This is a genomic window from Rhizobium sp. RHZ02 (genome assembly GCF_014851575.1).
Classification (GTDB): domain Bacteria; phylum Pseudomonadota; class Alphaproteobacteria; order Rhizobiales; family Rhizobiaceae; genus Rhizobium; species Rhizobium altiplani.
In genome coordinates, this window is the sequence record NZ_JACUZX010000016.1 from 1 (window position 1) to 113,622 (window position 113,622).

Annotated in this window: 110 protein-coding genes and 14 pseudogenes (1 of these 124 only partly in view); 53 read left to right on the forward strand and 71 right to left on the reverse strand. The window is 57.1% G+C overall.

Annotation, left to right across the window (positions count from 1 at the left end; genetic code table 11):
• Positions 1–72 precede the first annotated feature (72 nt).
• The 3 genes and pseudogenes from IB244_RS20500 to IB244_RS20510 form a co-directional block, all read right to left on the reverse strand.
• On the reverse strand, positions 73–747 hold the full coding sequence (locus tag IB244_RS20500) for an alpha-amylase family glycosyl hydrolase (RefSeq protein WP_246734533.1): 675 nt from the start codon (positions 745–747) through the stop codon (positions 73–75).
• 157 nt (positions 748–904) lie between these two features.
• Positions 905–1,643, reverse strand: a pseudogene (locus tag IB244_RS20505) (SDR family oxidoreductase).
• Positions 1,644–1,910 (reverse strand): hypothetical protein, encoded by a 267-nt coding sequence (locus IB244_RS20510; protein WP_169684198.1) that lies wholly within the window; start codon positions 1,908–1,910, stop codon positions 1,644–1,646. It abuts the pseudogene before it with no gap.
• A 644-nt stretch (positions 1,911–2,554) separates the two neighbouring features.
• On the opposite strand from IB244_RS20510, the gene IB244_RS20515 reads away from it, so the two are divergent.
• The 3 genes from IB244_RS20515 (at position 2,555) to IB244_RS20525 (ending at position 3,916) form a co-directional block, all read left to right on the forward strand.
• Positions 2,555–3,055: a sigma-70 family RNA polymerase sigma factor gene (locus IB244_RS20515; RefSeq protein ID WP_169684199.1), complete on the forward strand. Its 501-nt coding sequence runs from the start codon at positions 2,555–2,557 to the stop codon at positions 3,053–3,055.
• Positions 3,056–3,227: 172 nt separating this feature from the next.
• Entirely contained in the window at positions 3,228–3,440 is a 213-nt protein-coding gene (locus IB244_RS20520) for a hypothetical protein (RefSeq protein ID WP_192305374.1), read from the forward strand.
• 29 nt (positions 3,441–3,469) lie between these two features.
• A complete protein-coding gene (locus IB244_RS20525) occupies positions 3,470–3,916 on the forward strand; it encodes a hypothetical protein (protein ID WP_113162972.1) in 447 nt (148 codons plus the stop codon).
• A gap of 24 nt (positions 3,917–3,940) precedes the next feature.
• On the opposite strand, the gene IB244_RS20530 is transcribed toward IB244_RS20525, so the two are convergent.
• The 3 genes from IB244_RS20530 to IB244_RS20540 form a co-directional block, all read right to left on the reverse strand.
• A complete protein-coding gene (locus IB244_RS20530) occupies positions 3,941–4,363 on the reverse strand; it encodes a hypothetical protein (protein WP_169684200.1) in 423 nt (140 codons plus the stop codon).
• Between the two features lie 120 nt (positions 4,364–4,483).
• Positions 4,484–4,645: a DUF1328 domain-containing protein gene (locus IB244_RS20535; RefSeq protein ID WP_113162970.1), complete on the reverse strand. Its 162-nt coding sequence runs from the start codon at positions 4,643–4,645 to the stop codon at positions 4,484–4,486.
• Between the two features lie 73 nt (positions 4,646–4,718).
• Positions 4,719–5,591: a hypothetical protein gene (locus tag IB244_RS20540; RefSeq protein ID WP_246734535.1), complete on the reverse strand. Its 873-nt coding sequence runs from the start codon at positions 5,589–5,591 to the stop codon at positions 4,719–4,721.
• Positions 5,592–6,267: 676 nt separating this feature from the next.
• Between IB244_RS20540 and IB244_RS32345 the strand changes: the two genes are divergently transcribed.
• On the forward strand, positions 6,268–7,137 hold the full coding sequence (locus tag IB244_RS32345; RefSeq protein WP_246734537.1) for a phospholipase D-like domain-containing protein: 870 nt from the start codon (positions 6,268–6,270) through the stop codon (positions 7,135–7,137).
• On the opposite strand, the gene IB244_RS32940 is transcribed toward IB244_RS32345, so the two are convergent.
• Together IB244_RS32940 and IB244_RS32945 are read right to left on the reverse strand one after the other, a co-directional pair.
• A complete protein-coding gene (locus IB244_RS32940; protein WP_312867256.1) occupies positions 7,087–7,665 on the reverse strand; it encodes a hypothetical protein in 579 nt (192 codons plus the stop codon). The genes IB244_RS32345 and IB244_RS32940 overlap by 51 nt on opposite strands.
• Before the next feature lie 5 nt (positions 7,666–7,670).
• Entirely contained in the window at positions 7,671–8,057 is a 387-nt protein-coding gene (locus IB244_RS32945) for a YbhN family protein (protein WP_312867257.1), read from the reverse strand.
• A 66-nt stretch (positions 8,058–8,123) separates the two neighbouring features.
• Here IB244_RS32945 and IB244_RS20555 point away from each other — a divergent pair, with 66 nt between their 5' ends.
• Complete coding sequence (locus IB244_RS20555; protein ID WP_192305378.1) at positions 8,124–8,882, forward strand: endonuclease/exonuclease/phosphatase family protein; 759 nt, start codon at positions 8,124–8,126, stop codon at positions 8,880–8,882.
• Positions 8,883–9,108: 226 nt separating this feature from the next.
• On the forward strand, positions 9,109–9,303 hold the full coding sequence (locus IB244_RS32350; RefSeq protein ID WP_312867258.1) for a type II toxin-antitoxin system RelE/ParE family toxin: 195 nt from the start codon (positions 9,109–9,111) through the stop codon (positions 9,301–9,303).
• A gap of 18 nt (positions 9,304–9,321) precedes the next feature.
• Here the strand turns inward: IB244_RS32350 and IB244_RS20565 are convergent, their stop codons facing one another.
• The 3 genes from IB244_RS20565 to IB244_RS20575 all read right to left on the reverse strand — a co-directional run bounded on the left by IB244_RS20565 (position 9,322) and on the right by IB244_RS20575 (position 10,810).
• Positions 9,322–9,636: a helix-turn-helix domain-containing protein gene (locus IB244_RS20565; RefSeq protein ID WP_169684204.1), complete on the reverse strand. Its 315-nt coding sequence runs from the start codon at positions 9,634–9,636 to the stop codon at positions 9,322–9,324.
• Between the two features lie 391 nt (positions 9,637–10,027).
• On the reverse strand, positions 10,028–10,207 hold the full coding sequence (locus IB244_RS20570) for a hypothetical protein (RefSeq protein WP_169684205.1): 180 nt from the start codon (positions 10,205–10,207) through the stop codon (positions 10,028–10,030).
• Between the two features lie 297 nt (positions 10,208–10,504).
• Positions 10,505–10,810: a hypothetical protein gene (locus IB244_RS20575; RefSeq protein WP_192305380.1), complete on the reverse strand. Its 306-nt coding sequence runs from the start codon at positions 10,808–10,810 to the stop codon at positions 10,505–10,507.
• A gap of 196 nt (positions 10,811–11,006) precedes the next feature.
• Here IB244_RS20575 and IB244_RS20580 point away from each other — a divergent pair, with 196 nt between their 5' ends.
• Positions 11,007–12,272: a DUF763 domain-containing protein gene (locus tag IB244_RS20580; RefSeq protein WP_169684207.1), complete on the forward strand. Its 1,266-nt coding sequence runs from the start codon at positions 11,007–11,009 to the stop codon at positions 12,270–12,272.
• A 136-nt stretch (positions 12,273–12,408) separates the two neighbouring features.
• Here IB244_RS20580 and IB244_RS20585 read toward each other — a convergent pair whose 3' ends face one another.
• Positions 12,409–12,690 (reverse strand): hypothetical protein, encoded by a 282-nt coding sequence (locus IB244_RS20585; RefSeq protein WP_113162964.1) that lies wholly within the window; start codon positions 12,688–12,690, stop codon positions 12,409–12,411.
• A gap of 314 nt (positions 12,691–13,004) precedes the next feature.
• On the opposite strand from IB244_RS20585, the gene IB244_RS20590 reads away from it, so the two are divergent.
• The 4 genes from IB244_RS20590 (at position 13,005) to IB244_RS20605 (ending at position 16,737) form a co-directional block, all read left to right on the forward strand.
• A complete protein-coding gene (locus IB244_RS20590; protein ID WP_192305382.1) occupies positions 13,005–13,523 on the forward strand; it encodes a DUF992 domain-containing protein in 519 nt (172 codons plus the stop codon).
• 310 nt (positions 13,524–13,833) lie between these two features.
• On the forward strand, positions 13,834–14,928 hold the full coding sequence (locus IB244_RS20595) for a flavodoxin family protein (RefSeq protein ID WP_192305384.1): 1,095 nt from the start codon (positions 13,834–13,836) through the stop codon (positions 14,926–14,928).
• A gap of 3 nt (positions 14,929–14,931) precedes the next feature.
• Positions 14,932–16,242, forward strand: coding sequence for a cation:proton antiporter (locus IB244_RS20600; RefSeq protein ID WP_192305386.1), 1,311 nt, complete (start codon positions 14,932–14,934; stop codon positions 16,240–16,242).
• Between the two features lie 273 nt (positions 16,243–16,515).
• Positions 16,516–16,737: a hypothetical protein gene (locus IB244_RS20605; RefSeq protein WP_029792648.1), complete on the forward strand. Its 222-nt coding sequence runs from the start codon at positions 16,516–16,518 to the stop codon at positions 16,735–16,737.
• A gap of 131 nt (positions 16,738–16,868) precedes the next feature.
• Here the strand turns inward: IB244_RS20605 and IB244_RS20610 are convergent, their stop codons facing one another.
• The 8 genes from IB244_RS20610 to IB244_RS32950 all read right to left on the reverse strand — a co-directional run bounded on the left by IB244_RS20610 (position 16,869) and on the right by IB244_RS32950 (position 24,149).
• A complete protein-coding gene (locus IB244_RS20610; protein ID WP_246734545.1) occupies positions 16,869–18,041 on the reverse strand; it encodes a hypothetical protein in 1,173 nt (390 codons plus the stop codon).
• A 282-nt stretch (positions 18,042–18,323) separates the two neighbouring features.
• Positions 18,324–18,590: a response regulator gene (locus IB244_RS32355; protein ID WP_246733880.1), complete on the reverse strand. Its 267-nt coding sequence runs from the start codon at positions 18,588–18,590 to the stop codon at positions 18,324–18,326.
• 2 nt (positions 18,591–18,592) lie between these two features.
• The gene (locus tag IB244_RS32360; protein ID WP_312867259.1) at positions 18,593–18,769 is read right to left on the reverse strand and encodes a DUF2934 domain-containing protein; all 177 of its coding nucleotides are present in this window, start codon (positions 18,767–18,769) and stop codon (positions 18,593–18,595) included.
• Positions 18,770–18,856: 87 nt separating this feature from the next.
• Positions 18,857–20,899, reverse strand: coding sequence for a PAS domain-containing hybrid sensor histidine kinase/response regulator (locus IB244_RS20620; RefSeq protein ID WP_192305447.1), 2,043 nt, complete (start codon positions 20,897–20,899; stop codon positions 18,857–18,859).
• Positions 20,892–22,400 (reverse strand): ATPase domain-containing protein, encoded by a 1,509-nt coding sequence (locus IB244_RS20625; protein ID WP_029792645.1) that lies wholly within the window; start codon positions 22,398–22,400, stop codon positions 20,892–20,894. Before IB244_RS20625 ends, IB244_RS20620 begins: the two co-directional genes overlap by 8 nt.
• A 30-nt stretch (positions 22,401–22,430) precedes the next feature.
• Complete coding sequence (locus IB244_RS20630; RefSeq protein WP_192305388.1) at positions 22,431–22,850, reverse strand: hypothetical protein; 420 nt, start codon at positions 22,848–22,850, stop codon at positions 22,431–22,433.
• A gap of 229 nt (positions 22,851–23,079) precedes the next feature.
• The gene (locus IB244_RS20635) at positions 23,080–23,472 is read right to left on the reverse strand and encodes a low affinity iron permease family protein (RefSeq protein WP_029792643.1); all 393 of its coding nucleotides are present in this window, start codon (positions 23,470–23,472) and stop codon (positions 23,080–23,082) included.
• A 218-nt stretch (positions 23,473–23,690) separates the two neighbouring features.
• Positions 23,691–24,149 (reverse strand): hypothetical protein, encoded by a 459-nt coding sequence (locus IB244_RS32950; RefSeq protein WP_192305391.1) that lies wholly within the window; start codon positions 24,147–24,149, stop codon positions 23,691–23,693.
• A gap of 518 nt (positions 24,150–24,667) precedes the next feature.
• On the opposite strand from IB244_RS32950, the gene IB244_RS20645 reads away from it, so the two are divergent.
• The 3 genes from IB244_RS20645 (at position 24,668) to IB244_RS20650 (ending at position 27,733) form a co-directional block, all read left to right on the forward strand.
• On the forward strand, positions 24,668–25,123 hold the full coding sequence (locus IB244_RS20645; protein WP_192305393.1) for a hypothetical protein: 456 nt from the start codon (positions 24,668–24,670) through the stop codon (positions 25,121–25,123).
• Positions 25,124–25,737: 614 nt separating this feature from the next.
• Complete coding sequence (locus IB244_RS32370) at positions 25,738–26,052, forward strand: hypothetical protein (protein WP_029792640.1); 315 nt, start codon at positions 25,738–25,740, stop codon at positions 26,050–26,052.
• A gap of 322 nt (positions 26,053–26,374) precedes the next feature.
• Positions 26,375–27,733, forward strand: a complete 1,359-nt coding sequence (locus IB244_RS20650; RefSeq protein ID WP_192305395.1) for an IS5 family transposase — start codon at positions 26,375–26,377, stop codon at positions 27,731–27,733.
• A gap of 107 nt (positions 27,734–27,840) precedes the next feature.
• Here the strand turns inward: IB244_RS20650 and IB244_RS20655 are convergent, their stop codons facing one another.
• Positions 27,841–29,775 (reverse strand): PAS domain-containing sensor histidine kinase, encoded by a 1,935-nt coding sequence (locus tag IB244_RS20655; RefSeq protein WP_049809264.1) that lies wholly within the window; start codon positions 29,773–29,775, stop codon positions 27,841–27,843.
• Between the two features lie 227 nt (positions 29,776–30,002).
• Between IB244_RS20655 and IB244_RS32375 the strand changes: the two are divergent.
• The 3 genes and pseudogenes from IB244_RS32375 (at position 30,003) to IB244_RS20670 (ending at position 31,400) form a co-directional block, all read left to right on the forward strand.
• Positions 30,003–30,425, forward strand: a pseudogene (locus tag IB244_RS32375) (DUF3597 domain-containing protein).
• Positions 30,426–30,690: 265 nt separating this feature from the next.
• The gene (locus tag IB244_RS20665) at positions 30,691–30,870 is read left to right on the forward strand and encodes a hypothetical protein (RefSeq protein ID WP_025662646.1); all 180 of its coding nucleotides are present in this window, start codon (positions 30,691–30,693) and stop codon (positions 30,868–30,870) included.
• A gap of 317 nt (positions 30,871–31,187) precedes the next feature.
• The gene (locus IB244_RS20670; RefSeq protein ID WP_162745734.1) at positions 31,188–31,400 is read left to right on the forward strand and encodes a hypothetical protein; all 213 of its coding nucleotides are present in this window, start codon (positions 31,188–31,190) and stop codon (positions 31,398–31,400) included.
• Positions 31,401–31,822: 422 nt separating this feature from the next.
• Here IB244_RS20670 and IB244_RS20675 read toward each other — a convergent pair whose 3' ends face one another.
• The 4 genes from IB244_RS20675 to IB244_RS20690 form a co-directional block, all read right to left on the reverse strand.
• A complete protein-coding gene (locus IB244_RS20675) occupies positions 31,823–32,836 on the reverse strand; it encodes a DUF3618 domain-containing protein (RefSeq protein WP_169684490.1) in 1,014 nt (337 codons plus the stop codon).
• The gene (locus IB244_RS20680) at positions 32,836–33,255 is read right to left on the reverse strand and encodes a phage holin family protein (protein WP_029792707.1); all 420 of its coding nucleotides are present in this window, start codon (positions 33,253–33,255) and stop codon (positions 32,836–32,838) included. Before IB244_RS20680 ends, IB244_RS20675 begins: the two co-directional genes overlap by 1 nt.
• Positions 33,248–33,808: a hypothetical protein gene (locus IB244_RS20685; protein ID WP_049809263.1), complete on the reverse strand. Its 561-nt coding sequence runs from the start codon at positions 33,806–33,808 to the stop codon at positions 33,248–33,250. Before IB244_RS20685 ends, IB244_RS20680 begins: the two co-directional genes overlap by 8 nt.
• A gap of 314 nt (positions 33,809–34,122) precedes the next feature.
• Positions 34,123–34,305, reverse strand: coding sequence for a DUF3606 domain-containing protein (locus IB244_RS20690; protein ID WP_029792717.1), 183 nt, complete (start codon positions 34,303–34,305; stop codon positions 34,123–34,125).
• Between the two features lie 228 nt (positions 34,306–34,533).
• Here IB244_RS20690 and IB244_RS20695 point away from each other — a divergent pair, with 228 nt between their 5' ends.
• The 3 genes from IB244_RS20695 to IB244_RS20705 all read left to right on the forward strand — a co-directional run bounded on the left by IB244_RS20695 (position 34,534) and on the right by IB244_RS20705 (position 37,519).
• Positions 34,534–34,764: a hypothetical protein gene (locus IB244_RS20695; protein WP_029792718.1), complete on the forward strand. Its 231-nt coding sequence runs from the start codon at positions 34,534–34,536 to the stop codon at positions 34,762–34,764.
• A 551-nt stretch (positions 34,765–35,315) separates the two neighbouring features.
• Positions 35,316–36,218, forward strand: a complete 903-nt coding sequence (locus IB244_RS20700; RefSeq protein WP_029792720.1) for a membrane protein — start codon at positions 35,316–35,318, stop codon at positions 36,216–36,218.
• A gap of 266 nt (positions 36,219–36,484) precedes the next feature.
• The gene (locus IB244_RS20705) at positions 36,485–37,519 is read left to right on the forward strand and encodes an IS110 family transposase (protein ID WP_029792721.1); all 1,035 of its coding nucleotides are present in this window, start codon (positions 36,485–36,487) and stop codon (positions 37,517–37,519) included.
• A gap of 371 nt (positions 37,520–37,890) precedes the next feature.
• On the opposite strand, the gene IB244_RS20710 is transcribed toward IB244_RS20705, so the two are convergent.
• From IB244_RS20710 to IB244_RS20720, 3 genes are all read right to left on the reverse strand, one after another.
• Positions 37,891–38,130 (reverse strand): DUF2171 domain-containing protein, encoded by a 240-nt coding sequence (locus tag IB244_RS20710; protein ID WP_029792723.1) that lies wholly within the window; start codon positions 38,128–38,130, stop codon positions 37,891–37,893.
• A gap of 109 nt (positions 38,131–38,239) precedes the next feature.
• Entirely contained in the window at positions 38,240–38,836 is a 597-nt protein-coding gene (locus IB244_RS20715; protein ID WP_029792724.1) for a cysteine hydrolase family protein, read from the reverse strand.
• 2 nt (positions 38,837–38,838) lie between these two features.
• The gene (locus IB244_RS20720; protein ID WP_169683792.1) at positions 38,839–39,909 is read right to left on the reverse strand and encodes a DNA topoisomerase IB; all 1,071 of its coding nucleotides are present in this window, start codon (positions 39,907–39,909) and stop codon (positions 38,839–38,841) included.
• A gap of 96 nt (positions 39,910–40,005) precedes the next feature.
• Between IB244_RS20720 and IB244_RS20725 the strand changes: the two genes are divergently transcribed.
• Complete coding sequence (locus IB244_RS20725; protein ID WP_169683793.1) at positions 40,006–40,497, forward strand: ferritin-like domain-containing protein; 492 nt, start codon at positions 40,006–40,008, stop codon at positions 40,495–40,497.
• Between the two features lie 489 nt (positions 40,498–40,986).
• Positions 40,987–41,223, forward strand: coding sequence for a DUF6894 family protein (locus tag IB244_RS20730; protein ID WP_169683794.1), 237 nt, complete (start codon positions 40,987–40,989; stop codon positions 41,221–41,223).
• 99 nt (positions 41,224–41,322) lie between these two features.
• Here IB244_RS20730 and IB244_RS20735 read toward each other — a convergent pair.
• Positions 41,323–42,179: pseudogene (locus IB244_RS20735) on the reverse strand (alpha/beta fold hydrolase).
• Between the two features lie 485 nt (positions 42,180–42,664).
• On the opposite strand from IB244_RS20735, the gene IB244_RS20740 reads away from it, so the two are divergent.
• Positions 42,665–43,159 carry a sigma-70 family RNA polymerase sigma factor gene (locus tag IB244_RS20740; RefSeq protein WP_169683795.1) on the forward strand — a complete coding sequence of 165 codons (495 nt, stop codon included), beginning with the start codon at positions 42,665–42,667 and terminating at the stop codon, positions 43,157–43,159.
• A gap of 80 nt (positions 43,160–43,239) precedes the next feature.
• Here the strand turns inward: IB244_RS20740 and IB244_RS20745 are convergent, their stop codons facing one another.
• Positions 43,240–43,584, reverse strand: a complete 345-nt coding sequence (locus tag IB244_RS20745) for a hypothetical protein (RefSeq protein WP_192305397.1) — start codon at positions 43,582–43,584, stop codon at positions 43,240–43,242.
• Positions 43,585–43,766: 182 nt separating this feature from the next.
• On the opposite strand from IB244_RS20745, the gene glgX reads away from it, so the two are divergent.
• Positions 43,767–45,845, forward strand: a complete 2,079-nt coding sequence (gene glgX / locus IB244_RS20750; protein ID WP_192305399.1) for a glycogen debranching protein GlgX — start codon at positions 43,767–43,769, stop codon at positions 45,843–45,845.
• A gap of 57 nt (positions 45,846–45,902) precedes the next feature.
• Here glgX and IB244_RS20755 read toward each other — a convergent pair whose 3' ends face one another.
• Together IB244_RS20755 and IB244_RS20760 are read right to left on the reverse strand one after the other, a co-directional pair.
• The gene (locus IB244_RS20755) at positions 45,903–46,067 is read right to left on the reverse strand and encodes a hypothetical protein (protein ID WP_169683798.1); all 165 of its coding nucleotides are present in this window, start codon (positions 46,065–46,067) and stop codon (positions 45,903–45,905) included.
• A 121-nt stretch (positions 46,068–46,188) separates the two neighbouring features.
• A complete protein-coding gene (locus IB244_RS20760) occupies positions 46,189–47,208 on the reverse strand; it encodes a YihY/virulence factor BrkB family protein (protein ID WP_409564078.1) in 1,020 nt (339 codons plus the stop codon).
• 327 nt (positions 47,209–47,535) lie between these two features.
• On the opposite strand from IB244_RS20760, the gene IB244_RS20765 reads away from it, so the two are divergent.
• A complete protein-coding gene (locus tag IB244_RS20765; RefSeq protein ID WP_029792572.1) occupies positions 47,536–47,940 on the forward strand; it encodes a transcriptional regulator in 405 nt (134 codons plus the stop codon).
• A 129-nt stretch (positions 47,941–48,069) separates the two neighbouring features.
• On the forward strand, positions 48,070–48,819 hold the full coding sequence (locus tag IB244_RS20770; protein WP_029792573.1) for a Crp/Fnr family transcriptional regulator: 750 nt from the start codon (positions 48,070–48,072) through the stop codon (positions 48,817–48,819).
• A 145-nt stretch (positions 48,820–48,964) separates the two neighbouring features.
• Here the strand turns inward: IB244_RS20770 and IB244_RS20775 are convergent, their stop codons facing one another.
• The gene (locus tag IB244_RS20775) at positions 48,965–49,333 is read right to left on the reverse strand and encodes a response regulator (protein WP_029792574.1); all 369 of its coding nucleotides are present in this window, start codon (positions 49,331–49,333) and stop codon (positions 48,965–48,967) included.
• A gap of 244 nt (positions 49,334–49,577) precedes the next feature.
• On the opposite strand from IB244_RS20775, the gene IB244_RS20780 reads away from it, so the two are divergent.
• Positions 49,578–50,294 (forward strand): Crp/Fnr family transcriptional regulator, encoded by a 717-nt coding sequence (locus IB244_RS20780; RefSeq protein WP_029792577.1) that lies wholly within the window; start codon positions 49,578–49,580, stop codon positions 50,292–50,294.
• Positions 50,295–50,321: 27 nt separating this feature from the next.
• Here the strand turns inward: IB244_RS20780 and IB244_RS20785 are convergent, their stop codons facing one another.
• On the reverse strand, positions 50,322–51,035 hold the full coding sequence (locus IB244_RS20785; protein ID WP_029792578.1) for a Crp/Fnr family transcriptional regulator: 714 nt from the start codon (positions 51,033–51,035) through the stop codon (positions 50,322–50,324).
• A 370-nt stretch (positions 51,036–51,405) separates the two neighbouring features.
• Here IB244_RS20785 and IB244_RS20790 point away from each other — a divergent pair, with 370 nt between their 5' ends.
• Together IB244_RS20790 and IB244_RS20795 are read left to right on the forward strand one after the other, a co-directional pair.
• Positions 51,406–51,825, forward strand: coding sequence for a CBS domain-containing protein (locus IB244_RS20790; RefSeq protein WP_192305401.1), 420 nt, complete (start codon positions 51,406–51,408; stop codon positions 51,823–51,825).
• Positions 51,826–51,888: 63 nt separating this feature from the next.
• Positions 51,889–52,170 carry a hypothetical protein gene (locus IB244_RS20795; protein ID WP_029792581.1) on the forward strand — a complete coding sequence of 94 codons (282 nt, stop codon included), beginning with the start codon at positions 51,889–51,891 and terminating at the stop codon, positions 52,168–52,170.
• A 386-nt stretch (positions 52,171–52,556) separates the two neighbouring features.
• Here the strand turns inward: IB244_RS20795 and IB244_RS20800 are convergent, their stop codons facing one another.
• From IB244_RS20800 to IB244_RS20810, 3 genes are all read right to left on the reverse strand, one after another.
• A complete protein-coding gene (locus tag IB244_RS20800) occupies positions 52,557–54,242 on the reverse strand; it encodes a response regulator (RefSeq protein ID WP_029792582.1) in 1,686 nt (561 codons plus the stop codon).
• Positions 54,243–54,253: 11 nt separating this feature from the next.
• Positions 54,254–60,505, reverse strand: coding sequence for a HAMP domain-containing protein (locus tag IB244_RS20805; RefSeq protein ID WP_192241897.1), 6,252 nt, complete (start codon positions 60,503–60,505; stop codon positions 54,254–54,256).
• A gap of 202 nt (positions 60,506–60,707) precedes the next feature.
• Positions 60,708–60,950, reverse strand: coding sequence for a hypothetical protein (locus tag IB244_RS20810; protein WP_192305403.1), 243 nt, complete (start codon positions 60,948–60,950; stop codon positions 60,708–60,710).
• Positions 60,951–61,430: 480 nt separating this feature from the next.
• On the opposite strand from IB244_RS20810, the gene IB244_RS20815 reads away from it, so the two are divergent.
• The gene (locus tag IB244_RS20815) at positions 61,431–61,757 is read left to right on the forward strand and encodes a hypothetical protein (protein ID WP_029792586.1); all 327 of its coding nucleotides are present in this window, start codon (positions 61,431–61,433) and stop codon (positions 61,755–61,757) included.
• Between the two features lie 334 nt (positions 61,758–62,091).
• Here the strand turns inward: IB244_RS20815 and IB244_RS32380 are convergent, their stop codons facing one another.
• On the reverse strand, positions 62,092–62,247 hold the full coding sequence (locus IB244_RS32380; RefSeq protein WP_246733808.1) for a hypothetical protein: 156 nt from the start codon (positions 62,245–62,247) through the stop codon (positions 62,092–62,094).
• Positions 62,248–62,532: 285 nt separating this feature from the next.
• Positions 62,533–63,396, reverse strand: coding sequence for a hypothetical protein (locus tag IB244_RS20825; RefSeq protein ID WP_312867260.1), 864 nt, complete (start codon positions 63,394–63,396; stop codon positions 62,533–62,535).
• A gap of 357 nt (positions 63,397–63,753) precedes the next feature.
• On the opposite strand from IB244_RS20825, the gene IB244_RS20830 reads away from it, so the two are divergent.
• The gene (locus IB244_RS20830) at positions 63,754–64,128 is read left to right on the forward strand and encodes a nodulation protein (RefSeq protein ID WP_246733810.1); all 375 of its coding nucleotides are present in this window, start codon (positions 63,754–63,756) and stop codon (positions 64,126–64,128) included.
• Positions 64,129–64,673: 545 nt separating this feature from the next.
• On the opposite strand, the pseudogene IB244_RS20835 reads toward IB244_RS20830, so the two are convergent.
• The 4 genes and pseudogenes from IB244_RS20835 to IB244_RS33170 all read right to left on the reverse strand — a co-directional run.
• A pseudogene (locus IB244_RS20835) lies at positions 64,674–65,003 on the reverse strand (transposase); the annotation flags it as partial.
• Between the two features lie 130 nt (positions 65,004–65,133).
• Positions 65,134–65,403, reverse strand: coding sequence for a hypothetical protein (locus IB244_RS20840; protein WP_246733811.1), 270 nt, complete (start codon positions 65,401–65,403; stop codon positions 65,134–65,136).
• 962 nt (positions 65,404–66,365) lie between these two features.
• Entirely contained in the window at positions 66,366–66,608 is a 243-nt protein-coding gene (locus tag IB244_RS20845) for a DUF982 domain-containing protein (protein WP_029792764.1), read from the reverse strand.
• A gap of 471 nt (positions 66,609–67,079) precedes the next feature.
• The gene (locus IB244_RS33170) at positions 67,080–67,247 is read right to left on the reverse strand and encodes an EAL domain-containing protein (RefSeq protein ID WP_348644149.1); all 168 of its coding nucleotides are present in this window, start codon (positions 67,245–67,247) and stop codon (positions 67,080–67,082) included.
• 96 nt (positions 67,248–67,343) lie between these two features.
• Here IB244_RS33170 and IB244_RS32385 point away from each other — a divergent pair.
• From IB244_RS32385 to IB244_RS20860, 3 genes and pseudogenes are all read left to right on the forward strand, one after another.
• Positions 67,344–67,463: pseudogene (locus IB244_RS32385) on the forward strand (DNA polymerase IV); the annotation flags it as partial.
• Positions 67,464–67,571: 108 nt separating this feature from the next.
• Positions 67,572–68,597: an alcohol dehydrogenase AdhP gene (gene adhP / locus IB244_RS20855; protein WP_029792551.1), complete on the forward strand. Its 1,026-nt coding sequence runs from the start codon at positions 67,572–67,574 to the stop codon at positions 68,595–68,597.
• Positions 68,598–68,625: 28 nt separating this feature from the next.
• Positions 68,626–69,888, forward strand: coding sequence for an aminotransferase class V-fold PLP-dependent enzyme (locus IB244_RS20860; RefSeq protein WP_029792550.1), 1,263 nt, complete (start codon positions 68,626–68,628; stop codon positions 69,886–69,888).
• A 959-nt stretch (positions 69,889–70,847) separates the two neighbouring features.
• On the opposite strand, the gene IB244_RS20865 is transcribed toward IB244_RS20860, so the two are convergent.
• Entirely contained in the window at positions 70,848–72,020 is a 1,173-nt protein-coding gene (locus IB244_RS20865; protein WP_029792547.1) for an IS110 family transposase, read from the reverse strand.
• Between the two features lie 70 nt (positions 72,021–72,090).
• Here IB244_RS20865 and IB244_RS32390 point away from each other — a divergent pair.
• Positions 72,091–72,242 (forward strand): annotated as a pseudogene (locus tag IB244_RS32390) (DUF892 family protein); the annotation flags it as partial.
• A gap of 63 nt (positions 72,243–72,305) precedes the next feature.
• Here IB244_RS32390 and IB244_RS20870 read toward each other — a convergent pair.
• Entirely contained in the window at positions 72,306–72,539 is a 234-nt protein-coding gene (locus IB244_RS20870) for a hypothetical protein (protein WP_029792545.1), read from the reverse strand.
• 751 nt (positions 72,540–73,290) lie between these two features.
• On the opposite strand from IB244_RS20870, the gene IB244_RS20875 reads away from it, so the two are divergent.
• Positions 73,291–74,331 (forward strand): fatty acid desaturase, encoded by a 1,041-nt coding sequence (locus IB244_RS20875; protein WP_029792543.1) that lies wholly within the window; start codon positions 73,291–73,293, stop codon positions 74,329–74,331.
• A 439-nt stretch (positions 74,332–74,770) separates the two neighbouring features.
• On the opposite strand, the gene IB244_RS20880 is transcribed toward IB244_RS20875, so the two are convergent.
• The 5 genes from IB244_RS20880 to IB244_RS20900 all read right to left on the reverse strand — a co-directional run bounded on the left by IB244_RS20880 (position 74,771) and on the right by IB244_RS20900 (position 77,487).
• Positions 74,771–75,064 carry a YkgJ family cysteine cluster protein gene (locus IB244_RS20880; protein ID WP_169683802.1) on the reverse strand — a complete coding sequence of 98 codons (294 nt, stop codon included), beginning with the start codon at positions 75,062–75,064 and terminating at the stop codon, positions 74,771–74,773.
• Positions 75,065–75,099: 35 nt separating this feature from the next.
• Positions 75,100–75,384: a hypothetical protein gene (locus IB244_RS20885; protein ID WP_029792542.1), complete on the reverse strand. Its 285-nt coding sequence runs from the start codon at positions 75,382–75,384 to the stop codon at positions 75,100–75,102.
• Between the two features lie 220 nt (positions 75,385–75,604).
• Positions 75,605–75,796, reverse strand: coding sequence for a hypothetical protein (locus IB244_RS20890; protein WP_192305407.1), 192 nt, complete (start codon positions 75,794–75,796; stop codon positions 75,605–75,607).
• A gap of 308 nt (positions 75,797–76,104) precedes the next feature.
• Positions 76,105–76,314, reverse strand: a complete 210-nt coding sequence (locus IB244_RS20895) for a cold-shock protein (protein ID WP_018116770.1) — start codon at positions 76,312–76,314, stop codon at positions 76,105–76,107.
• Between the two features lie 849 nt (positions 76,315–77,163).
• Complete coding sequence (locus IB244_RS20900) at positions 77,164–77,487, reverse strand: hypothetical protein (protein WP_029792540.1); 324 nt, start codon at positions 77,485–77,487, stop codon at positions 77,164–77,166.
• A gap of 215 nt (positions 77,488–77,702) precedes the next feature.
• Between IB244_RS20900 and IB244_RS20905 the strand changes: the two genes are divergently transcribed.
• The 4 genes from IB244_RS20905 to IB244_RS20920 all read left to right on the forward strand — a co-directional run bounded on the left by IB244_RS20905 (position 77,703) and on the right by IB244_RS20920 (position 81,344).
• On the forward strand, positions 77,703–78,134 hold the full coding sequence (locus IB244_RS20905) for a hypothetical protein (RefSeq protein ID WP_029792539.1): 432 nt from the start codon (positions 77,703–77,705) through the stop codon (positions 78,132–78,134).
• Between the two features lie 3 nt (positions 78,135–78,137).
• Positions 78,138–79,364, forward strand: a complete 1,227-nt coding sequence (locus IB244_RS20910; RefSeq protein ID WP_029792538.1) for an HlyD family secretion protein — start codon at positions 78,138–78,140, stop codon at positions 79,362–79,364.
• A gap of 378 nt (positions 79,365–79,742) precedes the next feature.
• The gene (locus IB244_RS20915; RefSeq protein WP_029792536.1) at positions 79,743–80,177 is read left to right on the forward strand and encodes a pyridoxamine 5'-phosphate oxidase family protein; all 435 of its coding nucleotides are present in this window, start codon (positions 79,743–79,745) and stop codon (positions 80,175–80,177) included.
• A 930-nt stretch (positions 80,178–81,107) separates the two neighbouring features.
• Complete coding sequence (locus tag IB244_RS20920) at positions 81,108–81,344, forward strand: hypothetical protein (protein ID WP_169683803.1); 237 nt, start codon at positions 81,108–81,110, stop codon at positions 81,342–81,344.
• Positions 81,345–81,794: 450 nt separating this feature from the next.
• On the opposite strand, the gene IB244_RS20925 is transcribed toward IB244_RS20920, so the two are convergent.
• The 4 genes from IB244_RS20925 to IB244_RS20940 form a co-directional block, all read right to left on the reverse strand.
• Positions 81,795–82,961, reverse strand: a complete 1,167-nt coding sequence (locus IB244_RS20925) for an amidohydrolase (RefSeq protein ID WP_169683804.1) — start codon at positions 82,959–82,961, stop codon at positions 81,795–81,797.
• Between the two features lie 205 nt (positions 82,962–83,166).
• Positions 83,167–83,481: a hypothetical protein gene (locus IB244_RS20930; RefSeq protein ID WP_246733812.1), complete on the reverse strand. Its 315-nt coding sequence runs from the start codon at positions 83,479–83,481 to the stop codon at positions 83,167–83,169.
• A 189-nt stretch (positions 83,482–83,670) separates the two neighbouring features.
• On the reverse strand, positions 83,671–86,268 hold the full coding sequence (locus IB244_RS20935) for an EAL domain-containing protein (RefSeq protein WP_192305409.1): 2,598 nt from the start codon (positions 86,266–86,268) through the stop codon (positions 83,671–83,673).
• 624 nt (positions 86,269–86,892) lie between these two features.
• Entirely contained in the window at positions 86,893–88,176 is a 1,284-nt protein-coding gene (locus IB244_RS20940; RefSeq protein WP_312867261.1) for a porin, read from the reverse strand.
• A 319-nt stretch (positions 88,177–88,495) separates the two neighbouring features.
• Between IB244_RS20940 and IB244_RS20945 the strand changes: the two genes are divergently transcribed.
• The 8 genes and pseudogenes from IB244_RS20945 to IB244_RS20975 all read left to right on the forward strand — a co-directional run bounded on the left by IB244_RS20945 (position 88,496) and on the right by IB244_RS20975 (position 97,085).
• Positions 88,496–89,173 carry a L,D-transpeptidase gene (locus IB244_RS20945; RefSeq protein WP_169683824.1) on the forward strand — a complete coding sequence of 226 codons (678 nt, stop codon included), beginning with the start codon at positions 88,496–88,498 and terminating at the stop codon, positions 89,171–89,173.
• Positions 89,170–89,724, forward strand: coding sequence for an OmpA family protein (locus IB244_RS20950; protein WP_192305411.1), 555 nt, complete (start codon positions 89,170–89,172; stop codon positions 89,722–89,724). The genes IB244_RS20945 and IB244_RS20950 overlap by 4 nt, the downstream gene beginning before the upstream one ends.
• Before the next feature lie 73 nt (positions 89,725–89,797).
• On the forward strand, positions 89,798–90,793 hold the full coding sequence (locus IB244_RS20955) for a transglutaminase family protein (RefSeq protein WP_246734550.1): 996 nt from the start codon (positions 89,798–89,800) through the stop codon (positions 90,791–90,793).
• A gap of 787 nt (positions 90,794–91,580) precedes the next feature.
• On the forward strand, positions 91,581–94,079 hold the full coding sequence (locus tag IB244_RS32955; protein ID WP_192305413.1) for an autotransporter outer membrane beta-barrel domain-containing protein: 2,499 nt from the start codon (positions 91,581–91,583) through the stop codon (positions 94,077–94,079).
• 508 nt (positions 94,080–94,587) lie between these two features.
• Positions 94,588–95,037, forward strand: a complete 450-nt coding sequence (locus IB244_RS20965; protein WP_246734552.1) for a response regulator — start codon at positions 94,588–94,590, stop codon at positions 95,035–95,037.
• 188 nt (positions 95,038–95,225) lie between these two features.
• Positions 95,226–95,684: a ProQ/FINO family protein gene (locus IB244_RS20970; RefSeq protein WP_192305417.1), complete on the forward strand. Its 459-nt coding sequence runs from the start codon at positions 95,226–95,228 to the stop codon at positions 95,682–95,684.
• A 77-nt stretch (positions 95,685–95,761) separates the two neighbouring features.
• Positions 95,762–95,904: pseudogene (locus IB244_RS32400) on the forward strand (GNAT family N-acetyltransferase); the annotation flags it as partial.
• A gap of 167 nt (positions 95,905–96,071) precedes the next feature.
• A complete protein-coding gene (locus IB244_RS20975; protein ID WP_192305419.1) occupies positions 96,072–97,085 on the forward strand; it encodes a methyltransferase in 1,014 nt (337 codons plus the stop codon).
• Between the two features lie 136 nt (positions 97,086–97,221).
• Here the strand turns inward: IB244_RS20975 and IB244_RS20980 are convergent.
• The 5 genes and pseudogenes from IB244_RS20980 to IB244_RS21000 form a co-directional block, all read right to left on the reverse strand.
• Positions 97,222–97,698: pseudogene (locus IB244_RS20980) on the reverse strand (SDR family NAD(P)-dependent oxidoreductase); the annotation flags it as partial.
• A 92-nt stretch (positions 97,699–97,790) separates the two neighbouring features.
• Complete coding sequence (locus IB244_RS20985; RefSeq protein ID WP_192305421.1) at positions 97,791–98,825, reverse strand: AraC family transcriptional regulator; 1,035 nt, start codon at positions 98,823–98,825, stop codon at positions 97,791–97,793.
• A 57-nt stretch (positions 98,826–98,882) separates the two neighbouring features.
• Positions 98,883–99,713, reverse strand: a complete 831-nt coding sequence (locus tag IB244_RS20990) for an oxidoreductase (RefSeq protein ID WP_192305423.1) — start codon at positions 99,711–99,713, stop codon at positions 98,883–98,885.
• Between the two features lie 285 nt (positions 99,714–99,998).
• A complete protein-coding gene (locus IB244_RS20995; protein WP_192305425.1) occupies positions 99,999–100,517 on the reverse strand; it encodes a DUF2147 domain-containing protein in 519 nt (172 codons plus the stop codon).
• A gap of 226 nt (positions 100,518–100,743) precedes the next feature.
• Complete coding sequence (locus tag IB244_RS21000) at positions 100,744–101,553, reverse strand: class I SAM-dependent methyltransferase (protein WP_246734554.1); 810 nt, start codon at positions 101,551–101,553, stop codon at positions 100,744–100,746.
• 488 nt (positions 101,554–102,041) lie between these two features.
• Here IB244_RS21000 and IB244_RS21005 point away from each other — a divergent pair, with 488 nt between their 5' ends.
• The 3 genes and pseudogenes from IB244_RS21005 (at position 102,042) to IB244_RS21015 (ending at position 103,801) form a co-directional block, all read left to right on the forward strand.
• Complete coding sequence (locus IB244_RS21005) at positions 102,042–102,296, forward strand: type II toxin-antitoxin system Phd/YefM family antitoxin (RefSeq protein WP_018859803.1); 255 nt, start codon at positions 102,042–102,044, stop codon at positions 102,294–102,296.
• The gene (locus IB244_RS21010; RefSeq protein ID WP_018859804.1) at positions 102,296–102,703 is read left to right on the forward strand and encodes a type II toxin-antitoxin system VapC family toxin; all 408 of its coding nucleotides are present in this window, start codon (positions 102,296–102,298) and stop codon (positions 102,701–102,703) included. Before IB244_RS21005 ends, IB244_RS21010 begins: the two co-directional genes overlap by 1 nt.
• Positions 102,700–103,801: pseudogene (locus IB244_RS21015) on the forward strand (site-specific integrase). The gene IB244_RS21010 and the pseudogene IB244_RS21015 overlap by 4 nt, the downstream one beginning before the upstream one ends.
• A gap of 343 nt (positions 103,802–104,144) precedes the next feature.
• Here the strand turns inward: IB244_RS21015 and repC are convergent.
• From repC to IB244_RS21050, 9 genes and pseudogenes are all read right to left on the reverse strand, one after another.
• The gene (repC, locus tag IB244_RS21020) at positions 104,145–105,365 is read right to left on the reverse strand and encodes a plasmid replication protein RepC (protein ID WP_018859807.1); all 1,221 of its coding nucleotides are present in this window, start codon (positions 105,363–105,365) and stop codon (positions 104,145–104,147) included.
• Between the two features lie 155 nt (positions 105,366–105,520).
• The gene (repB, locus tag IB244_RS21025) at positions 105,521–106,534 is read right to left on the reverse strand and encodes a plasmid partitioning protein RepB (RefSeq protein ID WP_192305426.1); all 1,014 of its coding nucleotides are present in this window, start codon (positions 106,532–106,534) and stop codon (positions 105,521–105,523) included.
• 75 nt (positions 106,535–106,609) lie between these two features.
• The gene (gene repA / locus IB244_RS21030) at positions 106,610–107,815 is read right to left on the reverse strand and encodes a plasmid partitioning protein RepA (protein ID WP_018859809.1); all 1,206 of its coding nucleotides are present in this window, start codon (positions 107,813–107,815) and stop codon (positions 106,610–106,612) included.
• A 464-nt stretch (positions 107,816–108,279) separates the two neighbouring features.
• Complete coding sequence (locus tag IB244_RS21035; protein ID WP_192305455.1) at positions 108,280–108,576, reverse strand: hypothetical protein; 297 nt, start codon at positions 108,574–108,576, stop codon at positions 108,280–108,282.
• 193 nt (positions 108,577–108,769) lie between these two features.
• Positions 108,770–109,012: a hypothetical protein gene (locus tag IB244_RS31900; RefSeq protein ID WP_210334305.1), complete on the reverse strand. Its 243-nt coding sequence runs from the start codon at positions 109,010–109,012 to the stop codon at positions 108,770–108,772.
• A 314-nt stretch (positions 109,013–109,326) separates the two neighbouring features.
• A pseudogene (locus IB244_RS21040) lies at positions 109,327–110,469 on the reverse strand (site-specific integrase).
• Positions 110,466–110,714 (reverse strand): type II toxin-antitoxin system Phd/YefM family antitoxin, encoded by a 249-nt coding sequence (locus tag IB244_RS21045; protein WP_192305428.1) that lies wholly within the window; start codon positions 110,712–110,714, stop codon positions 110,466–110,468. The pseudogene IB244_RS21040 and the gene IB244_RS21045 overlap by 4 nt, the downstream one beginning before the upstream one ends.
• A 45-nt stretch (positions 110,715–110,759) precedes the next feature.
• Positions 110,760–110,834 (reverse strand): annotated as a pseudogene (locus IB244_RS33175) (type II toxin-antitoxin system VapC family toxin); the annotation flags it as partial.
• Positions 110,831–111,153, reverse strand: a pseudogene (locus IB244_RS21050) (type II toxin-antitoxin system Phd/YefM family antitoxin). The pseudogenes IB244_RS21050 and IB244_RS33175, both read right to left, overlap by 4 nt.
• 136 nt (positions 111,154–111,289) lie before the next feature.
• Between IB244_RS21050 and IB244_RS21055 the strand changes: the two are divergent.
• On the forward strand, positions 111,290–111,565 hold the full coding sequence (locus tag IB244_RS21055) for a type II toxin-antitoxin system ParD family antitoxin (RefSeq protein WP_192305430.1): 276 nt from the start codon (positions 111,290–111,292) through the stop codon (positions 111,563–111,565).
• Positions 111,552–111,772 (forward strand): annotated as a pseudogene (locus tag IB244_RS32405) (type II toxin-antitoxin system RelE/ParE family toxin); the annotation flags it as partial. The gene IB244_RS21055 and the pseudogene IB244_RS32405, both read left to right, overlap by 14 nt.
• 146 nt (positions 111,773–111,918) lie before the next feature.
• Here IB244_RS32405 and IB244_RS21060 read toward each other — a convergent pair.
• The 3 genes and pseudogenes from IB244_RS21060 to IB244_RS21065 all read right to left on the reverse strand — a co-directional run.
• A complete protein-coding gene (locus tag IB244_RS21060; protein ID WP_246734556.1) occupies positions 111,919–112,380 on the reverse strand; it encodes a hypothetical protein in 462 nt (153 codons plus the stop codon).
• A gap of 793 nt (positions 112,381–113,173) precedes the next feature.
• A pseudogene (locus tag IB244_RS32410) lies at positions 113,174–113,334 on the reverse strand (adenylate/guanylate cyclase domain-containing protein); the annotation flags it as partial.
• A gap of 47 nt (positions 113,335–113,381) precedes the next feature.
• Positions 113,382–113,622 carry the 3' portion of a hypothetical protein gene (locus tag IB244_RS21065; protein ID WP_018860374.1) on the reverse strand. 197 nt of this gene lie beyond the right edge of the window, so 241 of the gene's 438 nt are visible here — the last part of the coding sequence; its start codon lies off the right edge, out of view; its stop codon occupies positions 113,382–113,384.

Consider the following 113,622-nt stretch of genomic DNA (forward strand, 5'->3'; position numbering starts at 1 on the left):
CCTACCGACGCTTCGCCGACATCCTCGCGGATGCCTTCGCACGGCTCGGGGCCGACGTGGTTCGCTACACCTTCATCGTAATGGACTTTCACCATCTACTCCTTGCCGGTCTCCCGGCGCACCCTCAATTTGATCTACGGCATCGAACCTCAATCCATCGAAACGGAATTGATCAAGCCAATAGATCACGTTGTCGATGAAAAAGCGCCTCACAGGCTCCCTTTCGAACGCAATCTTCGGGCCCCATGGTGTTGGATCGTCTTTACGAAAGAACTCTGCTGCATAAAGCGGCAGAAAATTCCCCTCTGGTCCGAAGTGGTTGTAAACGACATCAAGAAAGACCATGAGGCCATATCGATGGGCTTCGTCCACAAAGCTTTTGACGTCGTCTGGCGAACCATAGGAATTATGAGGAGCATAGGGATAGACGCCGTCGTATCCCCACCCTCTTGTGCCTGGAAATTGTGCGAGCGGCATGATCTGGACGGCCGAAACACCTAGTTCCGCAAGCCGATGCAGGTGCTTTTCTGCAGCCGCGAACGTTCCTTCGGCTGTAAATGTGCCAATATGAATCTCGTAGATTATGGCCTCCTCCCAGGGACGGCCCTTCCAAGGTACCTTCCAATTGAAGTCGGATCCCCAGAGGCAAGATGGTCCGAGCACCCCGGCGCTTTGCCGCCGTGAGGCCGGGTCCGGAACACGTGTGCCGTCCGCAAGGACAAACCAATAGTCCGCATCGTCGGCCAAGGTTTCCGTAACGGAAACCAGCCATCATCAGCCCGGTCCATTGGTACCTGCCGATCATCGATCGCGACAGAGATTCGCGCCTGCGTCGGCGCCCAAAGCCTGAGGATGGTTGACCCGTCGGGATTGGAGGCTGGTCCCCAAAAAAATTCCCAGTCTTTCATCGCAGCAACCCCTGTCCACCGTCGACGAAGACCGGGCTTCCAGTGATGTGCCGAGAGGACGTGCTCACCAAGAAAAGGATGGAGTCGGCCACATCGCCAGCCCGCCCCGGCTCCCCTCCCGAGATCGGAACGGTACCTTCCGGCCAGATCACCGGTGCCTCCGACTCCTCCCTGTGTCGAACCCCGGTCGAATCTTCGATGTTGGTCTCGATCGCGCCAGGACATACGACATTGATGCGAATTGCATGGCGGGCGAGCTCGAGGGCAAGCTGCTGGGCCATGGCGACTTGGGCGGCTTTGGTCGCGCTATAAGCGGTTGCACCTGGTGTCGTGAATGTGCGCACCCCGTTGATGGAAGAAACGATGACGATCGCTCCTCCCCCTGACTGCTTCAGTAACGGAACCATCTTATTCAGGGTCAAGTAGGTCCCACGTGAGGTCATCGATCGGTGCCCATACGCCATTTATGCCGGCATTTGCGATGACCGCATCGAGGCGTCCGAAACCTTCCAAGATTTTACCTGCCGCGTGCTCCATATCTTGCTCCGACGCGACGTCGCCTGCCATTGCTATTGCCGTCGTCCCGGTTTTTTCAAGGCGCTTCTTGAGTGCATCGAGCGCGCTTGGATCCAGATCGAAAAGGAACAGATCGTAGCCGGCTTGCGCCAGTTTCTCTGCCGTCGCCAGCCCGATCCCCGATCCCGCTCCTGTGACAAGTGCAACGGGCTTAGCCATCTATTGTCCCTCGTCGCGCTCCGTGGGATCGCTCGGAGTCGCTCGGGAGGCGGCAGCGACAGGTTCGAAAGTGGTGGCGTTGCCGTCGGTTCCGAATGCCGTAAGCTGTACCAGGACCTCCTTGGCGCGTCGCACGGCGCTCTCTCCCCCGAGACTGCGGTCATCGGTTACCACCCTGACTGAAACAAGTTCGCCTCCCTCGCCGACAAATTCGACCGTGAGCTTTCCATCGACAACAGAGCCCACATGGGTTTCGAGAAGCTGCATGACGTCCTCCTGCACTGGCGAGAAGGAATGCTTGGGACGAGGCGTTGTTCCCCTTCGATGCCAAACAGATACTGACATCATAAGGGCGCGCGCCTTGCCCGCGCGATCAATGTCGGCAGGGTATCGTGAATACTGAGAGAAGGTGCAGTGCTTCTTAAACTCAGGGCAAGAATTTTGCGACAGTAGTTCTCAGTGTACGGACGCCGAGGTAGGAGCGTTGATCAGGATCGGCTCAGGGCCCGGATATCGAGAAATCAGAAGGGTGACCAGTTCATCCTGGGTGTTATGACCCTGGTGAAAGAGATCTATGGCCGCTTCGCAAAGTACCTCGGAAGCTCTTTCGTCCGGTTTGGCGTTAAAATGCTTGTACCAGGTCTGAACTAACGTGAGAGCATCGCCATATCTGCATCCCGAAGCCATCGCATGAAGGTCAAATTCATTCTCCCGTTGCTTGGTCGGGAGCCATCGTAACTTCCATATATTAGAGGTCAATCATGACGTCGCGTACGGTAACGGACGGTAATAGTAGCCTTCCGATAGACCGAGGTCGGCCCCGAGCGTGCGGTATCGCACCAATTCGGTTTTGCTGGAACCAAACACTCATTTGAGGTTTTTCTTCGAGTATCCGTTGCGGGGAAGAGATAATGACCGCACCCATTTCTCCCGGCTCGATGAGCGAGGAAATTGCCGAGCTCATTCCGGCACTACGGGCGTTTGCCCGTACTTTCTATAGGCATCCCAACGACGCAGATGACCTTGTACAGGAAACACTTGTTAAGGCTCTGTCGAACCTTGATCATTTCAAGGAGGGGACGCGGCTGAAATCGTGGCTCTTCACCATTATGCGCAACAGTTTTTGCACACGGTATCGGATTGCGAAACGGGAGATCGTTGGGATGGCGGACGGTTTGTCGCTAAAGCGAGCCGTCGCGCCCGAACAGGAGTGGAGGGTTCGCGGTCATGAGCTTGAGGTGGCATGTGCAAGTCTGCCGGCCAAGTATCGCAGCGCTTTTGAGTTCATTTTCATTGATGGGCGCAGCTACGAGGAGGCGGCCGATCACTTCCATTGCCCGATCGGCACTATCAAGAGCCGTGTCAATCGCGCGCGACGGCATCTCATGATCGAACTTGAAGTACCGGGCTAATCACTTGGGGATCTGTCGTCAACGCCCGCGCACTTGTGATGGACGATGAAAGGCGTCGGTTGCAGATTTCCAAACCGAAATCCTTTAACGGGATTAGCGCCCTTCCATTGCCAGCAATACCCAGGGAACCAAGTCGGGCCGCGTCGGTTCAAGACTGAGAATGGAGGAAATCATGAAATCGAAACCCGCGACAGACGCGAAGGGGGCCTTCGCACCATCGCAAGCAAAGCGCGAAAGCGACGGCGTTGGAAGTGCCAAGCCCGCAGTGGTCACCGGATCGCAGGATGCCACCGTGAACAAGGTCCCCCCTGGTAGCAAAAAGATCAAGGACTGGAACATCAACTACGACATTTCAGAAGTGAAGCAAGACAACGATCAAGGTTAGCAAAAGGCGCAGTTTACGGAGAACGAGCCATGTCGAACGTCGTCAAAACGGGCCAGGACGAATCTAATAATGCAACCAGTCGAACGACCTTTGGTCGCTCGACGGAGAGTCAGGCCCAGATCCGTGATGCTGCTGCAGTCGAGACGTACTCACCGGACGAGCCGTTGAATGTCTATCGGCTTGAACCGATCGCCGCACCAGATGATCCGCGGTGGGACAATGCCACAAACCATGGCATTGTCATCGTTGCGGCCCGAACCGCTGGCGATGCTCGTATTGTAGCAGCGAGCCGGGAACTCGATTTCATGGAGATTGACGCTGCTCCAGCTGAGGATGTCACCACATCGAACGCAAGTGCCTTTCGAGACGACAAGCTCTATACGGTTGTCGAAATCGAGCGGGGACGTTCGGACCTGAAACGTGGTGTACTAGGCGGCAATGTCTCGGTGAACACAATCATATCGACCCAGACGTGAACTTCCGGCGGCGGTCGGAGGTCCTTATCCTTCGGTCCGGCGTTGAATGGCTGCTGCCACAAGCGGCAGGGCCGCAGTGAGTGCTGATCCGAGCGGTATGGTGCGAAGTAGGCTTGCCAGGACATAGGTACCAACCATTGCTCCCGCCAGTTTCAGCCATGGGTAGTCACCGAGTTGCGCATGCGCGCTCGCATCCGCCCATTCGGCACGTGAACGGATTACAGTCTCAGCTTGCCGTGTAACAACGGAAAGCCTTGCACGAAGATGCTCAACTTCGTCCTGTACTGCTAAAAAATCAGCGTGAACGTCCCCAAAAGTTCGCCGCGAAAGCGCATCAGGTACGACCCGATCATCCGCGTGAGCATCTGCCTCCAGCAAAGCCAAGTGCTCCTGTAAGTCCTCGTCGGTGTCGAACGCGACCGGGCGTCCAGTAGTGTCGGCAGTCATCCTAGTCTCTCCAAATTTTCCGCGCGTCATCGCGAAGCTGGAGGCTTTCCTCACTAACTCACACGAACAGACACGGCGGCGGATTTCCGCCACCGAGCGAGGCTCATTCCAACGAATTTTTCATCGCTTGATCACACGCATTGCGATTGAGACGACAAAAAGAACCAGAAAGATGAAGAATAGGACCTGAGCGATCGATGCGGAAGCGCCAGCGATCCCGCCGAAACCAAGTACACCGGCAATCAATGCGACCACCAAAAATACAAGAGCGTAGTAGAGCATTTCAACCTCCGTCATTTTGACGAGAGGAAAACGGAGCGAAAGGCGATTGGTTCCGAGGCCGGCCAGTAGTGGGTCAGAAAGCTGCCAGCGTGCGGCTCCTGGTGAACGCGAAGTCACCATCATTGGGCTTCGGCGGTTCGGCTGCGGCCAGATATGCATTCACGGGAACAGTCAAAACGAACCAGACACCTGCTCCGAGGATGAACAATTCTCCGGATTGATCGCCTGCGCGAGTAATCATTGGCAGACAGACAGAAATGAGGAGCACGAGCATCCGCACCGACCACTCGGTTTCTCGCTTCCTGATTGCGAGGGCCGCCCTTGCGCGATAGGCGCGTGCGTCATAGTCACCGCGCTTCGGCCCTGCCAGAAGGTTCCAGGCGGGGCGCAATGACAGAAGCATCAAGGTACTTGCCGCAATCAACCAACCAGTTCCTGAGAGGAACCAGCAGCTCACAGCAATCAGGCACGAAATCACGATGAGCTCCCAAGCAGGACCGAGCTCGTCCGGGGAGCGCCGGCTTTTCTCATGCCAGATCTGGAGTGCCCGCGAAGCCCCCTGAAGCATCGGCTGGTCAACGAAACGACTGATAAATTCCATATTGCGCCCTTTGGTCCACGAAACACCAACAACAGGCAATTTCGGCAGGAGCGTGGCGTCGCTGTCAAAACGGTCAGGCGTCAACTGACAAACGCCCGGCGCAGGTGAGGAAAGGACGTCGTGAATCCGGGCGAGATGGCATCGTTTCGTCCCTGTCATCGAGCGGGCAACCGTTGCCAAGTCATCGACAAGTTGGAACCGGCGTGCCGTTACCTTCGCGGCGTTGGACGGTGCACGTTTGGGCGGACACCACTGCGATCGTATTGAGCTGGCCCTCGATTTTTTTTGCCGGATCTGGAACAGGCCGCTCGCCGCGCGCGTTTCGCGAGACATCAAAATCGCCACGACGTTACAGGAAAAACAGCGCCAAATGCACGAGTATCGATTGGCAGACAATGCCCCCAATCCGGATCGCTTCCGGACTGTCTTCCCTTCTCTAAGCCGTTTGGCAGGTCAAAAGCCTGTACGAAGTATCGTCCGCCAAGGACGCAACGCCTGGCGCACTGGCGTTGCTGATGAGGCTACATTTCTGATCGACGGCGAAGCATACTTTTCTGCGCTCGACGACGCGCTTGGGCGAGCGCAGCGCGAGATCTGGATCATTGGTTGGGATTTTAACCCGGATATTCGCCTGCGACCCCATTCAAGCACCGAAACACTTGGCGAACGTCTCTTGTCGCTAGTGGATAACCTCCCGCAACTAAGGGTCAGAATTCTGGTTTGGGGGATGGGTCCTATCTATTCGGGCAAGTCATTGCGGCTGTTTCGACAGAGCCCAATCTCCAGACATCCGCAGATCTCATTGAATTTCGATTTTAAACATCCACTGCGTGCTTGCCACCACCAGAAGCTCGTTTCAATCGACGGAAGTGTCGCCTTCATGGGTGGCATCGACCTGACAGCCAGACGGTGGGACGAATCCGACCACCGGAGTGCAAATCCTCTAAGACTCTCCCCTGACGGTACTCCCTACCCGCCTGTTCACGATGTTCAATGCCTGGTTTCGGGTGAGGTAGCGGGAATGATCCGTGATGTGGCCAGACGACGTTGGAAGAGGGCAACCAGCGAGAATGTGTCTTCCGAGATCGATGCGACGATCATCCGACCAGCTTTGGTGGCCGACATGGTTCAAGCTCCCGCGGCCATCGCCCTGACCGAACCTGGCCTCATTGGCAAACGTGGACGCTATGAGGCACGTCGGCTCACGCGCGATGCCATTGGCGCAGCCAAGAGATACATCTATGTCGAAACTCAATATCTTGCGTCCGGCGGCGTCGGACGGGCGCTTGCAAGGCGATTGAAGGAGCCGAACGGGCCTGAGATCGCGATAATCGTCACAAAGACCTCGCACGGTTGGATCGAGAAGTTCGCCATGGGTAGTAACCGCGACCGCCTGATACGGCGTCTGAAGCGCGCCGATTGGTTCGATCGACTGAAGGTGATGTATGCCGTCACGTCTGACAACAATGGCGGCGAGGAGGAAATCACTGTTCATTCGAAGCTCATTATCATCGACGACCGCTTCGTACGCGTGGGATCCTCCAACCTCAACAATCGTTCAGAAGGCCTGGATACGGAGTGCGATCTCGCACTCGAAGCCGATTGCGCTGCCCATCAGGAGGCCATTACGTCACTTCGCCACCGCCTCATCGCGGAGCACCTGAGCGCGAGCGTTGCCGAGGTCCGTGAGGTGGAGAAGTCGCGATCAATGCTTGGAGCTATCGCTGCGCTGAACACCCGGGAGCGCGGCTTGAGAGAGTACGAGGTCGATCCTGATTGCAGCGCGACGGGCCTTTTGCCGGGGTCCGCGCTTGTCGACCCCCGGCGGCCTTATTGGCCACTACAGAAGTTGCGCTTGAGGCTCGGACGGTTTCTCGCGACCCTTGTCTAGCCGCTTCTTTTTTACGTTGCGGGTTATCAACTCGCTGATTGCGAAAACGGGCAATCCCAACAGCAACGGCACCAGGAAATAAATCACGCGGAATGCCACGAGCCCCCCGATCGATGCAGCGCCTGGAAGCACGGTCGTGACTGTGGCCTCCAGCACACCGAGGCCGCCGGGCACGTGAGCGACAAGAATGGCCACGTTGGCGAGGACGAACGCCGTTGCGCTTTGGACGAAGCTCACCGGCGCCTCGCTTGCCAGGACCTGATGCAGACATGCGGCAACGAAGGTGAAGTTAAGCGTACCAATCGCGATCTGTCCAACTGCAAGTCTGATGTTCGGCATTGTGAAACACCCTTTCCAGAGCCGCAATGGCGAGCGCACCGTGGCGTAAAGAACGACGTAGGCTACCGGCAGTGACAGTACGCCAAGACCGATCCAGAAGGGATTGCTGCTGCTCACACCCAACAGTTTGCTGACATCGGTCGGATTTATGAGACAGACTATGCCTCCGAGTGCAGACAGCCCGAGCATGACCGTTACCCCGCAAAACAAGACGACTTTGGCGACCTCCTCAGCGTCCAGCCCCATCGTGTGTAGTAGCGATATCGAACGGCGCCGCTGCTCAGGGCGGCCACGCCAAGATTATGGCCGATCGCAAGCGCGGTGAAAGAGGCAATCGCTGCTTTCGGATAGGCCAGCGGCCGGCCAACATATCGCAAAGCCATCCAATCGAAGCCCGTGAGGCAAAGATAGGAAAGAGCACAAAATGCAAAGCCGGAAACCAGACGCCAGCGGGGAAACCGGTCAATCGATTGCAGGATCTCGTCAAAGGTATACCGGTTGAAGACCTTGTAGAGCAGGTAGGCCGCAAGCAGCAGGCCGAACACGAGAAAAATATTGAAAAGGATGCGCCTTGTCGACATGAAGGATCCGTCCGTTTGATGTCTTTGTCTTTGGGAACGAAATTGGGCCAGACGGGTTCCGGCTGAATGGCTACACCACCACCCTCATGTCCCCCACGCGACCAACGCGAGATCAAGATTCTCACCTACAACGTTCACAGCTGTGTCGGGACGGACCGCAGAATTGACCTGAACCGGATTGCGGATGTTATTGCGCAATCTCAAGCAGACATCATTGCACTCCAGGAGCTGGACGTCGGCCGAAGAAGAACCGGCGGTGTCGACCAGGCAGCGACTATTGCGACGCTGCTAAAGATGAACGCCCACTTTCACCCGGCACTGCATGTCGAGGAAGAACGCTATGGCGACGCCATTCTGACGGCACTGCCCGTGCGCCTGATAAGGGCGGCACCCCTCCCCTCGATCGGCGAAACGCGCGGCGCAATCTGGGTGCAGGTCGATGTTCACGGGCAACCGCTTAACGTTCTCAATACACACCTAGGGCTTCGCAACCGCGACCGTATCCGGCAGGTCGCAGCGCTGTTCGGCGACGACTGGATTGGACATGCCGAGTTTCGTTCCTCGCCGTCAATCGTCTGCGGAGATCTGAATGCCACACCCTCGACTTCCGCCTACAAACGGCTGTCAATGCACTTTCAAGATGCGCAATTATTGACAACAATAAAGCCTCGACCGACATTTCCTTCGCGCTTTCCCCTTTTGCGTATCGATCATGTCTTCGTATCGCAGGAAATCCGGGTAAGGTTGTCGTCAATTGTATTCGATCCGCTTGCACGTCGAGCCTCAGATCACCTGCCGCTGTTGGTAGGCTTTCGCATCGAATAAGCTTGCGAGGCTTGGGATCGAGTGGCTGGAAAGAGAGGTTTTATGAAGTGATGAGGGAAAATGTCCAAAAAATTGAATTTAGAGTACGTCAATAATTCCGCACTGAAGGCGATGAAGGCTCTTCCGAAGGAGATCGGACCTCCAATTCGCGACGGACCTGCAGCGGGTGCAAGAAGGCAAGGATCCCCTGTCGGATTTTAAACATTGAAGTGGAATCGGACCTGGCGTGATAGAGCTGATCGAGAACGGAAGTCCGGCTTACCGAGCAGTATACTGCGCCAAGTACGATACCGTCTTCGTGCTGCACGCTTTCACCAAAACCACAAACGGGGTCGATAGGGCAGCGATGAAGACGGTGGACGAGCGCTTCAAGGCGATGATGAAAGAGGTTAACGCTCGGAAGAAGCAAAGGAAGATATAAGAGACAACTTAGGCCGCGTTAAGCGGCCTCTGTCATTTCTACATCGCAGACTATTCTGTGATGTTCAAAGGATGGTTTGAAGCGAACGCCGAGGCGGGCCAGATAGCCAATGAGCCTATCAGCGGAGAATAGGTGAACCTTCCCCCGCATCAGCTCGCTAACTCTTGGCTGTGGTATGCCTAGTGCTTCTGCTGCATTTGCTTGTTTCCACCCGCGATCCTGGATTAGATCGACGAGAGCGGAGATCAGGGCAGCCCGGAAGCTCAAATCGGCAGCTTCATCCTTGTCGTCAACGAGTGACTCGAAGACGTTGTCATAGACAAGCCGTTCCATTTGCCTTCCCTTTATACAGGTTTCAGTATATAATCAAGAATGATTGGGGCGTCAAGTTAGTTCCAAATTGTTTTTTTGCGTTTTAGGTCCTATGGTCAGGCGCAATATCCGCCCTGGCGGACTTGGCTCGCCCGCAAGCCCTCTCTTCAGTCCCTGTCATCTTGGCCTACTAGGCACGCCTGACTTGGCAGCTCTGCAGGAGCTGTGCCGAGAGCATAACGCCACGCTGCTGGTCGATTGCGCACATGACCTCGGATGCATCGGCCCAGACGGTCTGGGCATGCTCTATGGTCGGAAAAATCGACGTTCTCTGACCGACCCAGTTTATTGTCGCCTGCGGTCCTGTTGGAAAGAAGCTACTTGTTTGAGGCTCACCGAACCTAGAGCAAGGTCACAACCCCTTTTGGGCGTATTTCGTCTTCAGGCTGTTGTAGGCATCTTGCCTAAACTGCTCGGCGGTTTCTTCGGAAGAAAATACACGCTCTGCAGTGATGTCTCCGTCTCTTATCGACACTTTGTATTGCCCATTGCGGCGGTCGATCACGGCGTCGAATAATGGCTCGATGTCCATTGTCACCTACCAATACATGTCGTTCAACCACCAGCATATGGTACACCCGCCCATAGGTAAGTCCATTGGACAAAGGTCCCTGTAAGGCCCTTTTTCAGGCTATAGAGGACATAGTCGGAGTGAGCGTCGGATGAGAGCGCTCGGGCCTTTGCGAATAGCCCCGAACGGAATGGCGCGCGTAACAAGAAGTGGTGTGCTTTGCGCTAACGACGTCGTTTTCTTTGCTTTTCCGGGTCTTGCGAAGTCGATCGATACATTGCGCAGATCCGACGACCATTGATGATTATCAAAGCGTGTTCATCCTTTCATACCTTCGCGGCCAAACTGCCGGTCGGCATTCTCGAAGGATGGCCAATAGCCATCTGACATGTAATCGGGTGGAAGCGGATCGAGCTTTGACAAAGCGGCGATCACGTACTCAACTTGAACCTTATAATGTTTAAGCGACAGCGGCATCGGGATTCCGGCGACGCGCTCTCGCGCTTCGTATCGCTGAATATCCGCTTTACGAAGACGCCTGTGACCCTCCTGCAAAATCTTGCAAGGCTCTTCTGTCACTCGTTCTTGCTCCTTCTGACGTCCGCCCGCAATTGCCCTGAACAATTCCTTCCTCCTTGTCGCCCTGGTAGAGGTTTGGTGGAAAAATTGATTCACGGCAACCGCCCACCGGTCAGCGCGAAAACAATGCGACAACACAATCGGCCGCTCTGCAAAGAAAAAGCTTTGCCCATTCTCGCATTACGGCGCTTCAAGAACTTTATCGTTGTCTCGCCGTCTCAAACCATTTTATAAGCTTTACATGGTCCAACGAGCCGGCAGCGCCGATCTTCCTCTTCATGGTGGCCGCGTCCCACGATGGCTGGGCGAGCGCATGACACGGCTCGGTGCGGTCATCACCGAGGCAATCGTCATTCACTACGGTCGCGACGAATTGCTCAGCCGCATGGCACACCCGTTCTGGTTCCAGTCTTTCGGTGCAGTCATGGGCATGGATTGGCATTCGTCCGGCATCACGACAAGTGTCATCGGAGCGTTGAAGCGGGGCCTTAATCCGATGGCCGGCGAACTCGGCATTCATGTCTGCGGCGGCCGCGGCAGGCATTCGAGGCAGACTCCTGACGAGCTGATGGCCATCGGCAATCGCGTGGGAATTGATGGCGCCGCTCTTGCGCGCACCAGCAGGCTGGTCGCCAAAGTTGATAGCGCTGCGGTCCAGGATGGTTTCGATCTTTACCTGCACGGCTTCATTGTCACTGATGACGGTAAATGGGTCGTGGTCCAGCAAGGCATGAACGGCGGCAAGAGGCAGGCACGACGGTATCACTGGCATTCGGAGGGTCTCAGGAGCTTTGTGGATTCTCCGCATTCAGCAATCGAAGGACGCGGACAGGGGAATATTGTCAATCTTGCTGACCATCGAGCGGAAAGCTCGAGAAGGAGTCAGCTTGATTTGCTGGGCGTGTTGGGGCCGGATAAAATCCTGCGGGAGGTCATCGCGCTTGAACCGGCGCGGGAAGAGAAAAATGCGGCCCAGCCACTGTTGCCCCACCTCATCATGCCATCCCATCACGACGTGCGTGAGAAGGACGTCGACATGAAACGCCTGCATGGGACACTGGCGGCAGCGGCCGACCGCGGCCCAAAAGATTTTGAAGATCTTCTTCTAATTCCGGGAATCGGTGCACGGACAGTGAATGCCCTGGCAATGGTGGCCGAGGTTGTTCACGGCGCGCCATGTCGCTTCTCGGACCCCGCCCGCTTCTCGCTCGCCCATGGCGGAAAGGATCGCCATCCTTTCCCTGTGCCGGTCAAAGTCTATGACGAAACAATCAAGGTAATGAGGTCCGCCGTCGGCCGGGCAAGGCTTGGCCGCGAAGAGGAATTACAGGCTTTGAGGCGACTCGATGATCAGTCGCGGCAACTGGAACGCTATGTTACAGGGCCAGATCTGAAGGAGATCGTCGCCGGCGAATTCTTGCGGTCGCACGAACGGGGCGGCCGCAGTGTATTCGGGTGGGAGCATCCGACACGGGAAGACAGAGAACACCTGCGCCGCAAGCCTTGATGATTGGGGGTATCGCCCCTGTTTCGAGAAGCGACGAAAAATCCGGCCTCACGCACCCTGAACCGATACCGCCTCAACCTTCCTCGGACCCAGCAGATCACTGTCCGTCTTGCTCAATTGCCGATTTGTCGGAAGGTCAGTTTAGGTATGGGCGGGCGCCCTTCCTGTTGGAAAACTGGTACACCAGCAGCATGCCCTGCTCCAGCAGAAGCTCGGCAGCTGGGAAATCGCGTAGCGCGAGATCGCCGCACAGCCCGCGGATTGTTGAGGCGAGGCACGTTGAATTGGTCACAAACCGTGCATCGCCCAAGGTTTCAGCTTCATCTGCGCTCGCTTCCAAAGCGTCGGCGACCGTCTCCAGCAAGTTGGTTCTTTCAACGAGGGTCATCTCGTCCAGTCTCTTGGAAATCGCATTCATGACAGCCTCCTCGCGCGAACAGCTTTAATTCGCGGCGCTTTTTCATGGTGAAGTTATCTGATCGCTAAAAAGGTGGGGGCCCCACTTCAGGAATGCAAATCATAGCTGACAAGCGCTGGTTGCACGGGTCTGCGACGCCCGGCAAGCGCTGCCCGTTCCCCCGGCTCGTCGTAAGTTGAAGAGTTTGATGGACGCGCGCGCTCGTCCTCGTTCCATCCGGATCGCAGCGCTTCGCAGAGGCGAGGACGGAACCTCTGCCCTCGGGATCGGTTAATTCCAAGGCCATATGGATTAACAATTGAGAGGAACCCGAGATGAAAAACCTTATCCTAGCCATCGCAGCCGTGGCTTTTACAATTCCTTCGGGCGGCTGGGCAGCTACGACCCACAAGACGCAGCCCACGCAAAAAGTAGTCATCGTGAAAGAACCGCGCCAGAGACTGGGCACGCTGTCGTGCGAGGTCGCCGGAGGGGTGGGAATGGTTATCGGATCGAACCGTGCGATCAACTGCCGATTTCGCCAACAAGGCGGTTGGGTGGAGCAGTATGCCGGATCGATTGGCAAGCTTGGTCTTGATATCGGCGTAAGTGGCAAGTCCTATTTGAGTTGGGTTGTCGTCAATACAAAGCCGACGCGCGTCGGTGAAGTCGATCTCGCCGGTACCTATGTCGGTGCGTCCGCGAACGCGGCAATCGGTGTTGGCCTTGGTGCTAATGCTCTCGTCGGGGGCAATGCCGAAAACTTTGCGCTTCAGCCTGTCAGCGGACAGACCGGAACCGGGCTGAACGTTGCGGCTGGCGTCTCGCGATTGCAGCTCTCTCTAGTTCGTTGATCGGAACGGATGCGGAAAGCCAGAGTCATCCGAACCGAGATGTGTCACAACCTGGCGACGCCCCGGCGCCGCCAGGCAATGGCATCGGACCTTCCAGCATAGGGCGGCTTAACGAAAGCGGGAATTCGCAGATACGCCGCAAGCGGATGAATGGTTCGCCAAAATGGGCGATCACCTAAGTGAGCGGACCGGGGAGCGCGACTTGCCAACATGCGATCAACGTGAGTGTAGACACAAGCATGACAAGCTTTAAACCTCAGGAACTCCGGGTTTGAAGTGACGTTGTTGCTTAAGGTCAAGGAGTTCACGAATGTCAAACATATCTTCGGCCGACCTTGAAGCAAGAAAAGGCAGTCCAAGCCCGCGCCTTGATGAAGACGAGTTCAGGCGTCGCTTCCTCAATCAGTTCCAGGATCCGGCTTACGAGCCTCTCACACCAGAGCTCACAAAGATCAGTGCTGCGGCTTGGGACGCTTACAAAAATTCCCGCAAGATTCCGAGAACTCGCAAGGCTGGCTGCGAGTTTGCGGACCCGGACTGTGATCTCGCCGCCGATTGGCTTGATGCGCGCCAAGCCATTCACGAAGCCAAGCGCCGGCATGATAACCAGAACGGGCCACATCGCTTGCTCCTCATCAACGGGTCATCCCGTGGCGAGCATACTTGTCCTGGCGAAGTCTCCAAGAGTTTCCGCATGATCCAGACGGCGCGGTCGGTGCTGGAGCAAAACCCGATGGTGACCATCAATGTTCTGGACCTTAGTCGTGTTGCTTCCGAATATGGCCGTCAGATCCATCCCTGCAAAGCTTGCTTTTCGACGTCGGCCGCACTTTGTCATTGGCCGTGCTCCTGCCATCCGAACTATTCGCTCGGACAGGTTCATGACTGGATGAACGAAATCTATCCACTGTGGGTCGAGGCCCATGGCATCATGATCGTGACCCCTGTCAATTGGTATCAGACCTCATCCCCTCTCAAGCTGATGATCGACCGACTTGTCTGCGCAGACGGAGGTAACCCGGATCCAACGACGACCCATGGAAAACACGCAAAAGAGGCCAAGGAGATCGAGATGAAGGGTTGGCACTACCCTCGCCATCTCGAAGGACGCATTTTCTCGGTGATCGTCCACGGAGACACCGAGGGCGCGGAAGGCGTCCGTCGCAGTGTTTCCGACTGGTTGAAATCGATGGCGCTTGTTCCAGCCGGCCCCCTTGCTGAGGTCGATCGCTACATCGGCTACTGGGAGCCCTATGCAACAAATCACGTCGCCTTCGAAAAGGACCAGGCATTCCAAGAAGAGGTTCGCAATGCCGCTCGGACTCTTTTGGAAGCCGTCGTTGCGAAGAGGCAGGGTCATCAGATCGCCGCAGGCTCGCGGTTGAAGCAGGCGCGGGAGAAATAGGACTTGAACTCTTACGCCGTGACGCTGCTTCTGTTCGGTGCCGTCGTGCTTCTCACCGCGTGGCTTCCACTCGTTCTCCGGCGCATTCCGCTGTCGTTGCCCATCTGCTGCATTGGCATCGGAATTTTGTTGGCATGGTCCCCAATTTCTCCACTTCCGCGCATGAACCCCCTTGAGAACGCGGTATGGACCGAGCATTTCACGGAATTCGTCGTGATCGTCGCGTTGATGGGCGCCGGATTGAAGATCGACCGACCGCTTGGATGGCGGCGGTGGATGACTACGTGGCGTCTGCTCGGACTGGCGATGCCCTTGTCGATAGGTGCTATTGCGTTCCTGGGCTGGAGCGTTCTGGGCCTTGGCCTGGCATCAGCCCTCCTTCTGGGGGCGGCGCTTGCCCCGACCGATCCGGTACTTGCGGCTGATGTGCAGGTCGGTCCTCCGAAGACCGGAGAAAAAGATGACATCCGTTTCGCACTGACGTCCGAAGCCGGACTGAATGATGGACTGAGTTTTCCGTTTGTCATGGCCGCGATCGCCATCGCGGCAAGTGGCGGTGACTGGGGCTGGACAGCTCGGTGGTTCGTGGTGGACGTCGTTTGGCGGCTTGCCGCCGGCGTGGCCGTTGGCTGGGCCGTCGGTCGCCTCCTCGGCTTTCTCACTTTCAGGGCCCCTGAAGCTGGCCGGCTCGCCAAAACCGGCGACGGGTTGGCCGCGCTCGGCTTCACCTGTGTGTCGTACGCTGCAACGGAACTCGTTCATGGCTACGGATTTGTGGCCGTCTTTGTAACCGCACTTACCTTTCGTTCCATCGAGCGCAGTAGCGACTATCATGAGGAACTGCATGATTTTGGAGAGCAGATCGAACGGCTCTTAATGATGTTGCTGCTTGTTTGCTTCGGGTCGGCGGTGGCGGAGGGAAAACTGATCTCCTTCGCAGATTGGCGGGTGGTGGTGGTCGCGGGTCTGGTCCTGGCCGTTGTCCGTCCTGTGTGCGGCTGGATTTCCATGCTTGGTTGCCCACACCCCACGGCTGAGAAGTTGATAATCGCTGTCTTCGGCATCCGTGGTCTTGGTTCGATCTACTATCTCGCCTACGCCTCCGGAAAGGTGCAGTTCGAGGCTATCGAGACCGTCTGGTCGACTGTCTTTTTGATCATTCTCGTATCGATTGTACTTCACGGGGTATCGGTAACGCCGGTAATGAAATGGATCGACCGGCGCCGCGGTGTGGACCCGGCCCGGCGGATCGACGGGATGACCGCAATGGGGCGCAATTCACTCGAGCGAGGCGAAGGATCGGGCCGCGCGTGAACTCGTGACTCGGCCCCTCGATTACGCGTCAGCGCGGATTAGCCGAGGCGTTAAAGAACCATCAAACGCTGCACAAAGGGGACTACGTGTCAGGAGGGACGAGGATTGGTTTGCGTTCGGCATCGTCCCAATGGTCTAAACACTTGACTACTATGGCCGTTTTACAACAGGCCGGCTTCAACCACCGTCACATAAGAGAACTCTCATATATCGCGCATTGCCTTCCTACCGCCGGCCCTTCTAGGCTTGACCTCATTCGGGTAGGGGGGGCAGATGCGGCGGATTGAGCTGGCGAAACCGGTGTTAATATCGAGAGTGAACGACATGATTGATCGCATCCTGCAATGCTGGTGCGAAGAGAACGATTATCCAAGGGGAAGTGTTGAAGCGGGCCGAAAGGCAAAAAGCCTGCTCCAGTGGATCGAACTTGGGGTAACCGATGAAGCTGAATTGTCAGACCTGATCCGCAACGACATCGTCATCAACAGTAGATAGTGCATCCACTGCGGTTACGGCAGCATTCTGTTCGCGCAGAACTCTTGGACTGACCTTCAGCGCGGAGGCATGACCTGATTGCTTAAGGAAGGTGTCCGGTTTGCTGCGGTGCAGATCAATACAAAAGCGTTTCAAAGCTTGTATGCCACGCGCCCGCCCTTGGGCAGGACCTGGACCGGTTCGCCAATCGGACCGCCACGCAGCGGAAAGATACCAAGTTTCGAAACGATGACCGAATATCCAGTGTATTGCCGGATTGTATCCCCGTGGGCAAAGCGCAGTTCAGCTGCTAGCCCAAGCTTTTTCCCATCCGACAGCAATACCCAGACCGTCGCGCCGTTATCGTCACCGGCCATTTGTCTCCGGTTCCCATCTGGGCCTATACAGTAAAGGCCGTATCCGTTCGCAACCCAGTCCTCGTCACCATCCCCGTCGACGTCCATCCTGTCGATAAACCTGTCGGAGAGGTCCATTTTAGAGCCGTCGCTGCGCGCGTTGCAAGCATCCTGCCACCGCGCCAGACTGGCAAGCATTGCTGGCGGAAAGACGTTGCTCCATTTACTGACGAATTGGCCGGAATCGATCTTCTGTAGCCTTGCGCCCTTGACCGCATGTGGCGCGGTAGTGACGGGGCGGTCTTGGTTTGTCTTGGTCAGGAATGCCTGAAGTCGCGTACGCAGTTCCGCGTCGTCCCCGCTTGTCGGTTGGCGGAAAAACAACAGGAGAGATCGAGATACTCCCCCGGGCAGGTAAATAGTGCTGATGCGTTTGGGAACCTTCGGAAAGGTCGCACAAGAATCGCCATCCTCGAAGACGTAAAGAACCTGCGTCTCCAACTTGTTCTCTGTATTTGTCCTGGTGCCGTAAGCCGCCCATCCTTTGCCGGACTCGATCGTTTCCAATAGCAATCTTCGTGCCTTTTCCGGGACATCAGCAATTGCTGGCTGCGTATCAGACTGAGATTTGCCGGCGTAAATCGCCCCGTCACCTGAGGGGGAAACATGAAGCGGAGATATCACGAAATTCTCAAATGCTTCCGATACAATCCGCAGGCACTTCGGCGGGGGCGTTTCGTCTGCCAATGCAATGCTGCCCGCCGCGCTGATGCAAAATGCCAGGCTGGCGAGGGTTTGGCTAATTTTCATTCTCCACATCTCAATCCCACCTCTACCGCGCGTCTTCGAACCGTTGTAGCTTTCAAAAGACGGATAATTCAAGTTTTCGCGTTTCCGCAGCGCGAAACGCACGGCGAAGGCAGAAGATTTGAAGGTCCATACAATAAGGAACGGACCAGATACCGACAATGGTAGTCAAGGTCGACTACTCGTTCATGGTCGTCTAAACCGAGATAATTGAAACGCCTCTGTGAAAGTAGCGACAATACCGAAGCCTTGGGAAGACAAGGGCATTCGTGAAACCCCTTAAGACCAAGCCCGTTCTCAACTCGCCGGACTTTCCAAAATCCGACGACAGAACAAGGTGGCGATTAACCCATCATTTTCAACAGCTCAGTGTTGGAGGTTGGCTTGGAGATGAAATCTACGCCGCTTTCAATGCCGCGGGGGAGAGCCTGACGGCGTCCGAGGTCACGATAACTCCGGTTTCGGGCCATCGGACATGCACGGTTTCACAAGACCTAGGCCGTCCATGCTGCGCGGCATATCGATATCAGTAAAAAGCGTGTCGATCTGATTGATTTTGAAGAGGACCAACCCTTCGTCCGCATTCGCTGCCTTCAAAACGCGGTAGCCGGCCTTTTCGAGCAAATCAACAGTATCGTAACGAAGCTTCGCCTTGTCTTCGACAACGAGGATGTTGGTGGCACGATCGCGCCTGACAGGTCTTTCCGTCATGCCTAGGCGATCGAAGACTTCCTGACCGCCGGCAGAGGCGCCGGTCTGCTTGAGGAGAGCTCTCCCTCCAGGACAGCCTGTCGCCAATGAATCTTGTCTTCCCAGTACGGTCGTCCCGCCTGCTCCCAAAGTGCGTATGCGCGGTGAGCGATCCAATCCTGTCTGTTATCGGCCATCATCGTTCGTCCCCTGGTTTTGCAGCCATGACATGCGCGCTACAAAACGGGAGAGACCAGGTCCGGTTCCCGCCTTTTTGATCAAATCTGTCATGCTTGCAAAGCGCTGGAGATCTCGTGCGCGAGTTGATCCTGGGTATATGGCTTCCCAAGCCTGACTGCATCTACCTGCACTCCTGCTGGCAGGTCGGCATAGCCGCTCGCAAGAAGCACGGGCAGGTCGGGAACTAACCGCCGTGCGGCATGTACAAGATCCGCGCCATTCATGCCGGGCATGGAATAGTCGGTGATCAGAAGATCGAACTGCTGATCGCTACCGAGAATTTCGAGCGCCTCCGCTCCCGAATGAGCTTCCACCACTTCATGTCCAAGGTCGGTTACCATATCAGCCGAACTCATCGCGATCAGGATGTCGTCATCAACCAGAAGGATGCGCTTCGGCTGTTTGTCCGGCATGATGACGGGTGATGAGCCCTTTATGTCCATCTGCACGACGTCACCCTCCACGGCTGGGATCAGGAGTTGAGCGGTTGTACCGAAGCCGAGCGTGCTCTCAAGGCTAAAGCTGCCCCCAAGTTGCAGCGCCAGGCCATGGATCATGGAAAGTCCGAGGCCTGTACCCTTCCCGAGTTCCTTGGTGGAAAAGAACGGTTCCACCGCCCTTGCGAGCGTATCCTCGTCCATTCCTTTCCCATTGTCGGCAACGCTCAGAAGGACATAACGACCGGCAGACAGTTCCTTGTCTCCGGGCGCGACATTGATCTCTGCAAGCGCAATCTTGAGCGAACCTCCTTCGGGCATGGCGTCCCGGGCGTTGACCGCAAGGTTGAGCAGGGCAAGTTCAAGCTGATTTGCGTCAGCAAGAACATGCGGCAGGTTCTCGGGCATTTCTTTGTCCAAAATGATCATCGGACCGATAGATCGCCGGAGAAGATCCTCCATGTCTGTAACCAGCTTGCGCAGGTCAACCGCCTTTACCTGCAGGTCCTGGCGCCGTGCGAATGCCAGCAAGCGCTGTGTCAGAGATGCCCCTCTTTTCGCGGCTTGAAGCGCTCCATCGACCAACCTGACCAGACGCGCCTCATTGGTTACCGCCTTGCGGATCAATTCGAGATTTCCGAGTACCACCATCAATAGATTGTTGAAGTCGTGAGCAACGCCCCCTGTCAATTGCCCGATCGCTTCAAGCTTTTGAATCTGGCGAAGTTGCTCTTCCGCCTTTTGGCGCTGCGCGGCCTCGGCCAAAACAATCTCGTGAGCAGCTTCCAACTCGGCGGTTCGGGCCGCGACACGCTCTTCGAGCATTTCATTTAAATGTCGCTGCTGTTCCAGGATCTGGCGGCGCTCAGTGAAGTCGACCGAAACGCCGACCAGCTTGACCGCGACCCCGATCCGGTTGCGCAAGAGCTGTGCCCTGTTCTCCACCCAGTGGATTGAGCGGTCCGGCCAAATAACCCGATACTCGGCCGCGAACCCAACACCCGTTTCGATCGTTGCAGCCAGGGCTTCGTGCATGCCTTTAAGGTCGTCGGGATGGATGCTGGCCTGTAGTCTCGGGTAGGCAAATGGTTCGTTCGGCAATCGGCCGAAGATCGCCTTGCATATTGGGGAAGTCGACAGCTCGTAGGTTACTAGATCCAGTTCCCAGGCGCCGAGCCTGCCTGCCTCGAGGGCAGTTTGCAGTCGCCGTTCCTGTTCGCGAAGCTCCTCGATGCGAGCTCGTGCCTCGTACTGGCGGCGTCTTCCTCGCATTGCGGTTTGGGCAACGCTAATGAAGCTGGTGGCATGAAAGGGCCGCTCGATGAAGCTGACGTTCCCAAGAATTCCTGACAGCCGGCCTGCAGCTGGATTCCGCTCCGAACCACCGCCGCGCTGCGTTAGTACGAGAAATGGCATGTCAGACCAGGAGGCCTGTCGCAGTATCCATTCGGAAAGCGGTTTCATATCCACACTGTGCAACGCCTCTTCTGTCAGCACGACGAAGGCGGTGTCGTCACCAATTGCCCGCAGAAGCGACGACAGATCGGACACGGCATCACTGGGAATTCCCGCCTCCCTGAGAAGGGAGGAAGCAATTTGAGTATCTCTGCCCGAAGGCGCAAGTATAAGGCTGGTTGCGAGCTGATCAGGAATTTTCGCGCTCCTCCCCTTTCGCCTCCGACATCAGAGACTGCTTTTCGCCCAGGAAGGTGGGGACGCCCCCCAGGACACCCTGGAACGCCGACAGCGGTGCTCCCACCGTCAGTCCTCTCTCGCTGATTTCAAATTCACGGATCGTGTCTTCATGCTTTCCGGCGCGTTTCTTGACGACGGAGATCGCCCTGCGAACCTTGCCCAAGGCTTCGAAGTAACGCAGCAGAACGACTGTGTCTGAGAGATATGTAAGATCGACTGGGGTTTTCATATCGCCGACCAGCCCGTGCTGCGCAACTGTCAGAAACGTTGTTGTGCCTTGGCGGTTGAGATACTGAAGCAGTTCGTGCATGTGAAGGATGAGGGCGTTCTCGCCGGGCATGGCTGCCTGATAGCCATTTATGCTGTCGATCACGACGGTCTTGGCATCAAAATCCGCAACGCGGTCGCGCACGCGCTGGGCGAATTCTCCCGGAGAGACCTCGGAAGCATCGAGTTGCTCCAGATGCAGCTTGCCTTCATCCCGCATGCTTTCGAAGTCGAAGCCGAGGGCTTTTGTCCGATCAAGCAAAAGCCCGAGCTCTTCGTCGAAGACAAAAACGGCCGCCCGTTCTCCACGTTTGACTGCCGCATCGACGAACTGCAGTGTAAACAGGCTTTTGCCGGTCCCTGCTGGTCCGATAAGCAAGGTGCTCGATCCACGCTCAACGCCCCCACCGAGAAGACGATCGAGTTCGGCAACACCGCTTCCGACCCTGTCGCGGGTAAAGTCCGTTTTGTGTTCCACGGCCCGCAGTCTCGGGAAGACGCGCACCCCTCCCCTGCAAATGATGAAATCGTGAAAGCCACCGCGAAACGCGCGGCCGCGATATTTCATCACGCGCAGATGCCGGCGTTCGGAGCCATAATCCGGAGCCAGCTGTTCAAGGTGGATAACGCCATGGACGACGCTGTGAACGGTCTTGTCCAGGACATCCGACGTCATGTCGTCGAGCAGCAGCACAGTCGCCCCCGATTGAGCAAAGAAATGCTTGAGAGCAAGGATCTGGCGGCGATATCGAAGCGAACTCTGCGCCAGCAAGCGGATTTCCGAAAGGCTGTCGATGACCACTCTGCTCGGCTTGTGGCGTTCGAAGACCTCAAAGATCATTTTCGTCGTCTCGCCGAGCTCAAGGTCCGACGAGTAGAGAAGACTTTGCTGCTGGTCGGCATTCAGAAGGCTTTCCGGGGGAACAAGTTCGAAGATTTCCAGGCTGTCGTCGATCGTCAGCCCGTGCGACGCTGCGGTGCCGCGCAGTTCCTCCTCGGTTTCGGAGAGAGTAACGTAAAGGCACTTTTCACCTGCTGACGCTCCGTCAAGCAGGAACTGAAGTGCGATTGTCGTCTTTCCCGTTCCCGGCGCGCCTTCGAGGAGAAATACGTGCCTGCGGCTTAAGCCTCCGCATAAGACGTCATCCAGGCCGGGAATTCCGGTTTTAGCCTGCGTCTGTTCGTCGAGCATCCAGATCCTTCCTCCCAAGGGGTTGCAAACTCATTCCGCCGTGCAATTAGCTGGTGTAGGATGGCGCGACAGCAACGTCGTTCCGCCAACCACTTTGCCAGGCCATTCATCTTCATTTTGCCACTGGATATGGTTTCGTATTTTCTCGAGGAAATCGCGAAGATTTCGATCGAGGGACCGAAAACCGGCAATGACAAGTGCGACGGTGCTGGCTGGACTTGCAGCAAACAAAGGGCTCGAACCCGGATTGAGTTTTCCCGGTCCTTCAACCTGTCTGGCGGCTTGGTGAGCCGTGCCGCTGAACGTCGTCGCTACGTCAGCTACCTGTCGGCGCATTTCTTCCGCGTGTTGGCGAAGCGTTCCCATCTCCCGCTCTTCATGGACGTCGCGCTGCTGCGGAATGCCCGTGGATGGCCTGCTCGCCTTGACGACATTGCGGGAAACCGGCATGCCAATTGTATCGCCGTGGGTTTCGACCGTTCTGTTCTCGGCCATCCTTCGCCCCATAACCTCTCACCTTGCATTGAAGCGTCCAAGGGGCTGGCCGGCCGGTATGCCGTGCAAGGCTCGATGCTTACGGCCGGGACGTTAATCGGCTTCTGGTCGCTTACAACGTTTAACTTGAGCCCCGGTTCCACGAGCGGCGGCTCGGTGGCAGATCTGCGACACGAATCTCCTTTCAAGCCGACTCCGCTTTTTCGTCAGCGACGTCCTCGACGCACTCGGCTTTTTCGGCGAGTTTTGCACTCATCTCGCGCAGTTGTTTCTCGTCAAGCTTCTCGATCCCGACAAATTTGTTTTGCGCCTGTGAGGTCAAAATGAGCTCGTCGAGCTTCGCCTGCAGGGCTTTGCCATCTCGGTTCTGAGAGTTCTGCAGCACGAAGACCATCAGAAAAGTTATAATGGTAGTGCCGGTATTGATGACGAGCTGCCAAGTTTCGGAGAAACTGAATATCGGACCAGATGCTGCCCAAACCAAGACAAGTGCGACCGCCATCACGAAGGTGACCGGTTTTCCTGATAACTCAGCAACAGCAGTGGCGAATTTTGAAAAGAAATGGCCTGAGTTCATGACGTTCTCTCGTTTCCTGGCAACAAGTAAACGCAGGCGTCACATTCAGGGTTCCGGTTAGCCGAGATCCTGTACGCTGGGAGACAAAGAAATGACCCAAGGCAAGAAGAACCGACCAAGGACTATCGATCTGGTGGACGACCGGAAGCTGCCTCTGCCCTTTTCAGGCCCCCGGCCTATGCGGTTCTCAGTCAAAATTCGCTTTGAGATCTGATCAATCACCCGGACCTTGTGTCCGGGCGGAAACCAATGACGAATTCAACTACCTTCGCTTGCGACATCTCGCACGGGCGAAGAGTGTGGCGTCCATTTTCTAATCTGTAAAGATTGAAGCTGACGATATCGCTCCCTCCAAGGTCCTCGGCAAACAGCCACTCACGCCGGCCGTCCGCAGACCGCTTCACGGTTACGCTCCAGCGCCGGCCCTTGAAATTGCCTTCAAGGTAGCCGGCTGGCAATTGGGCCAAGGCCACTTCGAAAGCGGGAATGTCGCCGCGCTCTGCGTTCGGCTCCAGGCACTCATTGCATATGCCGCATCCGTCATCGTCTATTTCCCCCGGAGTACGTAATCGATTGCAGCAAAGACAAGTGGTGAAATTACTGAAGCGACTGACTTGTAGGGGTGGAATAATTTCGATCGTCGGATTGGAGGATAGTTTAGTCGTCAACGCATCCATCTCGATGCTCCACTTCGAGGTTTCTTTTCAGATAGGTAATCGGGTCCTTTCCGCAAGATCAGTGCAAATCATCCGAAGGCACCAAGTCGAGAAATGACGCCGTTTGCCGAGTACAAACAGGTTGCTGTGCGTCCTGGCGAGGTGCTCCTCGAGGCCCGCCTGTCGCCCCAAGCTTTCCTATATGCGCGCATCCTGAAATAATCGGAAAAACAATGTGTTTCCGCGCCCCTCCGCAATTATGCTAGCCTTCAAGCGTTGTGGGGGAGTGCAGGATGAGCGACCGCTCAATCGGAATGCTAATTGCTATCGAAATATGTGCACTGTTTTGGATTGCTGCGGCGGTCTTCATATTTGGGGTGCCCTGACTGCGTGAATGCGGCTCAGGCATCACCCCAAGTTGCAAATTTCCAACAATGACTGCGTTCAGCCCGTTTGACGAGCTAACGAAATCGTCCCGCGGCGGGAACTTCTGATCATGCTGGAGCTTTCATTAAGGCACTGGACAGTGGAGATCACAAATGCCTGACCCCAAGGATTCCCCAGCAGTTAAATCCATGCAAAAAGAACAATCGGAGCAAAGACGTCGCGCACGCCAAGGAGGGCTCGATCAGGGATTGGAAGACTCTTTTCCGGCGTCTGATCCCGTTTCAGCTACTACTACAGGCGTCCCCACCGGAAGGACGGACCCGGAGGTTGCTGAACGCGTGAAATCCGAGCCCGACCCATACACGACGGAAAGCACCAATAGCGATCCGCTCCGTCCAGGGTCGATAGGCGAGAATATTCGTGCGCTCCGGCTCGATACAAATCGGCTGGCGAAGTCTGTTTCCGGCGTGGCATCTGACTCAGTTGAAGTAGCGAAGGCTCGAGCCGGCAGTTTGCTTGACGATATAAAGGAAACCGTTCGTGATAGACCGATTACCGCGGTTGCCGTCGTCGCCGCCCTTGCGTTTGTGTTCGGAGCGACGCGGTAACGAGCCGACGTTCTGAGGGCGGGCAACAGTGTTATCGCAGGCGCTCATTTGACCAGACGGGAACTCGGATCACTCGTATCTCTCGGAGTCTTCGCGTGATGGGGTGCCCGTAGTCGCTTCATGGGGGAGAGTGCAACGTCATCCGAAGATAGACTTTTTACTAAAGCCCTCCCACTTAAAGCTCCTAAGCACCCTGTCTAGTGTGCTATTGCCGCAAAGCTCGATGAAGGTCCCCTGGGAGATAGTGATGCGTCACTTTGGAATAGTCGCAGGTGATGACGAGGAGCTGACCCTGTTCGCGAGCGAGCACCTTCAATGGTTCATTGTCCGAGGCGTTTGAACGGATGGATTTCAGGCATCAGGCTTTCACATGTTCAACTTCATAGAGGTCGCAGCCCTTTTCTTGCCGAGAGACGATTGAACCCCGGTTCGGCGAGCTTTTGCCTCGATGCGTGCCATGAGGTGTGCCGTCATCGAGATCACGATTTAGCCAAGCAAAACGCACCTCGTTTGCTCCCACCATATCCCCATGGTTTTTTCCCAAGCATCGATGCTGGAACAACTTGGTCGCTGATCTGTTGCTCAGACACAAACCGAAGTTCGGAGGATTTGCTATGAACGCGAAAGCCCTGTTGCTTGGAACGCTTGTGACCACAATCGTTACCTGGCCATTCCCGGCGCTATACGCGCAAGACCTGGAATTTCGAGTCGGCCCAGGTGGAGTTGGAATTTATGATCGAAACCAAGAGCGGCGCGTAAGAGAGCGCTGCAATCCCGACGACGCTCTTGACCTCGCACGTGACGCAGGATTTAGGAGACCGCAGATTGCCAGGGTAACGTCGAGAAGCGTTGTCGTTGAGGGGTTCACCCGGGCCGGGCCGGACAGAATCGTCTTCGGCAATTCCCGCGGGTGCCCGGAAATCGGCTAGCTCAGCCAGCCGGTCTCATCGCAACAGCGCTTGCGTGGTGTGTACGCTGTCGAACACGGAACTAGCATGGGTTTTGCCAGATCGCGAGTGGGGGTATCCTCTACTCCGAACCGGTGCTCTCAGCGTCCGCGCACCACTAAACAGTCGGCCGTGAAGAACTCGGAAGCTGCTGATTAGACATAGGAATCGAAGGATCTGCAGATCTTCTAATTGCCGGAAACAACCACCGAACGGGCTGTTTCCTTGCAAAATCAGTTTGAGGTTTCCCTGGTTGGCGAAGCGTGATTCACTGGGTTTATCGCGGTGAATCGGAGAGCCAGGAATGGGTAAACCACGCGAACGGCGCCAAACGGGTGAACAGGATTTATTCCGATCCCGGCTCGTCCAGATCATCAACATGAAGCACGAACTTGTGCGTCTGGCGCAGGCTATTGACTGGCCTGTGTTGGAAGCCCGCTTTGGGACGGTCCATTCGGACGGAGCTGGCATGCCGCCATTGCCGACGCGGCTGATGGCGGGGCTGGCCATTCTGAAGCACACGTTCAACCTGTCGGACAAGGCGCTGTGCGAGCGCTGGGTGGAGAGCCCCTACTTTCAGTACCTCTGCGGCGAGGAGTTCTTTCGGCACGAACTATCGTTCGACCGCTCCTCGATGACGCGCTGGCGGCAGCGCATGGGCGAGGAACGGATCGGCGTGCTCTTGCAGGAGAGCCTGGCCGTGGCCGTCAAGACAGGCGCGATGAAACCGCAGGATACGCGGCAGGTGATCGTGGACACGACCGTTCAACCGAAGAACGTCATGTTCCCGACGGATGCCAAGCTTATTCACCGGGCGCGCGAACGGCTGGTGCGGCTGGCGAAGAAAATGGGGCTTGATCTGCGCCAGACCTATATTCGGGTCGGTAAATTCGCCCTGATCCAGCACCAGCGCTACGCTCATGCGAAGCAATTCAAACGGGCCGGCAAGGCGCTGCGCAAGTTGAAGACCTATCTCGGCCGGACCGTTCGCGACGTCGAACGTCAGATCGCCGGCGACGAACAACTCGACGCGATCTTCAAATGGTCGCTCTATCAGGCAAAAACGGTCATCGCGCAGCGGCAACGTCAGCGTGGCCGCAAGATCTACAGCCTGCATGCCGACGAGGTCGAGTGCATTGGTAAAGGCAAGGCGCACAAGCCCTATGAGTTCGGAGTGAAGGTGTCCGTGGCCACAACACTGAACCGTTCAAAGGGCGGGCAGTTCGCCCTGCACGCAGCGGCGCTGCCCGGCAATCCGTACGACGGCCACACGCTCGCGACCGTCATTCCGGATATGGAAAAGATGATTGGCAACGAGCTCTCCCGCATTCTGGCCGATGCTGGATACCGCGGCCATAATGCTCCCGAAAGTCACAAGCTGAGAGTCTTCACCAGTGGCCAGAAGCGCCGTCTCACACCCGCCATCAAGCGCCAGATGCGACGACGATCGGCGGTCGAACCCGTCATTGGACACCTCAAGAGCGAACACAGAATGGACCGGAATTATCTCGCTGGCGAACAGGGGGACGCCGTCAATTCCGTTCTGGCCGCCGCCGGATACAACTTCTCCCTCCTGCTGCGATGGTTCAGGCAACTTTTGTGTCTGTTCGCCGCACTCTTCCTCACGTTCCAGAGCCGACCGATGCCGCAACAACCTGCCTGAAAGCGAGTTCTTCACGATCGACTAAACAAGAGATCACGATGCCTTTATGGGCGGCGGGCGCGGCGAGTTGAGCCTGCAACACGGGCTCCTCGCCGGTGCGCGCCTCGCTATGGCTCGACCGCTTGCGAAATCGCCACGACCAGCTGTGCTTGTGAATAGGGCTTTGGCAATCGCGCGACTGTGCGATCCGCGCCTTGCGGAAGATCTGCATAGCCGGTTGCCAGTACGACTGGCAGGCCAGGCCACTTTTGCTCAATCATCCCTGCCAGCTGGGACCCGGTCGTTTTTGGCATCGCATGATCCGTAATCACGAGGTCGAAATTGCTGTTCTCGGAAAGAATCTTCAGCGCTTCCTCAGCGGATTGGGCAGGCGTCGTCGCATGGCCGAGATCCTCGATCATCAAGACTGCATTCGTCAAGACGAGTTGATCATCATCGACCACGAGAATATTGAGCGGTCTGTTGTAGGTATGGAGAATGGCAACCTTATCTTCTGCTTGATTTGTTTTCGCCACTTCGTGGATGCCTCCGGCCGTTGGAAGCCACAGCTCGGCACACGTGCCCTCGCCTTTGGTTGAGTGAAGGACAAGGCGTCCTCCGCTTTGCGCCATCAAACCCTGGACCATGGACAAGCCCAGTCCTGTTCCTTTGCCGACACCTTTCGTCGTGAAGAATGGTGCCGTTGCGTTTGCCAGTGTTTCGTCGTCCATTCCCTCCCCATTGTCTGTCACTGACAGACAGATATAATCGCCGGGTTTCAACTCGCTGCGATCCCCGGTCGCAACCGAATGCCGCTTTGCCCCTATCGTGATCTCACCGTCCGACGAAACGGCATCGCGGGCATTGAGCGCAAGATTGACGAGTGCATTCTCCAACTGGTTCGGATCGCACTGAACGTTCGGCAGACCAAGGGGAAAATTCGTGTTGATTTCGATTGGGCCAAGCGACCGCCGAAGCATGTCCGTCATGCTTCGGACGAGATCGGGGATGTCAACCGGCTGCAATTCCAGTTCCTGTTTTCGGGAAAAAGCAAGAAGCCGTTGTGTCAGCGATGCTCCGCGCTTGGCGCCCTGTATGGCATTTTTGATCAATCCCGCCACGTCCTGCCCCGCGGCGGCTCGCTTTTCAGCAATCTCAAGGCTGCCGAGAATGGCCATGAGCAAATTGTTGAAGTCATGTGCGACCCCACCCGTTAACTGGCCGACAGCCTCCATTTTCTGAGCCTGAAACAGGTCTCTCTGCGCCTTGGCGAGGGCCTCCTCGACCTGGCGCTTTTCCGTGATGTCGCGAGTCACCTTTGCAAATCCAATGAGTTCTCCGCCCTCGGAGCGGATCGCATCGATGATGACGTTCGCCCAAAATCGCGACCCGTCCTTGCGCAGGCGCCATCCTTCTCGCTCGAACCGACCTTCGCGCTCTGCTATTTCAAGGGCTCGGGCGGGAAGATTTACCGCCTTGTCCTCGTCGGTATAAAACCGTGAAAAGTGCTGACCAATAATTTCTTCGGGCGTGTAGCCTTTGATACGTTGGGCCCCGACGTTCCAGCTCGAAACATATCCCTTGGGACTGAGCATGTAGATCGCGTAATCGGTGACGCCCTGAACGAGTAAGCGAAACTGCTCCTCACTGCGCCTGAGGGCCTCTTCTGCGCGCTTACGCTCTGACAAATCCCTTGTGATCTTGGCAAAGCCAATCAACTGTCCGTTGTCGCGAAGCGGGTCAATCACAACATGTGCCCAAAAGCGCGTGCCGTCCTTTCGAACGCGCCACGCCTCTTCCTCGAACCGCCCCTCCTGCGTGGCCAAATGCAATGCCCGCGCCGGCAGGCCCGCTTCCTGGTCCTCTGGAGTATAGAATCGCGAGAAATGCTCGCCGACAATCTCATCGTCCGTATACCCCTTGAACTTGTTCGCGCCGGTGTTCCAACTCCTGACATACCCATTGGGATCCAGCATGTAGATTGCATAGTCGCTGATAGCGTCCATCAAGGTGCGATAACGGTCTTGAACCACTCCGGGCGATGGACTGATCTCGGGACTCATCCTTTATCCTCGTTACATGTGAGCGAGTGGAACATTATTGCCTTAACTAAAAGATCGTCGTTTGGTTTCCAGCCGCAACTGAAAGTGTTCCGGACGCAAATTGGAAGAAGCAAAGGCAAGCTCGAATAGTGGCGAAGGCTGACGACAGGTTGATCAGTGTCCAGCTGCCATGGTGACGGAACAGGAGGCTTCCCGAGTGTTCGTCAAACCGGGATGTCATTGTGCCAGTGGAGGAAAAATTCAATGGTATCTTTGACCGTATAAGCCACGCACTACTCGGTAGCGCCCGGGACGCGCCTGCAAAGTCGTTTCCCGATACCGCTGCGCCTTCCAATTCTACGAGGTCGGATGAACTGGAAACGCCACCGCCTCCCGGTCCGGGGGCACCAATGTCAGACTAGATTTCCGAACGTCCTCCAATTGTCACCGATCCTGCGACAGGCGAGGCCGCAAGAAAGTCCGGACAACAGCTGGATTGGCGAGAGTGGTTCGTAGACCTCATGAAAGCAATCGGAATGGACGCCAGCATTCAGGAACGAAAGGAGTTGGCGACCGAGCTCGGCTTTAGCGGCGATAAGGATGACAGTGCAACGATGAACATCTTCTTGCACAAGACGCTGATGGGGAGGCTCGCGGAAAACGGCGGTTGAGTACCATCGGAACTTCTCGATTAGAGCGCGCCCACCAAGGGCCGTGCAGCCAGGGCGGAGGCCGTCGGTCGAACCGCCATGCCAAGACGTTTTCAAAACGTTGGAAACCCGAAACGCAATTTCGCCAGCGACAAGGGTCGCAGTTGCGATTGTTGATCCGCTTTTTTTCGGTTTTTGTGAAGGAACAGACCGACAACCTTGGTGTTAGGTGGAACGAGACCGCTATCCATTGTCGGTCTCGCCATTCAACCAAGGAGTAGACGACATGGCATCGCAAGGCGGTTCTCACGAGCAGCACGTTAAGGCCGGCAAACAGAGCCATAAAAATTCTGATACGAAGCAGGCATCAATGACCCGCAATGATCAGGACAGCTCAGATCGCAGCAGCAAGGCAAGCGACCAGCGCTCCAAAGGAGGGCAGGGAAGTCACAAGGGCAAGCACTGACTGATGTCGAAGCCCGCGAACGAGCGGGCTTCACACTTCAGAGCGACCAATCATTCGCCAACTACCCTGACAACCAGCCACATGCTGATTTCGACGGGGTCGCGGCTGTAGCCAAAATTTCGACGTCAAGGTTGGGGCATCGCCATTCGGTCAGGGATGACCGCAGCCGAGAAGTCGCCGTTTCGCACCGTTTCGTACGCAAGCAGACATAGAACCTGGAAGGCACTGCGAGTATAATGTGGCCGCCGGCTATCGGGTACCGGGCAAAGGCCGGTTGGGAGATCAGACGTGCTCTTGCCTCTGGTGGAGCGAGGGATGTGCCTTTCAACTTTCTTGACATGATGGACTACTCAGACCGCGAGTTCGAAGCCCTTGCCCAAGCCGTGAAATCTTGGTGCCAGTCCAACGACATCGACCCCGAAAGCGAGCGCGGCCGTGCGGCGGCCGCCGTGGCGATCGAACTATTCAACCGCAATCCCAACCTGAGCAGCAAGGACTTACAGCAAGCCCTGGCTGCCAGCTCTCCCTGAAGACCGACCGACGCGCCTTGGACTCAAACCAGTCCACGACATGTCCCTTGGACTGGTGCTGTTACGTCCCGTGGAGCCAGCATTCCTGATGACGTCCGATGATGATCGATCTTCACGAGTGGCGGAGGCAATCTGGATATGAACGACCTCGCTGACGCGAACGACACGACCCAGTGACCGCAAAATGGCTGGATGCTTTCTTTTGACGCCGTTTTCCCCTTGCCGGCTTGCCGGAGGAATGTGCTTAAAACGTCGGCAACCTTCCCGGCGACCAACGAAATAGCAGGCGCGGCGATCGCGTAGTCATGTGTTTATAGATTAAGGCATTGCAGGGATGACAGCGCCATCGCGGCTATGCGCCCTGTTCTTCTGAAATCCCTCCCGGCTATTGCTGGGCAGGCCCCACCCCGAAGCCCTGAAGTCTACGGCTGTTGGTGCGTGCCACTGCCCAAGCGGGCTTCGAAGGTCTTGACCTCATCGACCACCCGATCCTTGACCGCATCATGCACGTCGGATGCTGCTGCGAGCGCCTTGTCGTAGGCGTCGGATGCGATGGCTTTCCCCTCGGCAATAGCCTCGCTCGCCTGGGCAGTAACGGCTTCCTTTGCGGTGTCCGATGTCTCACCAAGCAATTCGTCTTCCGTCTCGGTATAAGGGAGCGCGGCGCCGATCGCGGCCCCGACCGCGAAAGCAAGTGCACCGCCAACCAACGGCTGGTCACGGAATTGGGTGAGGATGGCCTGGTTCAGTTTGCCTGCCTGTTCCTGGAATGCGCCAGTTGCGGACGAAGTTTTGTTTGAAAGCGAACTCGCGGCGTCTGACGCACGCGCGGTCATATCGCCCGCAATGCTTTTTGCTTGGTCCCACTTTTGCGAAGCCCAGCCTGACGCCTCGTCCAGCAAGGTGCCGGTTTCGTCCACTATCTGTGTGATATGCTTCCCGGTTCTGTCTGCAAAACCCCTGTAGGCATTTCCTGCATCATCCAAAAAGTGACCAGCGCGTCGCCCCGACTCGTCTGTCAGAGCTTTCACGCGTTTGCCAGTACTGTCACTAAAGTGACTGTAAAGGGCGCCATCGCTGACCTCAGGGGCGCTAATACGCCGAACAGCACCTTCGGCTTGGTAGAGCGGGTATTCAGGTTGAGCAAGCATTTGCGTCGGCTTCTCAATTGTAGGGGACGTCCCCTGCTTTGCCATGAGCCAGGCAAGACTTACCCCGATGAGAGCGACCGGAAGAGGGTTGGCCTTCAGGGCATTGCCGAGATTGCCGACATATTCGCCGCCACCGCTGTTTCTTGCATACGCAAGAACCTCATCGACGATTTGGCCGGGCGACATTCTTTCCTGGATTGCGTCCAGCCGATCCTCGATACGTCGACGATCGAGATCGATCTCGCGCTGGAGTTCGGCGGAATTTTTTTCTGAGGATGCGGCCATTACATTTTCTCCTTTACAACATCGACATCGCGGCGAATCGACGTCGTTGTGCGATCCAGCTTCATATTGGTCGCACGCAATGCGCCAATTCCACGCGAGACCATCGCGCAGGCAATCCCGCCGATAACAATCGCGACGAGCAATGCTGCAATCGCGTTGGCAGTTGGTTGAGCAATGCCTTGGGTAACCAGGAAGGCGGCAAGCCCCTGCAAAATTGCACTCAAAAGAACTCCGACTGCTCCGATTGCGAGAACAAGGCCGACGATCAGAACTTCAATTCCGTTAAGTGCACGCGACAGTTTCTCTGATGCTTCGGTCTTGGCGAGGTCGATTTCCTTGCGTAGCAAACCGGTAACATCGGCAACCAGGCCTCCAACCAGTTCTGACAGCGGCGTTGTATCTTCAGAGGTTCTAGCCATTTGGGCGACCTTCCTTGGTTATGGTGCGTTCAGAAGCGGCTTCGCCCTTGCCAACCTTCGTCGATCGGTTGGCCGTGGCAGTCAGAAAACGGCTGGCTGCGAGACCCGCAAGCGCAGCAGCGCTCAGAAATGCCAGTGGTTGCTTGCGACCGAAGTCCTCCGCCATCGTCGCAACCGCGCCGAGGTCCTTGCCTTCAAGATCCTTCGCAATGCGTTGAACGCTTTTGCCCATCTGCCTTGCATACCGTCCGATCTCACTCTGATCAGAGCCCTCGAGTTCCGAGCCAACCTTCTCCAGAACGCTGGCAATACCGCCTACCTGGTTGGCTACGAAGTTTTTCTGCTGCGAGACTGTTCCCCTTACCTTCTCGATCGCCATATCGGCTCCTTGCCGGACAGCACCCGTCACGGATTCGACATCGTCGGAAACCTTGTCTTTCAAAGTCTCGACGGAGATCTCTCCAACTGCAGGTTGGCTGGGGGATTGGGACACCGCCGCGGGTGTGGCCATCGGCCCCTGCCCGCTTTCTCGTGGGATTGGTTCGTTCGACATGGAAGCCTCCACTTATAGGATCAGATGCCCCCAAACCTTGTCGACCGACGTTTGTTCCGTTCGAAGTGATCGCCAATGCAACGCCGCATTTCCTATGGCCGAATGCGCGGGAAAATTTCGCCATCAAAGGCGAAAGAGAAGCGTCCTGGCTCTTGGGAGTGCAGTGCAACTTGGTGTGATCCATCCCTTCCAACGCAGCGGTCCGCCCCCCTCGTCAAGCAGCGTTGACGCGGCCGGACCTCTCTCCTCGTTGGTCATCGGCACGCGCTCCCCGATATACGCCATCGATCATTGGCACTTTTTGTATGGGTCATTTACTTGAGTCTTGATGCCGCCTTGTCGGCAGCATCGCGATCTGGCCCGTGCCGCATAATGATGCGTTTTGCATCTTCGCTGGAAATCCCGTGCTTCTTCGCGAAGTAGGCAACTTCATAAGGTTCGCTTGCGGAAGCGCGACTGCGGTCAACCTGACCCCGCTTCGATTTGTCGTCTGACATTACTTTCTCCTCTGGTGCGGAGGCGGAACGCACAGAGGAATCCAATGTTCCTGCTGGAAAGGCACTTGCTTGGCCATCCAGCCGAATTCAGTCGGACGGTCGGCAGCCTAGCGCCGGCAAAGGCGCCGCGCAGGCGTTTTTGCCATTGAAACCCTGCTTCTGGCGTTCCTGAACTCGAGCCTTGACACCAGAGCTTCCTGTGTCACCTTGGCCGAAGGGGGAAACGACATGTTGGATATCGGCACGGGATACAATTTCACTCTGATTGAAGGCACTTCGGACGGATGGAACGAGGTTCGGTTCACCGAGCGTGTGGCTGATATCGACGGCCCTCTCCTGAAGCTTGAGTCCGGCCGGATCATCAACGCGCATTCTTCATTGTTCTTTTCGGCGGTCCCCGTGACCATGCTCGCGTCGGCTTCGCCGCCAGAAACGGCTGATGCCGGCACAACAGTCTAACTCGCGCCAATTTCGCCGCTTGTAAAACACGGGCGAAAAGATCTCGCCGCAGAAAATGGACAAGTCGGCCCGCCTCATGCGGCGGCCCTGACGTGACACATGGACGGCTCCAGTGTCACGATCCCGGCAAGCTCAGCAACCGTTCCCACAAGCAACCAAGGCTACCATTCAGGATCATCGAACTTCGCGGCGGCTGAGACCAGAATAGCGATCGGCCGGGCTAGCAACGCCTGTTCGGCCGCCGCCCAGTCCGGCAGGATAAGGATCCCTCCCCTTGCCTTTCCCTCAATCGCAGTGGGCGCCGGCATACAGCCGTCAACGGTGGTCTCTTCACGGAGCTGCGAACGCTCAAGCGCAAGCATCTCGCCCTTGCCGGGCGGGCAACGAGGTTAACTGGTAAAGGGAACAATGTCTGGGGCGTAGCGTTCGAAGCGTGCAAGAGTGTCTTATGAAAGGTTATTCAGATGGGTCGAGGTATTTTACTCTGGCTTCTCGGCATCCCACTGCCGATCGTTATCCTGCTCGTCCTCTTCATGCGGTAGGAGGCCAGAATGTCTCTAAGCGAAAGTAAAGTAACTGACGTTCTCCCGGTCGAGTCTCCCACGTCTGCGCTCGCCTGGGGTCCAATCATCGGCGGCGCCGTTGCTGCGACGGGAATCACACTCATTCTCCTTTTGGTAGGATCGGGAATGGGCTTGACGATGGTGTCGCCGTGGTCTGGCGAAAACAGCTCGGCCGCAACGGTCGGCGTGTCCGCAGCGATCTGGCTCGTTGTTGTTCAGTGGCTATCTGCTGCCCTCGGAGGATATCTTACGGGGCGACTTCGAACGAAGTGGGCTGCGGCTCACACCGACGAAGTTTTCTTTCGTGATACCGCCCACGGCTTTCTCAGTTGGGCTTTGGCAACGCTGTTCGTGGCAGGGTTTCTGGCGTCGTCCTTGACGTCCCTTGCCGGAGCAGGGGCGAGCGCTGTGGGCACTGCTGCCAATACGGCGGGCATCGCAGCGGGGGCCGCTAGCGCGGTTTCGCGTGACGGAACCGACCTTTCAACGTCCTACTTCACCGACGCGCTGCTTCGGCCTCAACAGGTCACCCAGCGGGCGCGTGAAGAGGATGGAGCGGCAAGCGCGGAAATCGCAAGAATTCTGCTGCAGGGAGCGGCGCGGGGCGAGGTGCCAGATAACGACAAAACCTATATCGCCAGCATCGTCGCAGCACGCACCAATCTTTCTGAAGCGGATGCCCGTGCCAGAGTCGACGCAGTTCTGAAGCAGATCGAGGATGCCAAGGTCGCAACTCAAGAAGCCTTGGACAAGACGCGGAAGGCAGCAGCCACCACTGCCCTTGTTGGCGCCCTGTCGCTATTGATTGGAGCCTTCATTTCCTCTGCTGCCGCGGCGTTGGGTGGCAGGCAGCGCGACGAGGAAGAAGACCTGGTCGCCACCCGATATTGACCTTCAATCTCCGTTGGATTCAATTGAGAAAGTGTGCCGCCAGGAACGCTTTCTCGGTACCAGATCGTAAAAGCGCGACTGGTGTCGTCCTGTGAAAAGCTGGACGTTTGCAAACCAATATCGTGTTTCCAACCCGGAGGGATGTGCTGCCGGAGTATCAGCACCGTTTGCTCGCTCGCTCCTGTTGTGTTGGGGTGGACGGCTCCTAACGGCATCGCAATGTGCCAGAATGAGTTCGTTGAAAGCTCAATCGAAGGAAACCGTCCGTGGAAGAGATTATCCGAATTGGCATGGATACGTCAAAGAGCGTTTTCCAATTGCATGGCGTGAACGCAGTCGAGCAACCAGTCCTTCGCAAGAAGCTTTCGCGTAGGGAGATGGTGAAATTCTTCGAGAAAACGCCGCCGACTACCATCGCACTCGAAGCCTGCGGAGGTTCTCATCATTGGGCGAGGCTGTTAGGTTCGTTCGGTCATGAGGTGAAATTGATCGCGCCTCAATTGGCAAAGCCCTATGTAAAACGCGGCAAGAACGACGCGGCGGACGCAGAGGCTTTGTGTGAGGCGATGAGCCGACCCACAATGCGGTTTGTGCCGGTGAAGACTGCGGACCAGCAAGCGGCATTGATGCTGGTCGGTTTGCGAGAGAGACTCATTCGCAATCGAACGCAGCTCGCCAATGCCATCCGCGGCTTTGCCATGGAGTTCGGCATAGCCGCAGCCAAGGGCATGTGCCGCATCGAACCGTTGCTCGAGCGGATTGCGGCTGATCAATCCCTGCCTGCATTGGCCCGCGAGCCTTTTGCCATGCATGGCGTTGAGTATCGCGACTTGCTTGCCGAAACGAAGGCGGTCGAGGAAAAACTGACCGCGTTGCATCGCTCCGATGAATGCAGCAGGCGCCTGGCCCAAATTCCGGGTGTCGGGCCGGTCGGCGCATCGCTTTTGATGATTAAGACCCCAGATCCGCGGCTATTTAGATCTGGTCGAGATTTTGCCGCCTGGATAGGGCTCACACCAAAAGACCATTCGACTGCAGGCAAGGTCAGGCTTGGGGTGATCACCCGTGCCGGTGACGAAATGCTGCGAAGTATATTGGTGGTGGGCGCCACTTCTCTTCTCCAGCACGTCAGAGCAGGTCGAAGCAGGCATGCTTCCCGATGGCTTATCGAGCTCCTGCAACGGAAAAAACCGAAATTGGTGGCCGTGGCGCTGGCCAACAAGATCGCCCGTATTGCTTGGAAGCTCATGGTGAGCGGCGAGACTTACAGGCGTACAGAAGGACAAAGCGCAACAGTTTAATTTAGGAGATTGGCCATCACGGTGAGCAGGGACGTCACCGTGCTGAGCTGATGCTGTGAACTTGCAAGTGAAGAGCAGATGGTGCGATCGATCGATCCAAGACGCGTGACACTCCGTTAATTCCACTGGCCTTTTAAGGTCGTTGCCGTGTTAGGAACGCGCGTTGCGGAAACCATCTTGGCCAGTGGTCATGTGCGACCACACACAAAGGCCGCACATATGGAAGCAAGCGATCCGATCAAAAATATCTGCAGAAAACACTTGCAACAGGGAGCCGTCCACATATGGAATTAGACAGGGAAAGAAAGTCGTGGGCGAGATTATGGGACATGCGGAAAGGCCCGCGGCCAATCAACCGCAGGCCTTGTTGCTTAGTTCGGCAGATGCGTCCATTTGGAGCGGACGTCGGATGCGTTCCTTGAAAGATGAACGTGTGCGTCGACGTGGTCGACCCACTCCAGGGGAATGAGATGGTGATGTTCTCCGTCTGGAGAATCCGACTTCGTAAGTTTGATGCTCTCGCTTCCCTCGAGATAGTCCACCGTTCCGATATGCTGGCCGTCGGCAGATTTGACTTCCATATGGTCTTTGATGTCGCTGGCTGAAATCATGGCTATAATCTCCTTGGTTGGACTCAAGTCTCCAACTCGAGATGGTTGAAATGGTTCCGACCCTTGCAGGGGGATGCTCCAGCCTGTTTCATTTGGATACTCGGAAAATTCACCGCAGGTCCGGATCGGTCGCATCGATCAACCAATCTTCAGTTCGCATGATTTTGACCTGTACCGAGAAGCGATCTCCCAGCAGTTGCAGGGAAGCGTCATGCGTATCGTCCGCGCTGCTGCAAACGGCATCCTTCAGCAAGATCACACGGTATCCGAGGTCGATCGCGCCAAGGGCCGCAGCAAGGACGCATATATCCGTCTCGCCTCCACTCAATACAATGGTCCCGACTTCCTCGCTGCCAAGCGCGGAGTGAAGGCGGCCGTCGACCCAGGGAGAATAGAGAAACTTGTCGAATATGCGGGCCGGTGGAACGAGAGAATGCAAGGACGAAACAAGCTCAATCATTTCCGGCGCTAGCCGATCTGTCGTCATCATCGGCCACTTCTCATAGTAGGCCTTCCACATCCCATCCATGGCTTCCGCATTTCGTGGTGGAATGAATCGTGTGAAAATCGTGCGCTGGGGAAAGCGGGAGGCAACCTCGACCACTTCCGGTGAAACAGTCTTCATCCATGGCACCTGCCAGGGTGTGTCTTCTGCAAACATGCGCTGCATATCAATACAAAGATGAACCCACCGCTCCACCCGCATTCCTATTCGCCCCGCTGTGACTTGAGCCAATGCAAGACAGCGCTTTCCTCCTCGTCCATCCACCTGAGCAACCGCTGGCTGGTCGTCTTGCGTCTGAGCACGTCACCCAGTCGGCCAGCGCGAAAATCGCTGAATACGGCAGGATGGATATAAGAGGACCTGCAGACGCCCCTGGTGTTGACCAGCTTGGCGGCGACCAGATCGATCGCCTCGTTCATCTGCGAAACAACGGCCCGCTCTGAGCTTGCGATATCGAGCGGCGCCAACGCCGCGACCGCCAGGCAGGTGGCCCCCCAGGTTCGAAACTGGCGCGACGTGAATTCGTCACCTGCGACCTCCCTGATATAGGCGTTCACGTCCTGGGAGGAAATCTGCCGGCAATCACCATGCTCGCAAATGTACTTGAACAGCTGCTGACCGGGAAGTTCCTGCAGTCGACGGATGACGTTGGCGATCCGGCGGTCTGAATGGGCGAGGTTCCACTCCTTGCCTGACTTGCCCTTGAAGCGAAATCTTACGGTCGCGCCCTCGATCTTGACATGCCGATTGCGCAGGGTCGTCAATCCGTAGGACTTGTTTGTGTCAGCGTAGCTGGCGTTTCCTATGCGGATATAGAGATTGTCGAGCATCCACACGACGGTTGCGAGTGCCTTGTCAATGGTCAGCCCGCGCGCACGCAGGTCCGTATCAACGCGCTCGCGAATATCGGGAAGCCGCATGCCAAAGTCGGCCAGCCTGTCAAATTTTGCGCGTTCGCGCTCGGCCTGCCACTCAGGATGATATCGGTACTGTTTGCGTCCACGCGCATCAATACCAACCGCCTGCAGATGCGATCGAGCATCGGGCGAAATTATGACATCGCGATAAGCGGGTGGAATCGCCAGGCGGTTCAGGCGGGCGATTTCGTCTTTATCGGTCAGGCGGCGCCCGTCCGCGGCGTAGTAGAGAAAGCCGTTCTTGCCGCACTTGCGCGTAATCCCCGCCTCCAGGCTGGAAAGATAAACAAGGCCAGTGGAAAGTTTGGCTTCCGCAACCACCGCGGCGATCGCATTTTTGGAGAGCATCGTTGTCATGGTCACGAAACACCGAACGAGGATCATGGTTCCTTTCGGGAACATCCGCGCAAGCTTTGAGTTTGGGCAGCGCAAACTCGACATTCGGAGGACACGATGGCTACTCAAAAGACACTGGACGATCTCTTCCTGGACACGCTCAAGGATATCTACTACGCGGAAAAGCAGATCCTGAAGACGCTCCCGAAAATGGCGCGTGCTGCCCAGTCACAGGAAGGCAAAGCTGGGTTTCTCCAACATCGCGACGAGACCCAGGGGCAAATCGAGCGCCTAGAGCAGGTATTTGAGATTATTGGCAAGCCTGCCCGTGGCAAGACCTGTGAGGCGATACAAGGTATTATCTCAGAGGGCGAGGAGATCATTGAAGAATTCACGGGGTCTCCAGCATTGGATGCCGGCCTGATTTCCGCCGCGCAGGCCGTCGAGCACTACGAAATCGCCCGCTATGGCACACTGATCGCCTGGGCCAATCAGCTCGGTCTGAGGGATGCCATCCCGTTGCTGAAGCAGACCCTTGCAGAGGAAGAAGCGACCGACAAGAAACTGACACAGCTCGCCGTGGCAGCAGCCAACGCAAAGGCAGCGTAAGTACGGTTAGCTCGGCCGATTTCGTATGTGGCCGAGCTTTCCTCAAAGCTTTGTAAAACAGGGATGAAAGATGCCATATGTTGCATCCCCGAGCTATTGTGACGACGCGCAAGCGCGAGAGGCAAATCTCATCGAGTGTCTCCTACCCGCAAGGCGGTTTCTGGATGAGACGTCACATGCGTCAGAGACCGAAAGGATTGAGAATCTCGTTGCATCCGCCGTTAGCGCCGGGTGGGAAGAGGACGAGGTTCGCAAAGCACTCAACGCCACAAATGCACACTCACGCCAGGCTTCAACCGATACCCAAGAGTTCGCAACAATTGGATTGGTGCCGACGTCGACGAAGATACCGTAAGGTGCTGTCAAAGCGCTCGTAGGGTTTCCAGCAGTCAGCATGTCTCCAGGACCTGGCCTCGTCTCTCCAGCCCTTACGTGGCCGTCATCAAGCGCGGTGAAGGACCAAGCTTCACTGCCAGGAAGGTTAGGACCATGAAGCGATTTTTCTTCAACATCCGAGAGGGCGACGAACTTATCGAGGATCCAGATGGCACTCTTCTTTCGGATCTCACCAGTGCGATTTCGGAAGCGAATGGCGCTGCTCGAGAACTGCTTGCAGCGGAAATCAGAAATGGTCGGTCGGTCGATGGGCGCAGCATCGAGATTGCCGATGAAACACGCACCGTCGTGGCCGTGATAGCGCTGCGCTCGATCGTGGCGGGCCAATGAGCGTCCCAGCTTTGCCTCAAAAATGCGAGACTGCACAATCCGCCGCCAACAGCCCAAGGGACAATCGCCCGGTCAAAGACGATCGTCAAAAGAGCCGTGCTACGCGAAAAAGAGCCTGAGGGAAGTGGCCAATGCCTGCGGATTTTCCTCAGCGACATGGTGGCCGCTGTCTAGCGGATGCCCCTGCACATCGTTTGCCCAGGAGCGCCAAATCTGCAAAGGGTCTCCGAAATGATCCGCGAGATCATCGAAACGTGACCAAAGGCATAGCAACGGGCACTGGATTTTCCGGCCATGGTTTCGATCCTCGACGTCATGTTTCCAGTCGACAGTCAACCCCGCACGGTAGTCCTCGACCATGCCATGGATGACGACCGGATCCGTAAGCGCCGAAACGACGTCGTCATAGGCTTCCTTGCCCATGAGGCCAGGCTTGATCGCGTCATATCAACCCAAAGGATTGGCATTTATCGCTGCCTCCGGCTTGAGTTCTTGAGAAAAGAAGAACCAGTGATACCAATCGCGGGCAAAACGCCAGTCCATGCGCTCCAGGTGGTCGATGATCGGAATGCTATCGATGACCGCTAGCCTTTGCACCGCCAAAGGATGGTCCATCGCGAGCCGAAATGCGAGTAGCTACCCCGATCGTGCCCGGCAACCGAGAATGTGCGGTATCCCAGGATCCGCATCAATTCCAGACAGTCCATAGCCTTTTCTCTTTTAGACGAGGCATGGCTGTCAGGCGAATCCTGCGGTTGGAAGGATCTCCCGAATCCTCGCAGATCGGGGCAGATGATCGTGTAATATGGAGAAAGAAGGTCTGCCACAGTCGCCCAGGTCATGTGAGTGCGCGGATGTCCATGCAACAGCAGCAAGGGTGGACCGGAGCCGCCGTGGCGGACCCGCAGTTGCCCTGGCCCGACGTCGATTGTCTTTAACTCAAAGCCGCAAAACACGTTCGTTTGGCTCCCTCATTGACCACGTCAGCCGTGACATTGACCGCGTAAAGCAGGTCTACTCCAGCTTCCCGAGAATTGCCCCGACCTACGACACGATACGATGCGGATCTGTCTCGCATGTCGGTGGAACCGATGACCGCAATGAGTGTTGCACTTTGGAGCGCGTGCCGTGTCAACCGGACGCGACAGGGATGGTGAACATGCTGATTTTTCCGGTTTCTCACCATGGCCAACGAATTGGCAGGCGAGCACCCTACCTGTCCGGCAGCGCGCTTGCCATAGCATGATCGACGGAGGGTATCCCGTCAGATCGGCGCTAGGCGTTCCCCGGGTTGCTTGCGCGCGTCTCAACTCTCCTGTTTGCCTTTCAATCGTAGCTTTTCCGAGCCTCATTATTGTACGGTACTGGACCCTTTTCCAGGTTTCCGGAACAGATTGGTTGCCCCACCATTTTTCTGCGGAACAATGACGGAGCCCCTCAAGTGGAAACCCAATTAATTGACCTTCTTCCCGCCCTCAATGCGTTTGCCTTGAAACTCGCGAAGAATTCCGAGGATGCCGATGACCTGGTCCAGCAGACCATTACGAAGGCGCTTGCACACCGGAACCATTTCGAGCCCGGCACGAACCTCAAGTCCTGGACCTTCACCATATTGAAAAATGCGTTCCTCAGCCAAACCCGCTCCTCGCAGCGCAGTCCACTTGGAATAGACGAAGACGCGGCATTGTCCGATGTTCCCGTATCATCATCGCAGGAATGGGCAATGCATTACAGGGATGTCGAAAAGGCAATCGACAATCTCTCGCCCCTTTATCGGGAGGCGCTCATGCTGGTCGCGTCTGGCGCTTCCTACGAAGAAACCGCTCACAGATTGCATTGTGAGATCGGCACCGTAAAAAGCCGTGTCGGCCGTGCCCGATCGCGACTATTGAGCTCCCTCGGCGCAGTCAGTTACGACGAAGCACTGGCAATTTGACGAAGGACACAATGCCCACACTGGGGATCAAGACGCTTTGCCTATCGCAGAGGAAACGATCCCGCGAACGGTAGCCTACTTTACTTTCTCGGTCCTGTTGGACTTGTCACGCCCGTTGGTCCGCTGCCGCCGCCACTTGGCGAGGGACTACGGTCGATCGTGGTCGGTGCTACGGCCGGCGGTACGTTTGATGGCGGCTCTTTCATTTGCGCTTTCGTCGAGGCGGTAGCCGCGGGATCCGTCCTAACGGAAGGCGGCCAGACGAGGTAGCTAAGCAGAGCCACCATGAACACTGCCAGGCCGACAATTCCCGCTCCCCAGATAAGCCAACGCCGCGTCGTGTCCTGTCGAATTGCATCCTCGTCTTGATAGCGTCGATCGGTTTCGTACTTTTTGACGTTCTTGTCGTCACCACCAGTGCTCATGGATGGGTCCTCCTGCGCCCCAACCGCGTTTGCCTGAAATGGTTCCAACTGCCGTTCGAGATGTCTCAATACTACTTTGGCAACAAAACTGCCGGATGGTCCGCACCCGTGTTCTTGAGCAGCCCGGAACCTAAAGAAGCCTCACGTGTTCTCATCTCCAGTCTTCTCCTCAAGGAAATGCCATGCGCCGACCCCCTTCCCGCATCCAGGCCGGTGATTATACGATCCTCGGCGCCACTCCTGACCAGGAAGGTACGAACTTCGCACTCTTCAGCGCTCATGCCGAACGCGTGGAGCTATGCCTTTTTTCCGATGATGGAAGACAAGAAATCGAACGAATTGAGCTTCCCGAGTACACCAACGAGATCTGGCATGGATATATTCCCGGTCTCAAGGCCGGGTCGCTCTACGGCTACCGCGTTGATGGACCGTATGAGCCCGAAAACGGGCATCGGTTCAATGCGAACAAACTGCTGGTTGATCCGTACGCCCGGGAGCTTGTTGGCGAAATCAACTGGGGCCAGGCCCAGTTTGCCTATCAGATGGAGGACCCTGAAAAGGACCTGGCATTCGATGACACCGACAGCGCGGCGGACATGCCGAAATGCCGCGTCGTTGATGCGAAAGCCTATGACTGGAAGGGGGATGCCAAGCCTTCGATCCCGTGGTCATCGACCATCTTCTATGAGTGTCATGTCAAAGGGTTTACGCAATTGCACCCGGCAGTCCCCCGCAATCTTCGGGGAACCTTTGAGGGCCTCGCGGACAAGGACATTATCGCCTACGTCAAGAGCCTTGGCATTACCTCCATCGAACTCTTGCCAATTCACTGGTTTCCCGACGATGCGCATCTCCTCGATAAGGGTTTGAGGAATTTCTGGGGCTACAACACCCTTGGTTTTTTTGCACCGGCCTCGCGCTACTACGGCCCTGACGCCATGGCCGGCTTTCGCGACATGGTCAGGGCCTTCCATGACGCCGACATCGAGGTGATCCTGGATGTCGTGTACAATCATACAGCCGAGGGCAATGAGCTTGGCCCCACGCTCTCGTTCAAGGGGATCGACAATTTCTCTTATTATCGGACGTTGCCGGGCGAGCCTCGCTACTACATCAACGATACCGGTACCGGAAACACGATCAACACGTCGCATCCCCGAGTGCTGCAAATGGTGACGGACTCCCTTCGCTACTGGGCTGAGACCATGCACATCGACGGGTTCCGCTTTGATCTCGGCACCATTTTAGGACGCGAGCCGAAAGGCTTCGACCAGCGTAGCGGGTTCTTCGATGCAATCGGCCAGGACCCGGTGCTTTCAAAGGTGAAACTCGTGGGCGAGCCATGGGACATAGGACCAGGTGGTTATCAAGTCGGTGGCTTTCCACCCGGATGGGCTGAATGGAACGATAAATATCGAGATACGCTTCGCAGTTACTGGCGGGACGAAGACGGGATGACGCAAGACTTCGCCGCCCGTGTGCTCGGTTCCGGCGATATCTACGATCTGCGCGGGCGCAGGCCATGGGCTGGCATCAACTTCATCACGGCGCATGATGGCTTCACGCTCAACGACCTCGTCTCCTATAATGAAAAGCATAATGAAGCGAACGGCGAAGACAACCAGGACGGCCACAACGACAATCAAAGTTTCAATTATGGCGTGGAAGGTCCAACAGGTGATGAAGCGATCAACATGGTGCGCGATCGGCAGAAACGAAACTTTCTGACGACGCTGTTCTTGTCCCATGGGACGCCCATGCTGCTGGCTGGTGATGAGTTCGGCCGGAGCCAGATGGGCAACAATAATGGCTACTGCCAGGATAGCGAGGTGAGCTGGGTGCCCTGGGATAACCTTCCAGCCAGTGCCGAGGAACTACGGGAATTTTCGACGCGGCTGATCAAGCTGCGCCGTCAGCACCCGATCTTCAGGCGCGAGAACTGGCGCGACGGCATGGCTGTCACCTGGTTCAATCCAGTCGGCGGAGTACAGACCGAGGAACATTGGTCCGATCCTGGAAGCACGACCATTGGCCTGAGGCTATCGCAATCCGATTGTTCCGACGAAGGATGGAATGACGTCCTTCTTCTGTTCAATCCTCACGACGGTGACGTGGACTTCAAGCTTCCCGCGGATAAGGATGACTGGATAACAGTCCTGACAACAACCAATCCCGATGCCCGTGAAGAAACGATTGAAGCCGACGAATACCGCCTCTCCCCGCGAAGCGTCGTTGTTTTGAGATCCGGCACCCCCGCGTGATGCGAGAAGTCGGCGCAGAAAGACAGAACGCTAAACTAACCGTTTTTGGCCAAGTGGCTATTGCCGAAATCGATCGGGGCGTCGCCGTGTACCCTTTTTCAGCGCTGCAAGGTTTCGTCGCTCTTCGAGAAAATAGTCGAGATACCCGACCAAGGCGTAGGTGAGGTATCGAGCGCTCGCAACGAGCACTATTATCAATGTGGTGACGATAGCAAACGTCATCGTGATCTCCTATGCGGATGACAAAACCACCAGCGTTGCCGAAGGTTTCCGGCAATCGTCACTGTTTCTTGATGTCGCGGGAATCTTGCTATTTCAGTCGTGGCCCGCCGGTTCAGACAAATCACTCATCGGCCGTCTTTCCCAGCGTATCTGCAACATAGGCACCGCGGGCTCCCATAGGCAACGCGGCGCCGGTCGTCGTATCCCTTGCGGTTTGATGCTCCAGTTCTGCATTCAATTCGCCGCCTACGATCAATATGACAAACGACAGCCAGGTCCAGACAAGGAAACCCATCAGCGCCCCCAAAGTACCATAGGTTGCGTTGTAGTTGGCGAAATGGTCGAGATAGAACGAGAAGCCGGTTGACATTAAAAACCAGGCCAGCGTCACGAGAGCGGCCCCCCAGGTCATCCACCGAAGCTTTGCCGGTTCGCGACTTGGTCCGAACCGGTATACGGCAGTTGTTGCGATCGCCGCAATCAGGAGGAGGAAAGGCCAGCGCAGCAAAAGGACCAGATTTTCCTTGAATTGATCGAGCCACAGATAGGACAACAAGACGGGCATCACCGCGACCAGTCCAATCATCAAGGTTGCAGCAAGCATTGCGCAAAGCGTGAAACAGAGACCAAGCACGTTCAGCCTGATCAGACCGCGCTTTTCCGTTTCCTCATAAGCGATATTCATTGCGTCGAAAATGGCAAGCGTAGCGCTGTGAGTGCTCCATACCGCGACTGCCAGGCCGACAAAGAATGTCAGCCCCAGCGTGCTGCTTCTCGCTTCAACGAGGCTCCTGATCCGATCGGCGATGAGGTCGAACGCGCCTGGCGGCAACAATGCCGAGAGTTCGCGCAAGTGATCAGCCATTGTCGCCGGGTCTGCAACCAAACCATAGATGGCAACAAGGGCGGCGAGCGCGGGAAAAAGCGCCAGGAGGAGATAGAAGGTCACGCCGGCCGCGATGAGTGCCACGCGGTCATCAAGAACCTCATGAACCACGCGCCAAAAGACGTCGCGGAGGCCTTTCATTGGTATGGCCTCTGGAACCTTGGCGTGTCTACCCCTCCCATGATCTTCTGCAGCGGTTTGTACGGCGCCGTTCGCCGCGCTTCGCGTCGTAGTGAGCAGGCCGAAAAGAGCCATCGACAGAATGAGCAGTGTCGTTGTGCTTGAAGATTTCATGGCAGACGCCTCGGGGCCTTTGCGAGTATTGCCACTCGATAACGCACTTACCCGGAAAAGGATGCAGTGAACCGGAAAGTCGAGGCCCGACACTTCATAGGCACTGCCGCCGCAAGTGCCAGTTAGAGGGCGGAACAAAAGATCGCCTCCATTGTTTGGATTCGCGCAACCAAGAAGTGAGTGGACCAACTCACAGAAATCGAATTTATGGAGAGGAAATGGTTTACGGGCCGGCCGCATCTCGGCAGGGACCGGACACTATCTAGAGTCGAAAGGCAAGAATGACTCGTGAGGGAAATCGTGGCCAATAAGGACCTAAATAACCATGGCTTTCCGCTCAACCTGTTCGCCGGCAAAAGAATCTTGGTCGTTGAAGTGGATTACTTTGTGGCGGACGAAGCTCGGCGGCTCCTGGAGGCAGCTGGCGCGAGGATCACGGGGGCGAGCGTCCCGTTTGCTATCAACATGATTGACCCTGAGGCAACCGACGCCGCCATCCTTGATATCAGGTTGGACGTGGAAGCAGCTTTTCTGATTGCGGATCGGTTGTACAGCTTCAGAATTCCATTCGTGTTTGCGACCTCACACGTTGACACCAGCGTTAAGGATAGCTTCGGCGGTTTTCACCTTTGCGAAGACGTCCATGCATTGGGTGATATTGCGCTCGCTCTATTTTCCACAAAGCACCATTAAGCCCCGGACGAGACCCACTCTCGCGGATGATCGGAACTTTTAGGGCACGAACCTGTTTCACCTGATCCGTCGTCTTCCAAGGCACTCGTCATCGCGCACTTAAGGCGGGATGGCGCCGGAGGCTCCGTCATGACTGGAAACCGCAGCAGTAACAGGCTTATTAACAGCCTTTCCGATCACGACTATGATCTGATCTCGACGGGCCTCGAGGAAGTCGATCTTCCCCAAGGCTTCCACCTCGCCACGGCCGGGCAGTCATTCAACCATGTCTATTTTCCCTGCAATGGCATTGCTTCGGTCATTGCAGTGTCTCCCAAGGGCCGGCGGGCAGAGGCAGGAATGGTGGGGCGGGAAGGGTTTACGCCCATAGGAGGGCTTGTAAGGCCAAGTGAGGGCCCATTCGATATTGTCATCCAGGTCGCGGGGCATGGCCTGCGGCTGAAGCTCACGGCGTTGCACGGTCCTGTCAACAGCAGTCCGGCGCTGAGGGACCTTTTGCTTCGTTATCTCGTGGCGTTCAACCATCAAGTTGCTTTTACCGCACTTTCCAATGCATCCCATACGATCGATGTTCGGCTGGCGCGATGGATATTGATGTCGCAGGATCGGATGCAAAGCTCCCAGATCGCCCTGACGCACGACTATCTTTCTCTGATGCTCGCCGTACGAAGGCCCTCGGTCACAATTGCGCTGCACATGTTGGAAGGGCAACGTCTTATTCGATCAGAGCGCGCTTTGGTTGTGGTGCGGGATAGAAGCGGTCTTGAAGACTATGCAGGGGACGCATATGGCGCTCCCGAGCGAGAGTACCGTCGATTGATGGACATAGACCAGGTCAAAACCACACCAAGGGTCGGTGCTGTGGCGCCGCTGATCTAGAGTACGAAATGACGGGCAGCGGTGCATGTAGATCGCACGCGATTGCCATTCCTTTCATCACCTGCAACAGCGCCAACGCCCCTGGCAATTCGGATATAGGTCTGCTTAAATCCACTGTGTCCGTCATTCTTTAAAAACAAGAATTCTACTGTCGAATCCGGTCATAGCGGGTGGCATGCCTGAGGGCCGCACGTGCGATGGCGGCAGAGACCTGTTCTTCGCTTAATGGCTTCATGATCACTTCACTGGATCCAGGCCGGCTCTCAGACCTTCCGGCCCCGGTTACATAGATGACCTCCAGTCGGAACATGTCGATGAGCTTGCGCCCCATAGACGCTCTGGTCGGTCCGTCGGCAAGTTTGAGGGCGACTAGAGCAATGTCTGCGGTGGCTGCGTAGGCGAGAGCCTGCTCCATTCTCTGCAGCGGACCGACGCTTCGATGCCGCGCCGCCTCGACAATGGACTGGAGGTCCTTGGCAAGGACGTAATCGTCTTCAACGATCATGATGCTCATCTTTTTCATTCCTCCCCAACCATATGTAGATCACTGGTCACTTCGCGTCAGCGGTCGACACCGTAGACGTGCCGCAAAAGCGCTGGAGGGCTGTATTCATTAAGCAGACTGCCCCTTTCAATCGTTAGGCCTGGCGCGCCTTTCAATCACCAATAGGGAACTTTGCATGTCCTTTCCCGGTTAGCACATCAGGCGGAGGCGCCAGACTGGTGCGATCATTCCTGCCGGACGGAAAGGAAAGGCCATGGTTTCGCCAGCTCAGTCCTCGGTGACAAACAAGCTGCTGAACATCCTGCCTGAAAGCGACTACGGCCAAATTGCGCAAGATCTTGAATTCCTCAAGCTTTCGCGGGGTACTGTCGTTGCCCATGCAGGGCAGCCCATCGATTACATCTATTTTCTCACGTCAGGTATCGGATCGATTATCGCGTCGACGCCCGAGGGCAACCGGGCCGAAGCAGGAATATTCGGCTCCGATGGCTATGTTCCAACCTCTGCCGTGGCGAGTACGGAAAACAGCCCCCACGAAGTGGTGATACTTCTCGATTCGGAGGCCTATCGCATGGATTATGGGCGTTTTCGCGGATGGATGGACCAAAACCGGAATTTTTCCAAAGTGATGATCCGTTCGATTGAGGCCTTCTCGGTCCAACTGACCTACACCGCCATTTCAAACGCAATCCACGACGTTACCGAGCGACTGGCACGCTGGATTCTAATGTGCCATGACCGTGTGCCGGGCGATGAAATCGGGCTTACGCATGAATTTATCTCCCTGATGCTCTCGGTTCGAAGGCCGAGTGTCACGACCTCATTACACATCCTCGAGGGTAACGGCTTCATCAAGTCGGAGCGGAGCAATATTATCATGCGCAACCGACCTGCAATGGAGGAGTTCGCCCGCGACGCCTATGGCAAGCCGGAAGAGGAATATCGACGGTTGATGAAAAACCTGTTCTGAACGGAGAGCAAAGACGCAAGCGCCTGATCAGAGATCGCCGATCAGGCGTCGGTATTCTTCTTCCGGCTTGCCGTAGGCATTTCCTGCAAACTCTTCCATTCCACGCCTGTCACGGATCATGATCCGTCCGCGCTCGGATCGGATAAACCTTTTGCCCTCGAGTACATGGAGCGCAGTTGTCACGCTCGGTCGCCTAACAGAGAGCATCAAAGAGATAAAGTCGTGGGTCAGGGCGATTTCATCACCGTCAACCCGGTCATGCGACATGAGTAGCCAGCGCGCCAATCGCACGTCAATCTGGTAATTTGCGTTCGACAGGGCAGTGAAGGAGATCTGCGATGCGAACGTCTGGATAAAGCGCGCCAGAAGATTGGCGAAAGCAGGATATTGAGAAATCGCCTGCAGCGCCGCATCTAATGTCATTCTATATCCGTATCCTTCTACCTGCATCAATACCTCGTGGACGCTGATCGTGCCACCGACGCCTGCCGACGTCGGCGAAAAGCCCTCGCGTCCAAACATCCCCGCTTCAGCTCTTTGGCGGCCTGAGGACACTGTAATGACGGAGCCGATCCCCCTGCAGAGGAAGTAGACGTGCTCGATGAGAGTCTCGGCCTTAACAATGACGAAGCCCTGGGGAAGATGAACTGCCTCAAGTGATGGCACAATGGCGCGGAACTCCTCATCAGGAAGGCGGGCCAGGAGCCGATTTTGCATGGTGGATCGATCAGCGACGGACATTGGACTCAGAATGAGAGGGAACACGAACGACAGGATCGTCGCTGCACGATTCAGCTTCACCTGCGCATTGCCGGCTGTATAACATCCTGTTGTTGCCTATGTTTTTGCGTACGCTGGCAGACCGTCGAGATGCAGGTGCCCGGTCAGATAGGCACGCCTGGGCGCCCGTCCTTGGTTTTGAGCCGGCTTGCGCAAGAGCACTTGCCGAGCGATGCCCTGCGACAAAAAACACATAGGCTGTGAAGCATCTCACCAAATCCAGTTTGCATCGGAGCGCGCGCATCGTCTTCCGACGCAATTCTCCTGGCGTGCCAAAGGGAACAACCTTCAAGATTGGAGGTTGTCTCAGTCGAGCACGGAGGAAAAACCGATGAAAGTACGAGAGGTGATGACCACAAAAATCGTCACGGCTGGTCCTGGCGCTCGAATTCGCCGTGTCGCGCAGCTGATGTCGGAAGTGGATACCGGGATAATCCCGATCATTGACGGAGACGCCATTGGTGTCGTGACCGACCGAGACATCGTCATACGAGCCGTGGCCGAGGGAATATCCTGTGATCAACCCGTTTCCAGTATCATGACGTCTGGAATAGAGGGCTGTCTAGAGGAGGACGATCTCCTGGAAGCGGCCGCACGGATGTCGGAGCTTCAGATGCGTCGGCTTGTCGTGTTCGATGCAGCCGGAACCGTTTCCGGGATCCTCTCCCTTGGCGACATCGCAGTCCGACAGGAGGAAATGGCCGGTGTCGCATTGGAGGAAATATCTGATGACACTCACCGGCGGGACTAAGGCCCGAGTTTCAGAAAGCGGCTCTTCCGCGGGCCGTTTCCGGGAAAGTTACAGGGGAGTTCAATGCAGGGTTCAACGAACAGAGACGGTTGGTCGCCAGCCGACGAAGAGGACCTTAAGACGGCAAATCCTCCCTCGCGGGCTCGGTTTGAAAAGACGGGACGCGAACAAGCTCTCCTCTTTGCTCAGGAGGAAATTACGCGGTTGCGGCTCGAGATCGACGAGATCGCACATGCCGTCGACAAGATGGCGACAACGGTTTCGACGCCCGACAGTCGAGTGATCCGGCTCGCCCCCCTGATCCTTTTGACCACGCTCGCAGCCCTTTGTTCCAGGAACAGATAGAGTCAGCCGGCCGGGCCAACGAGAATTGATCTTTGCCAATCTGTGATCGGTAATCGTCGCAGCATGTCCGAACGAAACACATGAATTCTGTTGGTTGCCAGGCACAGCCGAAATCGCGAAGCGAAACCTGCAATTCACTTTTTTCTAAGAGTTGGCTGTCAAACAGAGATCGCGCGATTTGTCTGGCGTTCGCGCCCAAAGGTGTTTCTATGACGCTCAAGCCCGCTCTTATCGGTGTCTGGTTATTGGCTGGTGTCTTGTCGATACTCGTCGCTATCAATCCATTTGGGCGTCATGACATTGACGCGTCCACAACCGCGTCAATTCCCGACCGGTAGATCGGTTGACGCCGGACTGAGCGACGCGTTTGTCCTGGTGAGCGACTATCAATGGCGGCCCGACTGCACGGTCGACCCTTGGGGAGTTTTTGCCTGCTGGAGGGCTTCCTTCAGCTGGGCCTGCGAGAAGGGTTTGGTCAGTCTGATCAGTTCAGTTAGCTCCTGATCGTCGGGCAACTCAGCATAGCCGGATGCCAGTATGATCGGAAGCGACGAGAAGGAGTCGAGTATAATTCGGGAAAGCTCGGCTCCGGTCATACCGGGCATGGAATGATCAGTAATCACAATATCAAAACGCTTTTCTTCCCCAAGAAGCTGCAAGGCCTGCGATGCCGAGGTCACTTCAACGGCGATGTGACCGAGGTCCTCCAGCATCGCCACGGTTCCCATACTGACCAATGGATCGTCGTCCACCACAAGGACAGTAAGCTCTCCTGACAGCGGCGGGGCATCGGAGGCACCGTCAACACGCCCACCCGCAACCGGATCGCTCGACGTGTCGGCAACCGGCAACCAGACACTCACGGATGTCCCAGCCCCCGGCCTGCTTGCCAGCTCGAGCGCCCCGCCGGATTGGGCAGCCAGACCCTGGACCATCGATAGTCCGAGACCGGTGCCTTTTCCTGGCCCCTTCGTCGTGAAAAACGGCTCAGTTGCCCGCGCAAGCGTTGGTTCGTCCATTCCGGGGCCATCGTCCGTGACGCGGATACGCACGTAGCGACCATCGCTTAGTGATCCCGGGTGATCGGCAGCATCTACCTGGAGGATGATGGTGCCCGCCCCATCCATCGCGTCGCGCGCATTGACGAAAAGGTTCAAAAGAGCAAGTTCGAGCTGATTGGCATCGACAAGTATGCTCGGCAGCTCCGGGGCGACGTCTAGTTTGATGTCGATGCCCTGGCCCACGGCCTTGACGAGGAGATCTTCAATGTTGGCAAACAGCTGTTCAAAATCGACAGTGGTCGGCTTCAACTCCTGACGCCTGGCAAAGGCAAGCAGGCGCTGGGTCAGGGCCGAACCGCGTTCGGCAGCCTGAATGGCATTGCCGAGCAGTCGCTCGCTGCGATTGTCCTCGGGCAAGCGCTTCTTCAAGAGGCTCAGACTTCCAAGGATTGCCATCAGAAGGTTGTTGAAATCATGCGCCACACCGCCGGTCAGCTGACCGATCGTGTCGATCTTCTGAGCTTCGAACAATTGCGCGAGAGCCTCCTCACGCTCGCGTGTCCTTTGTTCGATGCGGTGTTCCAGCTCCTCATTCAACCGGCGCAGTTGCTCCGATGAGGCCTCGAGTTCGGCGGTGCGCTGGCTGACCCTTTGTTCCAACTCGCTGTTCAGCCTCTCGAGCTCCTTGGTCTTGCGATAAAGGTCGGTGAAGACCCGCACCTTGGCCCGCAGGACGTCGGGCACGATTGGAACGGAGACGTAGTCGACAGCACCTGCAGCGTATCCTCGCAGCCGATCAGGCTCGGTCATCATGACCGCCGAAACAAAAATGATCGCAGTGTTCTGGTAACGCGGATGTTCGCGGATCATGCTGACAAGCTCGAAGCCGTCCTGTTCGGGCATGCACACATCGGCGAGAATGACCGCTATCTCGTTGCGAAGAAGATGTTCAAGTGCCTCCCTGGCGGACTGAGCTTTGATCAGGTTTTCACCGAGATCCTTGAGGATGACCTCATAGCTCAAGAGCTTCGCCGGTTGATCGTCCACGAGAAGGATGTTCAATCGTTCCAATCCCGCCTCCCTCACCGATGCAGCCACATGCGCAAAGCAGACAGCAATTGCTCGGTATTGACCGGCTTTGCCAGGTAGTCGGAGGCGCCGGCCTCCAGACATTTTTCACGGTCGCCCTTCATCGCCTTTGCGGTCAGCGCCAGGATCGGCAGCCTCTGGAAGCCCGGCCTGGCACGTATCGCCATCATTGTTTCGTAACCGTCCATGCCAGGCATCATGATGTCCATCAAAACGATGGCAACCAACGCTTCCCTTTCCAGAATCTCGATCGCCTCGCTTCCGGTGGTTGCCGTCAGAACCTTCATGCCTCGGCGCTCGAGAACACTGCTGAGAGCAAAGATGTTCCGCGCGTCGTCATCAACAAGCAGCACCGTCTCGCCAACCAGACTTTCGTCTGAACTATGGAGCTGCTGGAGCATCCTCTGCTTTTCGGTCGGTAAGTCAGCAACGACGCGGTGCAGGAAGAGCGCCGTTTCGTCCAACAGCCGTTCGGGCGATTCAACGCCCTTGACGACGACGCTGCGCGCCATGCTGTGCAAACGGCTGTCGTCGTCGGGAGACAGTTCCCGACCGGTGAAGACAACCACGGGAACTTCGGCGATATCGCCATCAGCGTGCATCTTCTCGAGGACGTCAAAGCCGGACATGTCGGGCAGGGTGAGATCGAGAACGACACAATCGGCCGGATCACGCTTCAGGGAAGCCAGGGCGTCGCCACCTGACCCGACGCTTTCAATCTCGATATCGTCATGGCCGAGGAGCGCTGCTACGCTTGCGCGCTCGGCCTCGTTGTCGTCGACGACGAGCAGTCGCCGACGCCGTGACTGCGCATAGGTTTTCAGCCGCGATAGGGCCTCGCCAAGCCCCTCCGACGTGGCCGGCTTTTTGAGGAATGCAAAGGCACCCCGTGTCAACCCATGCTGCCTGTCGTCGTCGAGACTGACAATCTGAACGGGGATGTGCCGCGTTTGGACGTTCTGCTTAAGCTGGCTGAGAACACTCCAGCCGAGCATGTCAGGCAGGAAAATGTCGAGCGACATTGCCGTCGGCTGATATTCCTGCGCCAAAGCCAGCGCTTCACTGCCGCGTTGGGCGACGATAACCTTGAAGCCACGATCGTGGGCAAGATCCATCAGGATACGCGAGTAATGGGGATCGTCTTCGACCACGAGAAGTACCAAATCGGTGGCCGCGACTTCTTCACGATCATCCAGCAAGCGTTCAGCCGGTTTGTCGCCCCGTCTAACGGCCGCGACCTCGGCAAGCTGTACGACATTGGTCCCTTCGGCCACTACCCTTGCCGTCGTTGAACCGGCATAGGTGAGCGGCAGGAAAAGCGTGAATGCACTGCCTGCTCCCGGATTGCTGCGAAGCTGAATTTCTCCGCCAAGCAAATTTGCGAGCTCACGGCTGATGGCAAGTCCAAGGCCCGTGCCACCGTACTTACGGCTCGTCGACGCATCGGCCTGCTGGAATGCCTCAAAGATGATGCGCTGCTTTTCGAGTGCAATGCCAATGCCGGTATCCGTCACCTCAAACGCGATCACCGATGCCGCGGCTTTCAGGGATGGGTGGTCTGGCGACCAGCCATTTTCGACCATGGCGACCTTCAGTGTCACCCCACCCTCGGCAGTGAATTTGAACGCGTTCGACAAGAGGTTCTTCAGAATCTGCTGCAGCCGCTTAGCGTCTGTCATGATGCTGTCGGAAACGTTTGCCGCAATCTCCACGGCGAAAGAAAGTCCTCGATTGTCGGCTTCGTGCCCGAAGGGTCGCGCCATGGCTTCCAGAAGGCTGCTGATCCTTATCTCTTCCGCATCGACCGATACTGTTCCCGACTCGATCTTGGACAGATCGAGAATATCGCTGATCAGGTTCAAAAGATCGGTACCGGCAGCATGGATCGTTTTTGCAAATTCGACCTGTTTGCCCGAAAGGTTGCCTTCCGGATTGTCACCGAGCTGCTGGCCGAGGATCAGGATGGAGTTGAGAGGTGTCCGCAACTCATGCGACATGTTGGCGAGAAACTCGGACTTGTATTTCGATGTCAGGGCAAGCTCCGTGGCCTTTTCTTCAAGCGCCCGGCGCGCCTGCTCGATCTCCTGGTTCTTGCCTTCTACCTCGACGTTTCGCTCCTCGAGTTGCTGTGCCTTTTGTTCGAGCTGCTCGTTTGTCTGCTGCAATTCGCGTTGCTGGGTCTGAAGTTCTCCCGCCAGCTGCTGCGATTGCTTGAGCAAGCCCTCCGTCTGCATCGTCGCCTCAATGGAGTTGAGCACAATACCGATCGAGGTCGTCAATTGATCCAGGAACGACAGTTGCAGCTCGCTGAAGGTCCCGGCAGAGGCCAGTTCAATGACGGCTTTGACCTGACCCTCGAAATGAACCGGAAGGACCACGGCGCTGCGTGGCAATGTTGAAAATACACCCGAACTGATCGGAACGACGTTGCTTGGCAAATCGGTGATGACGATTGCCCTTGCATCACTGGCGCATTGCCCGACAAGGCCCTGCCCCAATTCGAGCCGCTTCGGGTGTTCTGTCTCCAGGCCCTGCGCATAAACGGAAAGAAGCGACAAGACCGGACGATCCGTCTCTGCGTCGACCTGATAGATGACCCCCTGATGCGCCCCGACCAGCGGCGCCAACTCCGAAAGCAGCATTTTTCCAACCACGGTCAGGTCGCGCTGACCCTGCAGCATGTTGGTGAAGCGTGCAAGGTTCGTCTTCAGCCAATCCTGCTCGGTATTGCGCTCGGTGGTGAGACGCAGGTTGTCGATCATCGTGTTGATATTGTCCTTGAGTTCGGCGACCTCGCCTCGCGCGTCGACCTTGATCGAACGCGTCAAATCACCCTTTGTCACGGCCGTGGCCACTTCTGCGATGGCGCGCACCTGTGTTGTCAGGTTGGCGGCAAGGAGATTGACGTTGCCCGTCAGATCCTTCCATGTGCCAGCAGCGCCTGGTACATTCGCCTGGCCGCCAAGGCGGCCCTCGACGCCGACTTCGCGGGCAACGCTCGTCACCTGATCGGCAAAGGTCGCAAGGGTGTTCGTCATATTGTTGATCGTTTCTGCCAGCGCAGCGACCTCGCCTTTTGAAGCCACGGTCAAATTCTGCTTGAGGTCACCGTTTGCCACAGCTGTCACGACCTTGACGATGCCGCGGACCTGTTCGGTGAGATTGGCCCCCATGACGTTGACGGTATCGGTAAGGTCCTTCCAGGTGCCGGCGACACCAGGCACCTGCGCCTGGCCGCCGAGCTTGCCTTCGGTCCCGACCTCGCGCGCCACACGCGTCACCTCGCCGGCAAACGCATTCAGCTGGTCCACCATGGTGTTGATGGTGTTCTTGAGTTCGAGGATTTCGCCCTTCACATCGACAGTGATCTTGCGAGACAGGTCCCCGCGGGCGACAGCAGTCGTCACTTCGGCGATGTTGCGGACCTGGGTGGTCAGGTTGGCTGCCAGAAGGTTGACGTTGTCGGTAAGGTCCTTCCAGGTTCCAGCAACACCTGGCACCACGGCCTGGCCGCCAAGACGGCCATCCGTTCCCACCTCGCGGGCCACGCGCGTAACTTCGCCGGCAAAGGAGCGCAGCTGATCTACCATAGTGTTGAGCGTATCCTTGAGGAGCAGGATCTCGCCGCGAACATCGACCGTAATCTTACGCGACAGATCACCGTTGGCGATCGCCGTTGCAACTTCGGCAATGTTGCGAACCTGGGCGGTCAAATTCCCGGCCATGGAGTTGACGCTGTCGGTAAGGTCCTTCCAGGTGCCGGCGACACCCGCGACCTGGGCCTGTCCGCCGAGCTTGCCCTCGGTTCCGACTTCACGCGCGACACGCGTCACCTCTCCGGCGAAGGCGTTCAACTGGTCCACCATCGTGTTGATGGTGTTCTTGAGCTCCAGGATCTCACCCTTGACGTCGACGGTGATCTTGCGAGACAGGTCGCCTCTTGCGACCGCGGTTGTGACTTCGGCGATATTGCGCACCTGACCGGTCAGATTCGACGCCATGAAGTTGACGTTCTCAGTCAGATCTTTCCAGGTGCCGGCGACACCTGGAACCTGGGCCTGTCCGCCGAGTTTTCCCTCTGTTCCCACTTCACGGGCGACACGCGTGACCTCCGAGGCGAAACGGTTCAGCTGATCGACCATTGTGTTGAGGGTTTCCTTTAGTTCAAGGATTTCCCCGGACACGGAAACGGTAATCTTCTTCGACAGATCGCCATTGGCGATCGCTGTCGAGACCTCGGCGATATTGCGCACCTGCGCCGTCAGGTTGCCAGCCATGGAATTCACACTGTCAGTCAGGTCTTTCCAGGTACCGGCAACGCCAAGCACATTTGCCTGGCCACCGAGCCTTCCTTCCGTTCCGACCTCGCGCGCAACACGAGTGACTTCGCCGGCGAACCCGTTCAGCTGATCTACCATGGTATTCAAGGTTTCCTTCAGCTCGAGAATCTCGCCGGAAACCGGAACGGTGATTTTCTTCGACAGGTCGCCCTGGGCAACGGCGGTCGCCACCTCAGCGATATTGCGCACCTGGCCCGTGAGGTTCGATGCCATGGAGTTGACCGAATCTGTCAGATCCTTCCAGGTTCCTGCGACGTCGCGGACATTGGCCTGGCCCCCGAGCCGGCCTTCGGTACCAACCTCTCTTGCAACGCGGGTTACTTCTGAGGCAAACGCGTTAAGCTGGTCGACCATCGTGTTGATCGTTTCCTTAAGTTCGAGAATCTCGCCCTTGACGTCGACGGTGATCTTTTTGGACAGATCGCCATTGGCGATCGCAGTTGAAACCTCGGCGATGTTTCGGACCTGGGCGGTGAGATTTCCGGCCATCGAGTTGACGTTTTCGGTCAGATCCTTCCAGGTGCCAGCTGCACCGCGGACATTGGCCTGTCCGCCAAGGCGCCCTTCGGTTCCGACCTCACGCGCAACACGGGTTACTTCGGAGGCGAATGCGTTAAGCTGGTCGACCATCGTGTTGATGGTTTCCTTGAGTTCGAGAATTTCGCCCGAAACGGTGACCGTGATCTTTTTCGACAGGTCGCCGCTTGCGATCGCCGTCGAGACCTCGGCGATGTTTCGGACCTGAGCAGTCAGATTCGAGGCCATGGAATTGACGTTGTCGGTCAGATCCTTCCAGGTCCCGGCGACACCATGCACCTGCGCCTGGCCGCCAAGACGGCCCTCGGTTCCCACTTCACGCGCGACGCGCGTGACTTCTCCGGCAAATCCGTTCAGCTGATCCACCATGGTGTTGATGGTTTCCTTCAGCTCCAGGATCTCGCCCGAAACGTCAACGGTGATCTTGCGCGAAAGATCTCCACGCGCCACAGCTGTGGTCACCTGGGCGATATTTCTGACCTGCGCAGTCAGGTTGCCGCACATTGCATTGACGCTGTCGGTCAGGTCCTTCCAGGTCCCGGCGACGCCCGGCACCAGGGCCTGCCCACCAAGCTTTCCTTCGGTGCCGACCTCACGTGCGACACGGGTCACCTCGGAGGCAAAGGAACGCAACTGATCGACCATGGTATTGATCGCTTCCTTCAGCTGCAGAATTTCGCCCCTGACGTCCACTGTGATCTTCTTTGAGAGATCGCCATTGGCGACAGCGATTGTGACATCGGCAATGTTGCGCACCTGGGCCGTCAGGTTCGATGCCATGGAGTTGACGCTCTCGGTCAGATCCTTCCAGACGCCGGTTACCTCCGGCACTTGCGCCTGCCCGCCCAGCTTTCCATCAGTACCGACCTCGCGCGCCACGCGCGTGACCTCGGAGGTAAAGAGGCTCAACTGCTTGATCATGGTATTGACGATGTCGGCCGATCGAAGGAACTCGCCCTTGAGTGGACGGCCCTCGACATCGAGCGGAACAGTCTGCAACAGGTCGCCCTTGGCGATGGCCGTTATAGTGTGGGTGACAGCAGTGGTTGGCCACAAAAGATCATCAATGAGGTGATTGATGGATCCTTCCATTGCCGCCCACGAGCCATCCGACAATCCAAGGCGCACGCGTGTGTTCGTCCTGCCTTCCCACCCGACAACCTCGCCGACGTGATCCAACTGTTGAGCCAGGCGTTGATTTGCCGCGATGATGTCATTGAGGGCATCAGCGATCTTGCCGGTCTTACCAGTCAGATCCGAGCGCATGCGAACGGAAAAGTCACCTCTTCGCGCTGAGAGAAGGACATCGAGCAGCGCAGCGGAATCCTCCGCCGCCAAGGGCGCATCGTCCGCAAGGACATTATGGATTACAGGATCGATCGCGCGCTTATGTTCACCTGAACTGGTCACCACACAGCCTCCCTCAAACCAGCGCTTAACTAGCGCGGCGGAAAGGAAATTCTATGTGCGCTATCAAACCGATAGACTGCATCGGCGCCAAGGAGGCGTATTTCTTGACCTGATGCCGTTGAGCGTACGCTATGGTACAAAGATTTCGGGGTGGGATTGATCAGGAAGCGGCCTTTTGCTGCTTCCAATTGCGATAGGGAAGCAGAAGCATCCCCGGATACCGCTTCTCGATTTCGCTTTCCGTCAGCGCAATTCTCGGCAGGACATCATCGAGATCCGGTTGCTGAGGGTTCTCGCTTGCCTTTTCGAGCAGTTCCATGACAGCAAACAGTTCATCGTCGATCATCGCCGCAAAGCGACGGGCAAGGTCATCGACAGGCGCGGCAAGGATTTTCTCTGACATAGTCGTCCACTCTCGTGATCCGGATCATACGCGCGGCAATACCGCGCGCGTTTCTAGCTGGAGCCGAGCGCGGCCCAAGAAACGATACAAATGTAGAGAAAGAAGAACATGAGCCCCACCCCACGATCAGAATGATCGCAAGCCGGCCAGCTCTTCGCTTGGTCTTTCTTTCGCCTGGCGAATTGGCGGTCGCCTCGATCGGATCTCTTGAACGTTCATCATCAGCTCTTGGCGGAAACGCCTGGTTCGGGCCTAACCCGTGCGGCGGTCCAAAGTTCCGCGGAACTCGGGGTTGCGCCCGGATCGGCGCCATTTTCCTGGCGGCGCCCCGATGCTGGACCCGGGAACAATAGCCACCGGCTGCGGTTTATCAGTCCACGACGTGATGTAAGGCATGGGCAATCGCGCAAGGACGATCAGGCGGAGGCCAGGCCCGTCCATGATCGCGGTTGCCCACCGCCCGCAACTTCGGAGGTTGGCATGATCTCAGGTGAGCAAGTAGGGGCAGCACGAGCACTCTTGCGATGGCGCCCGGAGGACCTAGCTGAAGCTGCGGGAATTTCTGTCGCGATCGTCAATGGAATGGAAGCACAACAGGGTCCCCTTCCTGACACCCCGTCGGTTCGGGCAATCGCCGATGCAATTGCTGCAGCAGGCGTCATGGTGTTTGGCGAAGGATCCGTCGACGGGGGCCCGGGCGTGCGGCTCATGGCAAAATCGTCCGCCGCAATCGACGTCAACGTGACCCAGACTGTCCAGTACAAGGAATTCCTGGAAAACGATACTCCTCCTGGTGTCGGCGGATGAGCTGGAGCTCTCCCGATGGGAACGGTACGTTTTCAAACCTCGCCATTACTTTAGGGATTTCTGATTGACCTATTAAGTCAAAGTCAAGGTGAATAGTCTGGCAACGTTTAGTGAAGGAGCCGACCATGTGTTTGCCGACCTACTGGGCAAGTATGTGCTGTGATGGACAAGAATTACCTGGGGGCCGCAGCCTTGGGTTCGGCACTCCGTAGTAAGCGAGGTCGTGGGACCCTTTAATGACCGGCGAGAGGGTTTCAAAGCCTCGATGAGGCACACATCGACGCCGCGGTGCTCACGCTGGATGAGCTTTGAGCCGAATAGCGGCACATCTCGGCTAGCGTTGAGGCGCCTTGCTGTTGTGCCGCTCCCTGTGTTTCAGGAGTCGGAACTCGCGAATCGCCCGGCAGAAGTTGACTTCGATCAGCTTGCCGGCTTCGATGTGCTGCTGAGCGGCAAGGCGCGAAACAGCGGCGGCGCGCTTTCCCGCCAAAATCATCTCCAAGAGACAATCTTGGCCGATAGATAAGTATCATCCAATGGAGAACGTCAAGGATGGCGAAGATTTCCCAGGAAAAGGGCAGTAACCGTTCGGAGGGCAATGGAGTTATTTTGAAAACTCTCGGGCGTAACCTCACCTACTCACTTATATTCGCGGGTCTTACTGCCGCTGCCACACGCTAATAATAGCGATGATGGATTGACGTTCGCCCGTGTGGTCGGAACCGAAACCTTGCCACGCCTGACGGAGGCTCATGCGCTCTGGAGAAAAAGAGGCTCAATCTCGAACGCTGCCGGTCCCAACCTTCGGCATTGCTGGTCCCTCCGCACCGGCAACGAATGGGGCTGCAACCGCCGCCGAGATTGATTGCGCAATCGCCATCTGGACGTCGAGAATACTTCGGCCCTTAATCTTGACGTCATAGTCGCTCGACCACACGACTGCACCGTCTGCCCCCCGGACCAGGCGTGCGATTGTTCGTACATCATCAGCCTCCAGGCGTATGCTGCCTTGCAGAGTGTATGTCGTGTCGGCCTCATTGGCGTTGGTTTTTGCGCCCTCCGTGATCACGACCAGTTCTTTGGACTTCACGAGATTGACGACGATTTCATTTTTCAGCCCACTCAGGACTTCATTCGAGACCCTCGTTTCTTCGTTGGTCGCAAAGGGCTTGACTAAAATCGTTGCCCTGCCGCCGCCCATGACTGGCTGCTTCGATGTAGTGTTATTTCTTTCGGTGAACGACGCCATCACCACGGCGGCAAGTACAATCATTCCAGCGGTGATCATGATCCAACGAGGCAATCTGCTTTCGCGCTTTGGCGGCTCGGTTGGCGGCTTCTCGGGCAATGACGCGCCTGCGGCACAGACCGTTTGCGCTTCATCTTCAGTCCTGGTGCCACCCTCAATCGCCCGTTTTGCGAAAGTTGGAACGTAACCGCCAGCCGGAACGGCAATCAGTACCTCATCCATTGAGCCGCTCGTCAGATAGTACCGCTCAAGAGCACTACGAAGCTGGCGTGCTGCCATTCGTACGCAAGGATCATTCTGCATATCGAATGAGGCGTCGCGTCCGAAAACGCTGGTTGCAATAGTGAATGCCTTCAGATAGGCGGCGCGTCCTTCGAGTGTCTCGTTCACGATGAACTGCAAAAACCTGTGCCCGCGATCGGGGAGAATGAAGTCTGGGCTCGACAGTATGCGATCCAGATGTTCTCGGACCTCGGCAGGAGAGGGGTGCGAGTGTACGCTTGCGGATTGACTTCTCATCGGGCTCCTTTCGACAAGTGCACAACTAGAAGAATATATAAATGACAGCTTATCGACATGTAATTACATGGCAATTAACTTTATTGAGATGACCCAAAAAAAGCCCCGCTAATTCACGGGTGGGGTTAGAACGGGCACGGAAACAGAACATACCGTAATTTACTTCCGTGGCGGCCCGCGGTTGCTACATTGTTATTGGGTAGACGATCGCCATTGGAGAACGATTGGATGGAGAAGGACGGCTGCCGTGCGACCGCGCAATCTGGATTGCGTCGGTTGATGCTCAAGCTGCCTGCGCAACGCCAACTGCTCCAGAAACTGCCCGCGTCCAGCTCATGGCGGTTTTTTTGCAATCTTATTGAAGCCTACGATGAGGGTTGCGTCGCACTGGAAGCCTTCCGGCGTGACGGTGCTGACCGCTTTTATATCGAGGAGTACGAGACGATGGTCGCTGAATTGGAAGCTGATGTCGTCCGAGACCTCGAGCGGGTTATCATTTGGCCTAACCACTGCCGAGCACGCATGTTGTTGGCTGGGGTCACAGAAAAAGGCCTCCCGATAATTCCAAAGGTGTGGCCGCTAAAGCGCCGCAACGCTGCTTAGCCTTGAATGTGATGATTGCTCTGCGGGCACGGCATTGCGCAGTGTTGATAAGGTAAAATACGCCCGCGTAACCATTTAGTGCACAGTTCCCGAATATCTGTGGGAAAGACGTGAAAGCTAACTCTAACCAAAAGGCTCTTTGCGACGCCGAGGCATAACAGTTCCGTTGTCGCTAGCCGCCGCAAACGCCAAGCTGATTGACTCACATCACGCGGTTTTTCACGAGGAATTGCATGCTAGTCGTATCCATATGCGAAGGTGAAGGTGAGCGTAACTTCGCTTGTACCGGACTAACTTTCGAAGATGAATTTGTGTTCATAGTTTCCTACGGAGTAACCTATCGATTTCGGACTGTCGAAATTATGGAAATTGTCCCGGTCTATAACGCTCAAGCGCGTCAGAGCGTCGGATTTTCTCCATGCAACCCATAACGGCCAAGAGCATATCATGGGGAGCAACCATGGGAGAACGAGATTCTCCGCGAAGCCCTTTCCAAAGCCCAGTCAAAAAAACCGATATCGCGGCCGATCTTGTTGCCGAAGGACGGGTCCCGAACCGACCACCTCGGTCCTTCGTTTGATCTCTCCATTGAGGCGCTCAATCGGGTTCATGCTGTGAAGCTTGGTCCAGTGTTGCTTGGGAAAGGTCATGTAGACGAGCACATCTTCCTCCACACTATCCATGAGGCCAGCAAGTTTCGGCACTTTCGGCCTGATCTGATCGGCGACGTTGCGCCATTGTTGGCTGGCGGCCTCGGGCGTGTCCTGGGCAAAAGCTGTTGCAATGAAAGCGGAGACCACGCGTCGGCCACTCCTGCCGGCATGGGCCAGCGCATTGCGCATGAAGTGAACCCGGCATCTTTGCCAAGTGGCGGAAAAGCCGCTCTCTCGGCCAGGACAAAGGCAACCTTGCGATTCGCGCGACCTGGCCCAGAGTTGCGATTAGGGCTCGACAGTCGTGGGTTGGTGTTCAGAGATGCCAACCTCATAACGCGCGCTCGTGCGCCTACCGACGGGCATCGTATGAGCCGCCATTGGGTTTTGCTGCAGCCTCTGCGAGCTTTTCACGAGCAAGGCGCAGGAGTTCTTCTCCGTCGCGTGTGCCTTGTTGCCACAGCGATGTTAGTAGAATCGCGATTTCAGCGACTGCTCTTCGGTCTCGCTCGACACCGTTCTCGCGGCACAACGTCTTCAGCGCGAGTTTGATGGTGGAGGAATCAGGAACCATTTGCAGGTCTATGCCCATCGGTTGCTTGCCTCCCGAGAGCTCCAGCATCGCGATAGTTCTATGGACATCGCCCTCACGATTAGACCTACTAGTTTTCTCGGCCCACACTGTGCTCGTACGCAAAAGGACTTTCCTGGTCGGCGGGACCGGGAAAGCCCTTGATCTTTCGCCGCGCGGGTCTCGGGCTGTGCGACTCGGATCAACCAGAGATTGCCTGATATTATTCGCCGAAGAAATCAGACTGAAGCCTGAATCTCGTTTGGACTTTGGTCTGACGAGTGGAAGGCGCTATCCTTCGGCCAATTGAGTGTAGCGGCGCAAAGTCACGGTCTAGGGACCGACGTTACCACTCCCCGCACGATAGGGTTGCCATCCACTTTTATTTTGCAAACTGCCTCTGCTCTCTCACCTGGCCGGTTTCGCTCTTTCAAGGTGACGGCGACTTGCTTTTGTTCTTCCTTGCTAGGGGGATAGCAAAACGACCATGCGTCGCTGAGATAGAATGGAACGTCCGACGGCAGCCCCAAATAGCGTCGAGTTTCTCTCTCGTTGGGTACATCAACCATGATCGCACGGAATCCGCTTGGGTAGGAAAGTGAAAATGCACCCTCGGGCATCGGTGGTCTTGTGAAGTACCCCGCGCGGTATTCGTAATATGCCAGATAAGCTGCGCCTGCGACGATAGCCGTAACTATAACCCGGTCTTTCCACTTCCCCATCTGCCCCGCCCAATTTCCCCGCGCAGCTTTCAACAAAGCGACGAGCGCCCCACGGCCTACGTCTTGATTCCATTATATTCAAGAAGGCGATCATAGTACTTCTCGGCCCTTCGCATAGCCCGGCATTCCTCAAAGGCAGAACGAAACCCCGCGAATTTTCGGGGCCTTTGAGGTGGAATTAAGAGGACGCACCAGAGCAGGCGCAAGAGCTTCGCTAGCGTAGAAGCCGCGTTCGTCAACAAAGAGCCCCGGCGGGTGCAGGCGATCGGGACACGCTGCGAGGCTACAGCCCTAGGCGAGCCGGAATACTACGCTTGCATCAAGCGCCGCCGCAAGGAATGCGGACTGGGCTTCTCCCTGGGTTGCAGTGCCTGCCACGGTAGGAGCGCAGGCCTGCATTGCCGAGAAGAAGGCGAGGCCGTTTGTCACCGGCCAATTCGTAAAGAGCATATCAAGGGCTTCTTCTGCCGATGCAACAGTATGCAGCATGCGGTTGCGTTCAACGACTAAGACCAGCCAACCCGGTGTCGACACAAGGTCTCCGATTCCGCTTTACAGGGATACGCACTGATGGATAGCGCGGTCACTCTTTATAAACCCCGCCCGTGACATGTTGTTCCCATTATTCCACGGGAAGACGAAGCAGGAGCAATTCCAGCAACTCTCGGGGCGCGAGCGTCGAATTCGACGACATAAGCTCTATGGCGACATTTGCGGCGGCTTGCGCCTGGATGCTTTCAGGATCGGTTCTCTTCCGGTAGGGAGTTGTTGCCGTAAGGGGCAAGGGCGTCCGCAGCGGACGTCGATCCGCCTTATCGGTATTTGGTGCACGAGGACCGAAATGCCCAATGAGGTCGGACGGGTAGAGGGCATTAGTCGTGCCGGTGCAAGCGGGCTGCAAGGGACTGCGGATCTTCTGGAGCCACGCCCGCCGCCCTGTTCGGCGAGGAGGACGGCGACTGCCGAGGCGCGCCGGCCGCGTGTGACTTATCTCCTCACCGTCCTTTATCCGGCATTGCGCTTTTCATAAAATGCCATGAATTCTTCGAACGGGAGGGCCTTTGAGTATAGCCAACCTTGTCCGAACTGAATGCCGGAATGACGCAGGCTCGTTACCTGCTCCACTGTCTCGATCCCTTCCGCGACCATCTTGAGTTTCAGGCTATGGGTCATCTCGATGATAAGGTGTCACCAGGCTTGTCGCGGCATTCCGGCCGATAGCATCTACGAAGGACCTGTCGATCTTGAGCACCGACGTTCGGCGGCTGGTCACCGGAGATTGTCGGTCGCCGGCCCCCAGTCACGGTCGATGGCTCAGGGGCACGCGGCGTAGTCGCAGTGGCAAGTTACGAGGCCGGGAAATCCGACGGCCACTCCGCCATGCCGTCCGAACGAACCTGGGCAACCCTGCGATACGTGTAACAAACACGATGCTACTTGTATAAGAGGTCTTGTGGTGCTCTCCTTCGGCCGCTGTCCTATCGTTGGGAGAAGACCATGCCGAACATGATGAAAGCAGCGGTTGTCCTCGATTTCAATAAGCCACTGGTTATTGAGCAAATGCCGATACCAGACCCTGCGGATGATCAGATACTGGTGCGTTTCGCTGCGACAGGCGTCTGCCATACCGATCTTCACGCCGCTCGTGGGGATTGGCCCGTCAAACCAAGTCCACCGTTCATCCCAGGCCACGAAGGCGTTGGATATGTCGCCAAGGCCGGTCGTTCGGTGAAGCGGTTGAAGGAGGGCGACCGGGTCGGCGTTCCGTGGCTCCATACTGCTTGCGGATACTGCTCTCATTGCCGGACGGGTTGGGAAACGTTGTGCGGAAGCCAGCAGAACACGGGCTATTCTGTCAATGGCTCCTTTGCCGAGTACGGCCTCGCGGACCCCGACTTTGTCGGCATCCTCCCTGACAAACTCGATTTCGGCCCGGCAGCGCCGGTCCTGTGTGCTGGCGTTACCGTGTACAAGGGCCTCAAGGAAACCGAAGTGAACCCTGGCGAGTGGGTAATGATCTCAGGCATCGGTGGCCTTGGACACATGGCCGTCCAATATGCAAAAGCGATGGGAATGCACGTCGTTGCCGTCGACGTTTCCGAAAGCAAGCTCACTCTTGCGAGCCAACTTGGGGCGGATGTGACGGTCGATGCACGGGAACCCGATGCAGTTGCCAGGGTCCAAAAGGAAGTCGGCGGGGTGCATGGCGCGTTGGTGACTGCTGTGTCTCCGGAGGCTATGGAGCAGGCTTTCCACATGCTGCGTTCCAAAGGGACGATGTCGCTCGTCGGACTGCCGCCGTCCATGATCAGCCTTCCCGTCTTCGACACGGTTCTCAAACGCATCACGGTGAGAGGCTCGATCGTCGGCACACGCCAGGACCTTGAGGAATCTATCGGCTTTGCCGCCGACGGGAAGGTGGCGTCCCACTTCAGTTGGGACAAGCTTGAGAACATCAACGACATTTTCGCGCGCATGGAGGAAGGCAAGATCGACGGCCGGGTCGTCATCGACCTCCAGTAGCCCGTTAGCGAACACAAGGAGAAGTGCAATGCAGGGCTCCATGACCAGACGCACGCTTATGCAGTTCGCAGGCGCAGCCGCCACAGTCGCGACGACATCAAACCTGCTCATGTCCGCGGCACGTGCAGACACGATCAGCGGGGACATGTACTGGGAACTCGTCCGCCACCAGTTCATCTTCCCGGACACAGCAATTCCGATGAACAGCGCGAACCTTTGCCCGTCCTTCGAGTCTGTGGCATCAAAGGTGGCAGAATTGACCCGCGTCGTGGACTACGACGTTTCGTTGAATAACCGGGCGCAGTTCAACGACCGGCTCTCCAGTTCCCGAATGAAGGTCGCGGCCCAGATCGGAGCCGATCCGGATGAAATCGCCCTGGTTCGAAACACCTCCGAGGCTAACAGCGTCATCACCAACGGTCTCGACTTCAAGTCGGGAGACGAGGTAGTCATTTGGGATCAGAACCACGTCACGAACAACGAGGCGTGGGATATCCGGGCCAGGCGGTTTGGCCTGAAGGTCGTGCGCGTGGCATTGCCGCGACTACCCGAGAGTGACGAACAAATCGTCGAGCTGTTCTCCAAGGCCTGCACCGACCGAACGAAGGCCGTCAGCTTCACCGAATGCTCCAACGTGAGCGGACTGAAGCTTCCGGCCAAGAAAATTGTGGTGATGGCTCGCGAGAAGGGCATTCATTGTCATGTCGACGGGGCTCAGAGCTGGGGCGCGTCAGCGCTCAACCTCCACGACATGGGATGCGACACCTTCTCGGCCAGCGCGCACAAGTGGTTCATGGGTCCGAAGGAGGTCGGTATCCTCTATGTGCGCAAAGGACGCGCCGGCGGAATATGGCCAAACACGATCGGCTACACTGGAGAGATTAAGGTCGAACTCGACCTCGACAACGCAAAGAAGTTTGAAACGCTCGGACAACGCGATGATGCAGCCATCGCAGCGATCGCGGACACTGCGGATATTCACACTCAGATCGGCCCGCGGCGTGTAGAAGCCCGCATAGCGGAACTCGCGAGCCAACTAAAGCAGGGATTAAAGGATCTCGGGGCTACCCTTGTCACTCCGGAAAATCCGGCGATGAGCGGCGGGGTTGTTGTGATAGAGGTTCCGAAGCAAAACCAAAAAACGGTGGTCGACACCCTTTATTCAAAATTCGGGATAGCAGCCTCTTCCAGCGGCGGGTTACGACTTTGCCCCCACATTTACAATACACAGGCCCACATCCAACGTGCTCTCGACGGAGTAGCCTCGATGCGTGACCTTATAAAAACCTGACGGATAGCGGCATCTACTTACCCTCAGTACACCGGACATGATCCAGCAGCACTACGGCGGTTTTTGCCACAGGACAAGGCGGCGTTGGCAGCGCGCATTTTAAACGAGGTTTGGCAAGCGGCCTAATGAGAGTCGCTGTGCTGCAAAACGGGTGGCAGCGGGTCGGTTAGCTCCAGCTAGCCGATCGCGCTCGCTCCGCACGACCTTAGTACTCGGTCTTGAAGGGAATCGAACCGGCGTCACTCAAGTCAACCGACGGGAACACCTGGAAATCAATCTTTCTGGCGTAGGCTCTCTTGTGGAACTCGCCAAAAGCCGGCCCAGCGTCATCACCTTCCCCAGACGGCGGTGCCCGTGGGCAAGGTCAGATTGACTGCCGCCACCGATAGACAAGTGAAACGAATCTGTTGGAATGGCGGTCAGCGCGGCTCTCGACGCCGACCCGAATTCTTCGGCGCAGGCCGTCGAGCATTGCGAAATCGCTCGCTTGTATGGGGCATTGTCAAGCCTGCTCCTATTTCATTTTCTCATCATCTCCTTGTTCGGCCGATTGGCGACCATCTCCTCGTCCCGACCTATTTTCGCGATCGCCGCGGCGCGCAGTGACAGTCAAGGGTGGAGGGCCGCCAGGCACTCCATCGCGCAGCGACTTGTCCTTGACGGTCGCGAGCACGGCGGCAGGCCGTTTGGGTCGGGCGAGACCTGAGCAAACAAGGCAATTCCGAGGGGAGCTCGCCATCAGGCGCGGCAAATGCGCCACAAGCTTGTATGCGGTTGATCCTCGCGGATCGCAAACCATGATGCAGGCATACGCATCATTGGGCGAAGCTCCGGGGCGGCGGGCCCATTCTACAGCGCGGCTTGAGAAGCCATGTGAGTGATCGGGTTCACCACCACCTCGGATTCTTGTCAGCAGACCTTTTCCGGCCCGCCGGATCGGCTGTCTCCCTCCTCTGGCGTCAGGCAGCGCGCAAAACGAAGCCGCTCGGAATCTCACCAGTCGTGACCAATCTCCACAGGGCTATCAACAGTTTGCGCGCCAGCGCCACGATCATTGTCTTGCGCGTGCCGCCGCGACCATCGGCGGTGCGGGCCGTAAACCACTCGGCAAGGGCGCTGTCCTTCTGGAATTGCAGAAAGCGCCACGCCAGCAGGATCATGCCGTAGCGAACGCGCGCATTGCCGGCCCGGGCCAATCCCTTCTCGCGCCGGCGCTTGCCGCTCTCGTCCGGCGCCCCGGTGAGACCCGCGTACCGGGCGACGGCCCTTCGATCGCGTAAGCCGCGCGACAAAATCTCATGGACCAGCATGTCTGCCGTCTCGATGCCGACCCCGATGACCCGCGCGAGGAGACGCACCATGGCATGCGCGCCTTGCTCTGCCGCAGGTGCGGTGGGAGCAGTGGCGAGCCGGCGCAAGCGCTCGCGTTCGATCTCGCGGATCTGTTCGAAGAGCAACCGCATTCGCGCAAAATTGCGTCTCAGTTCGGCGCGCGTGTTCTCTGGCAGCAAAGTGCCGTCCACGATGCGCAGAGAGTCCAGCTTGTTGGCATTGCGTAAAATGGGTTTGAAGGCGCGAATGCCGAAGCGAGCGAGGGTCGCCTTGATGCGGTTCACAATCCGCGATCGCTCGCGCACCAGGCTGTCCCGCTCGCGGTTCGGCCGCCGTGCGTCCTCCTCATCGACTGTGGGAATCACGGCCATACTGCAGTGGCGCTTCTCGCCGCGCAGCCAGCCAAGAAAGGCGCGCATCAAAAGCTCGGTGTCGAGACGATCGGTCTTGGCACGCCGGTGTTCGCGCGACACCGCAACGCTCGAGGGATGGATCACCTGCGCCTCGACGGCTCGGCCCTGCAGCCAGCGCGCCAGCCAGAAGCCGTCGCGTCCGGCCTCGTAGGCAACCGTGATCCGCTTGATCAGTTGTCCCGAATGCTCGGCCTCGTTCCGCCAGCTATGCAACAGCTTCAGCAGTTCCTCCGGATCAGCATCAAGTTTCTTGAGTGGCCGGCGCTCAAGTCCTGGAACAATCGCTGCGACGAGCCACTTCGATAGGCTCATCTCGACCACGACGACCAACGTAGTATCCTGGTCGAAGGCGGCGAGGGACCGGGTCGCGTCAAATGATTCCGACAATGAGGGTGCTCCTTTTGGTTTTTTCGACCGCCGAAGGATGACACACCCTCGCCGCTCCCCCCATAGCATCTACAGTACTCTGATCGCATGGGCGGACCAGCTCGGTCTGAAGATGCCGTGCCATTTCTGCAATCACCTCTTGCCGAAGAAGAGGCCACCGACAAGAAGCTCATGCAGCTTGCTCAAAGTCGGCAAGCAGGACGCAAAGGCCGTCCTCGGGCGGCCTTTGCGCTTGAATGGAATGGCTGGTTCCAACGCTATTTGGTCGGGCTTGAACCGACGACGTTAGTGAATCGATGCGGACGTCGGCGCGTTCACCTTCGTCGAACAGATCCCAACGTATGTTCCGATGAGGGAGGCCGCGATGGCGTCAACCGTCAGGTATCCGTCGTGATAAAGGTCGATCGCCGCGTTGCAGAGGACCTGGGAGGCATGATTTTCAGGTGACTCTGCGTAGAAACGGTACCAAGCTTGGACAGCTTCCGACATCAATCGGAAGCCAGTTTCGTGCTTTTCCATGAACATCTCCTTGCGCAGAAAGTAAGCTTCTGCGCAACGGTGTCAACTTCGCCGGCTGTCCGCCTTGGCCCACGAATTATGTCACATTCCCTTACTGTTATTTGACCGCAATTATTATTTTCTGTGAGTTTTATCTCCCGATAATATTTCTCGCCAGCTTCTATCAACCAACGACAATCGGTGCTATTCAGGCCGCATCAAGCGCTGCGCCCGCAGAAAGATCCCTTGACATACCGCCGCTTCGCGACCGCGTCGTCCTCCGACGCGCCGAAGATGATAACCCGATACGAGGCCGGGATTTGCGATACCGCATAGGAAAAGTCTCAGGAAAGGCGGTGATGTCACTGATCACGCCTCATGACAAAAGCGGAAAGCTCGATTTCAATTGAGAGGATCGAACCAATGGCCAAAGGACAAATTGCGAAGCAACCGCGAGACGCGGAAGCCCAAGCAGGAAAACGCGCCGGTGAGGGTTGAGGCGACCTTCGCCAATCAGATGAAGGACGCCACGAAAAGCCGCCTGCAGGGCTGCAAGCACAAGAGATGAAGCCAAAAGGAAGCGCGCCAAGCGGCCGCGCAGCAATTATCAAGCGAGCGTCCCTACGACAACGTTCCGAACCTCAGGAGATCCAGCAGCGATGAGCTCTTTTCATCCAATCTATCGCTTCGACTACCCGCTTTTCCTCATCAAATCCGCCGTTGTGATAGCACTTGCCTTCTCTTCATTCATTGCCATTGGTGGAACTATTCTTTGACCAGGCCCCTCCACCGCGATCAAAGCCCACCCCTGTCCGATGAAAAGGCTTGGCTCAAAATCCTCGCCATGTATCGCCAGCCGCATCTCAGACGCAGCGTTTTCGAACTTGCAGTAACGGCCATTCCATTTGCGTTCTGCTGGGCTGGTGCCTTGGCGGCGGTTCACTACGGCTACTGGGCCGGGCTCGTTCTGATTGTTCCCGCAGCCGCCTTTCTGCTTCGCTTGTTCATGATCCAGCACGATTGCGGCCACGGCTCCTTCTTTGCGCGTCGCCGTATCGACGACTGGACGGGCCGCGTGATCGGCGTCCTGACGCTTACGCCCTATGATTACTGGCGCCGGGCGCATGCGGAGCATCATGCCTTGGCGGGAAATCTCGAGGGGCGCGGCGTTGGCGATATAACAACGCTGACGGTGTTGGAGTATGACCGCCGTTCCTGGATCGGTCGGCTCAGCTATCGCCTGTATAGGCATCCGGCAATCATGTTTGGCATCGGCCCCGCATGGCTGTTCCTGTTCAAGCAGCGGCTTCCCTTCGGCATGATGCGATCCGGTTCCTTGCCTTGGATATCCACCATGGCGACAAATCTGGCGATCGCGCTCATCTCCACGATATTGATATGGGCAATCGGAATCCTGCCCTTCCTGCTGGTGCATCTGCCCGTCGCCCTATTGGCCGCAACCGCGGGCATCTGGCTCTTCTACGTGCAACATCAGTTTGAAGAAACCCATTGGTCGAGAGAACCGGAATGGCAATTCCCACATGCGGCCCTTCATGGTGCATCGCACTACGACCTGCCGTTGGCTCTTCGCTGGATCACGGGCAACATCGGTATCCATCACGTTCACCACCTGTCGAGTAGGGTCCCCTATTACAGGCTTCCGGAAGTATTGAGAGACCACCCGGCATTGGCCGGTATTGGCCGCATCACCATGATGCAGAGCCTGCGCTGTGTAAAACTGGTTTTGTGGGATGAGCACAGGCGACGCCTGATCTCGTTTCGCGACGCCGCGCAGCTGCGTCAGCCACAGTAGTCTCGTTCGTCAAACAGCAATCTGGCGTTCGGAGCAGTTTAGCCGTCAGATTGTGGCACCGAAGGCTGACCCCTCGTTATATGAGCGTAAGCCTTTGATCTACAGACAGAAAATTGAAATTGGGAAGGGTCAGGATCCTGGCCGATGATGACCCCTCCAATGGCCGACGAACGTTCGGCGAGGTTGTCACCTTTAAGCTGGGGCATGGTCGCGCTGGGGATGAAGAAACAATCTGGGTTCAAAAGGAGGATGTCGCCGAATGGCGAAGCACCAGTTCCACGCGATAGCAGGGCTACTAGCCTCCGGTTCCGTCGCCTGACCTGCGCTGCCCCTCGATACATCTCAAAAATGTAATGTATCGCGCCGTTAATGCGCCCCCGTCGCCCATTGCCCGGTGCACGTCTAAGGCTAATCGCGAAAAGAACCTTAGACCTGCCAGCTAGAAACCAAATTTAGCCCGCGCGGTCTGACAAGCATCATCACCAGGAACACAAGCTCGGCAAACATCCGGCCGAACTTCATAGACAAGGCATGCCGTGCTTATGCCTACTTCACCCGCCAGCGCGGAACATCGCGAGCCTTCGCAGCGCATCCCGCCTTGGTCAGCTGCCACATAGTAGCCGGGGACCAAATCCAGATCGTCATCGGCTTCCGTGGTGAACCTGGGCCACTCGGATGAGTATGAGCAGCACGCTCCGCAGCTTTGGCAACCGACTTCGTCGATAAACGCCACGCTCGCCCTCGTCGCGCGAGGGAGATTTCTGTGCTTCACTTGTGCTTCAGAAGCCAAAGCTTGCCCGCCATGGTAATTCCGTGAGGCGAATGCGCCGCACCATCGGATCGATCGAGAGTGCGAAGGAGGTCAAGTTCCGTAAGCCGCTCCACCGTCGCCGTTGTGACCGACTTCACCTTGATTGGACGCTCTTTGAACCGGTCTGACTTCGCGAAAGTGATGGTAGCGTTAAGATGTGTCCAGGACTTGCCATCTTGGGAATGCAAGTCGCCATCCTTCGCAAGCTTCAAGGCTTTAACGTGAGACGGCGTCAACTCCACCGAAATGGCTTGGGAATTTGCGCTGAATTTCTCTTTTGTAATCAGAAACGGTCTCCTTTAATTTCCTTGGCTCCGAGATCCTTGTAATTTCGCCCTTAGCTTTAGCGTGCCTAAACCGCAGCATGGAACCGGACATAAATCCGGCTCCACTGTGCTTCCATCTCATCTCCATGCCAGTACATCCGTGGTCAGGGAGGCGAAAGGTTAGGCTGCCCGCGTTCTAAGTCTTACTTTTTCTGGACTGCTCTACGACAGGCTGCGCCAGTCTGAGCGCCCTGAGCTTTTGCGTTTTCTTGTCGCGTTCCGCCACTTCGGCTTCGAGAATATTGCGAACTGTCGCATTCATCTGCGTCGCTTTCGCGTCGGCAGAAAGTTTGGCAGGGTTGAAAAACGCGTCTTTCGTGATGGTCATGATCTCACTCCCATTAAGGCTACCTCTCCAGCAGGCGATCAGGCTTTGCGGGAATTTCTACGGCTACCGTCGGACTTGCCTTTGGCAGATGATGTCTTCGCATCGTACGATTGCCCGAAATTCGTTCCGCCAAGGTGACCGCCGCCACTGGTGTTCTTCACCTGACGGAGGGCCCGCTGGATTTGCTGGTCGGCATTTGTCTTTTTCATTCGATCACTATCTCTGAAAACGAGGAAAGGAAGGGAGTTCCGACTTTTGAAATGTTCGGTCGATGCCAGTAGATCCCTGGCAAAAGACCGATGGTTTCTTTAGGCGGCTTGGAGGTTTTCAGCGGCGCTCTTGCCCGAACGGGTATCCTCGACGACGTCGAAGCTGAGCTTCTGGCCTTCAGACAGGAAACTCATCCCTGAGCGCTCGACGGCGGAAATGTGAACGAAGATGTCCTTGCTGCCGTCCGTAGGCTGGATAAAGCCGAAGCCTTTAGTAGTGTTGAAAAACTTAACGATACCTGTGTTCATGACGATTATCCTTTTCAATCGCACGAGTAGTTGCTGCCCGACGAAAGCCGTCGGCAGTCAATGATCGATGTCTGTAAGAAAAGGTTCGCCAGCTGCGTCATATAACGCAAAGCAAAGCTCAAAAAGCAAAAGTCGATGCCCTATATATAATGAGCAATACGTCGTAATCAAGACGAGTGACCCCGCCCCCAATTTCTCTGTGATGTTCGAAAGCCTTCGGCGGCTTCAAAGGAAAACGTAGACGTGCTTTTTGATCCCACGCTGCGACGAGATCACTGAATTTCCTTGAAGGAGCGCAATCCAGCTCCTGCCAAAGCCTATGCGGCGCAATTCGGCCAAGACGTAATTCGGGTGCCCTTGTACCTCCCCTGGTTGGGGCGCAGGCCAAATCCGGCGTCGAGAGTGTGACGGGCGATACCGGGGTTTGCTTTTTCGCTCTGGCCGCTATCGGCGATCATTCCAAGTGCGCCGCACGGTATTCATCCGCCAGCCGGCCCTAGGCCGTCACCTCGATTTCGAGGGAAGTACAGTTGACGGTCGGACGCGTTTCGCTCGGTTATCGTCTACGACGCTGGCCCCTGGCGATCTGGCGCAGCATACTTTGACCCGCCGTAAGCATCTCGACGTGGAAGGTTGCGAGCGCCGCGATGAGTGAGAGGACGGCACCCGCAAACAACAAATCATCATCAAAAATCTCGCTGAAAATTGACCGCACTCGTTCGGGTATCAACGGAATTCTTGCAACAGAGCCCTAATTTTGCTCCCGACCGGCTTTTCTGCCGAACCGCGCACCTCCGCGTGGAGGAAGACGGCGCTCAGTCGGCCGATCATCGAAAAGTTATTATCAGTCTAAAGCAAAATGAAAACCAGGACGGTGACACCGGTAAACATCCCAAACCCGAGCCCGATCTTGTTGGCCTTGGCTTGTGCCCTACGCTGCATGATTCGGCGTTGCGCTGTCTTGATCTGCCCATTCACCAATTGCTCCGCCTCGTCGTATCGCCGCCTCTGCTCCTTAGCCAGTTCCTCGCGGACTTCCGGCGTGTCCTCCGGTATCAATTTGATACGTGCCGTGTAGCCCAGGACTTTGCGACATTCGACGTCGGCAAGAGCCTCTCTCATGGTGTCAAAGACGCCTTCGATCACGTAATCGACCATTATAAAGTATTTCATGGCTCCGTCCCCTGCCCCCGCTACATCTTAGACCTCCGCTGGCTCCTGAGCCACTATGCGCTTGGAGTGGTCTGCGAACGCGAGGGACAGACCAGCCAGAAAGTTCCGGGAAACACCGCCCGTCGTAATCGAAAAATTCCCTGTTCAGCTCGCTGGAATTTGCTATGTCTCTACAGGTACGACAGGAACAACGATCCTTCGATGGGACTTCCGACATGGACCAAGAAATCCATCCTGCCGCGATTGAGCACCTGCCAGTCTTCATCACCGCACCTGGGCAGACCGACTATCTTTTCGTGGCGGTCGCTATCTTTCTCCTGGTCATGGTCCTCGTTATTGGCAATCTCTATTTTCAGCTACATGCGCTTCCAGAGCGAATGGCGCATAAGACCAGCAAGATCCAGCTGGAAATCGTGGCGGTGCTGGGTTTGATCTCGTTGTTCACGCACAACCATCTTTTCTGGATTGCCGGTCTCTTGCTGGCTTTCATCGAATTTCCGGACTTCTCGACACCGCTCTACTCCATTGCCCGGTCGCTCGGGAAACTGTCCGGTCGTGACGTCCAGTCGACAGGAGACCCAGCGCTGGTTCGAGAAGAGCCGATCGTGTCAGAATCGAAGGTGGACTCCCACGGAGAGGGCAACTGAGCCATGTTCGAACTGATCCTGTGTTCCCTGCTGACGATCGTTCCAGACTATCTCTACCGACGCTATGGCCAAGGAAAGCGGATCGGCCGCGAAATCACACTCTATAGCGTGTGGTACGAGCTGCGCTGGGGCATTTCTGCTTGTCTCCTGCTGACGATTTCGCTGATCACCATGATCTTCTACTTCCATCCATCGACGTCGAATGTCACCGCCATATTCCGCACCGTAACAATTCTGCCGGAAACAGGCGGGCGCGTGGAAGAGGTATATGTCGGGATCAACCAGAAGGTCCAGGCCGGGGACCCGCTGTTCAGGCTCAACAGTGACGCCCAGAAGGCCGCGCTCGATGCGTCCAGGCGCAAGATTGCCGAAGTCGACGCCGCAATGAAAGTGGCTCAGAGCGAGCTTGCAAGCGCCGACGGCGAAATCAAGCAAGCCCAGGGAGACTACCAAACGGCCGTCGACGAATACGAGATGAAGAAGCAGCTCTTGAAGAACGACGCCGTGGCCAGGCGCGAGGTTGAGCGGCTTGAAACCAACATCGACAGTCGAAAGGGTGCGCTCGATTCAGACATCGCCAAAAAGCAGACCTTGCAAACGCAGATCGAAGAACTTCTGCCGGCTCAAAAGGCGAGCGCTGAGGCGGCCGAAAAACAGGCGCAGGTCGATCTCGACAAGACCGTCGTCAGGGCCGGCGTCACCGGGACGGTGCAGCAATTTACGCTGCGTCGCGGCGACGTGGTCAACCCGCTGCTGCGTCCCGCCGGCATCCTGGTCCCAGAAAGTGCGGGCAAAAACGTGCTGATCGCCGGCTTCGGGCAGATCGAGGCGCAGGTGTTGAAGACGGGAATGATCGCCGAGGCGACTTGCATCGGCCGGCCGTTCACCATCATTCCGATGGTTGTAACCGAGGTTCAGGACGTCATCGCCGCAGGTCAATATCGGCCGACAGACCAACTGCTCGACGTCCGGCAGGTATCGCAGCCTGGGACCCTGACCGTCTTCATGGAGCCACTCTTTACCGGCGGCCTCAACGGCGTTCCCCCGGGAAGCAGTTGCATCGCCAACGCCTACACGAATAACCACGACGCGCTTGCCGACAAGAACATCGGCACCTTGCGCTGGATCTTCCTGCATGTCGTGGACACTGTCGGGCTCGTCCACGCGATGATATTACGGCTGCAAGCCCTGTTGCTGCCTGTACAGACCCTTGTCCTGCAGGGCCATTAAGTCTCATCGATCCCATGCCGGAGCGGCAGAAAATCGGCGGTGCTGCTGACCGCCTGCCGCCCGGCTAAGGATGCCAGACGAGGAATCCGTTCGACCTGTAGCTTGGGATGGGCCAACTCCGGCGGGCTTGGAGAGCATTTAAAGAACCGGGCAAGAGCGTAGCCGAATTATCAACCGCAGGAACAAACCGTTAAACGATGCGCCGACAAGGCGGCGCCGGTAGTGCGCACAATCAAACTGTGTGGCCGCGGCAGGAGCGGGCGAGCGAAGGCTCTCGGCACTCCTTTCCTCAGTGGCGGCGAACCTTTTTTAACAAAGACCGTTTCCATCTCACGGACAAGGATCCGCCGATCCGCAGCTCTGTATGGGAGTTTTGAAATGGCAGGCAAGTCACTGGCCGATTTATCCGAAAAGATGCGCAAGATCGACTTTTGCATGATGTCGACGAAGACATCGAGCGGAGTAATCGCAAATCGCCCCATGAGCAACAATGGAGACACCGAGTATGATGGCGATAGCTATTTCTTTTCGTATGACAACACCTCAAAAATCACTGACATCGATCGCGATCCTTGCGTGACGCTCGCCTTTTGCGAAGCGCCCAGCATGCTCGGCAGGCCCGGCATGTTCATCTCGATTGAGGGCAAAGCGTCACTTGTCCGCGATCGCAGCATGTTCGATGACCACTGGGTGAAAGATCTGGAACGCTGGTTTCCACAAGGCGTTGAGACCCCGGGACTTCTTCTGATCAAGGTCCAAGCGGACCGGCTGAAATATTGGGATGGCGAAGACAACGGTGTCATCGAGGCGTGACTGAGACTTAGCTCCGACAGAGGCTTCGCCCTTCGTTATCGGTTCCCATCTGGAAGAGCGGGCTATTGCATCCACACTCTTTCTACTCGGCACAAGGGAAGAAGAATGGATGACAGAACTGACCTGTTCGACACTTCCGCTCTTCAGTGGCATCGACGCCAGTGCCTAGTTCCACCTGTTCGAAATTTCCGGACACGTTTCCACCGGGGACTTAATGCTTTTGAGCAAATGGACCGCATCTGCGGGTAAGCGTATATTAGGAATGTGGAAACATGGAAAAGACAAAGGTAAAGGCCTAACTCCAATCATGCGGATCCCCGCCGCAGAGGAGTTCTCTTCAGAAGTGCAAGGGGAGGTTCTCGCCCTCTCGTGAACCTCCCTCCTACTTCCACAACATGCAGACCGAGCGCCTGAAACGATTGAGATCCTGCTCATATGGGCATCTGGACGCGCTTGAAACTTTCGGCCATAACGCTAATTCTCGAGATGCAGCGTTCTGCTGTCAGGTCCACACGTCTGTAGGTCCATGCAAAAAAGCCCGACGACCCCGTCCGTCGGGCTTTGCTTTTTCAATTTTCTCACAGAGGGCGCGTAAGCGACATTTGCAACCTTGAACCACTTCGATCTCGCTACTTTACCACCATACCGTTACTCGGCATCGGCCAAGTGGGCCTGGCACTGTTGCAAAGGTCTCGGCGCGCAGTTCAGTCGAAAGACGGCTAGCGCAGGCGCCGTGGAGAAAATCATGAAGAACGCCACGACAACTACTCCGGCTGGTTTGGCCGTCCTCGATGGAGCCTATTCCGGATCTCGCGGAGCGGGGGTGGGCCTTACGCAGTCTGCTGACGCGTTGATCGACGCGGCTGCCGAAGATACTAGTCAGCGTAAGGAACTTCTGACGAACGACGTTCCTCCCGGCGCGGGTGGCTAATGGACCGTGTCGATTTCTCCGTCGTGAATGCTGTCCTTAAGACGATCTGTCGCGAGGAAGGAATTGCTAGGGACAGGAAAGCAGTACTTCAGATCGCCACATTGCTGTTGGCACTTTGGAAGCAAGGCGAGCACGAAAGAGCCGCGCTGGAACGCGTTGCGCGGGAAAAACTGGCAGAGGCTTCGATCATCCTCCCCGATACAGATACGGAACAATCAAGTCTGGATCGGGTTTAGCCATATACGGGTCCCCCAAGATCGCGGAGGCGGTGATGTGGGCAATCTTGATTGGCGCAGCTCTTGTTGTCGCCGGAACACTCGTCCTTTCCGGCCAACGCTTGATAGACGGCTGAGTGATCCGCATCGAACGTTGCAGGGTGGCCGCACGCTCGAACCCCGAGGCCAGTATCTCCAAAAAACTGGCCAGCATTGGCACTGATTGCGATTGGGGCGTTCATTCCGGCTTTTGCTGGGTACTGGTGACGGCTTGACCGCGTCGTGCGGCGGCAGCATGCTCCGGAAGCTGTACTTGACGCTTCTTCGCAAAGGTTTACATTCAACCCATCATGTCTCTGACGGCTGACCACGGATGTACTGGCAGTTGTTGTTGAGACAGATTACGAGAGGTCGGCGCCGAGGGAGGTGCCGGCCTTTTTGTTTGCACGCCTGACAGGTGCCTTATGGACGCTAAAGGCGCCCGAGCTCCTGATTTGCCAATGACAACCAGTATTTGACGCCGTAAATGATTGCTCTATCGTCGAAATTGTATGCAGGGTGATGAAGGTAGGCACTGTCTCCATTCCCGACGAGAATGATGGCGCCCGGGCGTTGCTCAAGCATGTATGCGAAGTCTTCAGCCCCCATCGATGGCGCATAGGCCGTCTCGACACGACCCGCCCCTACGACGTTGGCGGCAGCCGACACGGCCACGCGGGTCTTCTCCTCGTCGTTGACGGTGACCGGATATCCTGGAATCCAGGTGATCTCGGCCTCCGTTTCGAAGAGCTTGGCTGCCATCCCCACGATATCGCGGAAGCGTTGCTCGACTGCGTTGCGCGTTTCAGGCTGCATTGTTCGAATAGTACCCCCTATCTTAACCGATGCAGGAATCACGTTAAGAGCCTGGTCGTTGCCGCCGTTCATGAAGGTGACCGATACGACAACCGGATCGAAGGGATCGGTAAACCGGGACGCAATCGACTGCAGCGCGGTGATCATATGCGCACTTACCAATACCGGGTCCCGGGTGAGGTTCGGGGATGCCGCATGCCCACCCTTGCCGTTGATCGTCACCAGGAACCGGTCGGCGCCTGCCATGAAAGGACCGCTGCGTATGGCGAATGAACCAACATCGACGCCTGGCTCATTATGCATACCGTAGACTTCTTCGATCCCGAAGCGCTCCAGGAGACCTTCCTCAATCATGACGCGGGCACCGCCACCGCCTTCCTCGGCGGGCTGGAAGATCAACACGATCGCACCTGGAAAATCGCGGCTTGCGGCCAGGCACTTCGCCGCAGCAAGCAGCATTGCAGTGTGGCCGTCATGACCGCAGGCATGCATGCGGTTCGGCACTTTTGATGCGTAAGGCAGATTGGTTTGCTCCGACATGGGAAGAGCATCCATGTCGCAGCGAAAGCCAAGCGTTTTGCCCGGACCTCTTGAGCCGTTGATGACGGCCACGACACCCGACTTCGCGATCCCCGTGACAACCTCATCGCAACCGAACTCATGTAGTTTCTTTGCAACGAAGGCCGCCGTCTCAGGCAGATCGAAAAGCAGTTCCGGGTTTTGATGTATGTGTCGGCGCCAAGTCTTTGCCTCTTCGGCGACAGCTTCGATGTCCAGTTTCACGTTCGGCTTCCTTCGTGATTTCCCCGGCGTTCTGTCACAAGAAACGCTCGCATTTCAAGCGACAAGCCGCGGCTCTCTGTATTGCTTAGCTGGCAAGGGCGAGCCATTGCGTCGAGAGAGGGTGCCTCCTCCACGCCCATGCGACTGAAGCCTCGACACCGGAAGCACTGATCGGAACGTCTCGGGGAACCCCGCACATTGACCGCTAACTGGCCACCTTCCAATTGATCACGGTGACATCGGAATCTGTCGAAAGACAGGGATGGGCGGGCTGGAGTTGCTTGACCAGTGTATTGACGTTGGAAAAACCACTTTGGCTGAGCTCGTCCGAACTCAGTGCCGAGATCGATTTTCTCTGGACGGAAACGACGTACACCGGGGTCGTTGGCCAACATCCACTCGCGGATCTGATCTCGAGGGGCCCCGGCTTGACCGTGCAGTATCCAACGCGAACCGCAATCGTCTTGGTGCCGTTTTCAACGGACGCCATGTGATTGTCCGCGACAATCATGTTTTGCATCATGCCTCCGATTATCTCTACCTCGGACCAAAGCCAGGGAACGCAGACCTGACGGGAGATGCAAAATAAGCAAACGGGAATGTGAGGCAAACGCAAAAGCCGAATAGCTGCTATGCGCGCCTTCCAGATTGACTATTGGAACGTGCCGGGAAACTCCTGCCGTCTGTCTTTTGCCGCCGATACACTCGGTCAGGCAGCGACGTCGCCCCAGGCTCTGGCGCCATCCCATCGCTCAATGAACGTGGACAGTTCGGGCGCTGTCACGGGTTTGCTGAAATAGTAACCTTGGACCTGGTCGCAACCCTCTTGCCTCAGGAATTCCGCTTGCTCCGGTGTCTCGACGCCTTCGGCTGTCGTAACCATGTTCAAGCTCTGCCCCAGGCCGATCACGGATTTCACAATGGCCCCGGACTTGTCCTTGCTGTCCATGTCGCCGATGAAGGATTTGTCTATCTTGATCTTGTCGAACGGAAACGAATTCAGATAGCCCAGTGACGAATAACCGGTTCCAAAATCGTCCATGGCGATCTTCACGCCAAGGTTCTTCAGACCGTTCAGGATCTCGAGTGCAGCCGACGCATCATTGATCAGCACGCTTTCTGTGATTTCAAGTTCGAGCCGTTCAGGCGCCAAACCGGTCCGCACCAGAACCTGGCGGACGGTTTCAACCAACTCCCTGTTTCGGAACTGGACCGGGGAGAGATTGACCGCAACTCGAAGGTTTTGCCAATCGAGCACCTGGCGGCAGGCCGTCTCGAGCACCCACTCGCCGATCGAAACGATGAGGCCAGTCTCTTCGGCCAATGGTATGAAATCGGCAGGCGATACCAAGCCGCGTGCTGGATGACGCCACCTTACGAGCGCTTCCACGGCAGCAACTTGACGCTTCCCGAGATCGATGAGGGGCTGATAGTGGACTTCCAGCTCGTCCTTTAGAACCGCCTGTCTGAGGTCGTATTCCAGTGCCTTGCGCTGCTGGAGTTCGGCGTCCATTTGCGCTTCGAATATCCGGTAGGTGGCACGCCCGCTCTGCTTGGCTCTGTAAAGAGCAATGTCGGCATTCTTCAACAGGCGCTCGGGATCGGTCTCTGTGGCGTCTGCAATGGCAATGCCGATGCTGACACCAACGTGCAGATCCTGCCCTTCGATCGTAAAGGGTGCGCGCACCACATCGATCAGCTTTCGGCTAAGCTCCTCTGCTTCAAGGGGTTGAGCAACGCCCATTTGAATGATTGCAAACTCGTCGCCACCGAGACGGGTGACCGTATCGTGCTTGCGCACGCATCCGAGCAGACGGTTCGACAACTGCTGGAGAAGCAGGTCCCCTGCCCCATGTCCGAGCGTATCATTCACTTCCTTGAAGTGATCGAGGTCGAGACAGATGATTGCCACGCGTGCAGTCTGTTCCGCGGTCGCTGCCAGTGCGATGTTCAGCCGTTCGTGAAAGAGCGCTCGGTTGGGTAGACCCGTGAGTGCGTCATGATGGGCAAGATGGCTGGCTCGCTCCTGTGCTTCCACCTCCTCGGTGATATCAGTCGCCGTTCCTCTAAAACCCAGGAACTCCCCTGACGAAGCAACGATCGGGCGCCCCGCCAGCCGGCAAATGCGCCCATTGCCGTTGGCGTCCCGATAAGCACAACGCAGATCCCGGAAGGCGCGCTGATCGCTGCTACCTGCCATCAGTTGCCTCCAGCCATCTGCATCCGTATCACGCGAGAAGAATTGTTCGAACGTCTTGCCGAGAATGGCTTGTGGCGAAAGTCCCGTGACGTCGCTGAAGCGCGTCGAGAAGTAGACCAGTCGGAGATCATTATCGCTCTCCCAAATCCAGTCGGAGGAAGCTTCAGCAACATCCTTGAACCTGGTTTCACTCTCTTTGAGCGTCTGTGCATATGCTTCGACAGTTTTCGCCGAGGCCTCCAGAGCCGAGGTCGAACGGCGAGCATTTCTGACCACCAGAACGGCAAATGCCGCGAGCACGACAAGGGCGATGCCGAGTGGTGGCAAGATGAAGCGAAGGAGCTGCTCGCCAGGTTTCGGCGGAGACCAGGAGATCGTTCCGAGGAAAACGCGATCCTGAGTCAGGAGTGGGATCGAGGCCTCGGCATCGTCCACTCGATCAAGCGAGATTTTCAAATCGGACAGCAGGTAGTCGCGCCCCATCCGATCGAGAAACTTCTGGTCCAGTCGTTCGGCGAAAACCAACATGGTGAGGTCTCTTGGCTTTACGTTCGAACGGTCAATGGAGGGCGGAAGTATTCCATTTGCCGCCACCACATAGATATCGCTCCCGGACTTGATCAAGCTTGTCGTTGGGTCGGCCTGAATGGAGGCGACATTCAGAAGATCCCGAAGTCCGCGTGGCATCACTTTCAGCGCGTCGACGTCCTTCGGCTCTCCATCGATCAGCCCATAGATCGTCCGGTTGCCTGGAGCGACGGCGAATACCAGTTCGTAGCCGAGGTCCTTGTAAATGTTCGGCCCGATATTCCCGTCCGTCGCGGCCCAGGCACTGTTGCCACTCCTGCTGATGTTTTCGTAGACATCCTGACGAATGGTATAGTTGCGCAGATCCCGTCCGACCTCTCGGGCCTTTACTTGGAGTGCGGTTGTCGCAAGTCTCGTGGATGCTTCGACTTCCAGCTTGTTTTGTTGGCGTGCCGACAAGACAAGGACGACGGTTACGACCAAGATTGCGACAACCATGACTGCTGCCATGGGATAGACGATCCGTCGAATGAAATCTCGACCGGAAAAATTAGCCACATCATTGCCCAGACCGTGCATGCCATCCTCGCTCAGGTTGAGCGACACGCTACGGCACAAGTACAAATGACGGGTTAAAAATAGTTATGCTTTTTCAGTACCGCAGTTGCCCGCTATATGTCTGAACGATGCTAAATGTAGAAGGGAGTGCCCGCGTATCCGAACGCTTGAAACCAAGTACAGCATTCAAGCTACAGCGAACTTAGTTGCAAAGTGCTGCACGCGGGGACCGGCCCACTGGAGCTTGTGGGACAAGACCGGGCCGATAGGGGATAGTTGGGTTGCGACAGTAACGTCCGCGTTGAACCAACCTATTCGCACGGGCGACCTTGTAACCGGCGACGATCGCCGGCCAAGTTCGGCTGTCACGTTCCGGGTCAACCCTCGGATCTGACGCGCTTTTGCTGACGTGGGATCCGTAAGTCGCGCCTATCCATCGCGGCAACCGGACATCGAGCGCAACTCGTCTGTGCATGTTGCGCTTGATGACGTTCAGGCACCGGATCCTTGCTTAACATCATAGCGTTTCGAACAGCGTCAATGAGCTTTTCGAGACCGCTGGATCCAACCGCGCAGTTCTTAGCCGCTACAAGCCAGGCCCTCGTTGAAGAGGCTGCGCGCTCAAACGGCGAGCGTGCGATATCGCTAAAATTTCAGTCTGGCGCCTGCGAGCACAGCATAACTGTCTTGGACACTTGCGACTTCGTCGTCGTACGAATAAGTGCGTGCACCGACAAAAAGTTCGGTCTGCCAATAATCGAGATTCTGTACGACTTGCACACCGTAGGAATCGCTATCCGTTCCCTTGCCCTTGATGTCCCGACCAAAATAGGCGTCGACGGAGAAGGCTGTCTTGCCGACTTCAAATATATCCGTCTGGTAACCAACCTTGGCATAGCCGTAGTGTCCATCGATGGACTCCTTGTCCGAGTAGCCGGCTGCAAGGGTAAGGCTCAGGCCCGTTGGCTGATGTAACAGTGAAACCGAGGCGTCGTAGATCGAATTGCCATCGCCCGGCCTCGAAAACGCCAATGCGCCGCTGATTTTGACGTCCTCGATCGTTTGGTCGTAGCGCAACGCAATGTCCCACACGGCGACGTCAGACGGCTCAGGTACGGCTTGCGTCCCAAAGGACGACGACACGCTGAATCCGCCGTAGGATGGGGTGTCGTAGCGGAATCGCAATTTTCGACCGAGACCATCGTAGTTTGTGAAGGCGTCTTTGACGCGTATTGAAGAGAGCGTTCCATCATCAAACCTGAGGAACGGTCCGCCGGCCATGTCCGAGATAAGCGAATAGCCGACGACCGAGGTGCCGGACAAATCGACTTCGGCGCTGCCATCGGACGCCATGCTACCCTGGCCGAACCAGAACTTCCCGTATTCCTTCGACTCCATATAGACTTCTGCTTTTCGCAGAAGCTGTGCCTCCCAATCGTAGTCGCCCTTGTTGAGCTGATTGACGTTCGTTGTCGAATAGGGCGTCCATTCCCATTCGAGATTTCCGCCCACCGACCAGTTGTTCTCCATCTTGGAGTAAAAGCGAAAGCCGGCGCGTGTCGAAGAGTTGCCGTTGTCGACGGGGAAGTAATTGTCAGTCGAACCGCCGTCGTCGTAAACCAGCAAGCCTTTGTTGATCTGGCCGTAAAATTCCAGGTAGGCGGTGTCATCCCCGAGCCGCAGTTTCGGAATCCAACGCTCATCCGCCTTGCTCGTCTCAGAGGGTTTCTGAGTCGGTTTCGCGACCTCCTGCCCTACCGCGATCCCGGCCGGCAGACACAATGCGAGGAGAGAGTAGATTGGCGCATGCACGGCACTGTATTTAACTCGTCGCATCACGTGTCCCCCGGGGCGTTCCGTCAGCATGGGATAAGTGTCAACGTTGCACGCGAGGGACGCCAAATGCCAATCTACTGATTCGTCTTCCACATCGCAATCACGCCGTAGCTGTCGGGCTCGACTTTCCCAATTCGATCCACCTGAGCGAAGAACGCAGGAAGACACAAGCCATTTCCGGTATGATACCGTAAACTACGATGCCTCTATCAGTTGTGGGTCCGCGCTATGCGAATCCTGTGACCGGCGCGACGGCGGGAAGGATATCCCGCCAGCGATTTCAGGCATGCGACTGGGACAGGCGGCAGCGCCGCATCCACCGAGGATGCAGAGCAATGCATTTTTATTCTTGTCGGCCACGAAAAATCTGTTTTACATGAGCGCCTCGCTGCTTGGCTTTCGGGGGATGCCGATGAGGTGGACGCGCAGGGATATTCTGCTTGGCGGTTTGGCTTCGGTCGGAACCTTGGCGGCGGTCGAGAAGCCGACTTTAGCTGCGGCCGCTTCATATTTTTCCGGAACCAGTATCGACAACGGTGTGACGTTCCGAAGCACGAACTTTGCTAAGATCGACAGGAAGTGGCACCGCCAGGTTGTCAAATATTTCAGCAGCGAGCCGATTGGTACGGTTGTTGTCGATACGACGCATCATTTTCTCTACCTGATCATGGAGAACAAGACGGCCATTCGTTATGGCGTCGGTGTCGGCCGCGAGGGCTTCAAATGGTACGGCCGAGCCACGATCGACCAGAAGGCGCTTTGGCCACGCTGGACGCCGCCGCCGGAGATGCGTCAACGCCACCCCGAGCTGCCCGAGTCGGTAGATGGAGGTTCACCGAAGAACCCACTTGGGCCGCGCGCGATGTATTTGCTTCGCGACGGCGTCGATACCGGCTATCGTTTCCACGGTACTCTGGAGCCAGGCAGTATCGGCAAGGATGCCTCCAGCGGCTGCATTCGCATGTTCAACGAAGATGCAATCGATCTTTATCAGCGGTGCCCCATCGGCACCGCGGTACAGGTCCTGCCCCACATTGCCGATCAAGCTCAAAATGCCGCGCAGACGAACCAAGCGGTTCCGGTCGAATGAGGAATATCACCCTGATGTCTGTATTAACCGGATGTTCTAGGCCTCTCGTCGCTGCGGCCATGCTCTTGACGCTTGTCGCCTGCAGCACCACCGATATCGCCGAGGTGGAGGAGCCTGCCGTGGCGCCGATGACCGGACAGACCAACGATCCGGCGCCCGGCTTCGAGAACGTCGCGGCCGGAAGCGAACAGGACTTCATTCTGAATGTCGGCCGACGGACCTATTTTACGCAGGACTCGGCCACGCTTGATACCGTCGCCAAGGCAACGTTGGATAAGCAGGCAACCTGGCTCAACAGCAACCCGCAATGGCTGGTCAAGCTGCAGGGATTTGCCGACGATTCCGGATCTGGTTCAGCAATGACGACACTTTCACAGCGACGCGCCGATGCAGTGATGGCCTATCTGGTTTCGAAGGGCGTGGACGCCAACCGCGTATGGGCCAAGGGCTACGGCAACGATCGCGAAGTCCGCGACTGCACGAGCCGCTCGTGCAAGGTGCAAAACCGGCGCGTTGTATCCAATCTTCGTACTCAGCGCGACTCGGTCTGACCGCAGTATCGCGCCCAGTTCGCATTGGCCGCGGCACGCGTGAAGGCCGTTGACACGCCGCTATGGGCTGGTCATGGATAAATGGCTGAACCTATGCAACTTCACCATCGCCCGTTTCGGCAAGGGATCCTATTTATTTGCGGCAGAGCTGGTAGACATGGCGATTCTTGGTAAGATCACACATGTTACGACCTACAGGTATGCCAAGCCTGTTACCTTCGGCACGCACCGAGCAATATTTTTGCCGCGACGTGGCGCCTGGGCGCGTCTGCTCGGTTGGTCAGCGAGAACGAGCGTTCCCTCAAAGATTCACTGGATCAGCGATCCCCGTTCCAACACTGTGACCGTGATGGAGTTCAGCGAGGCCGGCGCCGAACTGACGTTTACGTTTGAGGTTCAAGGTGTCTTTTTCGGAGTAAAGGGAGTGGAGGCCTTCCCCTTGGAACCGCGCGCCGACGAAATCCCGGTGCAATATACCCCCGATGAATGGACCGATCTCGCGGGCTATTTGCGTCCGCATACCGAAGATCCTGATGGAAGCGTAGCCGCCTGGACCAAGCGCTTCGTCGCGCGCGACCAGGACCAAACCATCGACGTGTTGCGTCGGATGCTGAACACTTTCCAGGATGACTTCACCTACTGTGCGAGAGAAACAGAAGGAACCCAGTCACCTGGCGAAACGCTTCGCACCAAATCAGGATCATGCCGTGACTATGCCTGGTTGATGATAGAGGCATTGCGCCGGCTCGGGATCGCCTCCCGCTTTGTATCAGGTTACTTGTACGACGCGGCGTTGGACGGCGGCGCGGTCGGAACAACGGGCGCCGGCGCCACACACGCCTGGCTGCAGGTATTTCTCCCCGGTGCAGGATGGCTAGATTACGACCCGACGAACCAGATCACCGCGGGTTTCAATCTGATCCCGGTGGCAGTCGCCCGACATCCAGCTCAGGCAATACCATTGGAAGGCTCATGGTTTGGAGAAGCCAAAGACTATCTGGGCATGACGGTCGACGTCGCCGTCAACAAGATTGGTGAGATCCCGGATTTGTCCGAAGTCAGAGACTAGTTCGATCCATGCGCATTGTCCCGTTGTAATTCGGGGTGGCCCGCGCAAGCCAGTTGCGCAAGAAAGCTCTCTGTCCTTTTCAGCACGCTGCAATCTATGCGTCGTTCTACTGAAAAACGGTCAGCCTGGCCGCGCACATTCATTGGATCTGTGCCATGGCAAAGACCGTCACAGGTGCGACTGTCTGACTTCACAGAAGAATACCCTGTTCGGTCCTAATCAAACAACATGACACCACCGAGCAGCCACAGCTCGTGAGAACTTCCGTTCTACCGGAACATCTGTGACTTACCGCAACAGCTGGCCTGGGACGGCCGCTGTTGGCATGATCAGGACGAGATCGTCAGAGCGGCGCCGGAGCAGAACGGGCAAAGTTTGTTGCCACACGAGGGGGTCGCGGCAGTCATCTGGCGTGCGTCAGATTTCTTGGGGCAGGCCTCAACCGTCATTCCACGTTCGACGTTACCCTGCCGCCTGAGCCGCGCGTACTGAGGTCGAAAGGTCACAGTCATACACGGCGCAAAACGCTTTCGCTCCAAAGGATATTTCCAAGCTTCACAATCAGGTCGACCTGTACAATGATGAAGCCACTGCTGGGGATCCCTTAACGCGTATGCCGGAGAAGCGCAGTATGACGAAATGGAATGCATCATCGAAGTACCGTCGCATATCTTTTCCTTCTCCCCGCAAACAATCTCTTCCCCCCCTAGTCAGCATCCTTAGCTTCTTCATAACTCTGCCGGCGTTCGCGGATTGCGAACCGGCAAGCCCCACTTCCGGTCAAACGGTGACCTGCACGGGCAATCCTTCCGGCTACAGCAGCACCGCCAGCCTTGGCACGCTCACGGTCGATATCCTCACCGGTACCAACTTCAACGGTCCGCTCACCCTTTCCAATATCGGCACTCTTGGCGTGACCACCGCAGGAAACCTGCAGAGCGTCACGCTCGACAACAACGGTTTCATCACCTTCGTAAATTCCGGGAACATCAATAACGGTCTGGTGATCACCGGCAATGGCACCTACTCGGTAACCAACAACGCCAAGGCCTCCATCAACTCGGTCTTTTCGTTCACCGGCAACAGCAACAACACGATCACCAACAACGGCACACTGAACCCGGGCATCACGGTCAATGGCAACGGCACGACGACGATCCTGAACAGTGCAGGCGCCTTCATCAACAATGGAGTCTACATCAACGGCGCAAGCCAGACCCGCATCGACAACTACGGCACCATCCAGAGCAATACGCTGCTCGGCACCGGTAACGACACCATCGTCAATTACAATCCGGGGGTACTCAATGGCACGGTCGATCAGGGCGCCGGCAATGATCTCTTTCAAATGCTGGGCGGCCGGGTGAACACATCGGTCAACCAATCCGCAGGCACAGACCGCTTCGAGTTGTCGGGCGGCGAAGTCACGGGCTTTCTCAATGCAGGAGCCAACGACGATTCGATGCTCTGGACCGGCGGTCTGATCGGCGGCATCGACATGGGTGATGCTAACGATGTGGCGGTGTTCCAGGGGCTCACCGATACACAGTTGAAGACGATCCAGATCAATGGCGGCCAGGGTAACGATACGCTGACCTGGCAGGGTACTCAGGGCAGCAACCCGAATCGATTGATCAACTGGGAACTGATCTCGCTCGAGCAGGGCTCGACTCTCAAGATGAACAACAATCTTGTCCTCGGTGATAGCGGTACCGGCAGCGGCGCACTGAGGATCGACTCGACCAGCGTGCTGAACGGCAGCGGCTTCCAGTCTACGATTTCGCCAGCAACCGCAGGCGGACTTGTGACTGTAACCAACGCCGGTGTGATCGACCTCACAACCGGTTCGAACTCCACCTCGGACTCGCTGAAGATTGTCGGCAACTACGTCGGCAATTCTGGCCAGTTGTGGCTCCAGAGCGCGCTCGGCAACGACAGCTCGCCGGCAGACAAGCTCGTGATCGATTCAGGAACGGCGTCTGGATTGACTGGAATTGTTGCAACGAATGTCGGCGGCGCCGGTGACGAGACAGATCGAGGGATCTTGGTTGTCGAGGCGATCAATGGGGCCACGACCGCGAACGGATCATTCTTTCTAAGTCGCCGCGTCAGCGCGGGGATCTACGAATATCTGCTGTACAAGGGCTCGTCAGTGCCGGGCACGGATAACAACTGGTATCTGCGCAGCGAGTCGGGTGACAACGGTGGCAACGGCGGTGGTGGCGACAACGGCGGTGGCGACAACGGAGGGAACGGTGGCGACGGTGGAGACGGTGGAGACGGTGGAGACGAACTTGACGGAGATGGCGGCGATCCGGGAAGCTTCGATCCCGGTCCGACGATCCGACCCGAAGTTCCGATCATGACGGTCGTTCCAGCAGTGTCACGCGGCCTACTCAGGACGACGCTCGGCACCTTCCACGAGCGCCACGGCGAGCAGGATTGGATGGCCCGTGAGCAGGCTGGCAACGCAGTCTGGACGCGCGTCTTTGGCGAGAGCTACGATCAGGATCTAACCCGCCTACTCGACGAAACGTACGATGGGCAGGCCTTTGGCTTCGAAATTGGGGCGCCGTTCTACGAGCGCGAGGGCAAGGGCGTGCTGGATACGTTCGGCGTCTTTGCCGGCTATTCTCGTGCGTGGGGCGACATCACGGCGGACGCGCTCAATCTCAACAGCATCCACGTCGGCGATCTTTCGATCGACAGCTATAGCATTGCCGCTTATTGGACCCGAACCTGGGACAATGGTAGCTACATCGACGGCGTCCTGATGAATTCATGGCTGGATACCGACACCCACTCGATAGGCGCGTATGACAGCAGCTTCAACGGCGATGCAGTGACAGCGTCACTGGAAACGGGGACCAGGTTCAAAGCCACCGATCACTGGGATATCGAGCCGCAAGCGCAAATCATCTGGCAGTACCTGAATTTCGACCAGGCCCACGATCCGGGCGGCACAATCAGCTATGACGACAACGACGCCTTTACCGGTCGGCTCGGCGTGCGCCTGCAGGGCAGTTACGACTACGATGGCAAGCCGGTCTCGCCTTTCTTGCTCGCCAACCTCTGGCACGAGTTCGAAACGACCGATGTCGTTACTTTCAACACAATCCCGGTCGATGCCACTCGCAAGGCGACAATGCTGGAACTGGGCGGGGGTGCGACGGCGGATCTCTCCGAGAACGTGCGGGTCTATGCCAATGCATCCTATTATTTCAACCTTGGGGGCGAAGACTTCAGCGCCGTTTCCGGGCGGGTTGGGTTGAGGATCGTCTGGTAGCGGCTGATCAACATGACACGACTGGATGAAATTTCCCCGTGTTGCCGCCGCAAGCTGCCGTGGATGCCACTGTGCGCGAGTAAACGGGCGAGCGGCAACAATTTCCATTCCGGCCAGACCGGACACCTTGCGTTGACCCGTCGAGCGGGAAAGAACGGACAAACTTGTCTCATGTCCCGCCACGCTGCGGCGTCAGGTATATTTCGATCAGATCGCGGATGCGTCGCCGATCAACCTAGCGGGGATAGCCTGCCCGAGTACCCGACAGACGCCTGTGATACATATGTGTCGAGGCATACAGGAAAGGACCCGATCCTTATCCTGCCCGATGCGCTGCGTCGGCCTGAAGGCCAGGCTATCATCTCGAAAACGCGTTCGGTGGCGGGACGAAAGCTCCGCAAGCCGATCGCTCTCCAACGGCCGACTGACTTTGCAAAGTGCGATGCGGCAGCATATTGTTGCAATGCATCAATCGTGTTTAAATCCAGCTCCGGACAAGGAGGTGGCCTTGCAGCAGTCAGCAACCGGGAAAGAAGATTCGCACAGGATTCTCGTGGTAGAGGCAGACGCAATCCTGCGCACGGCGATAGTTGCAGCTATCGGGGTCGCGGGCTTTCGCGCGATTGAAGCTGAAACTGGCGACGGAGCCTTGCGTTGTCTCGATCGCCACGGTGATATCGCACTGGTGTTCACCGCGATCAACATTCCTGGCAATGTGGACGGTGTCGCCTTGGCAGTTCAAATTCACCGTCACTGGCCGGACATTGCGATCGTCATCACATCAGGGATCGTAAGCCTCAGGCAATCGAGCCTTCCTCGCCGCTGTCGTTTCCTGAAGAAACCCTACCGCCCAGATGATGCCATCGTCTGCTTCAGGCTGCTGTTGGAACTGGAAGAGATCCCAGACTTTGGGCTTCAGTCGCGTCATGCTGACGTCATTGGCCTGGAAACGAATTGACTTCCAAGGGCCCATTGGCGGGGCCGACGTCGAGTTTTGGCTGGATACTAAAATGCCTTGCCTTGCTTCCACCGCATCGATCTTGCCTGCGCCTTGATCCATTCCCAACTGAAGCCGTGAAGCGGACCTCTCGTTTGTCAAACTCGCTTCACGATCGCCCGCTAGGAGGAAGCCAGAGGTGACATTTGATGACCAAGCCGTGGACTTACAGTCGTGGACCGATTGCGGCCAACGAGTCCGATCTTGCCAAGGCAGGAGACATCAACGCGCTGCTGCGCCAGCCCATTGATGTTTTGCCTGCGATGATCGGCGATCCGATCAAACCGTTTGCAGTCGGTCTCTGGAACGAAGTCCGTCTACTGTTGAAGCCGGATATCTCCGTAACGACGCTCAGGAAAGCGACCGGAGCCTACATCCACTCGAAGCGATATTTCTTTGCGACTGCGCAACCGGACTCAATGCGTTTTGATCTCCAGGGCAAGCCGATCGAACCTGTCTCCACTGCCGATCGTCTGTCCGCTCAGGCACGCTATCAGCGTATCAAACGATCCGATTTGCAGTTCGACCCTGACGCCGACATCGCTCCCTCTCTCCCCTCGAAGGTAGACCGTATCCGTGCCGGTTTGCTCGCCAGGCGGCCAACTTAGCCACTGTATCGGTGAAGCTCCGCTCTTGCAGCATCGAACCGACCTTGATGAGTAAGCGGGGCAAAATCGGTGGCAGCACGTTTGTCGCTGAAGACGACGGTGATTGTAGGGATGTACTGCCTCCGAACTAATTGGAGGGAAACATGTTTGCAACTGCGGCTACATGACAGACACGGCGGCAAGTCGTCGAGGCGCGGCGCGTCGGATGCACGAGCATTCGCACTGCTCACGTAGTGCTTCTTGATTAATTGCAGGACATCCCAAAACGCTCTATTTTCCCTTGCAGGGTGCCTCGACGAGACGAGACGGGACTGGGCATGCCAGGCCGGACCGCTTCCGCACCAATCCCAGATGCTGTTCGATGATACGATCAGGAGGAGAGGTACGATGGGCGAAACGACGCCGGACAACATCATGCAGCTCGGCATGGGGTTCTGGGCCTCCAAAGCCATGCTCAGCGCGGTCGAGCTCGGCGTCTTCACCGCGCTCGCGGCCGGCCCGGCCGACCTCAGCGACCTGCAGGCCAGGCTGCAACTGCATCCCCGCGCGGCCCGCGACTTCTTCGACACCCTGGTGGCCCTGAAGCTGCTCGAACGCGAGGACGGCCGCTATCGCAATGCCCCTGATACAGACCTCTTCCTCGACAAAGGCAAGCCCTCCTATATTGGCGGCATCCTCGAAATGGCCAATACCCGGCTCTACGGTTTCTGGGGCTCGCTGACCGAAGCCCTGCGCACCGGAGAGCCGCAGAATGAAGCCAAGCACAGCGAAGACTTCTTCGCCGCGATCTATGCGGAGCCGGCGCGGCTGCGTGGGTTCCTCGAAGCGATGAGCGGGATCAGCGCCGGTGCGGCACAGGCGATCGCCGCCCGGTTCGACTGGTCGAAATACACGACCTTCGTCGATGTGGGCGCGGCGCAGGGCATGGTGCCGGTGGTGATCGCGCAAGCGCATCCGCATCTTCAGGCCATCGGCTTCGACCTGCCCGCCGTACAGCCGATATTCGACGAGTTCGTCGCCCGACAGGGTCTCGCTGACCGCATCCGCTTCCAAAGCGGCAACTTCTTTGACGGCCCGATGCCGAATGCGGATGTGATCTTGATGGGGCACATCCTGCACGACTGGGATCTTGCCGAGAAGAGGATGCTCTTGGAAAAGGCCTTTGCCGCGCTGCCGAACGGCGGGGCCGTGATCGTCTACGATGCCGTCATCGATGACGAGCGCCGCTTGAACGCTTTCGGCCTTCTGATGAGCCTGAACATGCTGATCGAGACCCCCGGCGGGTTCGACTACACCGGCGGCGACTGCCAGGCATGGATGCACGACGCCGGTTTCGTGGCGACGCGCGTCGAGCCGTTGCAGGGGCCGGACTCGATGGTGATAGGCTTCAAGCCTGACTGAGCGCAAACCGCGACCGTGGCCGGTGGTCCGCAAGATCGACCAAAGATGTCGATCGCCTGGCGTGCCGGGGGGCAAAATCGGTGGCAGCAGTTTCGGTGAGCGAGCATAGAAGTGTGCATAACCCGGCGTTTTGAGTCTAGATCGATAGCCCGGGAATTCTCCTGCAGGGCAAATGCATCGCCTCGAACGCCCATTTAGAGGCGTGATAGAATCCGATGATCGGGCTTGCGACGAGGCCTGCCACACTGGAAACGCCGATGATATGGCCGCTCCCCTGCTTGCGCAGCAATGGCGGAGCTGCCCGGATCACGCGTAGCGTGCCGAAGAAGCTGGTTTCAAATTCCGCCTTGATGTCGGCTTCCGCCGTTTCCTCGACTGCACCCACAAGCGCATAGCCGGCATTGTTCAAGACGATGTCCAATCTGCCGAGATGGCCATCCGCGCGGTCGATCGCGCTGCGAACCTGATCGGAGTCGGTTACATCTAGGGCGAGCGGCAGAACCGCGTCGCCATACCGAATGGCGAGATCGGCGATACTTTCGAGCGAGCGTGCCGTGGCAGCGACTTTGTCGCCGCGGTAGAGGGCAGCTTCCGCCCAGATGCGACCGAAACCGCGGGAGGCGCCAAAGGGTTTTTACTGTTCAATACTGGAGGATGGTTTCGCCGTTCGCTGCGAGGAGTGGAGCGTGTCCACTTCCGTCTGTATCAATGCAATGAAAGGATCGCTGGCGCGTCCCGCCCGTTCAATTCGCGCCATTGCAGCGGTGTCAGCCCTTCCCAGTCGCGAAACGCACGATAGAAGGAGCTGCGGTCCTGATAGCCCAGCAGACATGCAACCTCGTCAATGTCGGTGGCCGGATTGGACAGGAGCTGGCGTCCGAGGTCCTGGCGCGCTTCCGACAGCAGCTCACGGAATGTCTTGCCCTCGTCGGTGATGCGGCGCTGGAGTGTTCTTTCGCTCATGTTGAGGTCCTGGGCGACCTGCGACAGCTCGGGCCGTCCACTTGCCAAGCTTCGTTTCAGCACGACCTTGACCTGGTCGCCGATGGAACTGCGGGCCTGCAGTTCACCCATAGCAGCGGCAAGCGCAGGCGTCAGAATATCCAGGAGTTCGGGGTTGTGCCCCGGAAACGGCCGGTCGAGATCGGAGGATTTCAGAACAAGTTTGTTTCGGGTAGCACCGTACTTGATCGGACATCCGAAGAAGGCTTGATGGAGATCGCTCTTCGGCCCCGCACTCATGAACTCGACGCGAAGAGGCGCTAGCGGCTGCCCGGTCCCGCGACGGCCGAGCTCAACCAAGAAAGCAAAGGCGACGTCGGTGGCGATACCCGGTTCCGGCTCGCTGGCGTATATCCAGTCGCTGGTGATCGAGACTTCGCCTTTCTCTTCGTCAAAACTTAACTGCTCGGGGGTGCAGAGCCGTTTAAAGCGCGCGACACGGTAGAGACCATCGCGATAATCCCTGGCATGAAAGGCCGCCAGGGTGGACGGTGGATGGACGGTTGTATCGGCTTCGCGGACCAGCCGAAGCCCAAGGGCAGGCTCCGGCGCCAGTTCCTCGAGCGCCCGGAAAATCGCGAAATACTGCGCCGTCGTCACCATGCCCTTTTCGCTAAGGTGCAGCGTGGCGGGAAGCCGGGCCTGACGCAGAACCGCGGATGGCGGCAGGCCGATCCTTTCGACCGCACGCCAGAATGCCAGGGGAACCTTGCATTTATCCGCCGGTATTGCCGTCATCCGGGTTGGCCTTTTCGCAGTACTCATAAAGGATGCCGGGTTCGATTGCCCGAAATTCTATCGCATCTGGCTCATGATGATACGATCGAACATACGGTCACCAAGCCATTTGCGGATAGCGATCATCGGTTTCGCGTATTTGCCGGCAACATAGCGCGTACGTGGCTTTCTTTTGCTGACGGCCGTGGAGACGACATCAGCGATCACCTTCGGATCCGTGCCGCGACCATGACCATAAGTCGCCTTGGTGGTCTTTGCGACGGCCTGCGAGACCTTGGCATAGGCGCCGGCGCCCGAGCGCTTGACCAGGCCGTCGGCAACCACATCGCCGAAGCCGGTCTCGATCAGACCCGGCTCCACGATCACCACATTGATGCCGAAGGGTGCCAGTTCCAGCCGCAGGCTGTCCGACCAGCCTTCGAGGGCATGCTTGGTGGCATGATACCAGGCGCCGAGCAACGTATAGATCTTGCCGCCCATCGAGGTGATGTTGACAATGGTGCCCGCCCCCCTTTGGCGCATCGCCGGCAAGAGAAGCTGGGTCAGGCGAGCCGGGCCGAAGACGTTGACCTCGAACTGGTATCTAGCCTCGTCGAGCAGAATGTCCTCGACCGGCCCGTAAAGGCCGAAACCGGCATTGTTGACCAGGACATCGACACCGCCACTTTCCGTCAGAATTGTGCTGACGGCAGCCTGGATCTCGTTGTCGTCGGAAATATCCATCTGCAAGGCACGCGCGCCGATTTTCTCCAGATCTGTCATCTTGGCGACGCTTCGTGCGGCCACGTAGACCCTGAAGCCGTCGGCGATGAGGCGCTTGGCAATTTCCTTGCCCATGCCGGAGGATGCACCGGTTACAAGTGCTGTTTTCTTGCGGTTGTCGATCATGTTTGCCTCTCTGTTCGTGAAATCACAGATAGGGCCTCGCCAGCATAAGGTCATTGACGGAACATGCCATCACTGTTGCATATTGCGCCAATGGCATCGATGGCGCCAAGAAAATTGCCGTTCGGAGGAACAGCACCATTCTTAGTCGAGAGACAAGCCAGCAGCGGTTCCGTCTCATCCCAGGAAGGCAGGTCGGTTATACTCAACAAATCGGGCGGGTGCCGCCTCATGCGGCATCCGCCCGACGCCGAACCGGCGAGTTCTCACCATGTGCGGGGGCGCTACTTATGTTGGAAACCCGTCGGCTGAGCTCATGTCCGCAATCACAGAGTTAGCCGCCCACGCGGTGGAAGGCCGCGTTTGTCCGAGTGCGGAGATACCGATATAACCGCGGAGATTCATTTTGCCGCCCTGCATGGTAATCTGGCAATTATAGGTGCGGCCCGAGGAGCCATCATAGAGCGCGCCGCCGGTCCAGCTCCCATCATTCCAATGAAGACCGGTGATGAAGATGACATTCTTCATGGAACGGGAGCGCAAGGCCGGATCAGGGTTTTTGGCGTCCTTCTTGAAAGTAACGTTGTCTGCTTCCATCAATTGATTGCCATAAAGCAGGCGCGCCCGGAACTCCGTTCCTTCCTTAAACATATCCAGTTTTACGCTGCCGTCGTTGGCCTGCCATGTTCCGACGATAGCGTCGGCCGGAGAAGCCTGCTGCGTATGGGCCGCCGGCACCGCGGCCAGTCCGATTGTTGCCACTGCCAGGAATATGGCAGATCGCCTTGAGACCTTTGACACGTTCATAAGGTGAAACCTTTTCAATAAATCGATGTTGATGCATCCGCACAGGAAAGACGAGGACCTTCGTTCCGGCTGCCATCTCTGTCGCGACCACAGTACCGGCCGATTTGCATCGGCCTGGGGCAGTCCGATGTTGTTTGTTGTCGTCGGACGCGAGGAAGACTAATGGCCTGCCGGGCACTCAGCAGTGACCGAGCACGTCAATCCAGTTGCGCAGTCCGCCAATGAGCTATTTACCAGGCCGGCGGGTGGTAATCCGATAGACCGGGGCCGGTGGGAGGTTCCGAAAGGTTCGGTCCACCTGCGTTGCGTTCAGATCAAGATGATCAAGAACTGACTGGGGGACAGGACACTTGCTCATGTAAGTGAACTGGTAGAATGCGCCGCCGGGCCGCAGGTGCCGGAAAGCTCCTTCGAGGATCTCCATCACCTTGCCTGCCGGCATGGTCAGTAGCGGAAGGCCGCTAACGACGGCGCCCACCGACGTCTCTGGTGGAAATTTAAGATCTTGCAGACGTGCAGCGTCCATCGACAGTACCCGGGCACCTGGAAAGCGGCCCTTGAGGCGTTCAACAAACTCTTGACTGTACTCGACCAAAGTGAGGTGTTGGGGCCTGACGCCGCGTTCGATCATCTTGGTCGTAAACACGCCGGTACCCGGCCCGAGTTCGATGACATGCCCCGTTTGTGGTGTGATCTCCCGCGTAATGATCTCGGCAAGCGCCCGTCCTAACGGTACGATGGCGGCTATCTGAAACGGTCGCGCGACCCAAGCCCGAAAGAAAGCCAAGCTATCGCTCTGCATCTCGCCTCCTGCGAATGTGGCGGAAACGGAATGCGGTTTGAATGAGTGTGCCGCTACCGACCTGCTGCCGCTTCCAAAGCTGTTCGACAAAGCCTCGATGTCACCGATCCAAAACGGATCGATCATCACCGAGGGCGCGGAAAAGGTATTAATTGGCTGCAGGGTTTGCAGTGGCAGGGTATGCCAATCGAGTGGCAGATTCTGCCAACCAACTTCATCGAGCGCTTTCGTCAACCGCGTGGACCGCCAGATAAGGCAACAACCAACCGGGAGAGTGCGTCATGACCCGGCATGGCAAATCCATTCATATGGTCTGCTCAAAAACAGAGCGGGCCAACGGGAGGGCCTGCGCCAGTCCCAATGGCGACGGCTATCAGCGGGGTAAACGTGCTCTCAATCACCACGAAAATCTCGGCAATCACACCTGCAAACACCACTCTCGGCTTGCTGGGACCGACAAGCGCCGCTGCCATCAGCGGCCCACCGGCAGATCCGATTCACAGAACCCCATAGCCAGAGAATGCCGACCGCGGGTTCCTGTATGGGAGGCCTTCGTATGCCTGACGGCACTCGAAACCTAAACGTTATCGGACATTTCTTTCTTCTTTAGACAGGCCACCGAATCAGGCCGAAATCGCCCTCGATCGGTGGAAATTTGCGCTTTCACCCGCCGGAAAACAGGTATATATGGCTAGACAGTCTAGCTAGTTTGGAGCAAAGCAATGGAATGGCAACTGCAGGACGCCAAGAACCATTTCTCGAAAGTGGTGCAGAAGGCACGACACGAGGGGCCGCAGATCGTCACGCTTCGTGGAGAGCGCACTGCCGTGGTGCTGTCCGCCCACGACTATGACGCTCTGCGCGCCGGCCGACCGACGCTGGTCGACGATCTGCTTGGCGGTCCCGCTTGGGACGATGAGCTCGCCGATGCGGTCGAGGCGCGCGCCAAGACGCCAAGCCGCGACGTGGCCTTCTGATGTATCTGGTTGACACCAACATCGTTTCGGAGGCGCGACGCGGCACGCCGCAGGCGGTTGCTTGGCTGCGCTCGGTAGACCCGCTTAGCATCCATCTGAGCGCGCTGACCCTCGGCGAAATCATGCGCGGCATTGCGCTGAAACAGAAGTCGGATCCGAAGGCCGCCGCTCACCTCGCCGAATGGCTGCGCAAGCTGCGCCACGACCATGGCGACCGCATCCTGCCGGTGACCGACCAGATCGCCGTCGAATGGGGCCGCATCGCCGCGATCCGGCCGCGTGGCGATATTGACGGGTTGATCGCCGCGACCGCCATCGTCCACGACCTGATCCTCGTCACGCGCAACGTCAAGGATTTTGAAGACACGGACGCATCTGTGATCAATCCCTGGGAGACACCCGCGTGAGCGGCTCAGCGACGGGCTCGGAACCGCAAGAAGTCGATCTCTCCCACCCGGGTGGTGTAACGGTCGACGCTAATCCTGGTGGCACTGCACTCCCCTCCCTTGTTCCAGAAACGAGCGCCGCCTTGCCGGCGCGCCTCGAGCGCCTCGCCGATCGGGCCAGCGGTTATGTCGAGGCCTCCAGCTCCGCCAACACTCGCAAGGCCCACGCCTCGGACTGGAAGCATTTTACCGCCTAGTGCCGCCGGCAGAACCTTACTCCCCTCCCCGGATCCCCAGGTCGTCGGCCTCAAGATAACCGCCTGCGCGTCAGGCGCCACATCGGCCGACCGCAAGCCCAACTCGGTCACAACAATCGAACTCCGTCTCTCTTCGCTGTCCTGGAACTACGCCCAGCGTGGCGGCGAGAATCTCGATCACAAGCACCGCGCCATCGCCACGGTCATGGCTGGCATCCGCAACACCCATGCTGCCCCTCCCCGGCAGAAGGAAGCCGTGCTTCTGGAAGACTTGCTCGCCATGGTCGACACCCTCGACCGCGCTACATTGCGGGGCTTGCACGATCGCGCCATGCTGCTCATCAGCTTTGCCGGCGGCCTGCGCCGCTCGGAGATCGTCGGACTGGACCTTGGTCGCGACCACACGGAAGACGGCCGCGGCTTGATCGAGATCCTCGACAAGGGCCTGCTCGTCACCCTGCGCGGCAAGACCGGCTGGCGAGAGGTCGAGATCGGCCACGGCTCGTCCGACACGACCTGCCCGGTCGTTGCCGTCGAGACCTGGATCAAGTTCGCCCGGATCGCCAGAGGTCCGCTCTTCCGCCGGGTCCTGGGCTAGGGCAAGGACGTTGGGCCGGACCGATTGAATGACCGGGAGGTGGCACGTCTCGTCAAGAAGGCGACACTTGCCGCCGGTGTTCGCGGAGATCCGGCCGAGATATTCTCGGGCCATTCGCTGCGTGCCGGCCTTGCGTCCTCGGCCGAATTAGACGAGCGTTACGTCCAGAAGCAACTCGGCCATGCCAGTGCGGAAATGACCCGCAAATATCAGCGCCGCCGCGATCGCTTCCGGATCAATCTCACCAGGGCGTCGGGGCTTTGAAGGCCCCACCCCTATTGGTGTTGCGACATCGTTAGGTAAAGTTCACGCGTCTGATTTTCAGCTCAGCGCTCCAATTGAAATCGGGAAGTAAAAGCCACACTTGGTGGGCGGTTCTGGACTGGCGTGACGTGGTCGTGAGCATTTTCTGGTCGGGTCTAACATCCTTGACATTCCAAGAAGTCGCGCTGATTGCGGAAGTAAACCAAGTGTTCTTTTCCGTTGCTGGTTGGTGGCCAAACTCCAGGTATACGTTGATGACTTCGGCGAAAGGGCAAAAGCGCTGCCTTTTGGACGTCATTCGTGGTTCGTGATGATGCTTTGTCTCGATGCAATAGGCAGGCTTCTACGTGATTGTGCGAGCGCGGCCCTCTGCGCCTGAATTCGCGCGCAACAGGGCCATCAGCATCGGCGTGGGCGAAAATGCTTTCTGGCGAGCGCGTCGGGTCAAATCCCTCAGATAACCGCCGGCCGAGTTGATGTGGCGAGCGCGCTCAAGGATACAGGCGAGAGTGATGGCAGTGTTTTCCGGTCCCATCACATGGCAGGCATCCTCGAAGGTGGCGGAGCTGACGCCGAGCATCGATCTGACGACGGCCGATGCGGCCATCAGGTCCCGCCAGGTGGCAATGGTTCCTCCTGGTCCGTAGGCGCCAATGTCTGTGCACGCCCTGAGCACCATGCTCAGTGGCACGTTCTCTGCGTGGCTTCGCGCAGGTCCGTGATGGGCATCTGGTTCGCAAGCGAGAGGTTTGCGGTCACGTTCAGATTCAATATGAGATTCAGTATTAGAACTCTGTGTGTGGTGCTCACTGTGAGCATCATTGGTGCTTGGATTATCGGAATCTGAGTGGAATTTCAGGATATTGATGACTTCGGACAACAGAAGGCCCATATCGTTCAGAACACGATTGATGGTCTCAAGGCTGGCCGAGTGGTTCAGTGGTTTCAGCAGGTCGGTGCAGGCTTCGCTGATGCTGTCCCAATCGCCACTGACACCTTCCTCGGCGGCCATGGCGATGAGCTTGCGAACATCGCGCCGGCAGATTGTAAGCTTCTCCCTGGCTCTGCGGATCGCTGCTCGTTCTGCGACAACCTGGTTGGCAAACGCTGCAAGCTCGTCTGCGCGCGCAAGCAGCGGAGACAGATCGAACCCGAAGGCACTTTCGATCTCCCCTCCCCTGCCCCGGTGGGCGTAGCGCTTGCCGTTCGCACTGTCCTTGCGCAGGATGAGACCTGCCTCGACGAGGAAAGCGAGATGCCTGCGAAGCGTTGCTCCGGCGATACCATGGGCGCGAAGCGAAAGCTGCGCATTCGAAGGGAAGACGACAAGCTGTGCGTCCTGCCTTAGCTCATTTTCCGGGTGGAAACTCAAGAGGGCATCGAGGACGGCCAGACTTCGGTCCTTGAGGTCAAGCATCACCTTGGCCTCGGAGACGTCGCGGAAGATCTTCCACTTGTTTGCTGATTTGCCTTGCCTGATTTCGGAAACGATTGTCTGGCGTTTCACGAGCGCAAGCGTCATCGGCCGCCGCCCAAAGGGCGTCGTTATGTGTTCACCGTGCATTTTCCTTCACCTTTCAGAAGGCAAAAGAAAATTGCTCACCAAAACGGTGCCAAAGACTCTTGACTGCGATTCGAGGAAATGCGATTCTCTAAGTGTCTAGTTCAGAGGAAGGCTTCCACGGCGGCAACGTTGAGGGGGCCTTTTTCTTTTGCTGTTCAGTCTCCCGTTTGCTGTTTTTCGGTTGATCTTGAATACTGCTCGAAGAGGCTGTCCATATTGCTGGAGAGCCACAGGCCGAAGGATTTGCCCTTCGGATTTCCAAACTCCATCACAAGGCCGTTGGCCTTGGGCTTTGCCGTCACGCTGACAGACTGATCTACCGGAGCCCAGGCGGAAACGGCGGGCTTCTGCTTGGACGGACGACCTGACTTGCTTGAGCTTTTCAGGGCCGTGAGAAGGTAAAGAAATCTCGCGTCGTCGCTCGTGAGGGCGGCAAAGCCGTCCTCCTTCACCGCCTGGCACGCTCGCTGGGCCACAGACGGATTGAGAACGAGTTTCTTCAATTCCTCCCACCGATCTCGGCCGACGCCCTTGGCAGCCCCCAGAGCGTCCAGCACGCTGTCAGGAACGACTTCTGCAACGGAAAGCATGCGCGACAAAAGGCTGTCATCGACGGTAAGCGCTGACTTAAGGACGTCGCGGGACATTCCGCTTCGCTGCAGCTTGCTGGCAAAGATCGCCTTTTCGATAAAGGTCAGATCGGCGCGGGCCGTATTTTCCTGGCCTTGGGCGATAACGTGCTCGATATCGGCAAGCGGTTTGACGACGGCACGTACCTTCAAACCAATCTCGCGTGCAGCACGCGCACGACGATGGCCGAACACAATCATGTATCGGCCGTCATCGGTTGGATGCGGCCGCACGAGGATTGGGGTGGATTGGCCTGAGAGCCGAATGGCCTCCCGAAGACTGGTATATGCCTCGTCGTCGTCGCCAATCCGATCGGCAACGAAAGAACCATCGAGATCGCCTGGATCGAGCGATATGACGGTCTCGCCGTCAAGCACCCGCATGGAGGTCTCGGCAAGCTCGTCAAGGGACTGGATCATCGAGCGTGACGCCCCTCGTCGCGTATAGGAGGCGCGTGCTTCAGACGCAGTGACGGCGGCGCGGTCGACATCGTCGCCCAGCGTCGCCGTTACGCTCGCAAAGAGGTTCTTTCTAGCCATTTCCATCTCCGCCTTTGGTATTCATCTCCCTGAAAGCAATCGACTTTCTGATCGTTTGCACGGCTGTCAAAAACGTCACTTCCGTCCCCACGCGCCGTGGATCAAGGAAACAATCTCTCCATTGACCGCATTCAGGCTCTCTACCGCTCGTTCATAGGTGGAGCGGGTAAACTGCGACTTCTCAATTTCGTACAAGGTTTGCTTGGTGATGCCGGCATCCGAGATCGCGGTGGACTTCAGCATCTGGTTCTTCAACATGCGTTTGTTAAACAGTGCCTGGAGAAAACCGACCATCTGCGCCTGCGGCTGGTCCATCGGCTCATAACGCGTTACCAGGTAACGGAACCATTTCAGCTTGACCGAGGCCCCTGCCCCCTTGATCGATTCAAGGATGCCGCCAAGCATCAACAGGAACTGGCTCATTGACATGACATCGAGCATCTGCGGATGGACGGTGATAAGAACCGCCGTCGAAGCGCTGAGCGCCGTCAACGTGAGATAGCCGAGCTGCGGCGGGCAGTCGATGACGACGACATCGTAGTCAGCATCGACTTCCTTAAGGGCTTGCGAAATGCGGGTGAAGAATAGCTTGCCTTCCTGCTGGCTCTTGGATGAGGCGGCAAGAGGCGTCTCATACTCGTATTCCTGCAGTTCGAGATTTGCTGGAACGATGTCGAGGCCTGGGAAGTTTGTGGGCCGGATCAGCTCCTTGATCGACTTGCGCTCGCTGTCGTAGCGGAGAGCCTCGTAGAAGGATGGATTGCGGTCGAGCTCCGGCTGGATGCCATGGAGCGACGTGAATGATGCCTGCGGATCGAGATCGACGGCAAGCACGCGGTGGCCGGTTAGCGCGAGATATTGCGCGAGATGGGCTGCGGACGTCGTCTTGCCCGAACCGCCCTTGAAGTTGACGACGGAGATGACCTGCAGCTCTTCGCCATTGCGGCGATGCGGCACATACTTCTTGAAATCCGATCGGCCATGCTTGTCGAGATAGCGACGCAGTTCCATCATCTGCTCGGCGGTGTACGAGCGACGGCCAGAGCCCGACAGCTGAGGCGCAGGGCCCTTGCCTTCGAGATGGAGCTTCTTGATATGGTTCTGGGTGACGCCGAGGTACTCGGCAACCTCGGCCAACGAGAAGTGCCTGAGGCCCTTCATAGCGTTCGGTGGGTACTGTTCCAGCCGAAGCATGTTCAGCTTGTCGGAGATGAGTTCGCCTTGTTCAAGGATTTCCTTGTCAAACTCAAGGTCTTCGATGAAGACTGGTGCCATGTTCATATCTTGCCATTTTCCGGAATAACGCTTTTCTCAAGCGATTTGCATCTTAAGCGTGATTTAGATGCGATTCTCTGAATGGCGCAAGAAGTTTTTAGTTAACAAAGGCTTAATATGCCCGGTTCTCTGGCAGAAACGCCTTCCAATGGCGAAGTGCGCACGGCAGAGCCGCTAAAAGCGAATCAACCTGCTGATTTTGCGAGATATTTTTGGTGTTTGCACGGCTGTCAAAAGATTCGCGGCCGCACAGTTCAAGAAATCGGTGTTGTCCACTGAAAATTGTTTAGAGAGCAATTCGGCGCGACCCGGCGCGGCGTCCATGCGATCGACAATTCCTGTGCAGGGACCTCCGCCGCTAACCCTAAACCGGTCGCCCATCAGAGCTTCGGATCAACACCAGGGCATTGAAGGACACCGGATGGCGAAGTCTCAAACTACGCCATCCTTCCAAAAGCGGGACCGGCAGATCAGTTGTTATTGTCCGCGCAAGTGTCTTCGGCATTTTCTGTGTTGCTGTTACCGCCCTGGGTCTGCAACGAATTCTTTCCTTTGATCGACTTGCAGTTTTCCTTGTTGACGTTCTGGGTCGTGCTGCCGGTGGTCGACCTATCAACCTTCGTCATCTTCATGGGTTTGGTCGTGCTTGTGGCGGCACCATGGTTCTTGTCCATGGTGGAGCCCGCCGGAGCCGGGTTTGACTGTGCAAAGGCCGAACTGGCAAGTCCGATGGCCAGGAGCGACGTGGCGACTAATTTCAGATGCATGACTGCCTCCATAAAACCGCTGCGTGAATGCAACTAACTTTGAAACGGAGGTGAAAAGCCGTTGTTCCGAGATCCGATCGACAAACCGATGCGGCACTCTCGTGATCACAGCGATTGGGGCGCCCCGTGGCGCGAATCGTCAGCGCCTTTGATTCAGGACGACCTTCGCAGTAATTGCCCGTCGCAATTGTTGTCAGGATGGGTTGAGGTCCTGGAGGATGGAGAAATTTGCACAGCTGGCGTCTACATTTCCGATCCGGATCAGATGCTCGGACCTTGCCGTCAGAAATGCTAGTCGCACGGCCTTTGCATTCTTGGCACGAATCAAGAGTTCTTGGTGTGCGAAGAGAAGTCCCGAGCGGCCTGAAAGCTCGAATGCGACGTGCTCGCTATGGCCATCATCAGCAATTGTAATCGTCGCCAGGCCGGATTGCATTATGAGTTCCCCTCTGATTCCGGGCCAGCATCGTCGACTTCGTTGGAGGCTACAACGGGTTGCGGCAGGCAACCCACAGGATCGTGGTGCACCTCAAACGGCACCATATACCGATGGATCAAGGACGGAAGCAGCTGGGGCCAATTGGGGAAGCAAGGAAGGCGGCCAAGACTTCGATGCCGTCTACGGACGCGTCCGCGTTCACGTCGAGCGAGAGGCCGGCTAGCAGACTTCGAATTGGCAGGTTAAAGGGATCCCAGTGTCGGATCGGAAGAAGCGTCTTTCGACGCTTAATCGAGCGTCATCTTGTGGTCCTAGAGCAGGCGGGCGGCGCGCCCGCTGCTCCGCGAGGCGTTGTTGTAGTACCTCGACGCCTGTTGGACGGATCGATGCCGCGAGTGCTCCATCGCCTCAGGGAGCGGAACGCCGCGATTGGCGGCTTCGGTCAAATACCCCGCCCGCAATCCGTGCGAGGAGAAATCCCGAGGCTCCAACCCAGCCATCGCCACCCTTTGCTTGACGATATCGTTGACTGCCTTCGGATCGAGCGGACGGCGCGAAACATTGCCCCAGCGATCGATAGCCCGGAAAATCGATCCCTTGTTGATGCTGGCGGCGTCGAGCCAAGCGTTCAACGCCTCCACCGGCTGGCCAGTGAGATAGACGACCTCATCCTGCTCAGCACCAGATGTTTTCGTGCGCCCGAGATGGATGGCGAGCGAGGGCAGGGGAGGGCCGTCGTCGACCTCGATTGCGGGCTCGACCGTGAGCTGCTCCTTGCGCAGCCCGGCAATTTCGCTGCGCCGGCGGCCGCCTGAGGCGAAGGCCACCATCAGGATGGCCCGATCCCTGATATCGCGCAGGCTGCCGCCGCTGCAGGTCGCCAACAGTCTGGCCAGCACGTCGGCTGTCACCGCTTTCGCGCTCTTGCGCATTCTCGGGCGCGGTGCGGCGCGCACCGCCAGCCGGATTGCCGATTTGAGGGCAGGGGAGGCGAAGACCCCCGTCAATCCCCGCCATTTGGTCAGCGTCGACCAGGTGGCCAACCGGCGGCGCACCGTGTCGGGGGCATGTGGCCCGCCTGATCTCAAAAAGCCCTGATCGCGGAGCCTCTGCTCGGTGGCCGGCGGCATACCATGGCCCGGTTCAGTTTTGCGCTGCTGCGGATCCCACAGATGGTGGGCGACGAATTTCAGCAGCAAGGCTTCCGGCGCCGGCCAGGGCAAAGGGCTGCCTGTGGCCGCCAGCGACCAGGCCTGCAGCTAGGCGAGGTCGGACGTCAGCGCCCGCAGCGTATTCTCGCCCATGCCCGCATTGACAAGATGGCGGAGGGTTTCGACATCCTGATCGGTGAGCAGCTCGGCCAGTTCATCGCGGCGCCCGATCGGCAACGCCGCAGCGATGGTATCGAGTTCTCTTGCGCGTTTTTCGATCAAGCTTGGCGACTCGCTGCTCATGCCGGCAGTCCGTTCTCGTCATAGAGGTCGTCGTGGTTTGAGGTCAGGTCATTGCTCGTCGGGCGACCCTCTGCTGCCAGTGCCAGAAAGTCATCGATCGTGCCATGGTCCGCCGTCCGCACAGCCATGATGACCGCAACGGGATTCCCCACACGACAGACGACAACCTCGTCGCCGCGCAAGGCAGGGTCTATCAATTCTTCAAGCCGTTCCGCTGCCTCGGCAACTTCAACGCAGATCTTCATCGTTATTACCTTTACCAGACACGTTCATGCAAAATCGGGTCGAACGCGCGCCTTCAGTGAAAGCCGATCGCTGCCGATCGTCCACCAGTAGACCGCGTGACTATCGAGAAGATCCTTCATGCCGTGGCCTTGGAACCGGCGGAGTCGCCCTGCCACACGCCGAGGTCGTCATTCCAGTCGCCGCCGTCGATGGCGTCCTGTTCGGCATCGCTTTCGTCGAACAGGTCATCCGGCAGGCGCCGCTGGCGCAACAGTCCGGACGAGCGCTTGCCGCCGTCGGCCGGGCCGATCCGCGCGCAGACCTCATTGTCGCGCATGATGACAATTTCCTCACCTGGTTGGCGCGTTCAGGGACTTCGGCAAATTTCTTGCGTGCTTCGCTGATCTTGTACGTGGCCTGCGCCCTTGCTGGCCTCCAGTATGTCTGGTTCGCTACCATAGCATGCTCTACCGGGCGTACAATCGCCATATACGCGTGGTGATCGGAAATGCGTCTCAGCTGGAAATAGCGCCATCGAGAAATCGCTTGATATATGCGACTGGGTGGCAATGCTGGAAGCAAAGGAGCTGACGTCATGAGCGTAAAATCATCGATTTCGCTAACCGAGTACCAGGATTCCTTTGCGCGATCGCTCGTCGACACGGGACGGTATTCGAGCTTGAGTTCGGTTATTCAGCAAGGGTTGGAGCTTCTTCGACAGAAGACGGAGACTGAGTCCGCTGAGACGGAAGCCATGAAGGAGCTGATTCACCGGCGGCTAAGCGGAGCGTCTATGTCTGAAGTGGCAATGGCAGGCGCGGTCGACGATATGATCGTGCGTAAGCAGAGAGCTCTTCGTGTGGAGTCTTGAATATTCCGTCGAAGCGGAGCGCGATTTTGAACTGATCTTCGATCATCTCTTCGCCGCTTACTGCGATCTCGGTGACCATCCCGACGAGGCGTTGGAGTGTGCTGCCGGCCGAGTTCATGGCCTTCGCATGTTGATCAACGGATCGCCGAGATCGGAACATTGCGACCCGATATTTATCCGGGCATCCGCTGTTTGCGACGAGACAAGGGCTGCAGCCAATGGTCCAACGAGCAAGCTTACGTCTGGTCGAGAAAGCAACTATTTCGACCAAGAAGCGCTCACTTCCGATAACCGATCATTATCGATGATTAGAAGGCTAACCCAGTCTCGTCAGCTGCAGCGGAAGCATTCGTTCATATCGCTTCCGGTGAATGGCGCGTTTGCCATGATGTCAATGCGTTAAGATCGATTGAAATTGTGCATCTCGAGGCGAGCACCAAGTCGCGAACATAGGCGCTTTTGTACCCCTTGAAGCGTGAGCCGGCCGGCGCATTGATGAGCAGGATCTCCTCCCGGCTCACCCGTTTCACATCCAACTTCGCACCGCGCGGCTTCTTCTTTGCCTGGGCTTTGTCATCGGATTTGGCATCCGTCGCCTTGTCCGTGCCGGAAGAGCGAAACGGTGGGCGCGGCGGCAGGTTCTTCAACCGGGCGATCTCGTCGCTCAGCTGCTGATTGTCGAGTTTCAAGCGGGTGTTTTCGAGCCGAAGGGTGGCGTTTTCCTCGCGCAGCTGGATGTTGCCGGCCTCAAGCTTCGCGAACCGGGCTTCCGCTTGCTGCGACCGCTCCAACAGACCGGACACAAGACTGCGCAACGCATTCAGCGACAGCGTGTCGGCATGCTCGGGGGGGGAGCCGCTTCGTCATGGCAGAATCGAATCATGACTTGCCCCTGCAGGAGAATCCCCAGGCTATCAATCTGTGGCGGCAGGGTTGAAATGTCCGCCGGTTTGCAAAGTAGAAAATGTCACCTTGGGCGGGTCTTCAGCCATTTAGAAATGCGACACTCACCATGTCCACTTGCACTGAGGCAAGCCCCCGACCGGACCGGCTGGGCCAGGTTGCAAGGGAAGGGAGGGGGCGGGTGAGACGCACCAACCGACTTTAGCTTTGACAGTCGGACCAGTCAGTCATTCCGCCGCATCGAGATCAGAGAGCGCTTGTCGCCGTTGGGCAATGACGGCGGGATCGTTCATAAAATCCGTCTTCCGCCCCGGCTAAGTTCTAGCTCGCCTACGAATCCTCCTGCAGAGGGAATTTCGCAATAACGGGGCCGTTGGTTCTGATTCTTTCAACTGCACCAGGAATCAAAATGAGAGGGTCATAGGTTCTGCTCCCCTTCAAGAGCTGCATTTAGTGCATGGCGATCAGCCTCAGCGGGCTTTCAGGGGCCTCGGCAGGCGGGCGGCTAAGTGCGCGATACGCCGCTCGTTGCAATGGACGGCAACCACCCCATCTTGTTCGGGCCCCTGCTGGCGATGCAGAATTTGATCCGCAAACTCCCTGGGGTTATCGCGACCGGTGGGCTAGCTGACGGGGATGTGCCGAAAGCCACCTAGCGCAATCACGGATGCATGTCGAAGGCATCGAAATTGCGTTCGACCCGTCAGCGATCGCGGAACATTCGGGCAGCGGCAATATGTTCTGCAGCGCATCCGGCCAATGCCACGTGGACCGGGCGAGTCAGGGCTCTTTAGGTAGCGTCCGGCTCCATCAAAGAACCGGTCGCCGATTTTGCCGACGATCCCACCGTGAACTTGGGCTGAAATGCCGCAATACGCGGCGACGTTGCCCCGCAACTCTTCGGCTCAGACGATCACGTGTTGGACGCCCTGGCTACTCCATCCGCTTGTGTGGTGCTCAGGTAAAGATCGCCAAATCGATCGCCAAACTTTTCCCACATGAGACGAGAAAACTCCAACGTGGCATTGAGCGGGTAGTGATGAAGCAATATAGAGTCGGCTTCACCCTTATCGTTCATGTGAGCAACGATAAAGCAGTCGACGGGAACGCCGTTGATCCGCGATCGATATGCTTCCATGAAGAAATTGTCGTCC

Excerpts from the sequence above, each read along its gene's own strand:
- IB244_RS20745 (WP_192305397.1), bottom strand. The coding sequence starts at position 43,584 with ATGAGCACTGGTGGTGACGACAAGAACGTCAAAAAGTACGAAACCGAT.
- IB244_RS20595 (WP_192305384.1), top strand. The coding sequence starts at position 13,834 with ATGTCAAACATATCTTCGGCCGACCTTGAAGCAAGAAAAGGCAGTCCA.
- repC (WP_018859807.1), bottom strand. The coding sequence starts at position 105,365 with ATGCACGGTGAACACATAACGACGCCCTTTGGGCGGCGGCCGATGACG.
- IB244_RS20870 (WP_029792545.1), bottom strand. The coding sequence starts at position 72,539 with ATGGAAAAGCACGAAACTGGCTTCCGATTGATGTCGGAAGCTGTCCAA.
- IB244_RS20570 (WP_169684205.1), bottom strand. The coding sequence starts at position 10,207 with ATGGACATCGAGCCATTATTCGACGCCGTGATCGACCGCCGCAATGGG.
- IB244_RS20985 (WP_192305421.1), bottom strand. The coding sequence starts at position 98,825 with ATGACGGCAATACCGGCGGATAAATGCAAGGTTCCCCTGGCATTCTGG.
- IB244_RS20690 (WP_029792717.1), bottom strand. The coding sequence starts at position 34,305 with ATGTCAGACGACAAATCGAAGCGGGGTCAGGTTGACCGCAGTCGCGCT.
- IB244_RS20525 (WP_113162972.1), top strand. The coding sequence starts at position 3,470 with ATGTCGAACGTCGTCAAAACGGGCCAGGACGAATCTAATAATGCAACC.
- adhP (WP_029792551.1), top strand. The coding sequence starts at position 67,572 with ATGCCGAACATGATGAAAGCAGCGGTTGTCCTCGATTTCAATAAGCCA.
- IB244_RS20585 (WP_113162964.1), bottom strand. The coding sequence starts at position 12,690 with ATGAATGCGATTTCCAAGAGACTGGACGAGATGACCCTCGTTGAAAGA.
- IB244_RS20920 (WP_169683803.1), top strand. The coding sequence starts at position 81,108 with ATGGACCGTGTCGATTTCTCCGTCGTGAATGCTGTCCTTAAGACGATC.
- IB244_RS20515 (WP_169684199.1), top strand. The coding sequence starts at position 2,555 with ATGACCGCACCCATTTCTCCCGGCTCGATGAGCGAGGAAATTGCCGAG.
- IB244_RS20555 (WP_192305378.1), top strand. The coding sequence starts at position 8,124 with ATGGCTACACCACCACCCTCATGTCCCCCACGCGACCAACGCGAGATC.
- IB244_RS20830 (WP_246733810.1), top strand. The coding sequence starts at position 63,754 with ATGGAGAAGGACGGCTGCCGTGCGACCGCGCAATCTGGATTGCGTCGG.
- IB244_RS20775 (WP_029792574.1), bottom strand. The coding sequence starts at position 49,333 with ATGAGCATCATGATCGTTGAAGACGATTACGTCCTTGCCAAGGACCTC.
- IB244_RS20655 (WP_049809264.1), bottom strand. The coding sequence starts at position 29,775 with ATGAGTCCCGAGATCAGTCCATCGCCCGGAGTGGTTCAAGACCGTTAT.
- IB244_RS32950 (WP_192305391.1), bottom strand. The coding sequence starts at position 24,149 with ATGGATGCGTTGACGACTAAACTATCCTCCAATCCGACGATCGAAATT.
- IB244_RS20955 (WP_246734550.1), top strand. The coding sequence starts at position 89,798 with ATGGATAAATGGCTGAACCTATGCAACTTCACCATCGCCCGTTTCGGC.
- IB244_RS20695 (WP_029792718.1), top strand. The coding sequence starts at position 34,534 with ATGTTGGATATCGGCACGGGATACAATTTCACTCTGATTGAAGGCACT.
- IB244_RS20520 (WP_192305374.1), top strand. The coding sequence starts at position 3,228 with ATGAAATCGAAACCCGCGACAGACGCGAAGGGGGCCTTCGCACCATCG.
- IB244_RS20580 (WP_169684207.1), top strand. The coding sequence starts at position 11,007 with ATGGTCCAACGAGCCGGCAGCGCCGATCTTCCTCTTCATGGTGGCCGC.
- IB244_RS20930 (WP_246733812.1), bottom strand. The coding sequence starts at position 83,481 with ATGCAAAACATGATTGTCGCGGACAATCACATGGCGTCCGTTGAAAAC.
- IB244_RS20710 (WP_029792723.1), bottom strand. The coding sequence starts at position 38,130 with ATGATTTCAGCCAGCGACATCAAAGACCATATGGAAGTCAAATCTGCC.
- IB244_RS21055 (WP_192305430.1), top strand. The coding sequence starts at position 111,290 with ATGAGCGTAAAATCATCGATTTCGCTAACCGAGTACCAGGATTCCTTT.
- IB244_RS20510 (WP_169684198.1), bottom strand. The coding sequence starts at position 1,910 with ATGCAGCTTCTCGAAACCCATGTGGGCTCTGTTGTCGATGGAAAGCTC.
- glgX (WP_192305399.1), top strand. The coding sequence starts at position 43,767 with ATGCGCCGACCCCCTTCCCGCATCCAGGCCGGTGATTATACGATCCTC.
- IB244_RS20760 (WP_409564078.1), bottom strand. The coding sequence starts at position 47,208 with ATGGCTCTTTTCGGCCTGCTCACTACGACGCGAAGCGCGGCGAACGGC.
- IB244_RS32370 (WP_029792640.1), top strand. The coding sequence starts at position 25,738 with ATGAACGCGAAAGCCCTGTTGCTTGGAACGCTTGTGACCACAATCGTT.
- IB244_RS31900 (WP_210334305.1), bottom strand. The coding sequence starts at position 109,012 with ATGCAATCCGGCCTGGCGACGATTACAATTGCTGATGATGGCCATAGC.
- IB244_RS21010 (WP_018859804.1), top strand. The coding sequence starts at position 102,296 with ATGTATCTGGTTGACACCAACATCGTTTCGGAGGCGCGACGCGGCACG.
- IB244_RS20975 (WP_192305419.1), top strand. The coding sequence starts at position 96,072 with ATGGGCGAAACGACGCCGGACAACATCATGCAGCTCGGCATGGGGTTC.
- IB244_RS32355 (WP_246733880.1), bottom strand. The coding sequence starts at position 18,590 with ATGACGGAAAGACCTGTCAGGCGCGATCGTGCCACCAACATCCTCGTT.
- IB244_RS20790 (WP_192305401.1), top strand. The coding sequence starts at position 51,406 with ATGAAAGTACGAGAGGTGATGACCACAAAAATCGTCACGGCTGGTCCT.
- IB244_RS20910 (WP_029792538.1), top strand. The coding sequence starts at position 78,138 with ATGTTCGAACTGATCCTGTGTTCCCTGCTGACGATCGTTCCAGACTAT.
- IB244_RS20720 (WP_169683792.1), bottom strand. The coding sequence starts at position 39,909 with ATGACAACGATGCTCTCCAAAAATGCGATCGCCGCGGTGGTTGCGGAA.
- IB244_RS20650 (WP_192305395.1), top strand. The coding sequence starts at position 26,375 with ATGGGTAAACCACGCGAACGGCGCCAAACGGGTGAACAGGATTTATTC.
- IB244_RS20700 (WP_029792720.1), top strand. The coding sequence starts at position 35,316 with ATGTCTCTAAGCGAAAGTAAAGTAACTGACGTTCTCCCGGTCGAGTCT.
- IB244_RS20715 (WP_029792724.1), bottom strand. The coding sequence starts at position 38,836 with ATGCGGGTGGAGCGGTGGGTTCATCTTTGTATTGATATGCAGCGCATG.
- IB244_RS20915 (WP_029792536.1), top strand. The coding sequence starts at position 79,743 with ATGGCAGGCAAGTCACTGGCCGATTTATCCGAAAAGATGCGCAAGATC.
- IB244_RS20630 (WP_192305388.1), bottom strand. The coding sequence starts at position 22,850 with ATGCCGGTTTCCCGCAATGTCGTCAAGGCGAGCAGGCCATCCACGGGC.
- IB244_RS20590 (WP_192305382.1), top strand. The coding sequence starts at position 13,005 with ATGAAAAACCTTATCCTAGCCATCGCAGCCGTGGCTTTTACAATTCCT.
- IB244_RS20535 (WP_113162970.1), bottom strand. The coding sequence starts at position 4,645 with ATGCTCTACTACGCTCTTGTATTTTTGGTGGTCGCATTGATTGCCGGT.
- IB244_RS20785 (WP_029792578.1), bottom strand. The coding sequence starts at position 51,035 with ATGTCCGTCGCTGATCGATCCACCATGCAAAATCGGCTCCTGGCCCGC.
- IB244_RS20605 (WP_029792648.1), top strand. The coding sequence starts at position 16,516 with ATGCGGCGGATTGAGCTGGCGAAACCGGTGTTAATATCGAGAGTGAAC.
- IB244_RS21035 (WP_192305455.1), bottom strand. The coding sequence starts at position 108,576 with ATGCATCTGAAATTAGTCGCCACGTCGCTCCTGGCCATCGGACTTGCC.
- IB244_RS20730 (WP_169683794.1), top strand. The coding sequence starts at position 40,987 with ATGAAGCGATTTTTCTTCAACATCCGAGAGGGCGACGAACTTATCGAG.
- IB244_RS20635 (WP_029792643.1), bottom strand. The coding sequence starts at position 23,472 with ATGAACTCAGGCCATTTCTTTTCAAAATTCGCCACTGCTGTTGCTGAG.
- IB244_RS20780 (WP_029792577.1), top strand. The coding sequence starts at position 49,578 with ATGGTTTCGCCAGCTCAGTCCTCGGTGACAAACAAGCTGCTGAACATC.
- repA (WP_018859809.1), bottom strand. The coding sequence starts at position 107,815 with ATGAACATGGCACCAGTCTTCATCGAAGACCTTGAGTTTGACAAGGAA.
- IB244_RS20755 (WP_169683798.1), bottom strand. The coding sequence starts at position 46,067 with ATGACGTTTGCTATCGTCACCACATTGATAATAGTGCTCGTTGCGAGC.
- IB244_RS20860 (WP_029792550.1), top strand. The coding sequence starts at position 68,626 with ATGCAGGGCTCCATGACCAGACGCACGCTTATGCAGTTCGCAGGCGCA.
- IB244_RS20905 (WP_029792539.1), top strand. The coding sequence starts at position 77,703 with ATGGACCAAGAAATCCATCCTGCCGCGATTGAGCACCTGCCAGTCTTC.
- IB244_RS20685 (WP_049809263.1), bottom strand. The coding sequence starts at position 33,808 with ATGTCGAACGAACCAATCCCACGAGAAAGCGGGCAGGGGCCGATGGCC.
- IB244_RS20725 (WP_169683793.1), top strand. The coding sequence starts at position 40,006 with ATGGCTACTCAAAAGACACTGGACGATCTCTTCCTGGACACGCTCAAG.
- IB244_RS20895 (WP_018116770.1), bottom strand. The coding sequence starts at position 76,314 with ATGAACACAGGTATCGTTAAGTTTTTCAACACTACTAAAGGCTTCGGC.
- IB244_RS20890 (WP_192305407.1), bottom strand. The coding sequence starts at position 75,796 with ATGACCATCACGAAAGACGCGTTTTTCAACCCTGCCAAACTTTCTGCC.
- IB244_RS20565 (WP_169684204.1), bottom strand. The coding sequence starts at position 9,636 with ATGGAACGGCTTGTCTATGACAACGTCTTCGAGTCACTCGTTGACGAC.
- IB244_RS20810 (WP_192305403.1), bottom strand. The coding sequence starts at position 60,950 with ATGTCAGAGAAAATCCTTGCCGCGCCTGTCGATGACCTTGCCCGTCGC.
- IB244_RS21045 (WP_192305428.1), bottom strand. The coding sequence starts at position 110,714 with ATGAAGATCTGCGTTGAAGTTGCCGAGGCAGCGGAACGGCTTGAAGAA.
- IB244_RS20625 (WP_029792645.1), bottom strand. The coding sequence starts at position 22,400 with ATGCTCGACGAACAGACGCAGGCTAAAACCGGAATTCCCGGCCTGGAT.
- IB244_RS20990 (WP_192305423.1), bottom strand. The coding sequence starts at position 99,713 with ATGATCGACAACCGCAAGAAAACAGCACTTGTAACCGGTGCATCCTCC.
- IB244_RS32345 (WP_246734537.1), top strand. The coding sequence starts at position 6,268 with ATGATCCGTGATGTGGCCAGACGACGTTGGAAGAGGGCAACCAGCGAG.
- IB244_RS20970 (WP_192305417.1), top strand. The coding sequence starts at position 95,226 with ATGACCAAGCCGTGGACTTACAGTCGTGGACCGATTGCGGCCAACGAG.
- IB244_RS20900 (WP_029792540.1), bottom strand. The coding sequence starts at position 77,487 with ATGAAATACTTTATAATGGTCGATTACGTGATCGAAGGCGTCTTTGAC.
- IB244_RS33170 (WP_348644149.1), bottom strand. The coding sequence starts at position 67,247 with ATGACCCATAGCCTGAAACTCAAGATGGTCGCGGAAGGGATCGAGACA.
- IB244_RS32945 (WP_312867257.1), bottom strand. The coding sequence starts at position 8,057 with ATGTCGACAAGGCGCATCCTTTTCAATATTTTTCTCGTGTTCGGCCTG.
- IB244_RS20840 (WP_246733811.1), bottom strand. The coding sequence starts at position 65,403 with ATGCTGGAGCTCTCGGGAGGCAAGCAACCGATGGGCATAGACCTGCAA.
- IB244_RS21005 (WP_018859803.1), top strand. The coding sequence starts at position 102,042 with ATGGAATGGCAACTGCAGGACGCCAAGAACCATTTCTCGAAAGTGGTG.
- IB244_RS20770 (WP_029792573.1), top strand. The coding sequence starts at position 48,070 with ATGACTGGAAACCGCAGCAGTAACAGGCTTATTAACAGCCTTTCCGAT.
- IB244_RS20680 (WP_029792707.1), bottom strand. The coding sequence starts at position 33,255 with ATGGCTAGAACCTCTGAAGATACAACGCCGCTGTCAGAACTGGTTGGA.
- IB244_RS32360 (WP_312867259.1), bottom strand. The coding sequence starts at position 18,769 with ATGATGGCCGATAACAGACAGGATTGGATCGCTCACCGCGCATACGCA.
- IB244_RS20995 (WP_192305425.1), bottom strand. The coding sequence starts at position 100,517 with ATGAACGTGTCAAAGGTCTCAAGGCGATCTGCCATATTCCTGGCAGTG.
- IB244_RS20530 (WP_169684200.1), bottom strand. The coding sequence starts at position 4,363 with ATGACTGCCGACACTACTGGACGCCCGGTCGCGTTCGACACCGACGAG.
- IB244_RS20815 (WP_029792586.1), top strand. The coding sequence starts at position 61,431 with ATGATCTCAGGTGAGCAAGTAGGGGCAGCACGAGCACTCTTGCGATGG.
- IB244_RS20950 (WP_192305411.1), top strand. The coding sequence starts at position 89,170 with ATGAGGAATATCACCCTGATGTCTGTATTAACCGGATGTTCTAGGCCT.
- IB244_RS20675 (WP_169684490.1), bottom strand. The coding sequence starts at position 32,836 with ATGGCCGCATCCTCAGAAAAAAATTCCGCCGAACTCCAGCGCGAGATC.
- IB244_RS20795 (WP_029792581.1), top strand. The coding sequence starts at position 51,889 with ATGCAGGGTTCAACGAACAGAGACGGTTGGTCGCCAGCCGACGAAGAG.
- IB244_RS20935 (WP_192305409.1), bottom strand. The coding sequence starts at position 86,268 with ATGCACGGTCTGGGCAATGATGTGGCTAATTTTTCCGGTCGAGATTTC.
- IB244_RS20945 (WP_169683824.1), top strand. The coding sequence starts at position 88,496 with ATGAGGTGGACGCGCAGGGATATTCTGCTTGGCGGTTTGGCTTCGGTC.
- IB244_RS32940 (WP_312867256.1), bottom strand. The coding sequence starts at position 7,665 with ATGCTCGGGCTGTCTGCACTCGGAGGCATAGTCTGTCTCATAAATCCG.
- repB (WP_192305426.1), bottom strand. The coding sequence starts at position 106,534 with ATGGCTAGAAAGAACCTCTTTGCGAGCGTAACGGCGACGCTGGGCGAC.
- IB244_RS20645 (WP_192305393.1), top strand. The coding sequence starts at position 24,668 with ATGCCTGACCCCAAGGATTCCCCAGCAGTTAAATCCATGCAAAAAGAA.
- IB244_RS20665 (WP_025662646.1), top strand. The coding sequence starts at position 30,691 with ATGGCATCGCAAGGCGGTTCTCACGAGCAGCACGTTAAGGCCGGCAAA.